Source organism: Burkholderia sp. MSMB1826, from assembly GCF_001526325.1.
Taxonomy (GTDB): domain Bacteria; phylum Pseudomonadota; class Gammaproteobacteria; order Burkholderiales; family Burkholderiaceae; genus Burkholderia.
Genome location: NZ_LOYN01000018.1, coordinates 56,425 through 169,527 on the forward strand (window position 1 = coordinate 56,425; position 113,103 = coordinate 169,527).

Consider the following 113,103-nt stretch of genomic DNA (forward strand, 5'->3'; position numbering starts at 1 on the left):
AACTCGAGCGGGCGAACTACGCCTATTACGTGCTCGACCAGCCGGATCTGCCCGACGCCGAATACGACCGGCTGTTCCGCGAGCTGCAGCAGCTCGAGACCGACCATCCCGAACTCGTGACGCCCGATTCGCCGACGCAGCGCGTCGGCGGCGAAGCGGCCGGCGGCTTCAGGCCGGTCGTGCACGATGCGCCGATGCTGTCGCTGAACAACGGTTTCGCCGACGAGGACATCGTCGCGTTCGACAAGCGCGTCGCCGACGCGCTGGCCAAGACGACCGATCTCGCCGGCTCGGTGACGGACCCTGTCGAATACGCGTGCGAACTGAAGTTCGACGGCCTCGCGATTTCGCTGCGCTACGAGCGCGGCGTGTTCGTGCAGGCATCGACGCGCGGCGACGGGACGACGGGCGAGGACGTGACCGAGAACGTGCGCACGATCCGCTCGATTCCGCTGAAGCTGAAGGGCAAGCACGTGCCGGCCGTGCTCGATGTGCGCGGCGAGGTGCTGATGTTCAAGCGCGATTTCGCACGCCTGAACGAACGTCAACGCGCGGCCGAGCAGCGCGAATTCGCGAACCCGCGCAACGCGGCGGCGGGCAGCCTGCGTCAGCTCGACCCGAAGATCACCGCGCAGCGTCCGCTGTCGTTCTTCGCGTACGGGATCGGCGTGCTCGACGGCATGCCGATGCCCGACACGCACAGCGCGCTGCTCGACTGGTACGAGGCGTTCGGCCTGCCGGTGAACCGCGAGCGCGCGGTCGTGCACGGCGCCGAAGGCCTGCTCGGCTTCTTCCGCAAGGTCGGCGAGAAGCGCGATGCGCTGCCGTACGACATCGACGGCGTCGTCTACAAGGTCAACCGGCGCGACGAGCAGGAGCGGCTCGGCTTCGTGTCGCGTGCGCCGCGCTTCGCGCTCGCGCACAAGTTTCCCGCGCAGGAAGCGCTGACGAAGCTCGTCGCGATCGACGTGCAGGTCGGCCGTACCGGCGCGATCACGCCGGTCGCGCGTCTCGAGCCGGTGTTCGTCGGCGGCGCGACCGTGACCAACGCGACGCTGCACAACGAGGACGAAGTGCGCCGCAAGGACATCCGGATCGGCGACACCGTGATCGTGCGCCGCGCGGGCGACGTGATTCCGGAAGTCGTCGGCGCGCTGCTCGACCGGCGCCCGGCGGATGCGGCCGAGTTCGTGATGCCGACCGAATGCCCGGTGTGCGGCTCGAAGATCGAGCGCCTGCCGGACGAGGCGATCGCGCGCTGCACGGGCGGGCTGTTCTGCCCGGCGCAGCGCAAGCAGGCGCTGTGGCATTTCGCGCAGCGCCGCGCGCTCGATATCGACGGCCTCGGCGAGAAGATCATCGACCAGCTCGTCGAGCTGAATCTGGTGCGTACGCCGGCCGACCTGTTCAATCTCGGCTTCGCGACGCTGGCCGAACTCGACCGGTTCGCCGAGAAGTCCGCGCAGAACCTGCTCGACTCGCTCGAGAAGGCGAAGCATACGACGCTCGCGCGCTTCATCTACGGGCTCGGCATTCGCCATGTCGGCGAATCGACCGCGAAGGATCTCGCGAAGCATTTCGGCTCGCTGACGCCGATCATGGACGCGTCGATCGAGGAACTGCTCGAAGTCAACGACGTCGGGCCGATCGTCGCCGAGTCGATTCACCAGTTCTTCGCGGAAGAGCACAACCGCACGGTGATCGAGCAACTGCGCGCACCCGGCAAGGTCACGTGGCCGGAAGGGCCGCCCGCGCCGAAGGCGCCGCAGGGCGTGCTCGCCGGCAAGACCGTCGTGTTGACGGGCACGCTGCCGAATCTCACGCGCGATGCGGCGAAGGAGATGCTCGAAGCGGCGGGCGCCAAGGTGGCCGGTTCGGTATCGAAGAAGACGGACTACGTGGTCGCGGGCGCCGAAGCCGGCAGCAAGCTCGCGAAGGCCGAGGAACTCGGCATCCCCGTGCTGGACGAAGACGGTCTGCACCAACTCCTGGAGGGCAATACGCCATGATTCGCGAGATCCTGAAGATGGGCGATCCGCGCCTGCTCGAAATCGCGCAGCCGGTCGAGCGGTTCGATACGGCCGAGCTGCACGAGATCGTCGCGGACATGTTCGAGACGATGCACCATGCGAACGGCGCCGGGCTGGCCGCGCCGCAGATCGGCATCGGGCTGCAGATCATCATCTTCGGCTTCGGCAACAACAACCGCTACCCGGATGCGCCGCCGGTGCCCGAGACCGTGCTGATCAACCCGAAGATCGAGTACATGCCGCCGGACATGGAAGAGGGCTGGGAAGGCTGCCTGTCGGTGCCGGGCATGCGCGGCGTCGTCAGCCGCTACGCGAAGGTGCGCTACAGCGGCTTCGACCAGTTCGGCGAGAAGATCGATCGTGTCGCCGAGGGGTTCCACGCGCGCGTGGTCCAGCACGAATACGATCACCTGATCGGCAAGCTGTATCCGATGCGGATTACCGACTTCACGCGCTTCGGCTTCACCGAGGTGTTGTTCCCGGGGCTCGATCCGGCCGACGACGACTGATCGGCCGCGCTTCCCGGAAAAGAAAAAACCCGCGCGAGCGGGTTTTTTCTTGGCGGGCGCACGTTACGTGCCCGAGGTCAGAACGTCTCGTCGGCGGACAGGTAGCGCCATTGGCCTTGCGGAAGCGCGCCGAGCATCACGCGGCCCATCCGCACGCGCTTCAGGCCGATCACGTCGAGGCCGACCAGTTCGCACATGCGGCGAATCTGGCGCTTCTTGCCTTCGCGCAGCACGAACCGCAACTGCTCGCCGTTCTGCCAGCTCACCTGCGCGGGCTTCAGCGCGACGCCGTCGAGCTCGAGACCGTGGCGCAGCTTCGCGAGCGATTCCGCGGGGAAGTGCTGGTCGATGTCGATCAGTCGTTCGCCGAAGCGCACGCGCACCAGGTATTCCTTGTCGATGTCCGACTGCTCGCCGATCAGTTGCTTCGCGATCACGCCGTTCTGCGTCAGCACGAGCAGGCCGGTGGAGTCGATGTCGAGACGGCCGGCCGGTGCGAGCGCATGCAGGTGCTGCGGCGAGAAGCGCACCGGCGAATGGTCGCCGCTCCAGCGGTTCGCGCGCGTGATCAGCACGGCCGCCGGCTCGTAGCCGTCTTCCGCCTGGCCCGACACGTAGCCGACCGGCTTGTGCAGCAGGATCGTCACCTGCGCGGCCTGTGCCGCGCTCGCGCGCTCGTCGATTTCGATCTTCTGGTCGGCGCGCACCTTGGTGCCGAGCGTGTCGATGCGTTCGCCGTCGACGAGCACCCAGCCCTTTTCGATCCATTCGTCGGCTTCGCGGCGCGAGCACATGCCGAGTTCGGACATCCGCTTCGACAGGCGCATCAGGCCCGTTTCGTCGCCGTAGTCGACGTCGGCCGCCGCGCGCTTGACGGGTTGTGCGGTCTTCACCGCGCCGAACGAACGGCGCTCGCCGTCGCGCGCGGGGCGGGTCGGGCGGTCGCCGAAGCTGCGTTTCGCGCCTTCGCCGGCCGCCTTGTCGCGATAGGACGGACGTTTGTTGTCTTCAGCGCCTGCTGCGCGGCGGGGACGCGCATCGTCGTCGCTGCGGCGCGGCGGACGATCCGACGACGTGCGACGGTCGCCGAAGCTGCGCTTCGCGCCTTCGCCGGCCGCGTTGTCGCGGTAGGACGGGCGTTTGCCTTCGTCGCTGCCGGCACGGCGCGGCCGTGCAGCGTCGTCGCTGCGGCGCGGCGGGCGATCGGACGACGTGCGGCGATCGCCGAAGCTGCGCTTCGTGCCTTCGCCGGCTGCGTTGTCGCGGTAGGGCGGGCGTTTGCCTTCGTCGGCACCCGCACGACGCGGACGTGCATCGTCGTCGCTGCGGCGCGGCGGGCGATCCGACGACGTGCGGCGATCGCCGAAGCTGCGCTTCGCGCCTTCGCCGGCTGCGTTGTCGCGGTAGGACGGGCGCTTGCCTTCGTCGGCACCCGCACGACGCGGCCGTGCATCGTCATCGTTGCGGCGCGGCGGGCGATCGGACGACGTGCGGCGATCGCCGAAACCACGCTTCGCGCCTTCGCCGGCTGCGTTGTCGCGATACGGGGCGCGCGGGCCGCGTTCGGCACCGCCGTCACGCGGCGCACGCTGGGCCGGTGCGCGATCCGCACCCGCGCGTTCGGCGCCTGCGGCGCCACGCGGCTTGAACGAGCGTTCGCCGGCGGCTGCCGCAGGCGCCTTCTTCGGGCGGGCCGGCTTGTCTGCGGCGGGCGGCGCAGCGGGGCGCACCGCCTTGCGGGCGACGAGGCTGCCGGAGCGGACAGGGGCGCGAGTCGGCGACGCCGGCTTCGGATTCTTGACGGTTAATTTGGTGCGCATAAACGCTGGGATTCATTCAGACTGCGATCGCGCGCAGCAATTCGGTTTCGAGCTGGATCTGCAGGCGATTGTCGGACAGGCCGGCGCCCGCGAGCAGGAAGATGTCTTCGACGCGCTCGCCGAGCGTATTGATCCGCGCCGCATGGACGCCGATCCGATGTTCGGCGAGTACGCGCGCGATCGAATAGAGAAGGCCCGGCCGGTCGTTGGCCGACACGGACAGGATGTAGTACTGACCGCGCTCGTCGGCCCGCAGGTCGACGCGCGGCGTGATCGGAAACGTCCGGGACAGCCTCGACAGGCGACCCTTCGACGGCTCCGGCAGCGGTGCGGTTTCGGCGAGCCGCGTCGCGAGCTGCTGTTCGACGAGATTCGCGATGTCGCGATAGCGCACGTCGCGTTCGGTCTGCGTGACGATGAAGTTGTCGAGCGCATAGCCGTGCCGCGTCGTGCTGACGCGCGCATCGAGCACCGACAGCCCGTTACGGTCGAAATACGCGCAAATGCCCGCGAACAGGTCGGGGCGGTCCTTCACGTACACGAGCACCTGCAGCGCGTCGCCGATCGGCGACGGCCGCGCGCGGACGATCGCGGTTTCGGCGTTCACGTGCCGGTACAGCACGCGCGTCTGCCATGCGATGTCGGCCGCGTCGTGACGCAGGAAGAAGCCGACGTCGAGCTGATCCCACAAGGCGCGGTGCGCATCCTCGGGCACGGTTTCCAGGCGCAGCAGCGCGAGCGCCTGCTCCTGCCGCGACTTCAGCTCCGAATGCGCGTCGGGATTCGCGCCGCCGAGCACCGCGAGCGTGATGCGGTAGAGATCCTCGAGCAGCTTGCCCTTCCACGTGTTCCACACCTTCGGGCTCGTGCCGCGGATATCGGCGACGGTCAGCAGGTACAGCGCGGTGAGATACCGTTCGTTGCCGACGACCTCGGCGAAGCGCTTGATGACGTCGGGGTCGCTCGTGTCCTGTTTTTGCGCGACCTGGCTCATCGTCAGGTGATGCTGGACGAGCCACACGATCAGCGCGGCATCGTCGCCGGCGATGCCGTGCTCGCGGCAGAAGCGCCGCGCGTCGGCCATGCCGAGCGTCGAGTGATCGCCGCCGCGGCCTTTCGCGATGTCGTGGAACAGCGCCGCGACATACAGCACCCACGGGCGCTCGAAGTTGCCGATCAGCTGGCTGCAGAACGGATATTCGTGCGCATGCTCGGCCACCGCGAAGCGGCGGATGTTGCGCAGCACCATCAGGATGTGCTGGTCGACCGTGTACACGTGGTACAGGTCGTGCTGCATCTGCCCGACGATGCGGCGGAAATTCAGCAGGTAGCGGCCGAGCACGCTCGTCTGGTTCATCAGCCGGAACGCGTGCGTGATCCCTTCGGGTTGCTGCAGGATCCGCATGAACGTGGCGCGGTTCCGCGGATCGCGGCGCCACGTGTTGTTCATGATTTCGCGCGAGTTGTACAGCGCACGCAACGTGCGGGCGGACAGGCCCTTCACGCCGCGCGTCGTTTCGTACAGCAGGAACGCTTCGAGGATCGCGTCGGGATGGCGTTCGAACACGCCGTCGTCGACGATCTCGAGCATCCCCTGTTTCTCGACGAAGCGATCGGCCGACAGCACGCGCGTGATGCCGCTCGTCGCCGGGAAGAGCTGCGCCTCGATGTTCTGGATCAGGATCGTCGCGAGCTGCGTGACTGCTTTCGCGGACCAGTAGTAGCGGCGCATCAGCTGCTCGCTCGCGCGCTTGGCCTGCGTCGGCTGGTAGCCGAAGCTTTCGGCGGCTTGCGTCTGCAGGTCGAACACGAGCATGTCCTGACGGCGCCCGGCGATCACGTGCAGCCGCGCGCGCAACGTCTTCAGGAAGCCTTCGTTGCGGCGCAGCTCGCGCGCTTCGCGGTCGGTGATGAGGCCGCGCGTGTCGAGTTCGCGCCAACTGCTGCCGAAGCCGGCCGCGCGCGCGATCCACAGGATGGTCTGCAGGTCGCGCAGCCCGCCGGGGCTTTCCTTCACGTTCGGTTCGAGGCTGTACGGCGTGTCCTGGAACTTCGCGTGGCGCTGACGCATCTCGAGCACCTTCGCGGTGAAGAACGCGCGTGCGTCGAGCGCTTCGTGATAGCGCACGGTGAAGCGCTCGAACAGCGCGGTGCTGCCGACGATGCGGCGCGCTTCCAGCAGCGAGGTCTGCACCGTGACGTCCTGCGACGCCTCTTCGATGCACTGCGCGACCGTACGCACGCTGCTGCCGATCTCGAGGCCGAGATCCCACGCCATCCCGATGAAGCGCTCGATGCGCGCGTCGAGCGCCGGGTCGTGCGCATCGGGCAGCAGCACGAGGATGTCGACATCGGAATAGGGCGCGAGCTCGCCGCGCCCGTAGCCGCCGACGGCGACGAGCGCGAGCGACGCGGGCAGCCCGCATTCGTCCCACACGCGCTTCAATGCATCGTCGGTGAGTTTCGACAGCGCGTGCATCAGCGACGCGACGTTCGCCGCGCGGCGAAAGCGCTCGAGCAGCTCCGTCTTGGCGGCCTTGAATTCGGCGCGCCGCGACAGCGCTTCGGGCGAGGGGGCAGCGTGAGCGCTCATGGGCGGCCGTTCGGGTGCGGAGGTGGGGCGGGCGCGACGGCGCTCAGACGGCGGCGGCCGGTTGCGCGAACACGGGGCGCGCCGGCGTGCCGGCCGACACGGTCAGCACTTCGTAGCCGGTGTCGGTGACGAGCACCGTGTGCTCCCATTGCGCGGACAGGCTGCGGTCGCGCGTCTTGACCGTCCACTGGTCGGGCATCGTGCGGATGTCGCGCTTGCCGGCGTTGATCATCGGCTCGATCGTGAAGATCATCCCGGCCTTCAGCTCGATGCCGGTGCCCGGACGGCCGTAGTGGACGACCTGCGGATCCTCGTGGAACACCGTACCGATGCCGTGGCCGCAGTATTCGCGCACGACGCTGTAGCCCTGCGCTTCCGCGTGCTTCTGGATCGCGTAGCCGATGTCGCCGAGGTGCGCGCCGGGCTTGACCTGGTCGATGCCCAGCCACATGCATTCGTAGGTGGTCTGCACGAGGCGCTTCGCGAGGATCGAACCCTCGCCGACGATGAACATCCGGCTGGTGTCGCCGAAATAGCCGTTCTTGATCACGGTGATGTCGATGTTCAGCGCGTCGCCGTTCTTGATCACCTTCTCGCCGGGAATGCCGTGGCAGATCACGTCGTTGACCGAAATGCAGGTGGCCTTCGGGTACGGCGGATAGCCGGGCGGCTGGTAGTTCAGCGGCGCGGGGATCGTGCCTTGCTCGTTGATCATGAACTCGTGGCAGAGCCGGTCGAGTTCGGCGGTCGTGACGCCCGCGACGACGTGCGGCGTGATGAAGTCGAGCACTTCGCTCGCGAGACGGCAGGCAACGCGCATCTCCGCGATATCGTGTTCGTTTTTGAGCGTAATAGCCATCGAGGTATGCCTGGAATGCGGTGAATTGACGGATTATCGCACCTTATGGCGGGCCTCGCAGCCCCTGCGGGCCGCCCGGATGCGGGTTTTCGCGGATTGTCCGGCCCGCTGCCGCGCGGCAAGCGAAAGTGCCGCGCGACTTGAGAGCCGACAAATCCGCGTGCTATACTCTTTGGCTAAGTCGATATCCAAATGCCGAACTTTCCCCATTTTGGGGCGGCATCGCGGTGAAAGGCTTGCGGCACGGGCGTTTTGCACGTGCCGAATCGCAAGCCGGCGCAACCAGGGTGCCGGCCGCGCGGAATTCACGCCCTTCGGGCGGGTTCGCGCGGCGGTACGGCGGCCGGCTTAAGACCCAACCCTCGTGGAGAATTTACATGGCAGTCACGATGCGCCAAATGCTGGAAGCGGGTGTCCACTTCGGTCACCAGACGCGCTTCTGGAACCCGAAGATGGCTCCGTTCATTTTCGGTCACCGCAACAAGATTCACATCATCAACCTCGAAAAGACGCTGCCGATGTTCACGGACGCACAGAAGTACGTGCGTCAGCTGGCAGCGAACCGCGGCACGATCCTGTTCGTCGGCACGAAGCGCCAGTCGCGTGACACGATCGCTCAGGAAGCGCAACGTGCGGGCATGCCGTACGTCAACGCACGCTGGCTCGGCGGCATGATGACCAACTTCAAGACGCTGAAGGTGTCGATCAAGCGCCTGAAGGACATGGAAGCGGCCGTCGAGGCGGGCGAAACCGAGAAGATGAGCAAGAAGGAAGCGCTGCTGTTCGAGCGTGAAATCGCCAAGCTGCAGAAGTCGATCGGCGGCGTGAAGGACATGGGCGGCATTCCGGACGCGATCTTCGTCATCGACGTCGGCTACCACAAGATCGCCGTCACGGAAGCGAACAAGCTGGGCGTGCCGGTCATCGCCGTGGTCGACACGAACCACTCGCCGGAAGGTGTGGACTACGTGATCCCGGGTAACGACGACTCGAGCAAGGCAGTCGCGCTGTACGCTCAAGGCGTGGCCGATGCGATCCTCGAAGGCCGTGCGAACGCGGTCAACGAAGTGGTCCAGGCAGCGCGCGGCGACGACGAGTACGTCGAGGAAAACGCGTAACTGGCCCCGAGCCGGCGCAAAAAGGGGGCTCTCAACAGGCCCCCTTTTTTTAAGCTTGTGCGCCGGACCTGATCGCGCCGAATCGGTGCGGGTCCGGAAACGAATCCCGGCCGTTCGCGTCCAAGCGGGCGGCGTTGTGAATACAGACTCAAGGAGCGAATGATGGCGGCAATTACCGCAAGCATGGTGGCAGAACTGCGCGCAAAGACCGACGCACCGATGATGGAGTGCAAGAAGGCGCTGACGGAAGCCGACGGCGATCTGGCCAAGGCTGAAGAGCTGCTGCGCGTCAAGCTCGGCAACAAGGCGAGCAAGGCCGCATCGCGCGTGACGGCCGAAGGCGTCGTCGCATCGTTCGTCGGCGGCAACGCGGGCGCGCTGGTCGAACTGAACTGCGAAACCGACTTCGTCGCGAAGAACGACGACTTCCTCGCATTCTCGAAGACGGTCGCGGAACTCGTCGCGACGAAGAACCCGGCCGACGTGGCAGCACTGTCGGCGCTGCCGCTCGACGGCAAGACGGTCGACGAAGTGCGTCTGGCGCTGGTCGGCAAGATCGGCGAGAACATCTCGATCCGCCGTTTCGTCCGTTTCGAAACCGCGAACAAGATCGCCACGTACCTGCACGGCGCGCGTATCGGCGTGATCGTCGAGTACACGGGCGCGGAAGAGCAGGTCGGCAAGGACGTCGCGATGCACATCGCCGCGATGAAGCCGGTCGCGCTGTCGTCGGCCGACGTGCCGGCGGAACTGATCGAGACGGAGCGCCGCGTGGCCGAGCAGAAGGCTGCCGAATCGGGCAAGCCGGCCGAAATCGTCGCGAAGATGGTCGACGGCAGCGTCCAGAAGTACCTGAAGGAAGTGTCGCTGCTGAACCAGACGTTCGTGAAGAACGACAAGCAGACGATCGAGCAGATGCTGAAGGCAGCGAATGCCGCAGTGCAGAAGTTCGCGCTGTTCGTCGTCGGCGAAGGCATCGAGAAGCGCCAGGACGACTTCGCCGCCGAAGTGGCCGCGCAAGTCGCAGCAGCAAAGCAGCAGTAAGCAGTCAGGCAGTATCCGCGGCGGGCGTCCGCTCCGCCGCGGCCGGCGGCGCCGCCGGCCGGCCGGGAACCCCGGTCCGGTCGTCGGCGCTTGCCCGAATCAGTATTTCGCCCCTACAGTTCGTGGTTGTCATCCTCTCGTCGCTCGGAAGCCCCTATGTCCAATGCCTATAAACGCGTCCTCCTCAAACTCTCCGGCGAAGCGCTGATGGGCGACGATGCCTTCGGCATCAATCGCGCGACGATCGAACGGATGGTGGCCGATATCGCGGAAGTCGTGCGTCTCGGTACGCAGCTCGCGGTCGTGATCGGTGGCGGTAATATTTTCCGCGGCGTCGCGGGCGGCGCGGCCGGCATGGACCGCGCGACGGCCGACTACATGGGGATGCTCGCGACGATGATGAACGCGCTGGCGCTGCAGGACGCGATGCGCCACGCCGGCATCGAGGCGCGCGTGCAGTCCGCGCTGCGCATGGACCAGGTCGTCGAGCCGTACATCCGGCCCCGCGCGATCCGTCAGCTCGAGGAAGGCCGCGTCGTGATCTTCGCGGCCGGCACCGGCAACCCGTTCTTCACGACCGATACCGCCGCCGCGCTGCGCGGCTCGGAAGTGGGCGCCGAAGTCGTGCTGAAGGCGACCAAGGTCGATGGCGTATATTCTGCCGATCCGAAGAAGGATCCGTCGGCCACGCGCTATACGACGATCAGCTTCGACGAGGCGATCAGCCGCAACCTGCAGGTGATGGACGCGACGGCGTTTGCGCTGTGCCGCGACCAGAAGCTGCCGATTCGCGTGTTTTCGATCAACAAGCCGGGCGCACTCAAGCGCATCGTGCTGGGCGAGGACGAAGGTACGCTCGTCCACGTGTAAACTCCCGCGGACGCGGGCGATCGGCGCGGGTTGCCGGCCGCGGCGCGCGACACGCGCCGGGCGGGGCTCGCGTTCTTTTGAAGGTTTGAAGGTTCGGAGGTTGAAATGAGTGTCGCTGATGTCAAGAAGGGCGTCGAGCAAAAGATGCAGCGCTCGATCGAAGCGTTCAAGAACGATCTGGCCAAGATCCGTACGGGCCGTGCACACACCGGCCTGCTCGATCACGTGCAGGTCGACTACTACGGCTCGATGGTGCCGATCTCGCAGGTCGCGAACCTGACGCTCGTCGACGCACGCACGATCGGCGTGCAGCCGTGGGAAAAGAACATGGTCGCGAAGGTCGAGAAGGCCATCCGCGAAGCCGATCTGGGCCTGAATCCGGCGACGGCCGGCGATCTGATCCGCGTGCCGATGCCCGCGCTGACGGAAGAGCGCCGCCGCGAGCTGACCAAGGTCGTGAAGAGCGAAGGCGAAACGGCCAAGGTCGCGATCCGCAACCTGCGCCGCGACGCGAACGAAGCGCTGAAGAAGCTCGTCAAGGACAAGGAAATCTCGGAAGACGACGAGCGCCGTGCGAGCGACGACGTGCAGAAGCTGACCGACAAGCACGTCGCCGAAGTCGACAAGCTCGTGCAGACCAAGGAAGCCGAGATCATGACGGTCTGACGACCGTCCTCGCGCGCCGCCTTCTTCCCGCATTACTGTCTCAACGGCCATGACCTATACCAGCTCTACCGTTCGCGTGCCTGACGTCGGTGTCGTGCCGCGTCACATCGCGATCATCATGGACGGCAACGGCCGTTGGGCGACCGAACGCCGCTTGCCGCGCGTCGCGGGGCATACCCGCGGCGTCGATGCCGTGCGGGCGGTGGTCGAAGGCTGCGCGCGCGCCGGCGTCGAATACCTGACGCTGTTCGCGTTCAGTTCGGAAAACTGGCGCCGGCCGAACGACGAAGTGTCGTTTCTGATGCGGCTGTTCATCACCGCGCTCGAGCGCGAAGTGGGCAAGCTGCATGCGAACGGGATCCGCCTGCGTGTCGTCGGCGATCTCGAGCGTTTCGAGCCGCGCATCCGCGAACTGATTCGCCGCGCCGAAACCAAGACGGCGCGCAATACCCGTCTGACGCTCACCATCGCGGCCAACTACGGCGGCCGGTGGGACATCCTGCAGGCGACGAAGAAGCTCGTCGAGCAGGCCGTGCGCGAAGGTCGCGAGGTCGAAGTGACCGAGGACGCATTCGCGCCGCACCTGGCAATGGCTTACGCGCCGGAGCCCGATCTCTTCATCCGCACCGGCGGCGAGCAGCGCGTCAGCAACTTCCTGCTGTGGCAGCTCGCGTACGCCGAATTCTATTTCACCGACAAGTACTGGCCGGATTTCGACGGCGCGGCACTGGCCGACGCGATGGCGTCGTATACCGAGCGCGAGCGCCGTTTCGGGCGCACGAGTGCGCAGCTCGAACCGCAATCGCAGAACGCCGACTCCCTTTCATGCTGAAAACCCGTGTGATCACGGCGATCGCGATGCTGGCGGTGCTGCTGCCGGTGACGCTGTTCGCGCCGCTCGACGGGTTCGGTGCGCTGATCGGCGTCGTGCTCGTGTTCGCCGCGTGGGAGTGGGCGCGCCTGCTGAAGCTCGGCGGCGCCGGCCCCGTCGTCTACGCGGTCGTCGCGGCGCTCGCGCTCGCGGCCACCGTGCCGCTCGGCGTCGATGCGGCTTCGTCCCGTCCCCTTTTCATGGCGGCCGGCGTGTTCTGGCTGCTGGTCGGTCCGTTCGCGCTGCGACGCAAGCCCGAACTCGCGGGCGGCGTCTGGCGGCCGTTCCTGCTGGCCGCCGGCCTCGTCGTATTCGCCGCCTGCTGGCACGCGCTCGTCGCAGCTCGCGCGCAGGGCGTGCCGTTCGTGCTGTCGCTGCTTCTGGTCGTCTGGCTGGCCGATATCGGCGCATACTTCGCAGGCAAGGCCTTCGGAAAGCGTAAACTGGCCGTCACGATCAGCCCCGGCAAGAGCTGGGAAGGCGCGATCGGCGGCTGGTTCGCAGTCGTGGTCGTCGCCGGTGTCGCGATGGCCGTGCACGCATTCGAACCGACCCTGTTTTCTGCATTCGCCGCGCGGTACGGCATGCCCGGCGCGTGGGCCGCGCTGACGCTGCTGGTCGCGTACAGCGTGATCGGCGACCTGTTCGAGTCGCTGCTGAAGCGGCAGGCGGGTGTGAAGGATTCGAGCGGACTGCTGCCGGGCCACGGCGGCGTGCTCGATCGTGTCGACGCGCTGCTGCCGGTGCTGCCGCTCGCGATGCTGCTGCTTGGTTAAACCATTATTTCTGTTATGCAAAAACGTCTGACATTGCTCGGTTCCACGGGCTCGATCGGAGACAGCACGCTCGATGTGGTCGCGCGCCATCCCGAGCGCTTCTCGGTCTATGCGCTGACCGCGCACCGCAACGGCGACAAGCTCGTCGAGCAGTGTCTGCGCTTCGCGCCTGAAGTGGCGGTGGTCGGCGATGCCGCGACGGCCGCGCACGTCGACGCGAAACTGCGCGCGGCGGGCAGCAAGACGATCGTGCTGCACGGGCCGCAGGCGCTCGTCGACGTGTCGAAGAGCGACGGTTGCGACACGGTGGTCGCGGCGATCGTCGGCGCGGCCGGCCTCGCGCCGAGCCTGGCGGCCGCACGCGCCGGCAAGCGGATCCTGCTCGCGAACAAGGAAGCGCTCGTGATGTCGGGCGCGATCTTCATGGACGCCGTGCGCGACCATGGCGCGATCCTGCTGCCGGTCGACAGCGAACACAACGCGATCTTCCAGTGCATGCCGCGCGATGCGGCCGAACACGGCGGGATCTCGAAGATCATCCTGACCGCGTCGGGCGGCCCGTTCCGCACGCGCGAGCCGGCCACGCTCGTCGACGTGACGCCGGACGAGGCGTGCAAGCACCCGAACTGGGTGATGGGCCGCAAGATCTCGGTCGATTCCGCGACGATGATGAACAAGGGCCTCGAGGTGATCGAGGCGCACTGGATCTTCGGGCTGCCGGGCGACCGGATCGACGTGCTGATCCATCCGCAGAGCGTGATCCATTCGCTCGTGTCGTACCGCGACGGCTCGGTGCTCGCGCAGCTCGGCAACCCCGACATGCGCACGCCGATCGCGCACGCGCTCGCCTTCCCCGAGCGCGTCGACGCGGGCGTCGACCAGCTCGACCTCGCGCAGATCGCCCAGTTGTCGTTCGAGAAGCCCGATTACGCGCGCTTCCCGTGCCTCGCGCTCGCGCTGAAGGCGCTCGAGGAAGGCGGTATCGCGAGCGCCGCATTGAACGCGACGAACGAAGTGGCGGTCGAAGCATTTCTCGAGCGCCGGATCGGCTTCATGGCGATCGCGGCGACGGTCGACGCGGTGCTCAACGCGCTGCCGAACCGCGCGCCCGACGGGCTCGACGACGTCCTCGCGGCGGATGCCGAGGCCCGCCGCCTCGCGGCCGCGATCATTGCAAAAGCGCCTGCGCCACGCGTGGAGCGTACGGTCTGAATGAGGTGCTCATGAACGTGCTGGTCGAACTGGTCGCGTTTGCGGTGGCGATCGGGGTGCTGGTCGTCGTGCATGAGTACGGACATTATCGCGTCGCGCGCTGGTGCGGCGTGAAGGTGCTGCGTTTCTCGATCGGCTTCGGCCAGCCCGTCGCGCGCTGGGTCGGCCGCAGGACGGGCACCGAGTGGACGCTGTCCGCGCTGCCGCTCGGCGGCTACGTGAAGATGCTCGACGAGCGCGATCCGGGCCCGGGCGGCATTCCGCCCGACGAGCTCGGCCAGGCATTCAATCGCCAGTCGGTCTACAAGCGCATCGCGATCGTCGCGGCCGGGCCGATTGCGAACTTCCTGCTGGCAATCGCGCTGTTCTCCGCCGTATTCGCCACCGGCGTGACCGAGCCGGCCGCGATCGTCGCGCCGCCCGCCGCCGGCACGGCGGCGGCCCGCGCGGGCTTTGACGGCAGCGAGACGGTCGTGTCGATCCGCAACGCGCAGGGCGGCGAGTCCGAACCGGTGCGATCGTGGTCGGATCTGCGCTGGAAGCTGCTGTCGGCCGCGTTCGACCATCGCGAGGTCGTGCTCGGCGCGCGCGACGGCAATGCGACGTTCGATTTCCGCGTCGACCTGCGCAACGTGCCCGACAGCCAGCTCGACGACGACTTCATGGCTCATCTGGGCTTCGAGGCCGGCGGCGGCGCGTTGTCGGTCGCGTCGGTGCAGCCGGGTAGCGCGGCGGAGCAGGCCGGCCTGAAGGTCGGCGACAAGCTGGTCGCGCTCGACGGCAAGCCGCTCGGCGGCGCGGCGCGCTTCATCGATACGGTGAAGCACCACGCGGGCCAGCCGCTCGACCTGCAGATCGAGCGCAACGGCGCCGCGCAGACGGTGTCGATCGTGCCGCAGATGCAGCGCGACGACGAATCCGGGCAGCAGGTCGGCCGGATCGGCGCGGCGCTGTCGATGCACGCGCCGTCGGTGGACGTGCGCTACGGGCCGATCGAGAGCCTGCGGCTCGGCGCGCACCGCACGTGGGACATCTCCGTGTATTCGCTGAAGATGTTCGGGCGGATGATCACGGGTAACGCGTCGCTGAAGAACCTGTCCGGCCCGGTGACGATCGCCGACTACGCAGGCAAGAGCGCGCGGCTCGGCCCGTCGGCGTTCCTGTCGTTCCTCGCCCTTGTCAGCATTAGCCTTGGCGTCCTGAACTTGTTGCCGATTCCCGTTTTGGACGGGGGGCATCTGTTATATTATGCGGTTGAAGCCGCGACCGGGAAAGCCGTCTCGGAGCGTTGGCAGCTGATTCTGCAAAGAGCCGGGTTGATCTGCATCGTCGCATTGTCGGCGATCGCGCTGTTCAACGATTTGGCTCGGTTAATCCATTTCTGAAGCGTCAGGCGGCGGCCGCGGGTCAGCCGCCCGATTTGATGCAGCTAAATATTGGGGATGCATGTTGTTCAAACCTCATCGCTTTGTACCTAAGACAGTTGCAGCGGCCGCGCTCGCCGCGCACGGCCTCGCGGCGCATGCAGCGGCACCGTTCGTGGTGCAAGACATCAAGATCGAGGGGCTGCAGCGCGTCGAAGCGGGTTCGGTGTTCGCCTATCTGCCGATCAAGCAGGGCGATACCTTCACGGACGACAAGGCATCCGAAGCAATCCGCGCGTTGTACGCGACGGGCTTTTTCAACGACGTTCGCATCGCCACGCAAGGCAACGTCGTGATCGTGCAGGTGCAGGAGCGGCCGGCCATCGCGTCGATCGACTTCACCGGCACGAAGGAATTCGACAAGGACAACCTGACGAAGGCGCTGCGCGCGGTCGGCCTCGCCGACGGCCGCTACTACGACAAGGCGCTCGTCGACAAGGCGGAGCAGGAGCTCAAGCGCCAGTACCTGACGCGCGGCTTCTATGCGGCCGAGGTCAAGACGACGATCACGCCGGTCGACGCGAACCGCGTGTCGATCCTGTTCGCGGTCGCCGAAGGCCCGAGCGCCAAGATCCGGCAGATCAACTTCATCGGCAACAAGGCGTTCAGCACCAGCACGCTGCGCGACGAGATGCAGCTGTCGACGCCGAACTGGTTCTCCTGGTACACGAAGAACGACCTGTACTCGAAGGAAAAGCTCACGGGCGACCTCGAGGCCGTGCGCTCGTACTACCTGAACCGCGGCTACCTCGAGTTCAACATCGAGTCGACCCAGGTGTCGATCTCGCCGGACAAGAAGGACATGTACCTGACGGTCACGCTGCACGAAGGCGAGCCGTACACGGTGTCGGGCATCAAGCTGTCGGGCAACCTGCTCGATCGCGAGGCCGAGCTCAACAAGCTGATCAAGATCAAGCCGGGCGACCGCTTCTCCGCCGAAAAGCTGCAGCAGACCACCAAGTCGATCGTCGACAAGCTCGGCGAATACGGCTACGCATTCGCGACCGTCAATGCGCAGCCGGACATCGACCAGGCGAACCACAAGGTGAACCTGAACCTCGTCGTCGACCCGAGCCGCCGCGTGTACGTGCGCCGCATCAACGTGGTCGGCAACACGCGCACGCGCGACGAAGTGGTGCGCCGCGAAATGCGCCAGCTCGAAAGCTCGTGGTTCGACTCGAACCGCCTCGCGCTGTCGAAGGACCGCGTGAACCGTCTCGGCTACTTCACCAACGTCGACGTGACGACGGTGCCGGTGGAAGGCACGAACGACCAGGTCGACGTGAACGTGAAGGTCGACGAAAAGCCGACCGGCGCGATCACGCTGGGCGCCGGCTTCTCGTCGACGGACAAGGTCGTGCTGTCGGCCGGCGTGTCGCAGGACAACGTGTTCGGTTCGGGCACGAGCCTGTCGGTGAACGTCAACACCGCGAAGAGCTACCGTACGCTGACCGTCACGCAGGTCGACCCGTACTTCACGGTCGACGGCATCAAGCGGATCACGGACGTCTTCTACCGCACGTACCAGCCGCTCTACTATTCGACGAGCTCGAGCTTCCGGATCATCAGCGCGGGCGGCAACCTGAAGTTCGGCATTCCGTTCTCGGAAGTCGATACCGTCTACTTCGGCGCGGGCTTCGAGCAGAACCGCCTCGACGTCGATTCGAACACGCCGCAGAGCTACCAGGATTACGTGAACGAGTTCGGCCGCGTGTCGAACACGGTGCCGCTGACGGTGGCGTGGTCGCGCGATGCGCGCGACAGCGCGCTGATTCCGAGCCGCGGCTACTTCACGCAGGCGAACATGGAGTACGGCGTGCCGGTCGGCAAGATCCAGTACTACAAGGCCGACCTGCAGGCGCAATACTACTATTCGTTCTCGCGCGGCTTCATCCTGGGCCTGAACCTGCAGGGCGGGTACGGTAACGGTATCGGCAACCCGTACCCGATCTTCAAGAACTACTACGCGGGCGGTATCGGCTCCGTGCGCGGCTACGAGCCGAGCTCGCTGGGCCCGCGCGATACGAAGACGAACGACCCGATCGGCGGTTCGAAGATGCTGGTCGGCAACATCGAGCTGACGTTCCCGCTGCCGGGCACGGGTTACGACCGCACGCTGCGCGTGTTCACGTTCCTCGACGGCGGTAACGTGTGGGGCAATGCGCCGGGCGGCACGAGTACGGGCGCCAACGGCCTGCGCTACGGCTACGGCGTGGGTCTCGCGTGGATCTCGCCGATCGGCCCGCTGAAGCTGAGCCTCGGCTTCCCGCTGCAGAAGCATGAAGGCGACCAGTACCAGAAATTCCAGTTCCAGATCGGGACGGCGTTCTGACCGAACGCATGACAACAGCAACGAGAGGGTAATTTTGCTAACCGGTAAGTTTTCGAAACGAGTGATGTGCGCGCTGACCGTTGCGCTGGCCCTGGGCGCGGCGACGGTGCACGCACAGGACGTCGCCCGCATCGCGGCGGTCAATTCGGATCGGATCCTGCGCGAGTCGGCGCCCGCCAAGGCGGCGCAGACGAAGCTCGAAGCCGAGTTCGCGAAGCGTGACAAGGATCTGCAGGATCTCGCGGCACGTCTGAAGTCGATGTCCGATTCGCTCGACAAGAACGGCACGTCGTTGTCGGCGGCCGATCGCGCGCAGAAGCAGCGCGATCTCGCGCAGCTCGACACCGACTTCCAGCGCAAGCAGCGCGAGTTCCGCGAAGACCTGAACCAGCGTCGCAACGAAGAGCTGGCTGCCGTGCTGGAAAAGGCGAACAAGGTCATCAAGCAGATCGCCGAGCAGCAGAATTACGACCTGATCGTGCAGGAAGCCGTGTACGTCAGCCCGCGCATCGACATCACCGACAAGGTGCTCAAGGCGCTCGCGTCCGGCTCGGCGAACTGAACGGAGCAGACGACGAATGGCATTGACGCTCGAGGAACTCGTAAAGCGGTTCGGCGGCGAGATCGCCGGCGACGCACAGTGCACGGTCGGCGGCCTCGCGCCGCTCGACCAGGCAGGCCCTCAGCAACTCGCGTTTCTCGCGAACCCGAAGTACCTGTCGCAGGTCGAGACGACCCGCGCCGGCGCGGTGCTGATCGCGCCGAAGGATCTTGAAAAGCTGGGCGCGGCCGCCACCGGTCGCAACTTCATCGTGACGCCGAATCCGTACGCGTACTTCGCGCGCGTCGCGCAGATGTTCATCGATCTCGCCACGCCGCCGCGTGCGGCCGGCGTGCATCCGAGCGCGACGATCGATCCGGCCGCGCAGGTCGCCGCGACCGCGGTGATCGGCCCGCACGTGACGGTCGAGGCCGGCGCGGTGATCGAAGACGGCGTGCTACTCGACGCGAACGTGTTCGTCGGTCGCGGCACGACGATCGGCGCCGGCTCGCATATCTATCCGAACGCATCGGTGTACCACGGCTGCAGGATCGGCCCGCGCGCGATCATCCATGCGGGCGCCGTGATCGGCTCGGACGGCTTCGGCTTCGCGCCGGATTTCGTCGGCGACGGCGACGCGCGCACCGGCAGCTGGGTCAAGATCCCGCAGGTCGGCGGCGTGACGATCGGTGCGGACGTCGAAATCGGCGCGAACACGACGATCGACCGCGGCGCGATGGCGGATACCGTCATCGAGGAATGCGTGAAGATCGACAACCAGGTGCAGATCGGCCACAACTGCCGGATCGGCGCGTACACGGTGATCGCCGGCAGCGCCGGCATCGCGGGCAGCACGACGATCGGCCGCCACTGCATGATCGGCGGCGCGGCGGGGATCGCCGGCCACGTGACGCTCGGCGACTATGTCATCATCACCGCGAAGTCGGGCGTATCGAAATCGCTGCCGAAGGCCGGCATCTACACCAGCGCGTTCCCGGCCGTCGACCACGGCGAATGGAACAAGAGCGCCGCGCTCGTGCGCAACCTCGACAAGCTGCGCGAGCGCGTCAAGGCGCTCGAAGCCGCGCTCGCCGCCCAGGGCGGCGCCCACGCCTGAGCCCATCATGCGAGACCACGAACCGGGCACGGCCAGCGCAACCGGCCCGGTTCGTCAGACTGGGTCGCACGGCGGCCCGCTTCAGCCTTTGCATCACCACCGCGCAGCCTCTGCGTGAGACGAACCATCATGAGCACTGAAAAAATCAATCTCGACATCCACAAGATCCTCACGCTGCTGCCGCATCGCTACCCGATTCTGCTCGTCGACCGCGTGCTCGAACTCGAACCGCACAAAGGGATCAAAGCGCTGAAGAACGTGTCGATCAACGAGCCGTTCTTCCAGGGGCACTTCCCGAAGCGGCCGGTGATGCCGGGCGTGCTGATCCTCGAGGCGCTCGCCCAGGCCGCGGCGCTGCTGACGTTCGCGGAAGAGCAGCCGAAGGATCCGGAGAACACGCTGTATTACTTCGTCGGGATCGACGGTGCCCGCTTCAAGCGCGTGGTCGAACCGGGCGACCAGCTGATCCTGAACGTGACGTTCGAGCGCTACATCCGCGGCATCTGGAAATTCAAGGCGGTGGCGGAAGTGGACGGCAAGGTGGCGGCGGAAGCCGAACTGATGTGCACGGTCAAGACGGCCGACGCGGCGCCCTGAGCGACGCGGCACGCATGGGTAACGTAACGCGAGCAACGCGACACATCATATCGAGAGGCAACGGCGCATGACCAGGATTCATCCTACCGCGATCGTCGAGCCGGGCGCGCAGATCGACGAATCGGTCGAGATCGGCCCGTACGCGATCGTCGGCCCGCACGTCACGATCGGCGCGCGCACGACGATCGGCTCGCACAGCGTGATCGAAGGCCATACGACGCTCGGCGAGGACAACCGCATCGGCCATTACGCGTCGGTCGGCGGCCGTCCGCAGGACATGAAGTACAAGGACGAGCCGACGAAGCTCGTGATCGGCAACCGCAACACGATCCGCGAATTCACGACGATCCACACGGGCACCGTGCAGGACGTCGGCGTGACGACGCTCGGCGACGACAACTGGATCATGGCCTATGTGCACATCGGCCACGACTGCCGCGTCGGCAACAACGTGATCCTGTCGAGCAACGCGCAGATGGCCGGCCACGTCGAGATCGGCGACTTCGCGATCGTCGGCGGCATGTCGGGCGTGCACCAGTTCGTGCGCATCGGCGCGCATTCGATGCTGGGCGGCGCGTCGGCGCTCGTGCAGGACATTCCGCCGTTCGTGATCGCGGCGGGCAACAAGGCCGAGCCGCACGGGATCAACGTCGAAGGGCTGCGCCGGCGCGGTTTCTCGGCCGACGCGATCTCGGCGCTGCGCAGCGCGTACCGCGTGCTGTACAAGAACAGCCTGTCGCTGGAGGAAGCGAAAGTGCAACTGCGCGAACTCGCGCAAGCGGGTGGCGACGGCGATGCGCCGGTGAAGGCGCTCGTCGAGTTCATCGACGCGTCGCAACGCGGCATCATCCGCTAAGCGATGCCGCTCCCGACCAATCAGCTGCGGCTCGCGATGGTGGCCGGCGAGCCGTCGGGCGACCTGCTCGCGGCGTCGCTGCTCGGCGGCCTGCGCGAGCGGCTGCCCGAATCGGCCCAGTATTACGGGATCGGCGGGCAGCGCATGATCGCGCACGGCTTCGACTCCCACTGGCAGATGGACAAGCTGACCGTGCGCGGCTACGTCGAGGCGCTGGGTCAGATTCCCGAGATCCTGCGAATTCGCGGCGAACTGAAGCGCCAGTTGCTCGCCGAACGGCCGGATGCGTTCATCGGCGTCGACGCGCCCGATTTCAACTTCAACGTCGAGCAGGCCGCGCGCGACGCGGGCATCCCGTCGATCCACTTCGTGTGCCCGTCGATCTGGGCGTGGCGCGGCGGCCGGATCAAGAAGATCGCGAAGTCCGTCGACCACATGCTGTGCCTGTTCCCGTTCGAACCGGCGATTCTCGACAAGGCCGGCGTCGCATCGACCTACGTCGGCCATCCGCTCGCCGACGACATTCCGCTCGAACCCGACACGCACGGCGCGCGCATCGCGCTGGGTCTGCCGGCCGACGGCCCGGTGATCGCGGTGCTGCCGGGCAGCCGGCGCTCGGAGATCGCGCTGATCGGCCCGACGTTCTTCGCGGCGATGGCGCTGATGCAGCAGCGCGAGCCCGGCGTGCGGTTCGTGATGCCGGCGGCGACGCCCGCGCTGCGCGAGCTGCTGCAGCCGCTCGTCGACGCGCACCCGCAGCTCGCGCTGACGATCACCGACGGCCGTTCGCAGGTCGCGATGACGGCCGCCGACGCGATCCTCGTGAAAAGCGGCACCGTCACGCTGGAAGCCGCGCTGCTGAAGAAGCCGATGGTGATCTCGTACAAGGTGCCCTGGCTGACCGGGCAGATCATGCGCCGGCAGGGCTACCTGCCGTATGTCGGCTTGCCGAACATCCTGGCGGGGCGTTTCGTCGTGCCCGAGCTGCTGCAGCATTTCGCGACGCCCGAGGCGCTCGCCGACGCGACGCTCACGCAGCTGCGCGACGATGCGAACCGCCGCACGCTGACCGAAGTGTTTACCGAAATGCATCTTTCGCTGCGGCAGAACACGGCCGCGAAGGCGGCCGAGGCCGTCGTGCGCGTGATCGAGCAACGCAAGGGGCGCGCATGACCGCCGTCCGTGCACCGCGCCGCCGTGCGTCGAGCGACGTGCAGGGCGGTTTCGATTTCAGCCGCCCGGACGAGATCGTCTGCGGCGTCGACGAAGCCGGCCGCGGCCCGCTCGCGGGGCCGGTGGTGGCTGCCGCGGTGATTCTCGATCCGGCGCGGCCGATCGACGGGCTCGACGATTCGAAAGTGCTGTCCGCGAAGAAGCGCGACATGCTGTACGACCTGATCGTCGAGCGTTCGCACGCATACTGCGTCGCGTCGGCGAGCGTCGACGAAATCGATACGCTGAACATCCTGCACGCGACGATGCTCGCGATGAAGCGGGCCGTCGAAGGGCTGTCGGTGCTGCCGACGCTCGCGCAGATCGACGGCAACCGTTGCCCGACGCTGAGCGTGCGCGCCGAGGCGATCGTCAGCGGCGACGCGCTCGTGCCGAGCATCTCGGCCGCGTCGATCCTCGCGAAGGTCACGCGCGACCGGATGCTGGTCGATCTGCACGAACGCTTCCCGGTGTACGGCTTCGACGTCCATGCGGGCTACGGCACCGCGAAACATCTTGCCGCATTGCGCGAGCACGGCCCGTGCGAAGCGCATCGGCGCTCGTTCGCGCCCGTGCGTGCGGCGCTCGATCTGATTCGATGAAAAGCATTACTTCCCGCGACAACCCGCTGTACAAGCGCCTGAAGGCGCTCGCGGGTTCGACGGCCCATCAGCGCCGCAGCGGCCAGGCGCTGCTCGAAGGTTTCCATCTGGCGAGCGCATACCTCGACACGGGGGCGACGCCCGAGCTGTGCGTCACGACCGAAGGCGCGCTCGGCCACGCCGACGCGCAAGCGATCGTCGCGCGTATCGACGCGCAGCGGATCGTCACGCTGCCGGACGCGTTGTTCGGGCAACTGTCGAACGTCGTCAACGGTGTCGGCTTCCTGCTGCTGGTCGACCGGCCGGCGCAACCGCTGCCCGAACGCGTGACGGATACGGCGGTTGTGCTCGACGGCGTGCAGGATGCGGGCAACGTCGGTTCGATCCTGCGCAGCGCGGCGGCGGCCGGCGTGCGTCACGTGTTCTGCGCGCCGGGGACGGCCCATGCGTGGTCGTCGAAGGTGCTGCGTTCGGGCATGGGCGCGCATTTCCTGCTGTCGATCCATGAGGATATCGACGCGGCGGCGCTGGCCGAACGCCTCGACGTACCGGTCGCGCTGACCGACTCGCATGGCGCGCAGGCGGTCTACGACTGCGATCTGTCGGGGCCCGTTGCATGGGTGTTCGGCAACGAAGGCGCCGGCGTGTCGGCATTCTGGCGCGACGCGGCCGCGCATCGCGTGACGATTCCGCAACCGGGCGGGATGGAGTCGCTGAACGTTGCGGCGGCGGCGGCGGTGTGCCTGTTCGAGCAGGTGCGGCAGCAGCGGCGCGTATGACGGCGCGGCGTTATCACGTTGTCCGCCGATCTGACCGCACGATGAAAGAAGGCCGCGTTCGACGCGGCCTTTTTGCTGTTGGCGGCGGCCTCGCGGCCGCGCCGGCGGGGTGGGCCGTCAGTACGACTGCCGGTCGAGGCGGATTTCCTGCAGGATCGTCGTCGCGATTTCCTCGATCGACTTGTGCGTCGACGACAGCCACTTGATCCCTTCGCGGCGCATCATCGCCTCGGCCTCGTTGATCTCGTAGCGGCAGTTCTCGGGCGCCGCGTACTTGCTGCCCGGCCGGCGCTCGTTGCGGATCTCCGACAGGCGCTGCGGGTCGATCGACAGCCCGAACAGCTTGTCGCTGTACGGCGACAGCGCCGACGGCAGCTTGCCGCGTTCGAAATCCTCCGGAATCAGCGGATAGTTGGCGGCCTTCACGCCGTACTGCATCGCGAGGTACAGGCTCGTCGGCGTCTTGCCGCTGCGCGACACGCCGACGAGGATCACATCGGCCTCCGACAGGTTGCGGTTCGACTGGCCGTCGTCGTGCGCGAGCGAGAAGTTGATCGCCTCGATCCGCGTCTTGTATTCCTCGGTGTCCGCATTCTGGTGGCCACGGCCCATCGCGTGACTCGACTTGAGTTCCAGTTCCTGCTCGAGCGGTTCGACGAAGCGCTGGAACATGTCGAGCACGAGCGCGTTCGAGCGCTTGACGATGTCGTTCGACTCGCTGTCGACGAGCGTCGTGAACACGATCGCGCGACGGCCGTCGTGCACGGCGGCCTCGTTGATCTTCTCGACGGTCGCATAGGCCTTGTCGAGCGAGTCGACGAACGGCACGCGCACGAGGCGGAATTTCTGGTCGAACTGGGAAAGGATCGAATGCGCGAAGGTTTCGGCAGTGATCCCGGTGCCGTCGGAGACGATGAATACGGTAGGCAGCATGAATCTGGACGTCGAGCGTGAAGGGCAGTTGCGCGGGCGGCTGGAGGCGAGCCTCCAGACCCAGTGACAAGGTCGCGCCACATCCGGCAGCCGGCACGGTAGAATAGCGGCAACCTGTTGGATAAGCAATTGCGGGGGCAGGGCGCGAACGGCGCTCGGTGGCTGGGCCGCGCGATTCCCGAATTCCCGGCAAGTCTGGCGATTTGTCTGAAAATATCGCCCTTCTGCCGGGATTTTTGCAAATCGGGTCGGAAGATTTCCGCCGCTGCGAGTGTTTATCTAACAGGTTGCGCAAGACGCGCCGCGCCTTTTTGCAAGCGCCCGCGTTCGAGCCCACTTGCGCGATCGAGCATTTTTTTCACACTTAGGGGCTTGTATGACTAACGCAGCAAACGTCGCAAAGGACCAGGCGTATGTAATTCCGTTCGAGCAGTTGCGGATGACCGATGTGGAGATCGTGGGCGGCAAGAATGCGTCGCTCGGCGAGATGATCAGCCAGCTTTCCGAAGCAGGCGTTCGCGTTCCCACCGGTTTCGCCACGACCGCGCTCGCATTCCGCGATTTCCTCAAGCACAACGACCTGACCGACCGGATCGCCAAGCGTCTCGAGTCGCTCGACATCGACGACGTGAAGGCGCTCGCCGAAGCCGGCGCCGAAATCCGCAAGTGGATCGTCGACGCGCCGCTGCAGCCGCGCCTCGAGCAGGAAATTCGCGCGCAGTTCGAAGTGCTGAAGAACGGCTCGCCGAGCGAACTGTCGTTCGCCGTGCGCTCGTCCGCGACCGCGGAAGACCTGCCCGATGCATCGTTCGCCGGCCAGCAGGAGTCGTATCTGAACGTCGTCGGCATCGACGACGTGCTCGACCGCATGAAGCACGTGTTCGCGTCGCTGTACAACGACCGCGCGATCTCGTACCGCGTGCACAAGGGCTTCACGCACGCCGAAGTCGCGCTGTCGGCCGGTGTGCAGCGCATGGTCCGCTCGGACGTCGGCGCCGCCGGCGTGATGTTCACGATCGACACCGAATCGGGCTTCAAGGACGCCGTGTTCATCACGTCGAGCTACGGCCTGGGCGAAACCGTCGTGCAGGGCGCGGTGAACCCGGACGAGTTCTACGTGTTCAAGACGACGCTCGCGCAGGACAAGTACCCGATCATCCGCCGCTCGATCGGCTCGAAGCTGATCAAGATGGAATTCACGCAGCCGGGCGAGCCGGGCCGCGTGAAGACGGTCGACGTGCCGCACGAGCAGCGCAACCGCTACTCGATCACCGACGACGACGTGATCGAGCTCGCGAAGTACGCGGTGATCATCGAGAAGCACTACCAGCGTCCGATGGACATCGAGTGGGGCAAGGACGGCCGCGACGGCAAGATCTTCATCCTGCAGGCGCGTCCGGAAACGGTGAAGAGCCAGGCAACCGGCAAGGCCGAGCAGCGCTTCAAGCTGAAGGGCCAATCGCAGGTGCTGGCGACGGGGCGTGCGATCGGCCAGAAGATCGGCGCGGGCCCCGTGCGCGTGATCCAGGATCCGTCGGAAATGGAACGCGTGCAGCCGGGCGACGTGCTGGTGGCCGACATGACCGACCCGAACTGGGAACCGGTGATGAAGCGTGCAGCGGCGATCGTCACGAACCGCGGCGGCCGCACCTGCCACGCGGCGATCATCGCGCGCGAGCTCGGCGTGCCGGCCGTCGTCGGCTGCGGCGATGCGACCGACATCCTGAAGGACGGCGCGCTCGTCACCGTGTCGTGCGCGGAAGGCGACGAAGGCAAGATCTACGACGGGCTGCTCGAGACGGAAGTCACGGAAGTGCAGCGCGGCGAACTGCCGGAAATCCCGGTCAAGATCATGATGAACGTCGGCAACCCGCAGCTCGCGTTCGACTTCTCGCAACTGCCGAACGCCGGCGTGGGCCTCGCGCGTCTCGAGTTCATCATCAACAACAACATCGGCGTTCACCCGAAGGCGATTCTCGAGTACCCGAACATCGACCAGGACCTGAAGAAGGCGGTCGAGAGCGTGGCGCGCGGCCATGCGTCGCCGCGTCAGTTCTACGTCGACAAGCTGACGGAAGGCGTCGCGACGATCGCGGCGGCGTTCTATCCGAAGCCCGTGATCGTGCGTCTGTCCGACTTCAAGTCGAACGAGTACAAGAAGCTGATCGGCGGTTCGCGTTACGAGCCGGACGAGGAAAACCCGATGCTGGGCTTCCGCGGCGCGTCGCGCTACATCGCCGACGATTTCGCGCAGGCGTTCGAGATGGAATGCCGTGCACTGAAGCGCGTGCGCGACGAAATGGGCCTGACCAACGTCGAGATCATGGTGCCGTTCGTGCGGACCGTGAAGCAGGCGGAGCGCGTCGTCGGCCTGCTCGAGAAGTTCGGGCTGAAGCGCGGCGAAAACGGCCTGCGCCTCGTGATGATGTGCGAAGTCCCGACCAACGCGATCCTCGCCGAAGAGTTCCTGGAACACTTCGACGGCTTCTCGATCGGCTCGAACGACCTCACGCAGCTCACGCTCGGCCTCGACCGCGATTCGGGCATGGAACTGCTGGCAGTCGACTTCGACGAGCGCGACCCGGCCGTCAAGTTCCTGCTCAAGCGTGCGATCGATACTTGCCGCAAGATGGGCAAGTACGTCGGTATCTGCGGCCAGGGCCCGTCCGATCACCCGGACTTCGCGCAATGGCTGACCGACGAAGGCATCGTGTCGATCTCGCTGAACCCCGACACGATCATCGATACGTGGCAGGCGCTCGCCAACCGGAAGTAACGGTCGGTCATGCAACCTCGGCGAAAGTGCGGTCCGCCGCGCTTTCGTTGAAGGCAAAATGCAAGGTTCGTGCTATAAACACCCCGGTAAGCACCGGGGTGTTTTTTTTCGTCGGTACGCATGGGGCCATCTCAAGCGCACCGGCCGCTGCGCACAGCCGCGCGCGCAGCGAATATAGTGAGCATCGGGGACGTTTTTCGGGAGACCACAATGATGTCGGGGCATCTGTTCTGGTGGGTCGGAGTCGGCGTGCTGGTCGTCGCCGAATTGCTGACGGGCACGTTCTACCTGTTGATGATCGCGCTCGGCTTTCTCGCGGGCGGGGCGTTGCAACTGGCCGGTTTCGCGCCGCACGTGCAGTTCGGCGCGGCGGCCGTGGTCGCGATCGTCGCGATGATCGTGCTGCGTCGTTCGGGGCTCGGCCGCAAGCAGAAGCGCGACACGTCGACGAATCCCGACGTCAATCTCGATATCGGCTCGACCGTTACGGTCGATGCGTGGCATGACGGCCGCGCGCGCGTACGGTATCGCGGCGCCGACTGGGACGTCGAGCTCGCGCACGGCGAGCGCGACGATGCGCACGTGTACCAGGTGAGCGCCGTGCGCGGCAACCGCCTCGTGGTCGTGGCGAAACCCGCGGGCTGATCGTCCGCTGATACAACAAGGAGGAAATATTCATGGATTCGCTGATCATCTGGGTTGTCCTGCTCGTCATCGCGATCGTGATCGTGTCGAAGACGGTGAAGATCGTGCCGCAGCAGCATGCATGGGTGCTCGAGCGCTTCGGGCGCTATCACGCGACGCTGTCGCCCGGTCTCAATATCGTGCTGCCGTTCGTCGATCGCATCGCGTACCGGCACGTGCTGAAGGAAATTCCGCTCGACGTGCCGAGCCAGGTCTGCATCACGCGCGACAACACGCAGTTGCAGGTCGACGGCGTGCTGTATTTTCAGGTGATGGATCCGATGAAGGCGTCGTACGGGTCGAGCAACTTCGTGCTCGCGATCACGCAGTTGTCGCAGACGATGCTGCGCTCGGTGATCGGCAAGCTCGAGCTCGACAAGACCTTCGAGGAGCGCGATTTCATCAACCACAGCATCGTGTCGGCGCTCGACGACGCCGCGGCGAACTGGGGCGTGAAAGTGCTGCGCTACGAGATCAAGGACCTGACGCCGCCGAAGGAGATCCTGCACGCCATGCAGGCGCAGATCACCGCGGAGCGTGAAAAGCGTGCGCTGATTGCCGCATCCGAAGGCCGCAAGCAGGAACAGATCAACCTCGCGTCGGGGGCGCGCGAAGCCGCGATCCAGAAGTCCGAAGGCGAGCGGCAGGCCGCGATCAACCAGGCGCAGGGCGAAGCCGCCGCGATTCTGGCGGTGGCCGAGGCGAACGCGCAGGCGATCCAGAAAATCGCGACCGCGATTCAGTCGCAAGGCGGGATGGACGCGGTGAACCTGAAGGTCGCCGAGCAGTATGTCGGCGCGTTCTCGAATCTCGCGAAGCAGGGCAACACGCTGATCGTGCCGTCGAACCTGGCGGATCTCGGCACCGCGATCTCGTCGGCGCTGACGATCGTCAAGAGCGCGGGGGCGGCCGCGGGCGCGAAGGGCTGAACGTGACGCGCGTAGTTAGCGTGCCCGCGATGCAGCGTAGGAGAGGCTGTGCGACGGGATTGCGCCGCGCATGTGCTGAAGAGGTGCGCGGGCATGCGGCGAATCGTCGCGCAGCTTCAGCGTAGCCGCGTATGCATGGCCGGAGCGCGACGCAGCGATTCACCCGGCGTAGTGAGCGGCGGTCCGGCCGGCGCTCACACGCATTGCACGACACAATGCAACACGGCCCGCTTCGAGCGGGCCGTGTCGTTGGCGATGAGCGTCGCGAGCGTCAGGCGCCGGCGCGCATGATGCGCGCCTTCTCGCGTTCCCAGTCGCGTTTCTTTTCGGTTTCGCGCTTGTCGTGCAGCTTCTTGCCCTTCGCGAGCGCGATGTCGCACTTCACGCGACCGCCCTTGTAGTGGAAGTTCAGCGGCACGAGCGTGTAGCCGCGCTGCTCGACCTTGCCGATCAGCTTCTTGATTTCCTCGCGGTGCAGCAGCAGCTTGCGCGTGCGAACCGGGTCGGGCTTGATGTGCGTCGAGGCTTCGGGCAGCGGGCTGATATGGGTGCCGATCAGGAAGATCTCGGCGTTCTTCACCACGACGTAGCCTTCCTTGATCTGGCCGCGCCCGGCGCGCAGCGCCTTGACTTCCCAGCCTTCGAGCACGAGCCCCGCCTCGTAGCGTTCCTCGATGTGGTAATCGAAGTGCGCTTTCCTGTTGTCGATGATGCTCATGAAAGGATCGGGCCAAGTCGTTTAAAATCACGATTTTAGCAAAGCGGGGCGAGAATCGCCCGGCTTGGCGTTCCTACTTTGAGCGATGCCGCGCGATTTATGGCAGATGTCCAGAAAACCGTATTGATCCGTCATTCGGCGGAACAGATGTTCGACCTCGTCACCGACGTGGCCGACTACCCCAATTTCCTGCCCTGGTGCGGCGGTGTCGAGATTCGCCGTCAGGACGAGAGCGGGATGGAAGCGCGCATCGACATCAACTTCAAGGGCATCAAGCAGCATTTCGCGACGCGCAACACGCAGCAGCGCCCGACGCGGATCGACATGGAGTTCACGGACGGCCCGTTCAAGAAGTTCACGGGCTCGTGGCGTTTCACGGCGCTGCGCGCCGATGCGTGCAAGATCGAATTCGCGCTGCATTACGAGTTCTCGAGCATCCTGCTCGAGAAGATCATCGGGCCGGTGTTCAGCCACATCGCGAACACGTTCGTCGATTCGTTCGTGAAGCGCGCGGACCAGCGCTACGGAAAGGGGTGACGCGATGCTGTCGATCGAAGTCTGCTACGCACTGCCGGACCGCCAGACGCTGATTCCGCTGTCGCTGCCCGAAGGCGCGACCGTGCGCTCGGCAATCGACGCGAGCGGCGTGCTCGCGCTGCATCCGGAGATCGATCTCGCACACGCGAAGACGGGCGTCTACGGCAAGCTCGCGCCGCTCGACGCGCCGCTCGTCGATCACGACCGCGTCGAGATCTACCGTCCGCTGATCGTCGATCCGAAGCTCGCGCGCCAGCGGCGCGTCGACAAATCTCGCCGCGACGGCTCGATCGAGGGCCGCAAGTGGATGCACAAGGACGCGCGCTGACGCGTCGTTCGCCCCGATTGGTCTGATCGAACGCCGCGGCGCTCAGTGGGCCGCGGCGTTTGCGTTTGCCGGCGCGCTGCCCGGCGTGTCGCCGTGCCGTCGCACCGAGCCGTATACACCGGCGAGCAGCAGCACGAGTGCGGCGATCTCGAGCGCGTGCGGCATCCGCCGGTCGTACACGAACGCGTACAGCATCGCGAACACGGTTTCGAACACGATCAGCTGACCCGACAGCGTGAGCGGCAGCCGCTTCGACGCGGCATTCCACAGCCCGTTGCCGAGCCACGATGCGCCGATCGCGAGCACGAGGTTCAGCAGCCAGAACAACTGCCAGCGCGACGCCGGGACGGCCGGCTGCACCATGCCGGCCGGCAGCGCGAGGATCGCCAGCCAGCAGAGCCCGCCGAGCAGGCCCGTCACGACACCCCACAGCACCGACCATTCGTTGCCGCCGAAGCGGTGATGACGTTGCAGGTAGCGTGCATTCGCCACCGCGTACCAAGTCCAGCTCGCGAGCGCGCCCGCCGCGCACGCGATGCCCGCGAGTTTCTGGGCCAGCGTCGTGGCGTGCGCGGCTTCGGACGTGAACAGGTCGACGTTGATGCAGACGATGCCCGCGATCACCAGCGCGAGCGGGGCGGCGAGCCGCCGCAGCGGCACGGCGCCATGGTCGCCGAGGCCCGCGAGCGTGACGGTCACGGGCAGCACGCCGACGATCAGCGAACTCGGCGCGATGCCGATCAGGTGCACGGCGCCGGACAGCAGCATGTAATACGCGACGTTGCCGACGATGGCGAGCTTCACCAGGGCGGCGAGATCCTCGCGGGTCAGCCGCGCGAGCAGCGAGCGGGCGGCGGGCAACGCGGCCGCGAGCGACACGAGGCCGTACATCGCGTAGCGGCCGGCGCTCAGCAGCAACGGCGAGAAATCGGTCAGCAGCCGCGGAACGAGAAACACCATGCCCCACAGGGCGCCTGCCAGGACACCGTACACCACGCCGCGCTGCATCGACCGCTCCGAACAAATGACCGAGGTGCGCGCATCTTAGCGAGGCCGTCGCGGCGGCGTCTTGTTCATTCCTGCACTCGGGGCGGGGCGCGGCGCGTCGAACGGCTTCGACGGGCGGCGCATCAATCTTCTGCCGGATCGGGTGGCGCCTGCGTGCCGTCGGTGGCGGCACGCGTGCGCGCCGGGCGGCGCACGGCGCGCAGCTTGCCGCTGTTGCCGCCGCCGCAGTAGAAGCGGTCGTGACCGTCGGATTCGAGCCCCGAGACGCCGACGCCGGCCGGCATGTCGATCTGCTCGAGCACCTGGCCCGTGCGCGGATCGATGCGCCGCAAGTCGCTCTGGTCGGCTTCCCACGTGCCGTGCCACAGCTCGCCGTCGACCCAAGTCACGCCGGTGACGAAGCGGTTCGATTCGATCGTGCGCAGCACGGCGCCCGATTGCGGATCCACCTGATGAATCTTGCGTTCGCGGTACTGGCCGACCCACAGCGTGCCTTCCGCCCATGCGAGCCCCGAATCGGCGCCGCCGCCGGGCGCCGGAATCGTCGCGAGCACGCGGCCCGATTCGGGGTCGATCTTCGCGATGCGGTCCTCGACGATCTGGAACAGATGGCGGCCGTCGAACGCGGTGCCCGCGTGCGCGGCGACGTCGAGCGAACGGACGGTCGTGCCGCGCTCGGGGTCGAGCGCATTCAGCTTGTCGCCGGACGCATACCACACGTGCTGCCCGTCGAACGTGACGCCGTGTACGCCGTCGACGCCCGGAAACGGGCCGTACTCGCGAAGGATGTCTGCAGCGGAGCGTTTCATGTTCGTCACCTCGTCGTTCGATGAGGCCATCCTAATCGCCCGGCAACGCGACCGGGAGTAACAAGGTCGTCGCGAATCCGGGCAGCGGCGGCGTCAGCCAGCGGCGCGCGCGTCCGCGCCCGAGCGCCTGTACCTTGCCGGTTTCCGCGAGCGCATCGAGCGCGCGCTGCACGGTGCGCTGGCTGGCGCCAAGTGCGAGCGCCAACGCGGAGCTCGACCACGCTTCGCCGTCGGCGAGGAGCGCGAGCACGGCCGCATGGCGATCGTCGACCGGGCGCGCGAGGACGACGGTCTCGCGCACGCCGAGCGGCTCGAGCGCGAAGCCGCGCGGCGTCGCGACGACGTTCGCGAGCGGGCGCAGCACCGCGCGCAGCCGGCCCATCTCGACACGCAGCCGCGCGCGATGCGATTCGTCGGCCTGTTTCGCGCGGAACGCGGCGGCGACGAGCGCATTTCTCGACACGTCGGCCGGCCATGCCTCGCCGAGCGCACGGGCGAGCACGAACAGCACCGGACGCCGCGCGAGGGACACGGTCGTGCGCGCATCGCGCACCGTGTGGCGGCACGCGTCGACGACGAGCGCATTCGACTCGAACAGCGTCTCGACTTCGTCGAGCGGCACGAGCCGCGACGTGCCGCGCGCGATGAGCCGCGCGGCCGGTGCGTCGAGCACGCGCGCGGCGGTGTCGACCTCGGCCGCCAGCGCGGCGATGCCGGCGGCGTGGGCGGCCGTTCGCGCCCGGGCAAGCGCCGCACGGGCCGCGTGCGTGCGAATGCGGCGCATCGCGATACCGGCCGCGATCAGTTCATGGGCGGCGCGCGAGGCGGGCGGCAGCGGCGTGGGATCGAGATGCGCGAGCAGCCGCTCGGCCTCGTCGAGATGGCCGATCAGCAGCAACCGGCGCACGCCGAGGTAGCGGGCATGCGCGGCGTTCGCGCGGTCGCCGTGCGCATCGAGCGTCGCGCAGGCCGCATCGAGCGCACGCGCGGGCCAGTGCAGGTCGCGCGACGCGAGCGCGATCTCGGCTTCCGCGACGACGCAGCGCGCCCGTGCGACCGCTTCCTTCGCGCCGAACGCACGGGCGGCGCCGCGCACGAGCGCCCGTGCACGGTCGAAATCGCCGAGCTGCGCGAGCGCGATGCCGCGCAGCGCGAGCGCCGGCGCATCGTCGCGCAGCGCGACGCGGTTCAGCGCACCGAGCGCGTCACCGGCGGCGAGCGCGCGCGCGGCCGCGGTGATCAGCGAATCCATTCGAATCCCGACACACTTGTCACTCCCTCCGGTCCGATGCCCGGCACTAATCTAGCACCACGCACACGGCCCCGTACGCCGTGCCCGGATACCCATCGGAAGGAGGAACCCGCAATGACGACCCATCTCACCGGAACCCGCGACGAATGGCTGGCCGAACGCCGCGCGCTGCTCGACGCGGAAAAGGCGCTGACGCGGCAAAGCGACGAACTCGCGCGGCGGCGCCAGGCGCTGCCGTGGGTGCGCGTCGACAAGACCTACCGGTTCGATACCGAAGCAGGGCAGGCGACGCTCGACGACCTGTTCGGCGGCCGTTCGCAATTGCTCGTCTATCACTTCATGTTCGGCCCCGACTACAAGGCCGGCTGCCCGTCGTGCTCGGCGCTCGCCGACGGCTTCGACGGCTTCGCCGTGCATCTGGCGCATCACGACGTGACGCTCGCGGCCGTGTCGCGCGCGCCGCTCGCGAAACTGCTCGCCTACCGACAGCGGATGGGATGGACGTTTCCGTGGGCGTCGTCGGTCGGCAGCGATTTCAACTTCGACTTCAACGTGTCGTTCACCGAAACGCAGCAGCGCGCGGGCGACATCGAATACAACTATGCGCGGGCCGCTCACGCGATGGACATGGATCCGCCGCCGGCGCCCGTCGTGCAGTTCGCGGCCACGTGCGGCACCGACGCGGCCACGTATTCGCTCGACCGGCCGGGGATGAGTGCGTTCGTGCGCGAGGACGGCGCCGTCTATCACACGTATTCGACCTACGCGCGCGGCCTCGACGGATTGTGGGGGATGTACCAGTGGCTCGATCGCGCGCCGCGCGGCCGCAACGAGGCCGGCCCGTGGTGGCGCCGTCACGACGAGTACGCGCGGGGCTGAGCGGCCGGCTGCGAGCGGGAGCGCGCGATGACGCGGCCGACAACCGGCGACGCGGCAGCCGATCCGCGGGCATTCGGCGCGGCGGCCGTGGCCGTGTTCGTGGTCGCCGCGATGGCGACGCTGGCGCAGCACGCGTCGATGGCCGCGATGGGCGGCGAACCGATGTCCGGCGGCTGGGTGGCCTCGGCCGTCTGGCTGCGGCCGTGCGGCCGGGGCGCCGGGCGCGCATTCGCGGCGTTCGTCGGAATGTGGGGCGCGATGACGGTGACGATGATGCTGCCCGTGCTCGCGCCGCAGCTCTGGCATGACTGGCAGCGCATCGGTCCGCGGACGGCGCGGTCGGCCTGGCTCGTCGTCGTCGTGGGGGCGGGATATTTCTCGGTCTGGATGGCGCTCGGGGCGCTCGTGTTTCCGGCCGGCGCCGCACTGACGACGGCCGGCGCCCGGCTCCCGGCGCTCGCCCGTGCGATGCCCTTCGCGGCCGGCGCCGTTGTGGCGGCCGCGGGCGCGTTGCAATTCTCCGGCTGGAAGGCGCGCCGGCTGGCGTGCTGCCGGCACGCGGCGGCGCACGCGCCCTGGCCGCGGGCGGCGCCGGTCACGGCATGGCGGTACGGCGTGCGCGCTGCCACCCGATGCGGCGCGTGTTGCGGGAACCTGATGGCGGTCGCGCTGGCGGCCGGCATGATGGATCTGCGCGTGATGGCCGCGGTGACGGTGGCGATCGCCGCCGAACGCGTGGCGCCGGCCGGCGAACGCGTCGCGCGGATCGTCGGTTGCGCGGCGGTGGCGGGCGGCGTGGCGATGATCGTCCGCGCGGCCGGGCTGGCGTGACGCGCGGCAGGCCAGCCGCTTCGGCGGGGCGCCGGGCCGTGCGCGGCCGCTGCCGCCGCGGCCGTGTGGCCCCGCCGCGACACGGGCGCTTGCCGCCCGGCCGCGTTTGCGCGAATGGCTCGATGCGGCGATGAAACGAAAAGCGATCGAAAACGAACCGAACGGCGATCCGAACGATTCGGCCCCCGAACGGGCGAAACCGCCTAAGCCGTTGTTCGTGTTGTGAAAATTCGCAGCGCTTCGCGTATAATTCGCTTTTGCGCCCATAGGATTTGCCATGCGTCTGATCCAAAAAGCACTCACTTTCGATGACGTGCTCCTCGTTCCCGCCTTCTCCGACGTTCTCCCGCGCGACACCAGCCTCAAGACCAAGCTGACCCGCAACATCTCCCTGAACATGCCGCTCGTGTCCGCCGCGATGGACACGGTCACCGAAGGTCGCCTCGCGATCGCGATGGCGCAGCAGGGTGGCGTCGGTATCGTCCACAAGAACCTCACGCCGGCCGAACAGGCCCGCGAAGTCGCGAAGGTCAAGCGTTTCGAGTCGGGCGTCGTCCGCGACCCGATCACGGTCCCGCCGCAAATGAAGGTGCGCGACGTGATCGCGCTGTCGCGCCAGCATGGCATCTCGGGCTTCCCGGTCGTCGAAGGCCCGCAGCTCGTCGGCATCGTCACGAACCGCGACCTGCGCTTCGAAACGCGCCTCGACGAGCCGGTCAAGTCGATCATGACGCCGCGCGAGCGCCTCGTCACGGTCAAGGAAGGCACGCCGCTCGCCGAAGCGAAGGCGCTGATGCACAGCCACCGCCTCGAGCGCGTGCTGGTCGTCAACGACGCGTTCGAGCTGCGCGGCCTGATGACCGTCAAGGACATCACGAAGCAGACCGAGCACCCTGACGCGTGCAAGGACGAACACGGCAAGCTGCGCGCAGGCGCGGCGGTCGGCGTCGGTCCGGACAACGAGGAGCGCGTCGAGCTGCTGGTGCAGGCCGGCGTCGACGTGATCGTCGTCGATACCGCGCACGGTCACAGCAAGGGCGTGCTCGAGCGCGTTCGCTGGGTCAAGCAGAACTTCCCGCACGTCGAGGTGATCGGCGGCAACATCGCGACGGCCGCCGCCGCGAAGGCGCTGGTCGAGTACGGCGCGGACGCGGTCAAGGTCGGTATCGGCCCGGGCTCGATCTGCACGACGCGGATCGTCGCGGGTGTCGGTGTGCCGCAGATCAGCGCGATCGCGAACGTCGCCGAAGCGCTGAAGGGCACCGGCGTGCCGTGCATCGCCGACGGCGGCGTGCGTTTCTCGGGCGACGTGTCGAAGGCCCTCGCGGCCGGCGCGAACGCGGTGATGATGGGCAGCATGTTCGCGGGCACCGAAGAGGCGCCGGGCGACGTGTTCCTGTATCAGGGCCGCCAGTACAAGTCGTATCGCGGCATGGGTTCGGTCGGCGCGATGAAGGACGGCGCGGCGGACCGCTACTTCCAGGACAACTCGGCGAACATCGACAAGCTCGTGCCGGAAGGCATCGAAGGCCGCGTCGCGTACAAGGGTTCGGTCAACGCGATCCTGTTCCAGCTGGTCGGCGGCGTGCGCGCCAGCATGGGCTACTGCGGCTGCCGCACGATCGACGAACTGCACGAGAAGGCCGAATTCGTCCAGATCACCGCGGCGGGCATGCGCGAGTCGCACGTGCACGACGTGCAGATCACGAAGGAAGCGCCCAACTATCACGTGGACTGATCGCCGATGAAACCGCTGCTGCGAGCCGTGCTGATCGTCGATGCCGTGCTGCTGCTGGCGTTCGGCGTGCTGTTCGTGCTGACGCCCTGGCAGGCGCTGTTCAACGCGCTGCAACTGGCGAACATCGAGCCGGCGATGCTCGGCCAGGCGTTCGGTATCGCGCTGCTCGGGCTCGCGTGGCTCGCGTTTCATGCGGCGTTCAACGGCGACCTCACGGCGCCCGTCGCGCGGTCGGTCGGCCACGTGTACTGGCTGACCGGCGTGCTGACGGTCGTGTGGTCGATCGGCACCGGCAGCGGGCCCGCGCTCGCGGCCGCCGGCCGGGTGCTGTCGGCCGTGGCCGGAGTCGCGCTGATCGTGCTCGGCCTCGGCGGCGTGCGGCTCGCATCGGCCGTGCGCCGGCGCGAGAAAGTGCAGGCGCTCGAAGGCCGGAGCGCGCAGCGTCCGGTCGAACCGGCGCCGGCCTCCGCAGCGCAGCCGCGGGTCGAGCCGGTCGTCGGCCGTCCGGTGGCGCCTGCGGCGCCGGCTGCGGCGACCCCGTCGGCTGCGTCCGACCGCGCATCAGGCAGCGTCGCGTTCGACGCGCGCCCGCCGTCGCAGGATTGACCGGCGATGCGTCGCGCGTGCCGCCTGCCGCCCGACGCCGCCGACCATGCTTTTGACGCAGCGCTCGATGCGCTGCTTTTCTTATTCTCTTCATCCCGTCCGCAGCCATGCACGACAAAATCCTGATTCTCGACTTCGGTTCGCAAGTCACCCAACTGATTGCACGGCGCGTGCGTGAAGCGCACGTCTACTGCGAAATCCATCCGAACGACGTGTCCGACGACTTCGTCCGCGAGTTCGCGCCGAAGGCGGTGATCCTGTCGGGCAGCCACGCGAGCACGTACGAAGACCATCAGCTGCGCGCGCCGCAGGCCGTGTGGGAGCTCGGCGTGCCGGTGCTCGGCATCTGCTACGGGATGCAGACGATGGCCGTGCAGCTCGGCGGCAAGGTCGAGTGGAGCGACCATCGTGAATTCGGCTACGCGGAAATGCGTGCACACGGCCATACGCGCCTGCTCGACGGTATCGAGGATTTCACGACGGCCGAAGGCCACGGGATGCTGAAGGTCTGGATGAGCCACGGCGACAAGGTGGCCGAGCTGCCGCCGGGCTTCGCGCTGATGGCGTCGACGCCGAGCTGCCCGATCGCCGGCATGGCCGACGAGGCGCGCGGCTACTACGCGGTGCAGTTCCATCCGGAAGTCACGCACACGGTGAAGGGCCGCCAGATCCTCGAACGCTTCGTGCTGCAGATCGCCGGCGCGAAGCCCGACTGGATCATGAAGAACCACATCGAGGAAGCCGTCGCGAAGATCCGCGAGCAGGTCGGCGACGAGGAAGTGATTCTCGGCCTGTCGGGCGGCGTCGATTCGAGCGTCGCGGCCGCGCTGATCCATCGTGCGATCGGCGATCAGCTGACGTGCGTGTTCGTCGATCACGGCCTGCTGCGCCTGAACGAAGGCAAGATGGTGCTGGACATGTTCGAGGGCCGCCTGCATGCGAAGGTCGTGCACGTCGATGCGTCCGACCAGTTCCTCGGCCACCTGGCCGGCGTGACCGATCCGGAAGCGAAGCGCAAGATCATCGGCCGCGAGTTCGTCGAGGTGTTCCAGGCCGAGGCGAAGAAGCTGTCGAAGGCGAAGTGGCTCGCGCAGGGCACGATCTACCCGGACGTGGTCGAATCGGGCGGCACGAAGACGAAGAAGGCGACGACGATCAAGAGCCACCACAACGTCGGTGGCCTGCCGGAGACGCTCGGCCTGAAGCTGCTCGAGCCGCTGCGCGACTTGTTCAAGGACGAAGTGCGCGAGCTGGGCGTCGCGCTCGGCTTGCCGCCGGAGATGGTGTACCGCCACCCGTTCCCGGGCCCGGGCCTCGGCGTGCGGATTCTCGGCGAAGTGAAGCGCGAGTACGCGGACCTGCTGCGCCGTGCGGACGCGATCTTCATCGAGGAGTTGCGCGGCACGACGGCCACCGCGCAGGACGCGGCTGCCGGCCTGTGCGGCGAGGCCGACGTCGGCAAGACGTGGTACGACCTGACGAGCCAGGCGTTCGCGGTGTTCCTGCCGGTGAAGTCGGTCGGCGTGATGGGCGATGGGCGGACGTACGACTACGTGACGTCGCTGCGCGCGGTGCAGACGACCGACTTCATGACCGCACACTGGGCGCACCTGCCGTATGCACTGCTCGGCCGCGCGTCGAACCGGATCATCAACGAAGTGCGCGGGATCAACCGGGTCGTGTACGACATCTCGGGGAAGCCGCCGGCGACGATCGAGTGGGAGTGATACGGCGTCGAGGTGTGTCGCGATGACTGATAGCGGCATCGGATGATGCGGACGCCCGGCGGGGATACCTGCCGGGCGTTGTTGTTTGTGTTGTTGGCGGTCGAATTCGGTTGACGATACTGGAGGACCTATTCATGCAAACCGGCTATGCTGAGGTGCCGCAGCTGACGCTGCCTGGATTCGAGGCAACTCGATTGATGCCGGAGCATCGTCTTTTCTTTGCCGTGATGCCCGACCCGGGCACCGCTACGCGCATGACCGAGCAGCGCGCGCGTCTGGGCTCCGATGTGCGGATCAGCGGTCGCTCGCTCGACGCTGAGCGTCTGCATGTCACGTTGTACAGCTTGGGCGACTTCGTGCATGTGCCGGAGGTGATTGTCGAGCGGGCATGTTTCGCCGCAGCAACTATCGATGTGGCGCCGTTCGGTGTGACGTTTGATCAGATGTTCCGCTTCAACGGGCGACCGGGTCATCGGCCTTTCGTGCTGACGGGGAGCGACGGCCTGGACGCGTTGGTCATGTTTCAGCGCCGCCTTGTCGACGCTCTCAGAGGAGCCCGTCTGCGTATTTCGGAAACGCGTTTCACGCCGCATCTCACGTTGCTGTACGGCGATGGAAAATTCAGTCGGTGCGACCTGGAGCCGATCACCTGGACAGTGAACGAATTCGTCCTGATCCGCAGCTGGCTCGGCAAGACGCATTACGACGTTATCGGGCGTTGGCCGTTGACGGGCCAGGTCGCGAAAGACTGAATCGTTCACGATTTGCAATCCTGCGATGGATAGAGTCGTGCCCTGAACGGCAGACGAAAGACCGCGATTCCGTGGTGGGGTGAGGTCGGGGCAGTTCGCCCTGTTTCTGGACGCAGTACGCATCTGACGGCGCACATATCCCGCTGTTTTCGAGCGACGATTTATCAATAACAGTTCATTTGATCATTGCGATCAAACTGCATTGACGAACGTTTCGCCCTGTTGCCGGATCGTTGTAGTCGAGTGTCGTTTAGAATGGAACATCTGAATTTTTATGCTTTGAATAAATTTCGCATAAGGGGCATATGGTTTCAATCTGGGTGAACGGCGAAGAAAGAACCAGGCAGATCAAAGACTGGACGATATGGTGGGGTGCCGACAGGGAGGAGTTGATGTTGACTTGTCACTTCCCGTCCGGAAAATCTTTTCATAGTCCGCTCAGCAATTGCAGAATCGAACCGACTGAAATAGTCCAAGACAGGCTCCTGTCAAAGAAAGGAGGGGTGCAATTCAGCGTCGTCGACAAGGTGGTGATTTATGGCGGGAAATACGCTGCCGTCTACTATCCGGGGAGCCGAAAGATTTACGTCATGAACGCTCACGATATTGATCTCGCCCACACGACAAAAATCAAGGATGAACCGGTATTCCGTTATTTCGTTGCCGTGGCAAAGGCCCGAGCCGAACAAGCGAGCCCGGAGGACAAACCGATCGCCGACAACGTGGTGCGCCAGTTGGAGAGGCTGGCTCCTCATGAAGACACGGCGTTGCTCGCGTATTGCACGGCACGACACCAGATGCGGGCACAAGGAGGGGACTTTATTTACCCTTTTGGTGTCAACGAGAGTCAGCTCAAGGCGGTGGAGCAAGCTTTCGCCTCGCAAATCAGCCTGATAGAAGGGCCGCCCGGCACGGGAAAGACGCAAACCATCTTGAACATTCTGGCCAATATTCTATTACGGGGGAACACGGTCGCTATCCTGTCCAACAACAATGCTGCCGTTGAAAACGTCTATGAAAAACTGAACAGGGTCGGGCTGGATTATGTGGTTGCCAAGCTGGGCCGGGCGGCAAATCGTGACGATTTCTTTGTCGATATTCCCGTCTTGCCGTCGGAGCCGCCCGCGCCAGCTCCTGCGATGGATGAGATCCAAGCGGTCCTGCAGAAGCTGAAGCAACATTTATATATTCAGAACACCGTGGCGCGCCTGCAGGCCGAGGTCGATGAGCTCACCGTAGAGCTGAACTACCTGCTGGAGTGGCAGCACGAGAACTCGGTGGCGATGCCGGTTTCTCTGGGCAAGTACAAACTGTCTCCACGAAAATCGTCGGACCTGATGGCGTATCTGACCTATCTTGCCGAGAATCGTATCCGGCTCAAGGACAGGCTCGAGCTGCTGCTCAATTTTGGAATCTTTCGGGCGAAGCCATTTGATGACTGGGAAAAGCGCAAATCAGTGATTTACGCGTTGCAGAAGCATTACTACGAAAAGGCGCTGCAGGAGAAGCAATCGGCATTGGCTGCCCATCGAGAAACGCTGGTGACGGGCAACTTCGATGCATTGCTGGACGAGCTGGTCGCGGGATCGATGGCTCATCTCAAGTACCATCTTCACCAGCATATCTCGCGGCAAGAATCGTTCGATGCAAAAAATTACAGCAGGAACTTCGATGCGTTTGTACGGCGCTTCCCGGTCATCGGTAGCGGCACACATTCCATTGTCAATTCGGTTGGTGGCGCGATTCTCGACTATGTGATCATCGACGAGGCGTCGCAGCAAGATATCGTCCCCGGGATACTGGCGCTGGGCTGCGCCAGAAATCTAATCATCGTCGGCGACAGGAAACAGCTCCCGCATATCCCGCAGAAGCTTGGCATCGCTTCACCTGGCGATTTCTACGATTGTGACAAATACAGTCTGCTCGATTCGTGCGTCGGCGTGTTCAAGGATGCGATACCGATGACGCTCCTGAAGGAGCATTACCGTTGTCATCCCAGAATCATCCAGTTCTGCAATCAGCAGTTCTATGACAATCAGCTCGTACCGATGACGCGCGACGGAGGCGAGCGTTCACTGGAACTGCTCGTCACGGCCAAGGGAAATCACACTCGCAACAATGCGAATCGACGCGAACTGGATTCTCTGCTCGAGACGCTCAAATGGGATGGGAGGAGCGAGTGGGACAACGAGCAGCGCAGGGGGTTCATCGCCCCGTACAACGCGCAGATCGCGCTGTCTCGCGAGCATTTACCGGCCGATTTTGTCAAAGATACGGTACACAAGTTTCAAGGCAGGGAGTGCGACGAGATTGTCTTTTCCACGGTGCTGGACAAGAAGTACCGGAGCCGACAAAGCCTGGGCTTCGTCGATGATCCGCACTTGGTCAATGTGGCAGTATCGAGAGCAAAGCACAAATTTACGTTGGTGACGGGAGATGACGTCTTTGCTCCAATCAACGGACATATCGCGGCACTGATTCGCCATATCGAGTACTACGCCCACGAAAGGCAGATCCATCGTGCTCCAGTTGTGTCGGCTTTCGACCTGCTCTACAAGGAATATGACGCGTCACTCGAGCGGCTCAACGCCAGGCTGCGTCCAGCTGATTCTCGATACAAGTCAGAACAGATCGTCGCGCAGATACTGCGTGAAGTGTTGTCCGACGACGCTTATCGGGCGATGACGTTCCACTCGCAGATTGCCTTGATTCAGTTGGTCTCCTTGACGAACGGCACCCTGACGTCACGGGAGCGGGATTTCATGAAGAATCGTGCGAGTTGTGATTTCGTGCTGTATTTCAAGGTAGGAAAAACGCCGTTGGGTGTGATAGAAGTAGATGGCGGATCGCACAGCATGGCGCAACAAATTGAACGGGACATGCTGAAAGACAGCATTCTGAGGAAAAGCGAGATCCCCTTGCTCCGACTGCAGACTGTTGAAAGTCATATCGAAGAAAAGGTCGCAGCGTTTTTGACCCAGTGGGCAAGCGGCACTGAGACCGCGTGATATGGCCCGCGTTGTCGTCGGGCGGTCACGCACACGCCCGCCCGAGCGACCGCAGATACATCGGCACCTTCGCCTTGGTCGTCGCCTGAACCCGCGACATCAGCGCGTGATCGATCCGGTCCAGCCCGTAAGTCCGCGAGATATCCTGCTGCAACCGGCACCACAGATGCCCAGCCATCTCGGCATCGACCATCGCGCGGTGCGCACGGCCCGTCTGCGGCAACCGCAGCATCTCGGCCAGGCTCGACAGGCGGTGACTCCTGGCGTCCGGGTAGATCCGTCTCGCCACCAGCATCGTGCACGCAAACGCATGGTCGGCCGACATGCCGAGCATCCCCAGTTCCGACTGCCAGAAGCGTTTGTCGAAACCGGCGTTGTGGGCGACGACCGCATGCTTGCCGACGAACGCCGCCGCTTCCTTCATGACCTCGGACGCCGGTGGCGCCGCCGCGATCATGTCGTTGGTGATGCCGGTGAGCGCAACGACATCCGACGGGATGCGTCTGCCTGCATTCATCAAACTCTGGAAACGGTCGACGATTTGCCCGTCGCGCAGCAGGATGACGGCAATTTCGGTCGCACGGTCGCCCATATTCGGCGACAGCCCGGTTGTTTCGAAGTCCAGTACCGCGACGGTTTGCATGGTTGAGTTCGGATGCTTCATCAGAGGGTGTCGAGTTTGGCCGAGAGGGTAGCATCTCCGTGCTCGCGAACGGCGGATTCATCGATCGGCGAGCGGGCCGGCGTTCGATTGACGATAATGAAAATTCCGCTCCACGCCAGTCGGACATGCTGCCGTGACTCAACTGACGTTACCCGGATTCGATGCGCCGCCGCCGGCTCCCGTGCACCGCTTCTTTTTCGCCGTGCTGCCGGACCTGGTCACGGCGGTGCGCATTGCCGGCCTTGCCGAAAGCATGCGGCTAAAGAAGGACAGCCTGGTGGGCACCGAGCGTCTGCACATCACGTTGGGCTCGCTCGGCGACTTCGCTTACGTGCCGGGCGCTACCCTTGTACGGGCACGTGCGGTGGCGGACCGCATGGACGCGCCGTCTTTCTCCGTGACGTTCGACAAGATCGTCAGTTTCAACGGGCGTCCCGGTCATCAGCCGCTGGTGCTGATGGGGCGGGCCGGTCTGGACGGCTTGATCGATTTTCGGCGGCAGTTGCGAGAGGCGCTGAAACGGGCAGGCGTGCGCGTTTTTCCTTCGGGTTTCACCCCGCACGTGACGCTGCTGTATGGCGCACGGAGGCCCGATGAGTATCGGATCGAGCCGATTACCTGGACCGTGTTCGACTTCGTCCTGATCGATAGCTGGCTCGGCAAGTCGCACTACGACGTGTTGGGGCGCTGGCCGCTGACGACCGGCGACTCCTCGTGATAATCGCGATACCGCAAGGGCGGTGTCGTTTCAGCGCGTCCGGCCCGGGCCGGTGCCGTGTCCCGTTCCTGCCCGGACTCCGGCTCAGTCCCGACCACTCCCGCGATAACGAAGATGAATCAGCGGATAAGGCCGCCCCTGTCCATCCACCTCCGACCTCCCGCAGCGCTCGAATCCGAGCCGCTCATAAAACCCCGCCGCCGCTTCGTTCTGTTCGTTGACGTCGGTCGACAGGTCGGGATGGCGCTCGAGTGCTTCTTCGACCAGCCGCCGCCCGACTCCCGTGCCATGGTGTTCAGGATCGACGAACAGCGCCTCCATGTGACTGCCGTCGAGCAGCATGAAGCCGATCGGGCGATCGTTCTCGTCGACGGCCAGATCGAGCGGTGCGCTCGGCAGAAACGCGGCGACTTCGGATTCGATCGCACGACGATCGTCGTCGCTCAGGAAGTGATGGGTGGCGTCGACGGCGTTGCGCCAGATATCCAGTACGCGTGTGCTATCGGCCTGGGTAGATGGTCGAATTCTGATCATGGTTTGATAGGTTGTGATTCGGCGGCGCTCGACAGGTTGTCGGCGCCGTGACGGAGCGAACGCATCGCGCCGATACGCAAGCGGCAGCGAAGCGTCAGGCGAATGGCGGACGCGCGTTGCCCAACACCGCGGCCCGCTCGATCGCCCGTCGCGCGACGTCGCGCACGCCCGCGCTCATCGGCAAATCGTCGCGCTCGAGTTCGTCGATGTCGAACCAGCGTGCGTCGAGCGCATCGTCGCCGGCGGCCGGCGTGCCGCGCAGCCATCTGCACAGCACTGCGACCAGGATGAAATGCTGGCGCACGGCGCCGTGCGCATCGTAATCGAACGCGTCCAGCGCGGTAAAGGCGTCGAGCGCAGCCACGTCGACCGTCGTCTCTTCCGCGATCTCGCGCACGACCGCATCCGCGAGCGGCTCGCCCGGCTCGATCTTGCCGCCGGGGAAGCCCCAGCAGCCCGCGTCGGGCGGGTTCGCGCGGCGCACGAGGAGCACGTCGCGTTCGCGCAGCACGATGCCGATCACGGCGGGAACGGGGCGCAAGGAAGCTGCGTGGCCGGTTGGGGGCGGGGTCATGCGTATCCGTTGGTTCGAACGAACGCGTGAGCGTGCACGCGGCTCATCGTACGTTCCCGGTACGCCGTTCGATCGCGCGGATCACGGCGACCATGTCGGCCGCGCCATGCCCGGCCTGCTCGGTTTCGCCGTAAAGCGCGTGGCAGATGTCGAGCAGCGGCGACGCGATGCCGATGCCCCGCGCGGATTCGGCGACGAGGCGCGCGTTCTTCAGCACGTCGGTGATCGCGGCCTGCACCGCGAAATCTTCCGCGACGAGCTTGCCGAGCTTCACGCGCGACACGTCGCTCGCCATCGGGCCGGCGTTCAGCACGTCGGCGAAGCGCGCGAGGTCGATACCGTGACGCTGCGCGAAATGCGTGGCTTCGGCGAGACCGGTGACCATCGTGATCAGGAACAGGTTGACGGCGAGCTTCATCGTCAGCGCCGCCGGCACGTCGCCGCACACGAAACTGTCGCGGCACAGCGGCTTCACGAGCGCGCGGACGGCATCGACGTCGTCGGGTGCACCGGCCAGCATCACGACGAGCTGGCCGGCTTCGGCCGGCTTGCGCGAGCCCGATACCGGCGCCTCGACGTAGCGGCCCGACGCGGCGGCGATGGCGTCGGCGAGCGCACGCGAGTATTCGGGCGCATTCGTACCCATGTTGACGATCGTGTGCCCGCCGGCCCGCGCGGCAAAGCCGGGCGTGCCGCGCGCGAGGACGGCATCGATCGCCGCGTCGTTCGCGAGCATCAGGATCACGGTGCGACAGGACACGAATATGTCGTCGATGTCCTTGGCCACGCGCGCGCCGGCGTCGCGCAGCGCATCGTCGTTGCCGTGCGAACGGCTCCACACGACGAGCGGCGTGCCGGCCCGCGCGAGATTGAGCGCCATCGGCGTGCCCATCACGCCGAGGCCGATGAATCCGACTGGGGTTTGCATGGTGCTGCTCCCACGGTAGGTGGCGGCGATCGTGGGCGTCAGTATCGCAGCGTTTTCGCATGCCTGCCATCCAGCCCGCTCGACCGCGACAGCCGCGTCGTCGCCGCTACGCGATCTCCGCCAGGTACGGCCACGGATAAATGCCGCGTGCATGGCCGTCGCCGAACAGGAAGCGTACGCCGTAGCCGAGCGGTTCCACGCCGTCCAGCGTCAGGTCCGGCCGCGCGTCGATGCGGCCGCCGTCGAGCCGGATCTTGCGGCATTCCGCACACGGGCAATCGCTACGCAACCGCGCAAAGTCGATGCGTTGCGCCGAGCCGTCAGGCCAGGACAGCGTCAGTGCGCGTGCCGGGCGATCGAGTGCGATTTCGATCGGCGTAATCATCGCGACGCCTCGTCGATCTGTCCGATCGCGATCCGCACGGCCTTGCGGACTTCGGGGTCGCGATCGTCGAGCGCGTCGTGCAGCGCGGGCAGCGTCGCCCGGTCGCGCAATTCGCCGAGCGCGAGGGCGGCTTCCTTGCGCAGATTGCTGATCGCATGCGCGAGCAGCGCGACGACGGCCGGTGCCGCGGCCGCATCGCGCAATTGGCCGAGCGCGCGGACGGCGCGCACGCGCACTTGCCAGTAATCGTCGTCGAGCGCGGCGACGAGCGGGTCGCGCGCAACGGCGACGCGCAGCTTGCCGAGCGTGGCGGCCGCTTCCTCGCGCACCTGCCATTCGACGTCGCGCAGCGCCGCGAGCAACGCGGTGACGACGGCGGTATCGCCGGCCGCTGCAAACCCGATCGCGCCGACCGCGGCGCGCCGCACGTCGGCATCGGCGTCTGCGGTCGCGACGCGGGCGAGCGGCGGCAGCGCGCGGCCGTCCTTGAGCCAGCCGAGCACGACGACCGCCTCCGTGCGTACGGCAGCGGCGCTCGCGTCGAGCGCGCGCAGTGCGGGCGCGAACGCGTCGGGGTCGCGCAATTCGCGCAAGCCGCGCAGCACGGCGGTGCGCACGAACGGCTCGGGCCGGTCGGCCCATCGGCACAGTACGCCGCCCGACGCCGCGTCCTTCAGTTCGGACAGGCTTTGCGCGGCCGTTGCGCGCACGCCGTCGTCCGGATCGAGCAGCGCATGGCACAGCGCGTCGACGACATCGGGTTGCTCCCACGCATCGAGCACGCGTGCGGCCTCGCTGCGCACGTCGGCCGACGGGTCGTCGCGCAGCGCCGCGACGAACGACGGCACGAGTTCGGGCGCCTCGAGATCGGCGAGGTCGAGCAACGCGATGCGACGCACCGACGCATCGGCCGCGGCGAGGCGCGCGACGAGCGCCGCATGATCGGCGGACGGCATGCCGGGCAGCGGGAAAGCGGGGGAAGAAGCGGTCATGGCGAAAAGTCGGTGCGGTGAGTGGGCCAGTACGCGCGCTCAGGCGGCGTCGCGCAACAGCGCGGGACAGCGGCGCTCGATGTCGACGCACGCCGGCTCGATCGTCCTGTCGTCGATGCGGGTGGCGCGCCGTGTCAGCGCAGCAGGTAAGGGATGTCGACCTTGACCGCGCCGGTCGGGCAGTCGCGTTCGCACGGCATGCAGTACCAGCATTCGTCGAACTGCATGTACGCCTTGCCCTTGGTGACGTCGATCGCGAGCAGGTCGAGCGGGCACACGTCGACGCAGACGGTGCAGCCCTTGTCGGCGATGCACAGCGTCTCGTCGATCGTCACGGGCGCGCTGCTGCGCTGGAAGATGTCGTGCGGGGTATGGGGCATGGCAAGGTTCCTCAAAGAGCGGCCGCGAGGGCGGCCGGTTCGCGGATGCGCAACTGCGCGTAGGCGCCGCGTTCGTCGTCGGCAAGCGGCACGACGTACGGTTCGACCGGCCGCTTCTCGCTGCACATCGCGCCCGCGGCATCCTTGCGCAGCCACGTATGGCAGAACCATTCGGCGTCGTTGCGGTGCGGGAAATCGACGCGATGGTGGTACAGCCCCCAGCGGCTCTCGGTGCGGAACAGCGATGCGCGTGCGGCCATTTCCGCGCAGTCGCGGATCGCGCGCACTTCGGCCGCGCGCATCAGTTCGTGCGGGTTATCGGCCTTGATTTCTTCGATATCCTCAGTAATTCCGTCAAAACGTTGCAGCCCGATTTCCATCTTGCGCGTCACCTTCGGCGGTTGCAGATAGTCGTTCACCATGCGGCGCAGCTTGTACTCGACCTGCGCCGGCGCCAGGCCGCGCTCGCGCAGCAACGGCGCGAGCACGCGCGAACGCTCGGCGTCGACCTGTCGGTCGTCCACCGGCGCGTGTTCGCGGCCGGCCGCGTAGTCGGCCGCATTTTGCCCGGCGAACCAGCCGTACGTGAATGCGCCGAGCATGTAGTTGTGCGGAACGGCCGCCATGTCGCCGGCCGCGTACAGCCCCGGCACGGTCGTCTCCGCGCGCGCATTCACATATACGCCCGATGCGCTGTGGCCGCTGCAGAAGCCGATCTCCGAGATGTGCATCTCGACCATCTGGCTGCGGTAGTCGGTGCCGCGCCCCGCATGGAAACGGCCGCGGCTCGGCCGTTCGTTCGTATGCAGGATCTGCTCGATGGTCCGGATCGTTTCTTCCGCGAGATGGTCGAGCTTCAGGAACACGGGGCCGTTGCCGCTCTGCAGTTCCTGGTAGAACTCCCACATCATCTGGCCGCTCCAGTAGTCGCATTCGATGAAGCGTTCGCCCTTGCCGTTCGCGGTGAAGCCGCCGAGTGGGCCGGTCACGTACGCGCAGGCCGGGCCGTTGTAATCCTTGATCAACGGATTGATCTGGAAGCATTCGAGGTTCGCGAGCGCCGCGCCCGCGTGATAGGCCATCGCGTAGCCGTCGCCCGCGTTGGTCGGGTTCTCGTACGTGCCCATCAGGTAGCCCGATGCCGGCAGACCGAGGCGGCCGGCCGCGCCGCAGCAGAGGATCACGGCCTTCGCGCGGATCACGTGGAATTCGGCGGTGCGGCAGTCGAAGCCGAGCACGCCGCTCGCGCGGCCCTGCGCGTCGGTCAGCACGCGCGTCGCGACGATCCGGTTCGTGATCGCGATGCGTGCGCGCTTCAGTTGCCGGTACAGCACCTTCTTGATGTCGTGGCCCTCCGGCATCGGCAGCACGTACGAGCCCATGTGATGGACCTTCTTCACCGCGTAGTCGCCGGTGCCGTCCTTCTCGAACTTCACGCCCCAGCGATCGAGCTGCTCGATCGTCGTGAAGCTGTGCGCGGCGTACGCGTACACGGCTTCCTGGTCGACGATTCCGTCGTTGGCGATCGTGATCTCGCGCGTGTACTGCTCGGGCGTCGCATGACCGGGGATCACCGCGTTGTTCAGGCCGTCCATCCCCATCGAGATCGCGCCGCTGCGTTTCACGTGGGCCTTCTCGAGCAGCAGCACGCGCAGGGACGGATCGCGCTCCTTCGCCTTGATGGCGGCCATCGGGCCGGCCGTGCCGCCGCCGACCACGACGACGTCGTATTCGTGCACATGGGTATTCATCGCGGGTTCCTTGCGGGTTTGCGTGCCTTCTGCCGGTCGACGCGCAGCCGGTACTGGAAGGCGTCGCCGCGGAAGTAGAGGGTTTCGTAGTCGATCGGCGCACCGGACGCATCGTGCGTGAGGCGCTCGATACGCAGCACGGGGCTGCTTTCCTCGACGTGCAGCGCGTCGACGATTTCGTCGTCGGCGAGGATCGCGTCGATCGACACGTCGGCATGGCCGAGCGCAATGCCGCAGTCGTTCTCCAGGATCAGGAAGATGTCGCGGGTCGCGAGATCGGCGCCGGCGAGGCGCTTGCCGAGCGCCTCGGGCACCCAGGTCTGTTCGAGCGACACGGGTTCGCGGTTCAGCAGCCGCACGCGATGGATCTCGACGAGCGGTGCGCCCTCGGGCACGTTCAGCTTCGTCGCGAGATGGCGATTGGCCTTCACGGTGCGCAGGCCGCGCAACTGATTGACGATTTCGTAGCCCATCGACGACATCGCCTCCGCGAACCCCTGCAGCGACGTCACGTTCTGGAAGGCCTTCGGCTTCGACACGAACGTGCCCTTGCCGTGCAGCTTGAACAGCAGACCTTCCTTCTGCAGGTCGCCGAGCGCCTGGCGCACCGTGATGCGGCTGACGTCGAACGTCGCGCAGAGTTCGTGCTCGGACGGCATCCGGCTGTGCGGCGCATAGGTGCCGTCGAGAATGCGCGCGCGCAGCGTGTCCTTGATCTGCACGTAGAGCGGGGCCGCGGACAGCGGCACGACGTTGGGTGGCGTCATCGGTCGACTTGTTATGACAAGATGGGGCGAGTGTAGCCAGCGCACGTGCGCGCCCCAACCAACCATTTCTGCTTTCGAATTTCCCGTTGCGGAAAAGCGGGGCGGCAGGCGGCGGGGCGACCGGACGATCCGACCCTTGCGATCGGCGCGGGAGCGCCGATGATAAAAAATCCGCAGATCATGCGCCGCGCGTGTCGATTTCCCGATGCGTCGTTCGTCGTATCGATACCGACCGGGCCGCGCGCCGCGCCATGCAGCGGACACCCGGTTGCCGCGAATGGCGCAACGAACGAGGAGATACCCGATGACACGCCACATGCCGGATTCCCGATACCGCTGGGTGATCGTCGCCGCGGGCGGCCTGATGGGCTGCGTCGCGATCGGCGCGATGTTTTCGTTACCGGTGTTCCTGCGCTCCATCGCGCGCGAGACGGGCTGGTCGATGACCGGCATTTCCGCCGCGATGACGCTCGGCTTCATCGCGATGGCGTTTGCGAGCATGGCGTGGGGCAGCCTGTCGGACCGCGTCGGCACGCGGCCGGTCGTCGTCGCGGGCGCCGTGCTGCTGTCGGCGAGCCTGGCGCTCGCGAGCCGCGCGCCGTCGCTGCTCGTGTTCCAGCTGAGCTTCGGGCTGGCCGTCGGCAGCGCGACGGCCGCGATATTCGCGCCGATGATGGCGTGCGTGACCGGCTGGTTCGACACGCACCGCAGCCTCGCGGTATCGCTCGTGTCGGCCGGCATGGGGATGGCGCCGATGACGATGGCGCCGCTGGCCGCATGGCTCGTGTCGGTGCGCGACTGGCGCACGTCGATGCTGCTGATTGCCGTGCTGGCGGCCGTCGTGATGATTCCGGTGTCGCTGCTGGTGCGCCGGGCGCCGGCGCTCGACGCTGCAGCCGCGCACGCGGCGCCCGCGCCAGCGTCCGCCGGCGCGCCCGCCGCGATGTCGGTCGCGGATGCGCTGCGCTCGCCGCAGTTCGCGGTATTGCTGCTGACCAATTTCTTCTGCTGCGCGACGCATTCGGGCCCGATCTTCCACACGGTCAGCTACGCGGTGACCTGCGGGATTCCGCTGATCGTCGCGGTGTCGATCTACAGCGTGGAAGGGCTCGCGGGCATGGGCGGGCGGATCGCGTTCGGGATACTCGGCGATCGCCTCGGCGCGAAGCGCATGCTGGCGGCGGGATTGCTCGCGCAGGCGTTCGGCGCGCTCGGCTATTACTTCGTGCGCTCGCTCGACGGCTTCTACGCGGTCGCGACGCTGTTCGGTTTCGTCTATGCGGGCGTGATGCCGCTCTATTCGGTGCTCGCGCGCGAGAATTTCCCGCTGCGGATGATGGGCACCGTGATCGGCGGCTGCGCGATGGCCGGCAGCCTCGGGATGGCCGCGGGCCCGGTCGCGGGCGGGCTGATCGTCGACGCGCTCGGCAGCTACGGCTGGCTGTACCTCGGATCGTTCGCGATCGGGGTCGGCGCGTTCCTGATCGCGACGATGTTCCGCCCGTTCGCGAAAGCGCGGCCGGAAACGGTAGCGGCGTAATCGGGCGGCAAAGGCGGGGCGGCAAAGGCGGGGCGGCAAAGGCGGGGCGTCGAAGGCGGGGAGGCGAAGGCGGGGAGGCGAAGGCGGGGAGGCGAGCAGGCGGCCGGCATTTTCGTCGGGGCGGCGGTGGGCTGCGGGATCGTCGTGGGTAAAAAAATGGGTAGGCCATTGCCGCCGTCCGGAAGCGTCCGCACCGCGCTCGGCCTGCTGCGGCGCAGCACAGCGGCAAGTGACGGCGATCGGCGCGCATGCGCTGCGATTCGGTCCCTAAAAAACGCAATATCGAGCATATATTCGAAGGGCCTGTCATACCGGCGTCACCCTGCTAGAATTCGGCCTGCCGCATTGTTCCGATTGACTGATGAGATTGCTTGACGCCCTGGTCGAACAACGTATTGCCGCCGCCGCCGCGCGGGGCGAGTTTGACGATTTGCCGGGTACCGGCGCGCCGCAGGCGCTGGATGACGACCTGCTCGTGCCCGAGGAGGTGCGGGTGGCCAACCGTATCCTGAAGAACGCGGGCTTCGTGCCGCCGGCCGTCGAGCAACTGCGCGCGCTGCGCAACCTGCACGACGAAGTGCAGGCCGTCAGCGACCGCGCCGCGCGCTGCCGGCTGCAGGCGAAGATCCTCGCGCTCGACATGGCGCTCGAATCGCTGCGCGGCGGCCCGATGGTGATGCCGCGCGACTACTGCCGGCGCATCGCGGAACGCCTGTGCGAGCGCGGGCTCGACGACGCGCCCGCCGAAGCGGGGACGATGTGACGTCCGACGCGCTGCACGACGCAGCCCGTTCGGCAGCCGCCGCGGCCGCTGACCCCGCCGCCGATTCTCCCGTTCACGAAGCCGCGCCCGTATCGGCGCGCGACCTGCATTTCATGCGTCTGGCGCAGGCCGCCGCCGAAGAGGCGCGCGCGGCCGGCGAAGTGCCGGTCGGCGCGGTGCTCGTGCGCGGCGACGAAGTGATCGCGCGCGGCTTCAACCATCCGATCGGCGGGCACGATCCGTCCGCGCATGCCGAAATGGCCGCGCTGCGCATGGCCGCGCAGCAACTGCGCAATTACCGGATGCCCGGCTGCGAGCTGTATGTGACGCTCGAACCGTGCCTGATGTGCGCGGGCGCGATCATGCATGCGCGCATCGCGCGGGTCGTCTATGGCGCGGCCGATCCGAAGACGGGCGCGTGCGGCAGCGTGATCGACGCATTCGCGAATCCGCAGCTCAACCACCACACCGAAGTGATCGGCGGCGTGCTCGCCGACGAGTGCGGCGCCGCGCTGAAGTCGTTCTTCGCCGAGCGCCGTCGCGCGCTGCGCGAAGCGCGGCTCGCCCGCGACGCCGAATCGGGCGCGTCATAGGCGCCGCCGTCGCGCCCGTCGTGGCGGGCGTGCACGGTTTTCGTGAACCGGACACGGTTCGGACCCTCTAAGCAGGTTTGACGATCCCGACACCTTTCGCCATGTCCTTCCAGCCCGCCGCGTCCTACACCATCCGCCTGCTGGCGCCGTCCGGCTATCCGCACGACCCCGACGCGATCAACCGCGCGCTCGAGCGCCTCAGCAGCGCACAGCAACGCATCGAGAACATCGAGGCGACGCAGCGGCGCTTCCAGCGTTTCGGCGGCACCGACGGCGAGCGGGCGAGCGATCTGAACCGCCTCGCCGATCCCGAGCGGCCGCTGCCGGACATCGCGCTCGCGGTGCGCGGCGGCTACGGCGCCGCGCGCATCCTGCACGGGCTCGACTATCGCGGGCTCGAGCGCCGGCTGCGCGACCAGCCGATCGCGCTCGTCGGTCACAGCGACTTCACGGCGATCCAGCTGGCGCTGTACGCGAAGGCGCGCATCAAGACGTTCGGCGGCCCGATGCTGTCGGCCGATTTCGGCGCGGAAACGCCGAGCGACTTCACGATGCAGCATTTCTGGCAGACGCTGACGCAGCCGAGCACGACGATCGTCGCCGACGCACCGCAGGTGCAGACGGTGAACGTGACGGGCACGCTGTGGGGCGGCAACCTCGCGATCCTCACGTCGCTGGTCGGCACGCCGTACATGCCCGACATCGAGGGCGGCATCCTGTTCATCGAAGACGTCAACGAGCAGCCGTTCCGGATCGAGCGGATGATCTATCAACTGCACCTGTCGGGGCTGCTCGCGCGCCAGCAGGCGCTTGTGCTCGGCCAGTTCACCGGTGCGCGGCCGTTCGAGTACGACAACGGCTACGACATGCAGGCGATGATCGACCAGGTGCGCGCGGTGGTCGGGATTCCGGTCGTCACGGGGCTCCAGTTCGGCCATGTGCCCGACCTGTTGACGCTGCCGTTCGGCGCGCAGGCGCAACTGGTCGCGAATGCGCACGGGTTCCGGCTGACGCTGTCGGACTATCCGCATCTCGGCTGATGCCGGCGCGATCGAACGAAAGGCGGGTTTCCCCGCCTTTTTCTTTATGTAAGTGTGCAACTAACGGTCAATATTTTTCGTCGACGTCCACACGATCCACGTTTGATTTTGCACCGTTTTTGTCAACAAAATGGTCGGGAGGGTATACGACGAGAAGGACCTCCGTATTGCCTGACAGGCTTGTCGTGCATGGATTTCGTGCGCGTTGCACCGAATGGAGACGCGCCGACGCACGCCGATCGTGCGAAATCTCGCAAAAGAATTGTTGACAATCTTTATGTCCATCCTAGGATGAGGACCATCACACGATGCAGATCATGAACGAGCCCGATTCCCATCCGTCCGGCGCAGCCGGTCCCGAAGCGATCGCCGAGCGCATCCGCACCGCGATCCTCGAGCATCGGCTCGCGCCCGGCGCGAAGCTGACGGAGGCGCAGCTCTGCGAGGTGTTCGGCGTGAAGCGCGGGACGATCCGCCAGGCGCTCGCGCAGCTCGCGACCGACAAACTGGTCGACCTCGAGCCGAACCGCGGCGCGTTCGTCGCGAGCCCGTCGCTGCAGGACGTGCACGAAGTGTTCGAGATGCGCCGGATCATCGAGCTGGCCGTGGTCGAGCGGCTCGCGACCGGCCCCGGCGCCAAGCGGCTGAAGGGCGTCGCGGCGCTGATCGACAAGGAACGCAAGGCGTTCGAGCGGCACGACTTCGCGGCGTGGATCCGGCTGTCGGGCGAATTCCATACGGCGCTCGCGACGCTGATGGGCAATGCGACGCTCAGCGAGTGCCTCGAAGGGCTCGTCGCACGCTCGACGCTGATGTCGGCGCTGTACGAATCGCACGGGCGCAGCCCGTGCTCGTGCGACGACCACGACGAGATCCTCGCCGCACTGGAGGCGGGCGATCCGAAGCAGGCGGTGACGCTGATGGCGCGCCACCTGCAGCATGTCGAACTGAAGATGCTGGACCGGCCCGCGCAAGGGCAGGTCGATTTGCGCGAAGTGTTCGGCGGCGCCTGAGCGGCGACGCGAACCCGGCCGCGCGCCACACGACGAGAGCAATGCAGGCCTGCGGGGTTTGCCGCGGGCCGCTGGTCCGACTCCGGGCGACGATCCGGAGCGATATCGATGACGGTGGAGCGGCCGGCCGGCCGTGTCAAGGAGAAGTCATGGCTCAATTCAGTGTGGCGCACGACAGCGCCTATCCGGCGGAAGAAGGCGGCGAGGGCGGCGGTCCGGCATTGCCGGACGGTTACAGCGAACGTCTGTACAACGAAGATTTGGCACCCCTTAGAAATCAGACATGGGGCGCGTACAACATCTTCGCGTTCTGGATGTCGGACGTGCACAGCGTCGGCGGCTACGTGTTCGCGGGCAGTCTGTTCGCGCTCGGGCTGACGAGCTGGCAGGTGCTGATCGCGCTGATCGTCGGCATCGGTCTCGTGAACGCGCTGTGCAACCTCATCGCGCGGCCGAGCCAGCAGATCGGCGTGCCGTATCCGGTCGCGTGCCGCGCGACCTTCGGCGTGCTCGGCGCGAACGTGCCGGCCGTGATCCGCGGGCTGATCGCGATCGCGTGGTACGGCATCCAGACCTATCTCGCGTCGAGCGCGCTCGTGATCGTCGTGCTGAAATTCTTTCCGCAGTGGCTGCCGTATGCGGACGTCCATCGCTACGGCTTCCTCGGGCTGTCGGCGGTCGGCTGGGCCGGCTTCATGCTGCTGTGGGTGCTCCAGGCGTTCGTGTTCTGGAACGGGATGGAGACGATCAAGAAGTTCATCGACTTCGCGGGCCCGGCCGTCTATGTCGTGATGTTCATCCTGGCCGGCTACATGGTGTGGCGCGCGGGCTGGCGCAACATCGGCATCAACCTCGGCGGCGTCAAGTATCACGGCGCGGAAGTGATTCCGGTGATGATCACCGCCGTGTCGCTCGTCGTGTCGTACTTCTCCGGGCCGATGCTCAACTTCGGCGACTTCTCGCGCTACTGCCGCTCGTTCGGCGACGTGAAGCGCGGCAATTTCTGGGGGCTGCCCGTCAACTTCCTCGCGTTCTCGCTCGTCACGGTGATTACCACCGCCGCGACGCTGCCGGTGTTCGGCGAACTGATCACCGACCCGGTCGAGACGGTCGGCCGCATCGACCATCCGACCGCGGTGATCCTCGGCGCGCTGACGTTCACGATCGCGACGATCGGCATCAACATCGTCGCGAACTTCGTGTCGCCCGCGTTCGATTTCTCGAACGTCGCGCCGCGCCTGATCAGCTGGCGCGCGGGCGGGATGCTCGCCGCCGTCGCGTCGATCTTCATCACGCCGTGGAACCTGTTCAACAACCCGGCGGTGATCCATTACACGCTCGACGTGCTCGGCGCGTTCATCGGCCCGCTGTACGGCGTGCTGATCGCCGACTTCTACCTCGTCAAGCGCGGCCGCCTCGTGCGCGACGACCTGTACACGATGTCGGAAAGCGGCGCGTACTGGTACACGGGCGGCGTGAACCGCCGCGCGCTCGCCGCACTGCTGCCGGCCGCGGTGATCGCGGTCGTGTGCGTGATGGTGCCGGGCTGGCAGGGCGTCGCGAATTTCTCGTGGTTCATCGGCGCGGGGCTCGGCTTCGGGTTCTACCGGCTGCTTGCAGGCGCGAAGGCGTAAGGAGCCTGCGATGAAGATCCGACTGATCAATCCGAATACGACGCAGCGGATGACCGACGCGATGGGCCGCTGCGCGCGCGAGGTCGCGGCCGCCGGCACGGAGGTCGTGGCCGTGAGTCCGCCGATGGGGCCGCCGTCGATCGAAGGGTATTACGACGAGGCGCTCGCGACGCCGGGGTTGCTCGCCGAGATCGCGCAGGGCGAGCGCGACGGCTGCGACGCGTACGTGATCGCATGTTTCGGCGATCCGGGCCTGTATGCGGCGCGCGAGCTCGCGCGCGGGCCGGTGATCGGCATCGCCGAGGCCGCGATGCATGCGGCGAGCGTGCTCGCGCCGGGCTTCTCGGTCGTCACGACGCTCGCGCGCACCTGCGGGATGGCGTGGCACCTCGCGGAGCGCTACGGGATGAAGCGGTTCTGCCGCAACGTGCGCGCGACCGACGTCGCGGTGCTCGAACTCGACCGGCCCGGCTCGGCCGCGCGCCGGATCATCGTCGACGAATGCCGGCGCGCGCTGGACGAGGACGGCGCCGACGCGATCGTGCTCGGCTGCGCGGGGATGGCCGAATTCGCGCACGAGATCGAGCAGCAGATCGGTGCGCCGGTGGTCGAGGGCGTCACGGCGGCCGTCAAGTGGGCCGAGGCGCTCGTCGCGTTGCGCCTCGCGACCGCGAAGCGCGGCGACTACGCGCGGCCGCTGCCGAAGCGCTACGACGGTGCTTTCGCCCGCTTCAGCCCGCCGGACGGGGAGGCGGCGGAACCGGTCGCGGATTTGCCGCACCCGCACATACACACCGTCTGACATGCACTATCTGCGCCGCTGTATGGGCGCGTATGAACGTTTTCGCTACACTGGGCCGTCGTCGCATCGGCTGGTGCGGCCCGCCTCCGGGCGCCGCGCAGTCGATGCGAACCCTATATTTCAGCCTGCTCACTCGGCCCGCTTTCGTTGCCTTTCGAACCATGTCACTCGATCCCAACTATCCTCGCGACCTGATCGGCTACGGCCGCCATCCCGTTCAGGCGAACTGGCCGGGGCGCGCCCGCGTCGCCGTGCAATTCGTGCTGAATTACGAGGAGGGCGGCGAGAACTGCGTGCTGCACGGCGATCCGGGCTCCGAGCAGTTCCTGTCCGAAATCGTCGGCGCGGCCGCGTATCCGGACCGCCACATGAGCATGGAGTCGATCTACGAATACGGGTCGCGGGCCGGCGTGTGGCGCATCCTGCGCGAATTCGAGAAGCGCGGGCTGCCGCTGACGGTATTCGGCGTCGGCATGGCGATCGAGCGTCATCCGGAGCTCGCGCGCGCGTTCGTCGAGCTCGGCCATGAAATCGCGTGCCACGGCTGGCGCTGGATTCACTACCAGAGCATGACGCCGGAACTCGAAGCCGAACACATGCGCCTCGGGATGGAAGCGATCGAGCGCGTGACGGGCGAGCGCCCGCTCGGCTGGTATACCGGCCGCGACAGCCCGAACACGCACCGCCTGGTCGCCGAATACGGCGGCTTCCTGTACGACTCCGACAACTACGGCGACGACCTGCCGTTCTGGATGGACGTCGAGGTGTCGGGCGGGCGCACGTCGCCGCAACTGATCGTGCCGTACACGCTGGACACGAACGACATGCGTTTCGCGACGCCGCAGGGCTTCAACACCGGCGATCACTTCTTCCACTACCTGCGCGACGCATTCGACGTTCTGTACGCGGAGGGCGACGAGGCGCCGAAGATGCTGTCGATCGGCATGCACTGCCGACTGCTCGGCCGGCCGGGCCGGTTCCGCGGGCTGCAGCGTTTCCTCGATCACATCGAGAAGCACGATCGCGTATGGGTGACGCGCCGTGTCGATATCGCGCGTCACTGGCGTGAACATCATCCGTATCAGCCCAATCATCGAAACGAAGGGAAAGCATGAAGGCGATGCGCTACACGTTGGAACAACTGAACACGATGGCGCCGAGCGCATTCGTCGCGGCGTTGTCGGGGATTTTCGAACATTCGCCGTGGGTGGCCGAGGTCGCCGCGGGCGAGCGGCCGTTCGCGAGCATCGACGCGCTGCACAAGACGATGTCGGATGCGGTGGAAACCAGCGGCGAAGCGCGCCAGCTCGCGCTGATCAACGCCCACCCGGAGCTGGCCGGCAAGGCCGCCGTGCGCGGCGAACTGACCGCCGAGTCGACCCGCGAGCAAAGTGGCGCGGGCCTCGACCAGTGCACACAGGAAGAATTCGACAAGCTGCTGACGCTGAACCGCACGTATCGCGAGAAGTTCGGCTTCCCGTTCATCCTCGCGGTGCGTGGCTACGACCGCCACGGCATCATCGCGAACTTCGAGTCGCGCGTGAATCATTCGCGCGCCGAGGAGCTGCGCGCGAGCCTCGACCAGATCTACCGGATCGCGCGCTTTCGCCTCGACGACCTGATCGACGCCTGACACCGCCGCCCGACACCGCAACGGCCTGCTGCGTCGCAGCGGCCCGATCGCCTCACTGAAACAAGGAAACATCATGGCTGTTCCGCTTCTCGATCCGAACGCACCCGATTTCACGCGGCGCTACGTGAATCTTGCCGACCCGCGTCTCGGTGCGCAGGCGCTCGAGGCCAGCGACGATTTCTTCGCGCCGAAGGACCGGATGCTGAACCCCGAGCCGGCTGTCTTCATCCCCGGCAAGTACGACGACCACGGCAAGTGGATGGACGGCTGGGAGACGCGCCGCAAGCGCACGACCGGCTACGACTGGTGCATCGTCAAGCTCGCGCGCCCCGGCGTGATCAAGGGCTTCGACATCGACACGAGCCACTTCACCGGCAACTTCCCGCCGGCTGCGTCGATCGAGGCCGCGTTCGTGGCCGACGGCGCGCCGACGCACGCGACCGAGTGGGTCGAGATCGTCGCGTCGACCACGCTGCAAGGCAACAGCCATCACTACGTCGAAGCGAGCGACGCGCGCGCGTTCACGCACCTGCGCGTGAACATCTACCCGGACGGCGGCATCGCGCGCCTGCGCGTGTACGGCCAGCCGCAGCTCGACTGGGCCGGTGCGAGCGCGACCGAGCAGTTCGACCTCGCGGCGATGGAAAACGGCGGTTACGTGGTGGCGGCGAACAACCAGCACTTCGGCGTCGCGTCGAATCTGCTGCTGCCGGGCCGCGGCGTGAACATGGGCGACGGCTGGGAAACCCGCCGCCGCCGCGAACCGGGCAACGACTGGGCGATCATCGCGCTCGCGCACCCGGGCGTGATCCGCAAGATCGAAGTCGATACCGCGTTCTTCAAGGGCAACTACCCGGATCGCTGCTCGATCCAGGCCGCCTACGTGTCGGGCGGCACGGACAGCTCGTTGATCACGCAGTCGATGTTCTGGCCGGTGCTGCTCGGCGAGCAGAAGCTGCAGATGGACAAGCAGCACTACTTCGAACACGACGTCGCGTCGCTCGGCCCCGTCACGCACGTGCGGCTGAACATCATTCCGGACGGCGGCGTGTCGCGCCTGCGACTGTGGGGGACGCTCGACAAATGAAGACGCTTGCCATCGAACCGCTGACCAAGGAAGCATTCGCGCCGTTCGGCGACGTGATCGAAACGGAAGGGGCCAAGCAGATCCCGATCAACCTCGGCACGACGATCCGCTTTCACGATCTCGCGAAAGTCGACGTGACCGATGAAGGCGGTCGCACGCTCGTCAACCTGTTCCGCGGCCAGCCGCGCACGCTGCCGTTCGAGGTGAAGATGCTCGAGCGCCATCCGCTCGGCAGCCAGGCGTTCGTGCCGCTGAACGACCAGCCGTATCTCGTCGTCGTCGCGCCCGCGGGCGAACTCGATCCGGCGAAGATCCGCGCATTCGTGACGAGCGGCTGGCAGGGCGTCAACTACGCGAAGGGCGTATGGCATCACCCGCTGATCGCGTTGGGCGGCGTGAGCGATTTCATCGTCGTCGATCGCGGCGGCGACGGGGTGAACCTGAACGAGCAGGATCTGCAGGAGTCGCTGTGGCTCACCGAGGATGCACTGGATGCGGTGACGGCCTGAACCGACGGCGGCGTTACTCGGGAAGCCCGCGCACGATGCGCGGGCTTTTTTCATTTCGCTGCACGGTTGTCGCGCGAGGACTTTGCATATTCCATATCGTTGGTTCGTCGCGGCACGGGAGCCCGGTATCTTGACCGCTTTGTCGGCCCGGCGGGCCGATGCGTTCCGAATCCTCGAACCTCCTCCCACGAACATCCCGATATGAACGGAAGACTCCCGATCGCCGCGGCAGTGGCGGCGGCCGTGCTGGCGCTCGCCGCATGCGGCGGTAGCGACGGCGGCATCGTCGCCAGTACCGGCACGAGCGCGGCCCGTAGCGCGAACCCGCTTGCCACGCCCGATCAGATCGCGGCGGAGAAACTCGCGCTCGAACTGGTGGCCGCGCCCGCGGTCGTGCAGGCGAAGGCTGCGCTGAAGGCGCAATGGCTGGCCGCGGCCCAGGCGGTGGGCGGCGTGCCGGACGAGTCGCTCGCCTATCTGCAGACGGCCGTCGACGAATCGGCGATGTCGAGCGCGCTCGCGATCACGAACCGTGATCCGAACGCGCCGAAAGTGATCTCCGGACTCGCCGCGCCGCATACGTGGTTCGGCATCGACGTGCCGGGCTCGCGCACGACGTTCGACAATCCGGACACGATTTATCGCAGCTTTCCGGTCGACCCGACGGCGCGTTACGTGATTCGCGGTAACGTGCATCGCGACGGCCCGGTCGACAGCAACGTCAGCTTGTGGGACAGCCGTCACGCGACGCTGTCGAACCTGACCGGCGATCAGCTGCGGGTCGGTGCGGACGGCAGCTTCACGATTACCGCGGATTCCGGCGCGGGAGACGGTACCGGCAATCACGTCGTGTTGCCGGCAGTCGCCGCATCGTTCTTCATTCGCGATACCGTCGCCGAATGGGGCGTGCAGCAATTCGACGATCTGTCGGTCGAGCGCGTGTCCGGCGCTTCGTCGGTGGCGGTGCCGACCAAGGCCGAGATGATCGCCGCGCTGGCCGCGCAGGTCGGCAACGGCGGCAGCACGTTCGCCAGCTACAACGCGCTCGCGAACGCGCAGCCGGTCAATACGATTCCGGCCGTATCGCTGGGCGGCTCGGCCGGGCGGCTGTCGACGCAGGCGGCCACCTACAGCGCGTTCCGGATCGCCGACGACGAAGCGTTGGTGGTGACGGTCAGCCTTGGCGGCGCGAAATACTTCATCGCGCCCGCCTATGGCCGCTGGCTGATCACGACCGACTACGTGAATCACACGCAGTCGCTGAACAACAGCCAGGCGGTCGCGAATCCGGACGGTACGCTCACGTTCGTCGTATCGCCGAGCGATCCGGGCGTCTACAACTGGGTGGATACGGTGGGCATCCACGAAGGCTTTCTGAATCTGCGCTGGCAAGGGTTACCCGCGACGTCGGCCGGCGCGGCGCCTGCCGCGCATGCGACGCTCGTGAAGCTGGCCGACCTGCGCTCGGTGCTGCCGGCGACGACGCGCTACGTCACGCCGGCGGAGCGGGCGACGCAGCTTGCCGCGCGCAAGGCGAGCTACGCGCCGCGCTATTCGGCCGGCTGACTGGCGCGGCTCGACGTCACCGTCGAGCGGTCCCGCGGCATACAAAAAAACAGGCCCGCCGAAGCGGGCCAGTCGTTCAGGCGCGGTCGAACCGGGTGCTTACTTCGCGGCGCCGCCCTCGAACCACGCGGCGAGCTTCGTCCGCTCGTCGTCGGTCATGTGCGTGACGTTGCCGATCGGCATCGCCTTCAGGCGCACGGCTTGTTCGTAGATGCGCTGCGCGTTCTTCGACACTTCGTCCGGCGTGTCGAACATCACGCCCGCGGGCGCGCTGCCCATCAGCGTCGGCTTCGACGAGTGGCACTCGACGCAGCGCTGCTGCAGGATCGGCATGATGTCGTTGATCACGATCTTCGGTGCGTTGGCCGCTTGCGCTTCCGGGGCGACCGGCTTCGGCATCGTCCACACCAGCGCGCCCGACAGCAGCGCGACGCCGCCGATCGGCAGGTACCACAGCTGCTTGCCGCGGTGGCGCATCACGAAGAACTGACGAATCAGCGCGCCGGCCAGCATGATCAGCACGAGCACGACCCAGTTGAACTTGTTCGTGTACGTCATCGCATAGTGATTCGACAGCATCGCGAACACGACCGGCAGCGTGAAGTACGTGTTGTGCACCGAACGCTGCTTGCCGCGCTTGCCGTAGATCGGGTTCGGTTCCTCGCCCTTGAGCATCTTGTCGACCATCTTGCGCTGGCCCGGGATGATCACGAAGAACACGTTCGCCGACATGATCGTCGCGAGCATCGCGCCGACGATCAGGTAGGCGGCCCGGCCCGAGAAGATGTGGCACGCGAGGTACGCGGCGATCACGACGTACAGGCCGACGCAGATGCCGAGCACGCGATCGTTGGTGCCGAGGATGCGGCACAGCGAGTCGTAGACGATCCAGCCCGCGGCGAGGAAGCCGAGGGCTGAGGCCACGGCGACCACCGGGCCCATGTCGAGCACGTTCTTGTCGATCAGATACGTGTTCGGTGCGAGCAGGTACAGCACGAAGAACAGCGTGAAGCCCGACAGCCACGTCGTGTACGACGGCCACTTCGACCAGTGCAGGTCGTCGGGCATTTCCGGCGGGGCGACCGTGTACTTCTGCATGTTGTAGAAACCGCCGCCGTGGACGTGCCACAGCTCGCCGAACACGCCGCGCTTGCGTTGGTTCGGGTCGGTCGGCGGTTTCAGGCTGTTGTCGAGCGCGACGAAATAGAACGACTCGCCGATCCACGCGATGGCGACGATGACGTGCAGCCATCGCAGCGCGAGGTTCAGCCAGTCGGTGATGAAGCCTTCCATGAAACTCCTCCAGACTCAGATCGTTTGTCTTGATGCAGGCGCCGATTCGTCTGTCAGCTGCCGCGATAGGTGCTGTACGACCACGGCGACACGAGCAGCGGCACGTGGTAGTGCGAGCCGGTGTCGGCGATGCCGAAGCGCAGGACGACGCGGTCGACGAAGCGGGGTTCGGGCACCTTCACGCCGAGCGCCGCGAAGTAGTCGCCGGCATGGAACACGAGTTCGTATTCGCCGGCGGCGAGCGCGGCGCCTTCGAGCAGCGGTTCGTCGCAGCGGCCGTCGCTATTGGTCAGCACGGTCTTGATCGCGCGGCGCGAATCGCCGTCCAGCGCGTAGAGGTCCACCTTGATGGCGGCGCCGGGGCGACCGTGCGCCGTATCGAGTACGTGGGTAGTGAGCTTTCCCATTCGTTGTTCCTTGTGTGAATGCGAGGTTCGGCGGCGACTCGATCCATTGACCGTGCGGCGGATCGAGGCTCCACGTCACGTGGCTACATACCCGTCGGCGAGATTGAAGCGAGCGCCGTGCAGGCATTGTAAAAAGGTTCCCCGCGCAAATACGGGCGCGATATCGAAGATAATGCGCCGCGCATGAGCGGCTGTCGACGGCACGCCGGAACGGCTTCGAGCGCGGATTTCGGGCACCCGTCGGGGCACCCCTCGGGGCGCCCGGCGGCGTACCATACCGAATCCCTGAGGGGCGGCATTCCGGATCGCGTATTGTGCGCGGCGCGCGCCTGGGCGATCCTCCCGTCGTGCGCGTCGGCCCGTGGCCGGCGCGTACCCCGAAGACGGCGAGCACGCCGGGTAACCGGGCCAGGGCGTTCGAACGGACGCAGGCACCGGGGAGTGCCGCGATTCAGCGTTCGAACGGCTGTGTGACCGCCTCCAGGACAGCCCTGGAGGCAGACCGACGCGGAGAACGCATGAATCTCGAGCAGCACGCCGGCGCACGCGCGCCGAACTCCTCTTCATCCCGCCCGACGACCCTGCTGGTCAAGCACGCCGACGTGCTCGTGACCATGGACGACACGCGCCGCGAGCTGCGCGACGCGGGGCTCTACATCGAAGACAACCGGATCGTCGCGGTCGGCCCAACCGCCGAGCTGCCCGACACCGCCGACGAAGTGCTCGACCTGCGCGGCCACCTCGTGATCCCGGGGCTCGTGAATACGCACCACCACATGTACCAGAGCCTCACGCGCGCGGTGCCGGCCGCGCAGAACGCCGAACTGTTCGGCTGGCTCACGAGCCTGTACCGGATCTGGGCGCATCTGACGCCCGAGATGATCGAGGTGTCGACGCTCACCGCGATGGCCGAGCTGCTGCAGTCGGGCTGCACGACGTCGAGCGACCATCTGTACATCTACCCGAACGGCAGCCGGCTCGACGACAGCATCGGCGCCGCGCAGCGGATCGGCATGCGTTTTCACGCGAGCCGCGGCGCGATGAGCGTCGGCCAGCGCGACGGCGGACTGCCGCCCGATTCGGTCGTCGAGCGCGAACCCGACATCCTGCGCGACGCGCAGCGCCTGATCGAGACCTATCACGACGAAGGCCGCTACGCGATGCTGCGCGTGGTGGTCGCGCCGTGCTCGCCGTTCTCGGTGAGCCGCGAGCTGATGCGCGACGCGGCCGTGCTCGCGCGCGAGTACGGCGTGTCGCTGCACACGCACCTCGCGGAGAACGTCAACGATATCGCGTACAGCCGCGAGAAGTTCGGGATGACGCCCGCCGAATATGCGGAAGATCTCGGCTGGATCGGCCACGACGTGTGGCATGCGCACTGCGTGCAGCTCGACGAGGCGGGCATCGGGCTGTTCGCGCGTACCGGCACGGGCGTCGCGCACTGCCCATGTTCGAACATGCGGCTCGCGTCCGGCATCGCGCCGGTGAAGAAGATGCGGCTCGCGGGCGTGCCGGTCGGCCTCGGCGTCGACGGCTCCGCGTCGAACGACGGCGCGCAGATGGTCGCGGAAGTGCGGCAGGCGCTGCTGCTGCAGCGGGTCGGCTTTGGACCCGACGCGATGACTGCGCGCGAAGCGCTCGAGATCGCGACGCTCGGCGGCGCGAAGGTGTTGAACCGCGACGACATCGGCGCGCTGAAACCCGGCATGGCCGCGGACTTCGCCGCGTTCGACCTGCGTCAGCCGCTGTTCGCGGGCGCGCTGCACGATCCGGTCGCGGCGCTCGTGTTCTGTGCGCCGTCGCAGACGGCGTACACGGTGGTGAACGGCAAGGTGGTGGTGCGGGAAGGGCGGCTCGCGACGCTCGATCTGCCGCCCGTGATCGAGCGTCACAACGCGCTTGCACACGCGCTGGTGGAAGCGTCGCGCTGACGCGTCGGCGGGGCGGTGGCGCCGCACGCTACGCAGCAGCCGCGCGGCCGTTGCGGCCGCGACCCGCCGCGCCACGCACCGGGCCGCCGCGTAACGGTGCGACCGGCACGACCGGCGCGCGCTGCGCGCCGTCTGCGATTACGCCTCGATCAGCGTGCGGGTGGCTTCGGCGACGAGGCTGCGCAGCCAGCGCACTTCGTCGGAGTAATGGCAGCGCTCGTGCCACAGCTGGTAGTACTGCATCGGCGGGAAGTCGAGCGGTGCGGGCACGACCGACAGCGGCAGGAACTTCGCGTAGTGATCGGCGAACAGCCGCGTGGTCGTGAAGATCAGGTCCGACTTCACGAGCACGTAAGGCGCGAGGTTGAAGTACGGCAGCGTGACGACCACATGACGCTTGAGCCGCTCGCGCGCGAGATGCACGTCGATCGCGCCGCGCTGGCCGACCGAATACGGCGTCGGCGCGAGATGCGGTGCGTTCAGGTACTGGTCGAGCGTGAGCCCGCCGCGCTTGGCGAACGGGTGCGTGTTGCTCATCAGGCAGACGATTTCGTCGACGAACAGATTCGACAGGTGCAGTTGCTCGGGCGGCTCGGGCCAGTTGCCGACGACGATGTCGAGCTTGCCGTCCTCCAGCGCGAGCTCGTAGTCGAACGCGGGGCCGAGCGAGTGGAACTCGAGCGTCGCGTTCGGCGCGGCCTGACGGAAGCGTTCGACGACCGTCGGCACGAACAGCACGTTCAGGTAGTCGGGGCAGCCGATCCGGTAGCAGCGGATCGACGTGGCCGGGTCGAAATTGTGCTGCTGGAACTTGATGCGCTCGATTTCACGCAGTGCGTTCTGCACGGGCTCGAGCAGGCGCAGCCCGTATTCGGTCGGCACCATGCCGGATTTGCCGCGCACCAGCAGCGGATCGCCGGTGATGTCGCGCAGGCGCCGCAGCGCGGCGCTGATCGCCGGTTGCGACTGGTTCAGTTTGACGGCCGCGCGCGTGACGCTGCGCTCCATCAACAAGGTGTGCAAGACGCGCAAGAGGTACGTGTCGATCGCCTCGCGTTGCTGACTCATGTTATCTCCGGTTTATATGGCTGGGCTGATCGAGGGGGTGGTTGGGTATATCGTTTTTAATATGAACGAAAATCAGCGTCAAGAGATGGATACCCGCGGATGCCCGCCGGCCAGGCCGCGACGAGGGACCTGAACGGGGGCGAAGGCGGGGCGCGCGGCGCCGCGCGGACCCGAACTGCGCGGATCCGGCGCGTGGCGCGAGGGGAGGCGGCGGGTGCGTCAGTCGTCGATGCGCATGCCGACCTTCAGCGTGACCTGCCAGTGCACGACCTGGTCGCCTTCGATGTGGCCGCGCGTTTCGGTCACCTGGAACCAGTGCAGGTTGTGCAACGTCTTGCCGGCTTTCGAGATCGCGTTGCGGATCGCGTCGTCGCTCGATTGCCGCGATGAACCGGTCAGCTCGATCATCTTGTACACGTGGTCGCTCATGATGCGCTCCCTGGGACGTTCGTATGGTGGGCCGGTGCAAGGCGCGGTCCCGCTACGGTTCCGCAACGGTCCCATCCGTGCCCGGCTTCTTGAGTGATAGGTATGATGGGCGGCAAGTGCAACCCATATCGGAGACGAGGAACATCGTGGAAGTCGGATTTTGCGGACCGGGATTGATGGGCGCGCCGATGATTCGGCATCTGCTGGCGGCCGGGCATCGCGTCGGCGTGTGGAATCGCTCGCGCGACAAGGCCGATGCGCTGGTGAAGGACGGTGCGCAGGTGGTCGGCACGCCGCGCGAGCTGGCCGAGCGCGTCGAGACGGTATTCGTGTGCGTCCTCGACGGCCGGGCGGTCGGCGACGTCGTGTTCGGCGAGCACGGGCTGCTTTCCGGTGACGCGAGCGCGCGCCGCCTGCAGCGCATCGTCGATCATTCAAGCATTCCGCCGGCCGCCACGCGCGACTACGCGGCGCGCGCGGCCGCACTCGAGGTCGGCTGGGTCGATGCGCCGGTGTCCGGCGGCGTGCCGGGCGCGCAGGCCGGCACGCTCGCGGTGATGGCCGGCGGCCGCGCGGCCGATCTCGACGCGGTGCGCCCGCTGATCGATACGTACGCGTCGCGCATCACGCACATGGGCGACGCGGGCGCCGGCCAGACGGCGAAGCTGTGCAACCAGGCGATCGTCACCGCGACGGTCACCGCGATCGCCGAGGCGGTCGGCCTGGCGCAGGCGAGCGGCATCGACGCCGCGCGTCTGGCCGAGGCGCTGGCCGGCGGCTGGGCCGATTCGGTGCTGCTGCAGACGTTCGTGCCGCGCATGACGTCGGGCGGCCATCCGCCGATCGGCGCGCTGAGTACGTTTCAGAAGGATGTCGATGCCATCGCGGACGCCGCGCGCGACACGGGCGCGGTGATGCCCGTGTCGGCCACCGTGCAGCAGGTGCTGAGGCTCGGCGCCGCGCAGGGGCTTGCCGGCGCCGATTTCGCCGCGTTCATCGACATCGTGCGACCGAACCCCGGCCGTCGGCAGGCGTCGTGAGCCGCAAGCGGGGCGCGTGAATGGCAGATGGGCCGCCCGGAGGCGGCCCATCGAATGACCGGCGGATCAGCCGAGCGAGCGGGGTGTCGTGTCGCCCGCGTTCTGGCGGCCGAGGCCGCCGCGCAGGCTGGCTTTCGTGCCTGCACCAAACTCGGGCAGGATGCGCGCACGCGCACGGCTCGCGAAGACGAGGAAGCCGAAGCCGTTCGCTTCGTACCAGTATCCGCCGTTCTCGAGGCCGTCGAGCGGCTGCTCGAGCGCGTTGGCGATCGATTCGATGCAGCGCTTGCGCAGCTCGGCGATGGCCGGATAGGGCGGCTGCGCGCCGCGTACGCTGCACAGGAGCACGTCGAGGCCGGGCAGCACGTGCGCATAGAGGACGGGTTCGTCCTGCGCGCGGGCGCGAGCAATCTTGGTGTCGAGCTGGGCAAACGGTTTCGAGTGGCGCAAGACCGCGAGGAATGACTCCTGGCCATCCTGTTGCACACGCCGACGTTTTTTCGGGAAGGACATAAACACTCGCCTCAAAAACAATTGCAAGAAATGCGGCACTTTCATGCGACCCACTCCCGGCTATGTACGCCGCATGTCGATCCTTTATAGCACACGAAAATGCTGCATTCGTGCAGTACGACGATCAATGTCTCCCGTCGACCTGCTCGCCATGATCGACACAGCCAGCGTCTTGGCGCCCGTACTGTCGTTTAGTCTCCATCATAGACCTGCTTTTCCCGCGCGTGCATTCGCGCGTCACAAAAAAATGAGATAGGCCGCATGCGGCGGTGCATCGTGCGCGCAATAAAAAGGCCCGCACGAGGCGGGCCTGGCGGGCGGAGCGCGTGGCGATCAGCGCTGCTTGAGCGAATCGCGGATCTCGCGCAGCAGCACGGTGTCTTCCGGCGTCGCGGCCGGCGCGGCTTCTTCCGGCTTGCGCAGTTTGTTGATGAATTTCACCATCAGGAAAATGATGAACGCAAGGATCACGAAATTGATCGCCACGGTAATGAACGAGCCGTAGCCGAACGCGGCGACGCCCGCGGCCTGCAGGTCCTTGAACGAATCGGGATTACCCTTGAACGACGGCGGGATGGTGCCGAGCAGAACGAACTTGTTCGAGAAATCCAGGCCGCCGGTCAGCACGCCGATGACCGGCATGATGAGGTCCTTCACGACCGAGTCGACGATCTTCGAGAACGCGCCGCCGATGATCACGCCGACGGCGAGATCCATCACGTTGCCCTTGACGGCGAACTCCTTGAATTCCTTGATGATGCTCATGAGCGGCTTTCTCCTGGTTGGGGGCGAGGGAGGCGTGCCGCGACGCGCTGGATTGCTTTGCGTCGAATGAGGGTCGGTGGCACGCCGATGGCCGCATGATAGCGAACGTGCCCCATTGCCGGTAGTCCATCTTGAAATGATTGACAAATCCGCGCGTCGGCGCGGCCGGTCATGCAGCGGGCCCGGCGTGCGTGCCGGGTGTCGACACGCACGTCGTCGCCCGGTGCGCGCGTGCTCAGGTGTTGTCGTCGGTCCAGCCGTCGTCGTTGCTGCCGAGGTCCATCCCGCCGCCGCCGCTGCCGTCGCTCCAGTTCGAATCGTCGCCGCGGCCGAGATCGAAGCCCGGGTCGGCTTCGTGCCGGCGATGCTCGCCGTCGACGATCACGTCGCGCTCGACCACGCGATCGCGGCCGCCGGACATCGCTTCGCCGAGCAGCACGCCGGTCAGCAGCCCACCCATTCCGCCGCCGAACCCGCCGCCTTGCTGGATCACGACGGGCGGCTGCTGTTGCGGATACGGTTGCTGCGGCGGGTAGGGCTGTTGCTGATACGGCTGGCCCTGCGCGCTCGTCATGCGGTCGGCTTCCTGCGCGTACACGGAGCCGCTGCCGTTCGCCGGCGCCGCGGGCTGCGCGGCCGGGTCGGGGCGGCCTTCGACGCGCGCCTTCACGCTGGCGTGACGCTGTTCGAGTTCGTCGACGCGATACGGCGGCACCGGATTCTTGCCGTTCGACAGCGTCTCGACGAGCGTGCGCGCGTCGTTCTCGATCGCTTCGAGTTCGCCGGTCAGCGCCGCGGCGCCGGGCGCCGTCGACAGTTTCGCATCGAGCTTCAGCGGCCGGATGTCGTTGAGCACGTCGGTCGCGCGCTTGAGCTGCGTGCGGCGTTCGTCGTCGGCGCGGCCGTCGTCGGCCGTGCGTGCGCGCCGCAGCGTCCAGCGCAGCACCAGCGCGATCACGGCGACGATCAGCCCGAGGCCGATCCACATGCCGGTCGACGGGCCGTGCTTGTCGGCCGGTGCGACGGCGGGAGCGAGCCCCGGCTGCAGCGTGCCGGCTTGCGTGGCCGACGGCGTGTTGCCGCTCACGCGCGCGGCGTCGGCGCGAATGCGCGACTCCGTCTGCGCGAAACGCGACGCGTCGGTGAAGCGCAGTTGCGGATCGAGCGATTTCGCGCGTTGCAGTTGCGCGAGCGCGTCGGACGCGCGACCTTCGCGGTCCAGCACCTGCGCATACAGGTAGCGCGCGTGCGCGTTGTTCGGATGGGCGTCGATGACTTGCGACAGCTGCGTGTCGGCGCGTTGCCAGTCGCGCTGCGCGATCGATTGCTCGACCTGCTGCAACGACGGGACCGCAAACGCGGCGGACGACAGCAACATCAGCGAGAGGCCGAGGGCGGCGAGGGATTTCTTCATGGTCGAACCGGGCGCAGGCGCCCGTCTCCTGACGATCGGTGCGCGCCGCGCACCCGGGCCGGGGCGCGGCGCGGTTGCCCGCGCGGTGGTTACTGCGCGGGCGTATCGAGCTGCTTCTTCAGCGCGGCGAGGCGATCCTCGACCGACGGGCCCTTGTTCAACGCGGCGAGCTTGTCGTCGAGCGCCTTGCCGCTCGACGTGTCGGCCGAATTCAGGCGCGCGTCCGAGCGTGCGTTCTGCAGCGCGACCTTGTCCTCGAGCTTCTGGAAGTCCTCGGACAGGTTCTTGCCGCCGATGCCGCCCAGCGCGCTGGCGGCCACGTCCTTCGCCTGCGCGATTTCCTGCTTGGCCTGCAGGATGTTCGAGCGCGCATTCAGGTCGTTGCGGCGCTGACGCATGTCGGCGATCTGCCCCTTCAGCTTCTCGACCGACGGCTCGAGCGTCGTCAGCTCGGCCGCGAGCGCATCGCGCTCGGCTTCCGCGTTCGCCTGCGCGGCGAGCGCCTCGCGGGCGAGCGCTTCGTCGCCGCCCTGCAGCGCGCGCTTCGCGCCGTCCTCGTACTTCTTCACCTTGTCGTCGGCCGCATCGCGCTTGCTGCGTTGGGTCGCGACCTGTGCCTCGATCTCGATCAGCGAATTCTCGGCACGGCCGATGCTGTCGTCGAGCTCCCGCACGATCTGCCGTGCGTCGCGCGACGGATCCTGTACCGAATCGGCCGCGTCGTTCAGCAGGCCTTTGATCGTGCGCGAAATAGAGTCGAAAAGCGACATGAAATCCTCCGTGGTTGAAAGGCGCCGCGTGACCGCGGCAGTGCCCGCCGCGAGCCGGTTCCGGCCCGCGTGAGCCGGCGGATATTACACCACCGGTTCACTTAAATACGGCTTAAACGCGCGAGTTCAAGCGGCTCGCGCATCAGGACGTCGAACCTTTCGCCTCTGAAAGAAAATCGCCCGCGCGTGCCGTATCGCGTGTCCATCATAGGCCGAGGATGGCGACAATACGTTCCGGAAATCACGGCATTGCGGGAATTTTTACAAAAAATCGCGAAGGCCTCCGGTCGATTTCATTAAAATGCGCTGTCACGTCGCGGGAACGGATCGCCGCGCGGCGGGGTCTGTCGACGTGACAGCCGCATCTCGATGCACCCACTCCGATTCATCCGCTTGCATTTCCGCATGCGTCCGAGGGCGCGATGTACGCCCGCCATTCCGACATGCCAATTATCAAACGACCGCCTTCTTCTTCCGACAGGAACGAACCCCACTACACGCTGCGCCGTTCGCCGTCCGGAGCCTATTACCCCGACGACGATCGCGACGACGGCCGCCGTGCGCAGCCGCGCAGCGGAGGTGACGGAGGGCGCCGCCGCACGTTCGGCTCGCGCGTCGCGTTGTGGTTCGTCGGCCTGTTCGCGACACTGGCGGTCGTCGGCGCGCTGATCGTCGGCTACGCGCTGGTCGTGATGGCGCCGCAACTGCCGTCGCTCGATGCGCTGACCAACTACCAGCCGAAGGTGCCGCTGCGCGTGTTCACCGCCGATCACGTGCTGATCGGCGAGTTCGGCGAGGAGCGCCGCAGCCTCGTGCGCTTCCAGGACATTCCCGACGTGATGAAGAAGGCCGTGCTCGCGATCGAGGACTACCGCTTCTACGAGCACGGCGGCGTCGACTTCCTCGGCATCCTGCGCGCGGGCGTGGCCGACCTGATGCACGGCGGCGCGCGCCAGGGCGCGAGCACGATCACGATGCAGGTCGCGCGCAACTTCTTCCTGTCGAGCGAGAAGACCTACACGCGCAAGATCTACGAGATGCTGCTCGCGTACAAGATCGAGAAGGCCCTGACGAAGGACCAGATTCTCGAGCTGTACATGAACCAGATCTATCTCGGCCAGCGTTCGTACGGCTTCGCGGCCGCGGCGCGCGTGTATTTCGGCAAGGACCTGAAGGACATCACGCTCGCGGAAGCGGCGATGCTCGCGGGGCTGCCGAAGGCGCCGTCCGCGTACAACCCGGTCGTCAATCCGAAGCGCGCGAAGGTGCGTCAGGAATACATCCTGAAGCGCATGCTCGACATCGGCTACATCACGCAACCGCAGTACGACGCAGCGATCAAGGAAGAGATCCACGTGCGCACGCCGGGCAACCAGTACGCGGTGCACGGCGAGTACGTCGCCGAGATGGTGCGGCAGATGATGTACGAGCAATACAAGGACGAAACCTACACGCGCGGGCTGACCGTCACGACGACGATCAACTCGGCCGACCAGGAGGCCGCGTATCAGGCCGTGCGTCGCGGCATTCTCGACTACGAGCGCCGTCACGGCTATCGCGGCCCGGAAGCGTCGATCAACCTGCCGCCGGCCGGCGACGAGCGCGACGAGGCGATCGACGACGCGCTCGCCGATCACCCGGACAACGGCGACCTGCAGTCGGCGGTCGTGCTGTCTGCCTCGCCGAACGCGGTCGAGGTGCAGTTCGTCGGCGGGGCGACCACGACGATCGGCCCGGCCGGGCTGCGCTTCGTATCGGCCGCGCTCGGGCCTCGCGCGAACAACACGCTGCGCATCAAGCCGGGCTCGGTCGTGCGCGTGCTGAAGGACGGCAAGACGGGCTGGCAGGTCGTGCAGTTGCCGCAGGTCGAAGGTGCGCTCGTCGCGATCGCGCCGCAGGACGGCGCGATCCGCTCGCTCGTCGGCGGCTTCGACTTCAACAAGAGCAAGTTCAACCACGTGACGCAGGCATGGCGGCAGCCGGGCTCGTCGTTCAAGCCGTTCATCTATTCGGCGTCGCTCGACAAGGGGCTCGGGCCGGCGACGATGATCAACGACGCGCCGCTGTACTTCCCGCCGAGCGTGCCGGGCGGCACCGCATGGGAGCCGAAGGACGACGACCAGCCCGACGGCCCGATGACGATGCGCACCGGCCTGCAGCGTTCGAAGAACCTGGTATCGATCCGGATTCTCGCGTCGATCGGCACGCAGTATGCGCAGCAGTACGTGACGCAGCGCTTCGGCTTCGATCCGGCGAAGACGCCGCCTTACCTGCCGATGGCGCTCGGCGCGGGCCTCGTGACGCCGCTGCAGCTCGCGACCGGCTACGCGGTGTTCGCGAACGGCGGTTACAAGGTCGATCCGTACCTGATCGCCGAAGTCGACGACGCGCGCGGCCAGCCGTTGCAGAAGTCGCAGCCGGTGGTCGCGGGCGGCACGGCGCCGCGCACGATCGAAGGCCGCAACGCGTACGTGATGAACAGCCTGCTGCATTCGGTCGCGACGGCCGGCACGGGCGCGGGCACCAACGCGCTGGGCCGCAACGACCTGCAGGGCAAGACGGGTACCACGAACGACGCGAAGGACGGCTGGTTCGCCGGCTATCAGCAGTCGCTCGTCGCGGTCGCGTGGATGGGCTTCGACCAGCCGAAGAGCCTCGGTAGCCGCGAATTCGGCGCGCAGCTCGCGTTGCCGATCTGGGTGAACTACATGCGCACCGCGCTGAACGGCGTGCCCGAGCAGCAGATGCCGATGCCGGACGGCCTGACCACGATCGACGGCGAGCTGTACTACGCCGATCGCACGCCGGGTAACGGCTTCGTCGCGAACGTCGACATCAACCCGGCCGAGAACGCGATCGGCGCGAACGACGCACTCGGCTCGGCCGGCGCGGCCGGGCTGGCGCCGCCGCCCGTCACGCCGCAGGAGAAACAGCAGATCATGGACATGTTCGAGAACAAGTGAGCGGTACGTTGTTCTTCACCCATGCGACGGGCGCCTTCGGGCGCCCGGTTTTTTTACGCGGCCGGCGGCGGAAGACGGTGCATCAGAACGACGCGCAGGCCGGCACGACGGTCATGCCGACCGATTGCTGGTGAAATCGCCGGGCGTACGCTTGCCGGATCGCGGCGAGCCGCGTGCGCGTGTCCGGCGTATCGTCGGCGATGATACGGATGACGAAGCTGTCTTCGTGCGTGACCCCGCCGGTCGCACGATCGCGCCATTGGCCGTGCGTGTCCCAGTAGGTGAGACCGTCGGGGAAGCGCGGCGTGACCGTGTCGGCGAGGAACGCCGCGCGTTCGGCATCGGTGACGGGGCCGCGCCCCGCGATGTCGCGCCCGAACAGCAGATCGGCCTGCAGCATGCGGCTTTCGCCCGGTGGCGTGCAGGACGCGGGTGGTGCGCTGGAGGTGAACGAGGGCGGCGCCGCGCAACCGGCGAGCAGTGCGAGTGCCGCCGCGCATGCGGCCAGCCGCCGCATCTGCCCATTTCGTGACGATCGACCTTCGCGCGCGCAAAACGCTGCACGCTCAACCACTTGCGTGTGTGTCCGGCGGGTTATCAACAGGGCTGTCAACATAATCTGGGGATAACCCTCGGTTGGCCTGCGCAGGCGCGCGGCGCGATCAGTGCTGCAGTTGCGCGTGCGCGAGATGCATGCCGAGCGTGGCGGGGTCGGTATTCGTGCCCGACAGCAGCACGCCGACGCGCTTGCCCTGCAGCGTTTCGCGCAGCGGGCCGAGCAGCGCGGCGAGGGCGGCCGCGCAGGCCGGCTCGACCGACAGTTTCAGGTGCGAGAACAGGAACAGCATCGCGGCGCGCAGCGCGTCGTCGGATACGGTGACGATGCGCTCGAGGTGGCGCCGGCACAACTGGTAGCTGTATTCCTCGGTATGCGGCGCCATCAGCGAATCGGCAATCGTCTGCATCGCGCTCATCTTGATCGTGTGATTGGCCGCGAAGCTGCGGCTCATCGCGTCGGCGCCTTCCGGCTCGACGCCGTACACGCGCACGCGCGGATTCGCGAGTCGCAGCGCGGTCGCCATGCCGGCCGCGAGGCCGCCGCCGCCGATCGGCACGATCACCGCGTCGAGGTCCGGCGTCTGCGTCGCCCATTCGTAGCCGAGCGTCGCGGTGCCGAGGATCGTGTGATAGCCGTTGAACGGATGAATGAAGAAGCGGCCTTCCTCGGCCTCGATGCGCCGCACGAGATCGAACGCCTGCGACGCGCTGCCCGTCAGCACGACTTCCGCGCGGTACTGCTTGCATTGCGCGATGCGCGTCGGGCTCGCGGTATGGAACATCACGACCTTCGCGCTGCTGCCGAGCCGCATCGCCGCATACGCGACGGCCGCCGCATGATTGCCGGCCGACACGCAGGTGACGCCGGCGTTCTTGCGGCCTTCGTCGAGCGCGAGCAGGTGCGTGAACGCGCCGCGCGCCTTGAAGCTGCCGCTCGCCTGCAGCAGCTCGAACTTGAAGTTGACGTGCGTGCCTTCGAGGGACGGCAGGTCGGCGCGCTCGAACACGGGCGTGCGCGCGACCCACGGCGACAACGCGAAATGCTGCGCGGCGATTTCGTCGAGCGTCGGAATCGGCTCGCCGTCGATCGTCGTATGGGCGGTGCCTTGCTGTTCAGTCGACATGACGTGGCGGGGGGCGGAGTGGACCGGCCCGCGCACGCGGGCCGGCGTGGCGGGAGGCAGTCAGTGCGCGTCGACCGACATGCTGCGGATGAACTTGCGCAGGAACTGCTCGCAGCCGGCGAGCTGCGCGAGCTCGACATATTCGTTCGGCTTGTGCGCCTGCTCGATGTTGCCGGGCCCGCACACGACGCTCGGGATGCCCGCGCGCTCGAACAGGCCGGCCTCGGTGCCGTACGCGACCTTGCGCTTGTCCTGGTCGGCCGTCAGCGCGCGCACGAGCTGCGTGATCGCGGCCTGTTCGGTCGCGTCGAGGCCGGGCGCCGCGGCGATCTTCGAGAACTCGATCGCGGCGTTCGGATGTTCGCGCAGCATCTGCGGCAACAGCGTTTCCTGCGCATACGCTTGGATGCGCGTGAAGATCTGCTCGGGGTCGAGCGTCGGCAGGTTGCGGAATTCGAAGTCGAAGCGGCACTCGGCCGGCACCGTGTTGATCGCGTTGCCGCCCTGGATCGTGCTCGTCTGCGCGGTGGTGAACGGCACGTCGTACAGTTCGTCGAACGGGCCTTCGGTGCGAAAGCGCTCGGCGATGTCGCGGATGTGGCAGATGAGGCGCGCCGCATACTCGATCGCGTTGAGCCCCTTCGGCGTCAGCGACGAATGCGCGGCATGGCCGCGCACGCAGCAGCGGTATGCGTTGATGCCCTTGTGCGCGATGATCGGCCGCATGCTGGTCGGCTCGCCGACGATGCAGCCGGACGGCTGCACGCCGCGCTTCACCAGATCGGCGATCATCAGCGGCGCGCCCGCACAGCCGATTTCCTCGTCGTACGACAGCGCGAAATGGATCGGCTTCGCGAGCTTCGTCGCCTGCATCTCGGGCAGCAGCGCGAGCGCCGCGCCGATGAAGCCTTTCATGTCGCAGGTGCCGCGGCCGTACAGGCGGCCGTCGCGGATTTCCGGCGCGAACGGGTTGCTGTCCCATTGCTGGCCGTCGACCGGCACGACGTCGGTGTGGCCCGACAGCACGATGCCGCCGTTGGTCGAGCCGTCGTGCGCGGGCACGGTGGCAAACAGGTTTGCCCAGCCTTCGCGCGGATCGTGCGTGATCGTCGACGCGATGCCCTTCGCGGCGAGCGCGTCGCGCACCGTTTCGATCAGGCCGAGGTTCGGCACGCGGCTCGTCGTGTCCATCGACACGAGCTGCTTGACCCAGGGCAGGCTGACGAGCGATGCGTCGCCTTCGGTTGCGGCGGACGGTGCGGTCGCGTCGAGAGTGGACATGGCAAAACTCCGTCTGATGAATGGGAAATCATACTCAAAAACGCGCCGGCCCGCCTTCGTCGGGCGCGATGCGGTGCAGCAACGTCGCGCCCGTCAGGATCGCGTCAACGCGCCGCGACGGCCGCCCCCTGTTTCGGGCCGAGCGCGCGCAGCGTTTCCTTGATCGTCGACACGCGGATCGCGAGGTCGGGCGAGCGCGTCTCGATGCGCAGCTTGTCCTGTCCCGCGAGCTTGATGTGGCGATGCTTCTGCACCATCTCGATGATCCGCATCGGGTCGATCGGCGGGTTCGGCTCGAACTGCAGACCGATCGCGGCCTCGCTCGCGTCGATCTTCACGATGCCGAGCGGCTTCGCGGCGATCCGCAGCCGGTGCGTCTCGACGAGCGCGTGTGCCTGCGGCGGCAGCTTGCCGAAGCGGTCGATCAGTTCCTCCTGGATGCCGTCGATCGCGTCGCCGTGCTCGCAGTTCGCGAGCCGCTTGTACAGCGACAGCCGCTCCTGTACGTCCGCGCAGTAGTCGGCCGGCAGGATCGCGGGCGCATGCAGGTTGATTTCGGTCGTCGCGGCGAGCGGGGCGGTGAGGTCGGGCTCCTTGCCGTTCTTCAGCGCCTTCACCGCGTCGTTCAGCATGTCCGTATAGAGCTGGAAGCCGATCTCGTGGATTTCGCCCGACTGCTTGTCGCCGAGCACTTCGCCGGTGCCGCGGATCTCGAGGTCGTGCATCGCGAGATAGAAGCCCGAGCCCAGCTCCTCCATCTGCTGGATCGCTTCCAGCCGGCGCTGCGCCTGCTTGGTCAGCGACTGCGGATCGTGGACCAGCAGATACGCATACGCCTGGTGGTGCGAGCGGCCGACGCGGCCGCGCAGCTGGTGAAGCTGCGCGAGGCCGAACTTGTCCGCGCGGTGCATGATGATCGTGTTCGCGCTCGGCACGTCGATGCCGGTCTCGATGATGGTCGTGCACAGCAGCACGTTCGCGCGTTGCGCGACGAAGTCGCGCATCACGCGTTCGAGTTCGCGTTCGTGCATCTGGCCGTGCGCGATCACGATGCGCGCCTCGGGCACGAGCGCCTCGAGCATCGCCTTGCGGTTCTCGATCGTCTCGACTTCGTTGTGCAGGAAGTACACCTGACCGCCGCGCTTCAGCTCGCGCAGCATCGCCTCGCGGATCACGCTTTCTTCCTCGCGCCGCACGAAAGTCTTGATCGCGAGCCGCTTCTGCGGCGCGGTCGCGATCACCGAGAAATCGCGCAGCCCTTCGAGCGCCATCCCGAGCGTGCGCGGAATCGGCGTCGCGGTGAGCGTCAGCACGTCGACCTCCGCGCGCAGCGCCTTCAGCGCTTCCTTCTGGCGCACGCCGAAGCGGTGTTCCTCGTCGATGATCACGAGGCCGAGGCGCTTGAACTGCACGTCCGACGACAGCAGCTTGTGCGTGCCGATCACGATGTCGACGCTGCCTTCGTTGATCTGCGCGATCGCCGCGTTCACTTCCTTCGCGGTCTTGAAGCGCGACAGCTCGACGATCCGCACCGGCCAGTCCGCGAAACGGTCGGCGAAGGTCTGCGTGTGCTGCTCGGCGAGCAGCGTGGTCGGCGACAGCAGCGCGACCTGCTTGCCGCCCAGCACCGCGATGAACGCCGCACGCAGCGCGACCTCGGTCTTGCCGAAGCCGACGTCGCCGCACACGAGGCGATCCATCGGCTTGCCGCTCGTCATGTCGCCGATCACGGCCGCGATCGCCGCGGCCTGGTCGGGGGTTTCCTCGAAGCCGAAGCTTTCCGCGAATTTCACGTAGTCGCGCGGATCGAGCGAGAACGCGTGGCCTTCGCGGGCCGCGCGGCGCGCGTACAGGTTCAGCAGCTCGGCGGCCGTATCGCGGATCTGCTGCGCGGCCTTGCGTTTCGCGCGCTCCCACTGGCCGGAGCCGAGCGCGTGCAGCGGCGCGCTGTCGGGATCGGCGCCGCTGTAGCGCGAGATCACGTGCAGTTGCGCGACGGGCACGTAGAGCTTGCTGTCGCCCGAGTATTCGAGATGCAGGAATTCGGTCTCGCCTTCGCCGAGATCCATCGACACGAGGCCCATGTAGCGGCCGATGCCGTGCTGCGCGTGGACGACCGGGTCGCCGACCTTCAGCTCCGACAGGTCGCGCACCATCGCGTCGACGTTGCTCGCCTGTTCCTGCCGGCGGCGGCCCGCGCGGCGGCCGAGCGCGCCGTACAGCTCGGTCTCGGTGACGATCGCATAGCCTTCGCCCGGCACCGCGAAGCCGGTCGCGAGCGGCGCGACGCCGAGCGCGAAGCGTTCGTCGCTCGCGAGCCAGCCCGCGAAGTGGTCGTTCGACGCGGGGCGCAGGTGATGCTCGGCGAGCAGTTGCAGGATCGTCTCGCGGCGGCCGGCCGATTCGACCGTCAGCAGCACGCGCTTGCCCGACGATTCGACGAACCTGCGCAGCGAGGCGAGCGGATCGTCGGCATGGCGGTCGACGGTGAGCTCGGGCAGCGCGGTCGCCCAGCCGCCGGCCGGCTGCGCGGGCAGCACGACGCGCGCGAACGGCTTCGCGAACGCGAAGAAATCCTCGTCGGACAGGAACAGCCGCTGCGGCTCGAGGATCGGCCGCTCGCGATCGTGCGCGAGGAACGCGTGACGCTGCTTCGTATCGGCCGTGAAGCGGCGGATCGATGCGTCCAGATCGCCGGCGAACACGAGATGCGCGTCCTGCGGCAGATAGTGGAACAGCGTGGCCGTCTCGTCGAAGAACAGCGGCAGGTAATACTCGATGCCGGCCGACGGCACGCCGTTGCCGATGTCCTTGTAGATCGGCGCGCGGCTCGGGTCGCCTTCGAAGGTTTCGCGCCAGCGGCTGCGGAAGGCCGTGCGCGCGGCTTCGTCGAACGGGAACTCGCGGCCGGGCAGCAGGCGCACGTCGCGCACCGGGTAGAGGCTGCGCTGCGTGTCGGGATCGAACGCGCGGATCGAATCGACCTGGTCGTCGAACAGGTCGATCCGGTACGGCAGCGGCGAACCCATCGGGTACAGGTCGATCAGCGAGCCGCGCACGCAGTATTCGCCGGGGCGCACGACCTGGCTCACGTGCTCGTAGCCGGCCAGCGTGAGCTGGGCCTTCAGCTTCGCCTCGTCGAGCCGCTCGCCCTGCGCGAACGCGAACGTGTACGCGGCCATGAACGACGCCGGCGGCATCCGGTACAGCGCGGTCGTGGCGGGCACGAGCAGGATGTCGCAGCGGCCCTCGCCGAGGTCGTGCAGCGTCGCGAGCCGCTCCGACACGAGGTCCTGGTGCGGGGAGAAGGTGTCGTACGGCAGCGTTTCCCAATCGGGCAGCAGGCGCACGCGCGCATCGGGCGAGAAGTAGGGGATTTCCTGCGACAGCCGCTGCGCGTCGACCGCGTTCGCGCAGATCACCGCGAGCAGCGGCACGTCCGGACGGTTGTCGGCGAGATAACGGGCGATGGCGAGCGCGTCGGCGGAGCCGTGCGCGCCGTCGAAGGCGAAACGCTGGCCGGGCTTGACGCGGGCAATGGGTGAAGCGGACGGGGTGGAAGCGTTATCTGGCATAGGGACGACAGGGGTGGCGTGCACGGGCGCAGCGCAGTGCGCCGGTCGAGACGAAAGACCTATTATAAAATCCGCTTCTCGATTTCATCTTTCCGGCGTTTGCCTTCGTGACTCCCCGACTTTTCGCCCTGATTCCCTGTGCCGGCACGGGCAGCCGTTCCGGCTCGGCCGTGCCGAAGCAATATCGCACGCTGGCCGGCCGCGCGCTGCTGCACTACACGCTCGCCGCGTTCGACGCGTGCAGCGAGTTCTCGCAGACGCTCGTCGTGCTCGCGCCCGACGATTCCCATTTCGACGCACGCCGCTTCGCGGGCCTGCGCTTCGCGGTGCGCCGCTGCGGCGGCGGCTCGCGGCAGGCGTCGGTGCTCAACGGGCTGCTGGAACTGGCCGAATTCGGCGCGACCGACCATGACTGGGTGCTCGTGCACGACGCCGCGCGCCCGGGCATCACGCCGGCGCTGATCCGCACGCTCGTCGCGACGCTGAAGGACGACCCGGTCGGCGGCATCGTCGCGCTGCCGGTGGCCGACACGCTCAAGCGCGTGCCGGCCGGCGGCGACGCGATCGCGCGCACGGAGTCGCGCGACGCGCTGTGGCAGGCGCAGACCCCGCAGATGTTCCGCATCGGCATGCTGCGCGACGCGATCCTGCGCGCGCAGCGCGAAGGGCACGACCTGACCGACGAAGCGAGCGCGATCGAATGGGCCGGCCATACGCCGCGCGTCGTGCAGGGCAGCCTGCGCAATTTCAAGGTCACGTACCCGGAAGATTTCGCGCTCGCGGAAGCGATTCTCGCGCGGGCCGCGAACGCTTCCTGACTTTTCCCTCATCTCAAACCGGATTACGCATGGATTTCAGAATCGGACAAGGCTACGACGTGCATCAGCTCGTCCCGGGACGCCCGCTCATCATCGGCGGCGTGACGATTCCGTACGAGCGCGGTCTGCTCGGCCACTCGGACGCGGACGTGCTGCTGCACGCGATCACCGACGCGCTGTTCGGCGCGGCGGCGCTCGGCGACATCGGCCGTCATTTCTCCGACACGGACGCGGCATTCAAGGGCGCGGACAGTCGCGTGCTGCTGCGCGAGTGCGTCTCCCGCGTGAAGGCGGCCGGGCTCGCGATCCAGAACGTCGACAGCACGGTGATCGCGCAGGCGCCCAAGCTCGCGCCGCACATCGACGGGATGCGCGCGAACATCGCGGCCGATCTCGGGCTGCCGCTCGAGCGCGTGAACGTGAAGGCGAAGACCAACGAGAAGCTCGGCTATCTCGGCCGCGGCGAGGGGATCGAGGCACAGGCCGCAGCACTGCTGGTGAAGCAGGGCTGAAACCGCGACCGGGCGGCGGCGCCCGCGCGGCGTCCCGCCGGAAAGCAAAAATGCCACGCAAGCGCGTGGCATTTTTTTCATGCGGAGCCGGCCCCGAGTGGGGCGGCGCGGCTTACTCGCCTTCGGCGGCGATCACCTGCGCGGCGGCGTTGATCACCGACGCGATGCGGCCGACGTCGCGCAGTTGCGTGACGGTCATCCCTTGCTCGTTCTTCAGCAGCGCATAGTGCGACTTCACGCAGAAGTGGCACTTGCCGACGATCGACGCGGCGAGCGCGTACATCTCGAACTTGCGCTTGTCGACGCCGCCGTGCGTCGCATACGCGCCCATCCGCAATTCGGCGCGCTGCGTCTTCAGGTCGGCGTCGTCGGCCATCTCGACGTACGGATACCAGGTGTTGTTCATCCCCATCAGCGCGGCCGCCGTCAGCACGGCGTTCGTCTCCTCGGGCGACAGCACGCCGGCTTCGCGGATCGTCTTGACGAGCACCGTGCTCTTCGCCGCGATGGCCGCCGCCAGCGCCACGCCGACCGCGTCGGTGCCTTCGAGCGACGAGCGCGAGATCGTGCCGTCGAGGTTCAGGCGAATGTCCTTCGCGTAGTCGGGGATGCGTGCCTTAATCGAGTCGATGAATTCCATTGATATCTCCTATGGGTTGGCCGTTAAAAAAGCCCGCAGGCAGGACGTGCGCCGCGGGCTTCGTGCATCGATGCGCTTACAGCGTTGCGCCGCCGACTGCACGGTTGCACGGGCACAGTTCGTCCGTTTGCAGGCCGTCCAGAATGCGCAGGACTTCTTCCGGGCTGCGGCCGACGTTCAGGTTGTTCACCGAAACGTGCTGGATCGTGTTGTCCGGATCGACGATGAACGTTGCACGCAGGGCCACGCCGGCTTCCTTGTCGCGCACGCCGAGCTGGTCGATCAGTTCGCCCTTGACGTCGCCGAACGAGTAGTGGTTCAGCTTGTCGAGGTCCTTGTGCTCACGGCGCCATGCGAGCTTGACGAATTCGTTGTCCGAGCTGCCGCCGAGCAGGACGGCGTCGCGCTCTTCGAACTGCTTCGTGAGCTTCGCGAACTCGACGATTTCCGTCGGGCACACGAACGTGAAATCCTTCGGATAGAAGTAGATGATCTTCCACTTGCCCGGGAACGACGCTTCGGTGATGGTCTCGAACGCCGACTGGCCGTTTTCCTCGTGATTGTTGAAGCCCGGCTTCGCGGCTACGACGGTGAAAGCTTCGAGTTTATCGCCCACGGTTTTCATGCGGATACTCCTGTGTGAGTTGGGAAGAAGACTGAGTCAAGCTACCTCGGTGCTGCAACGATGATGTGACAGCATGAAAGGGACTATAACACTATTGATGTTTCACTTCAATAGATTTTGACTAACGCCCTTCATAGCTTTTGTCAACCGGATCGATAGTGTGACGCGCAAGATGCGTGCGCGAACGTGTCATGCGGTCGCACGCGCCTTGCCGGCGCCGGGGAATTCGAGCGTGACTTCGAGGCCGGCTTCCGGGTGGCGGTTACGCAGGCGCAGCGCGCCGCGGTAGCGGCCGACGAGCCGCAGCACGATCGCCATGCCGAGCCCCGTGCCGTCCGCCTTGGTGCGCGCGGTGTCGACGCGGTAGAACGGCCGCATCACGAGCGGCAACTGATCCTCGGGGATGCCGGGGCCTTCGTCGCTCACCGACAGCTCGACGCGCGCATGCGACACGCGCGTCTCGAGCGTGATGCGCGAGATGCCGTCCTGCTTGCTCTGACCGTACTTGCGCGCGTTCTCGACGAGGTTGCCGATCACGCGCCGCATGTCGGTCTCGTCGGCTTCGATGATCGCGCTCGGCGCGAGCCGCGTGCGGATTTCGACGCCGTCCTCGCCCGACACGCGCGCGGCGACGTCCTGCGCGACCGACGACAGATCGACGGGCTCGGGCTTGCGCTGCGACGGGCGCGCGTAGTCGATGAAGGCCGCGATGATGCGGTCCATTTGCTCGATGTCGTCGACCATCGCGTCCTTGGTCGCCTGGTCGGACGGGCTCATCTCGGTTTCGAGCCGCAGCCGCGCGAGCGGCGTGCGCAGGTCGTGCGAGATGCCCGCGAGCATCAGCGCGCGATCGGCCTCGAGCTGTTCGAGGTCGCGCACCATCTGGTTGAAGCTGCGGTTGGTCTCGGCCGCGACGCCCATCCCGCGCTCGGGCAGCGGCTCGGGCGCCTGGCCCGAACCGACCTGGCGCGCGGCGAGCGCGAGCCGCGAGAACGGCCGGTTCACGAGGCTGGTGATGAACGCGGAGCCGAATAGCGACAGCGCGAGCGCGAACAGCCCCCAGCCGGCCCACTGCAGGCCCGTGACGTTGTCGAGCTGGTCGCGATCGAGCGCGACCCAGTAATCGTCGTCGTCGATCTTGAAGCTGATCCACACGCCGGGAATGTCGTTGACCGACTGCGCGATCACGGTATCGTCGCCGAGGCGGCTGCGGATGTCGTGTTCGATCAGGCGGGTCAGCGATTCGTCGGGCTGCAGCGTGAACTTGTCGGTTTTTTCGCGCGGGTACACGCGCACGCCCTCGTTGCTCTCGAGATCCTGCAGCAGCGCGCGCCGCAAGTCGGGATCGGAATAGAGCAGGGCGGTGCGGGTGAGTTTCACGACCGCGACGAGCTGGAGCGCGACGCGCTGCGCGCGCGGCTCGCGCTCGATCACGCGAAAGCTCTGGAACCACGCGGCGAGACTGACCGAGATCAGCAGCGCGATCAGCAGGAAGGTGCGCCAGAACAGCCCGCCGAACGCGAGCTGCAGAAGGCGCCGGTCGATACGCATGGGACGGGCCGTGGGCGGGGCGAAACCGGGAAGGAAAAAGCTCAGGCGGCGCCGTCCGGGATGAACACGTAGCCGAGGCCCCAGACGGTCTGGATGAAGCGCGGGCTGCCCGGATCCGGTTCGATCAGCTTGCGCAGGCGCGAAATCTGCACGTCGAGGCTGCGGTCGAACACTTCGTATTCACGGCCGCGTGCGAGCTCCATCAGCTTTTCGCGCGACAGCGGCTGACGCGGATGACGGGCGAACACTTTCAGCACCGAGAATTCGCCGGTGGTCAGCGGAATTTCCTGGCCGGACTTGGTCAGCGTGCGCGTGGCGAGATTCAGCGAGAATTCGCCGAACTCGAACACCTCGGTGGTTTCCGACGGTGCACCCGGCAGTTCGGCCGGCGCCTGGCGGCGCAGCACCGCATGAATGCGCGCGACCAGTTCGCGCGGATTGAACGGCTTCGGCAGGTAATCGTCGGCGCCCATCTCGAGGCCGACGATGCGATCGACGTCCTCGCCCTTCGCGGTGAGCATGATGATCGGCGTGCGGTCGTTGCTGCCGCGCAGCCGGCGGCAGATCGACAGGCCGTCTTCGCCGGGCAGCATCAGGTCGAGCACGAGCAGGTCGAAACGCTCGCGGACCCAGAGCTTGTTCATTGCGGTCGCGTTTTCCGCGACGTAGACGTTGAAACCCTGTTCGCCGAGATAGCGGCGCAGCAGATCGCGCAGGCGAGGGTCGTCGTCGACGACGAGAATCTTGGAGGGGTTTTTCGTTTCCATGATCGGCATCTTATCGCGAATGGGAATTGGCGCACGGCCGCGTATTTTCGTGCGTTACAGTCGGTTACAAAATTTACCCGTAGTGTCGCGCCGAGTAAAGGCACGCTATAGAGATTCCTTTACTCGAAGCCGAAATTCGGTAGATACTCCCCTGCACTCCATCTTTCATCTTTGTACACCCGAATTCCGCAGGGTTTTTCAAGTACCAGAGGTAGCCGGTTGCCGCGTGACGAAGGGAACAAATCGACCAAAGAAGCGAGGACGGTCATGCGATCTGCCCGGATTGCACTGATGCTGACGATCGCGCTTGCCGGTCCGTATGCGTCGAACCTCGCGTATGCGCAGCGCCCCGAGCAGGGCGCATCGTCGCGCAAGCTGCCGCGCGGCAAAGCGCCGCAGCCCGATCGCGCCGCCGATATGACGGCCCGTTCCGCCGTGCCTCCCGATCTCGAACAGCGCCGTCGCGACGGGCACATGACGCCCGAAGAGCGGCACCTGTTGCGCCAGCACATCGAAGACGCCGTGCGCGAGTTGTACAAGCGCTGAGGCGTGCCGTCGTTCGCCTCGCGCGGAAATCCCCGCGCGGAAAGAATTCGTAGCATTTTTTCCGTCAACTTTGGGCCGCCGAATGCCGTTGTACGGGCATCCGCACCGCCGGTGCGTTCCGGGAGTCCATGACGATGAAAGCGAACGCTGCCGCACCGGTGTCGTCGCCTGCCATGCAGTCGCCGCTCGATGCCGACGACGCGATGTTTTTTCTCGGTCGCATCGGTTTTTCTCCCGCTCCCGCCGAAGTCGCGCGCATCGTCGGCATGACGCGCGCGCAGGTCGTGGCCGATACGCTCGGCAATGCACGACGCGAACCCGTCACGACGTGGCCCGACTGGCTCGCCGAGCCGCCGCCGACACGCGCGCAGCGCCAGGCGCTGACGCCCGACATGCGGCGCGACGAGCAGCGCGAGCGCAATCGCCGCTACGATGCGTTGCGTGCGGCCTGGGTCAACGAGATGGTCGCGACGCCGTCGCCGCTCACCGAGCGCATGACGCTGTTCTGGCACGGGCATTTCACGTCCGGGCAGGACAAGGTGCCTTACCCGCAGACGATGGCCGCGCAGAACGCGCTGTTTCGCCGCGAGGCGCTCGGCAACTTCGGCTCGCTACTGCACGCGGTCGCGAAGGATCCGGCGATGCTGCAGTATCTCGACGGCGCGAGCAATCGCAAGGGCCGCCCGAACGAGAATTTCGCGCGTGAGGTGATGGAACTGTTCACGCTCGGCGAAGGGCATTACACGCAATACGACGTGACCGAGGCCGCGCGCGCGATGACGGGCTGGACGGTCGATCCCGACACGCTGCGCTTCGCGGTGCGGCCCGAATGGCACGATGCCGGCGACAAGACGATCCTCGGCGAAACCGGGCCGTTCGACGGCGACGGCTTTCTCGACATCCTGCTGAAGCGGCCGGACACCGCGCGCTTCATCGCCGGCAAGCTGTGGCGCGAGTTCGTCTCCGATACGCCGGAGCCGCGCGCGCTCGACGCGGTGGCCGAGCGGTTTCGCGCGAGCGGCTACGACATTCGCGCGGCGCTCGCCGCGCTGTGGTCTACCGACGCGTTCTGGGATCCGCGCAACCGCGGCGTGCTGGTCAAGTCGCCGGCGGAATTCGTGGTCGGCTCGGTGCGGCTGTTCGACGTGGCGTACGGCGATCCGCAGATGCTCGCGAACACCGTGCGCACGCTCGGACAGAACCTGTTCTATCCGCCGAACGTGAAGGGCTGGCCAGGCGGCGCGTTGTGGATCAACAGCACGACGCTGTTGTCGCGCAAGCAGTTCGTCGAGCAGTTGTTCCGTGCGACCGAGACGGCCGGCATGCGGCCGCCGGCCCGTGCGATCGCGCCGTCGCCGAGCGCGCACGCGATGCCGGTGGCCGACGCGGCGTCCGCCGCCGGCCCGCGCGGCATGCCCGCGAAGCCCGCGCGCGGCGGCTTGCGTTTCGACCTCGAGCGCTGGCTCGCGCAGTATCGTGCGCGGCCGCAGGCGATCGCGGGATTGTCCACCGAGCTGCAATTGCAGCATGCGGTGCTGCAACTCTCGCCGGTCGCGGCGATCGACACGGATTCGACCGGCAGCGCGTATCTCGAGGCGCTGCTGATGGATCCGGCCTATCAACTGAAATGATGCGAACGACGACGAAGCGGGCGGCGGCCGCGGGCGGCGAACCAAAGGATGTGCGATGAACCGACGTGATTTTCTGACGCTGACGGGCGCCGCGGCGGCGGCCGGCGTGTCGATGTGGCAGGCGAGCGCGGTGGCGGCTGCCGCGCCGCAGGCCGGCCGAAAGCCTGCGGCCGGGTATGCGAACGTGCTGATCCTCGTCGAGCTCAAGGGCGGCAACGACGGCCTCAACACGGTGGTGCCGTATGCGGACCCGCTGTACTACTCGTTCCGTCGCGGCATCGGCGTCAAGCGCGAGCAGGTACTGCAGCTCGACGCGCAGACGGGGCTGCACCCGTCGCTCGCGCCGCTGATGCCGCTGTGGCGCGACGGGCAGGTCGCGGTCGTGCAGGGTGTCGGCTATCCGCAGCCGAACCTGTCGCATTTCCGCTCGATCGAGATCTGGGACACCGCGTCGCGTTCGGATCAGTACCTGCACGAAGGCTGGCTCACGCGCACGTTCGCGCAGGCGCCCGTGCCGCCCGGTTTCGCGGCGGACGGCGTCGTGCTCGGCAGCGCCGAGATGGGGCCGTTGTCGAACGGCGCGCGCGCGATCGCGCTCGTCAATCCCGCACAGTTCATCCGCGCGGCCCGGCTCGCCGAGCCGTCGTCGTTGCGCGAGCAGAACCCGGCGCTCGCGCACATCATCGACGTCGAGAACGACATCGTGAAGGCGGCCGACCGGCTGCGCCCGCGCGGCGGGATGCGCGAATTCAGGACGGCCTTTCCGGCCGGCGCCTTCGGCACGTCGGTGAAGACCGCGATGCAGGTGCTGGCCGCGTGCGAAGCGTCCGGGCCCGGCGCGCAGGACGGTGTCGCGGTGCTGCGCCTGACGCTCAACGGCTTCGACACGCACCAGAACCAGCCGGGGCAGCACGCCGCGCTGCTCAAGCAGTTCGCGGACGGAATGAGCGCGATGCGCGCGGCGTTGATCGAACTCGGGCGCTGGAACGAGACGCTCGTGATGACGTATGCGGAATTCGGCCGGCGCGTGCGCGAGAACCAGAGCAACGGCACCGATCACGGCACGGCCGCGCCGCATTTCGTGATGGGCGGCCGCGTGGCGGGCGGGCTGTACGGTGCGCCGCCCGCGCTCGGGCGGCTCGACGGCAACGGCAACCTGCCGGTCGCGGTCGATTTCCGCCAGCTTTACGCGACCGTGCTCGGGCCCTGGTGGGGGCTCGACGCGACGCGCGTGCTGCAGCAGCGTTTCGACACGCTGCCGCTGCTGAAGGCGTGATGCGCACGGCTCAACGGCGGCGCGCGGCGCGCCACGCAATCCACAGCTTGCGGATCGGCGTCAGCGCGATGCGCTGATGCAGCACCTGGTAGCCGTCGCGCGCGATTTCGTCGAGCAGCGCGCCGGCCAGCGCGATCTGCGCGCGCAGCGTGCGTTGCGCGCGGCGTTCGGCGGCGGGAATCGCCGCATCGGCGGCCACGAGCGCTTCGCGCGCGCGGGTCGTCTGGAATTGCAGCAATTCGGTGAACGCCGGGCTGTAGCGGCGGTTCAGCAGGTCGGCCGCGGTCACGTTGTAGCGCTGCAGTTCGTCGATCGGCAGATAGATGCGGCCGTGGCGCGCGTCGTTGCCGAGCTCCTGCACGAATTGCGCGAGCATCAGCGCGCGGCCGACGTCCGCGGCCCATGGCTGCGGGTCGGCCGGGTGCGCCGAACTGGCGCGCGCAACGAGCGACGCGAAGGTGCCGCCGACCTGCGCGATATAGCGCTGCAGGTTCGCGAAATCGAGGTAGCGCGCCTGCTCGAGGTCCATCCCGTAACCGTTGACGAGCGTGCGCAGCGCATCGGCCTCGGCGGCGATCGCCGGGTGATGCTGCGCGAGCGCCTTCGTGACGGGGTGCGACGGTTGCCCGTCGGCCAGTGCCGCGAGTTCCTTGTGCCACCACGCGAGCTTCGTGTGACCGACGGTCGGATCGCTGGTTTCCTTGACGGTTTCCTCGAGTTCGCGGCGCAGCGCGAACAGCGCGGTCAGGCGCGGCTGCGTGGCGAGCGGCGCCTGACGCAGCGCGTAGTAGACGCTGGAGCCTGCGGGGGCGGCCTTTTGCTGACAGTAGTCGTCGAAGTTCACGGGCTCAATCGGATGGGGCGGGTTCGGGGGACGCGCGGCGGCGCGCTGCCGAAACGTCGAGCGCGGCATTCTAGCACCGCGGCACGACGGGTGCCGGCGGGGCGAGACAAGGCCGCACGGATCGGGTAGAATCTCGCGCTCGCCTGATCGGGCGTGCCGGTTTTCGGGCCGGCGTGAAGTCCCGGGCGCGTGGAGCACGCATCTTGCGTCCCGCGCGGTCAGGCGACGGAAATGCGCGTGAGTGGCGAAATTGGTAGACGCACCAGGTTTAGGTCCTGACGCCCGCAAGGGTGTGCCGGTTCGAGTCCGGCCTCACGCACCAGAAGTCGAACGTGCCCCCGGCAGGGGCCGTTCGCGAAAAAGCGCTGCCGGTCGGCTGACCGCAGCGCTTTTTTATTGACGCCTATTTCGCCGCCCGGCATCCGGACCTCGCTCGAAAAACCGGCCGCGTGTAATATCGTGCTCACTTTTCGTACAAGAAGTACAACGACACCGAGGGACCTGCCGATGAAACACACCGTACGTATCTCGATTTCCGTTCTGGCATGGATGCTGGCCGCGCCGGCTTTCGCCAATACGCCTGCCGACAACATCGCGTGGAGTGCCACACCCGTGAAGACGGTTGCAACGTCGTCCGCATGCTCCGCGTATTCGGGGCGTGTGATGTCGAGCGGCGAGCCGTTGTCGACGGAGGGGGGGTTGAAAGCGCTCGGCACGTCCCTGGCCGGCGCCGCGCTGGCTGCCGTCGCCGGCGGATATCAGGGCGCAGCCCCCAATCCGTGCCCGCGTCCCGGCCTGTGACTCGCTTGCAAGCGGATCGCGGAGCGCACCGCTTCAGTTGAAACGAGCGTGAAACGAAGCGCCGCGCGTCGCCCGACCGCGGCGCTTCGTCGTTTCCGGCGCGCCTATTCCCAGAAGCTGCGGATCGCGACGGCCACGATCACCGGCACCGAGAACACCAGCGGAATCGCGAAATACTGCGCTTCGCGATCGACGATCCAGCTATAGATCACCCACGCCGCGCCGATCGCGAACGTGATGAGACCGACCGTCACGGCGGCGATGTTCAGGGCCAGCTTCGACGGCTGGCGGCGCGTTTGGGCAGTGTCGTCGTTATCGCGCGGGGACGATTTCATCGGAAGAGTGCGGCCTCGGCCGGAACGGGAGTAAAAACACAGGAAACCCCATCCGTACCGATCGCGCAAGAGCCGGCGCATGCCGGCCCGGTATCGTTCGTCAGCGCGCGCTACAACCCGAACGACACGGCCAGTTCGTCGATCAGTTCGCGCTGGAACGCAACGAACCGCTCGCCCGGCTGCTGCGCGATCGCCAGGTCGAGCATCGGGTCGGCGACCTCGGTGCGCAGGCCGGACAGTTCCTCGACGATCGCCAGCCCGCAGAACGGGACGTACGCCTCCGAATAGCCGCCTTCGTGAACGATCACGAGCCGCCCGCCGCAATGGCGTTGCGCGGCTTCCTTTACCGCGCGGGTCATGAACCGGTAGCTGTCGGTATGCAGCTGCATGCGCGCGAGCGGATCGACCGCGCTCGCGTCGAGGCCGCTCGCGATGACGATCAGCTCGGGGCGGAAACGCGCCAGCGCCGGCAGCACGATTCGCTCGAATGCATACCGATAGGCATCGTCGCCGCTGCCCGCGAGCAGCGGCACGTTCAGGTTCGCGCCGACGCCCGCGCCTTCGCCGCGATCGTCCGCGCCGCCGTAGCCGGGCGGGAAGCAGCGGTCCTGGTGCAGCGAAATCGTCAGCGTATCCGGATCGTCGTAGTAGATCGACTGCGTGCCGTTGCCATGATGCACGTCCCAGTCGATCACCGCGACGCGCTCGATGCCGTGCTTCGCGCGGGCGGCCTCGATCGCGATCGGGATGTTCGCGAGCATGCAGAAGCCCATCGGGCGGTCGCGCAGGCAGTGATGGCCGGGCGGCCGCGACAGCGAGAACGCATTCGCCGCGTGCTCGCCGACGACCGCATCGATCGCCGCGATCGCGAGGCCGGCCGACAGTGCGGCGATCTCGTAGCTGCCTTTGCCGAATGGCGCGAGATCGCCGAGGTCGCCACCGTTCGTGTCGCTCAGCGCGCGGAACGCGTCGAGATAGTGTGCCGGATGAATGCGCAGCAGGTCGGCGGTGGTCGCGGGTTCGGCGCCGCGCAGGTCGAGCTGCGCGGCCAGGCCCGACGCCTGCACGAGCGACAGGAAGCGGCGCTTCGAATCGGGCGATTCCGCGTAGCCCGCGCTCGACGGCGGCTGGACCCAGCCGCCGACCGGAAAGAACAGCGCGTGCGTGCCGCCGGTATGCCAGAAAGTGCGTTCGTCGGTGAAGAAGGCAGTGCGATTCATGGATGCGTGACCTGTCACGGTTGGGAGGAAACGGAAAGGCGCGCGCGGCGATCGATGTGGCGCAGCGCGGCGAACGACACGATCGCGACGGCCGTCGCGGCTGCGAACAGCGCGCGCATCGTGCCGCCGGCGTCGAGCATCAGGCCGGCCAGCAGCGGGCCGGCGGCGAGCCCCGCGCCGATCACGAAATTGAGCGTCGCGACGAGGCGGCCCGACGTGTCGATCTGCGCGACCGTCGCGAGAATGAACGGCAGCACGAAGGTCCACGCGAACTTGAACGTGAAGATCGCCGCGCCGTAGCCGCCGGTGTCACGCGTCGCCGCGAGCGCGACGAGCGACGCCGCGAGCAGCGCATAGCCGGTCGCCAGCATCGCGCGCCGCGCGAGCCGCCCGCCCGCGCACGACGCGAGCGCCGCGCCGGCGATTCCCATCACGCTCGCGATCGCGAGCACGTTGCCGGTCGACTGCGGATCGAGCCCGGCCTCGGCCGCCGCCCGGCTCGCGAACGTCCACACGCTGCCGATCGCGAGATAGAACGTCAGCACCGCGCCGATGGCGAGCACGACGAAGCGTCGCGGCGTCGGCGGCGCGTCGCCGCGCGCCGCGTACGCTGACGCCGCCCGCGTGCCGAGCGACGTCGGAAAGCCGCGCGACAGCGGCGCCGCGAGCAGCGCGAGCACGGCGAGCGCGACGTACAGCGCGCGTAGCCCGAACGCGGCGAACACGTGCGGCAGCACGAACAGGCCGATCGCGCCCGCGATCAACTGGCCGACGACCCACAGGCCGTACACGCGGTCGCTGTTGCTGCTCGTCGCCGCGCTCGTCATGCAGAGCACCATCAGCGAGCCGCCGCCGAGGGCGGTGACGGCGCGCAGCGCGAGCAGCGCGGCAAACCCCGGCATCCATAGCGCAGTCAGCAGGTTGCCCGCGCCGAACAGCGCGATGGCGAACGCCGCGACGCGACGCGCGTCGACACGTCCGAGCCACAGGTACGACGGCACGGTCGCGAGGCTGAACGCGCCGAGTTCGACGAAGAAATAGGTGCCGATCTGCGACGCGGACAAGCCGAGCTGCGTGGCGAGCTGACCGGCGACGGCGGGCGCCACGAGCAGCAACAGCGGCGTGATGGCCGCGAACACGACGAGCGCGACGAGCGTCGAGCGCGCGAACGTCGACGCATGGCCGTCGCGCGAGAGGGCGACATCCGGGGGCAGGGTCTTCATGACGGGATCTCGTTGGGGGAATCAGAACAGGTGGTACATGCCGACCATCGCGCCGAACTGCGACGCGCCGGCGAGCGGCGTCGCGTCGTATTCGTAGACGGTCTGCGCGCTCTGGCCGCTGTTGCGCGCATAGCCGAGGTTCACGTATGCGACGGTGCGCTTGGACAGCGCGTACGTGGTGCTCGCGATGAACAACGTCGGGTGGCCGATCGCCGGCGTGCGCGCATCGGTGTGGTAGACGCCCGCGTTCAGGCCGATCCCGTTCGACGTCAGGTAACGCGCGCCGCCCCAGACGATCGTGCGAGCGGCGTCGAGGTCGCCGGTCAGGCGTTCGACGCCCGCATACACGGTGAGCGGCAGCGTGGCGAACGCATAACGCGCGGCGAGCGTGCCGAGTTCGCGACGCCGCGCGGACGCGTCGGCCGCCGCCGCTACGTCGCCGTGCGCCTGATGCAGCACCGCGCTCACCGACAGGCCGTTGCTCGTGTACTGGCCGCCGAGCTCGAGCACGCGTCCGGCGCGCGTATTGCCCGCGACGCCGGAGGTCGCGGCGAGCGCTTCGACGTCGAAGCCGGCGAACGTCGGCGACTGGTATTTGACCGAGTGGTCGATGAAGTTCGCGTTGATCGGCACGAGCACGCCCTGGCCGCTGTACGACCCATACCAGAGCGGGTCGTAGAACAGTGTCTTGTCGAACAGCACGCTGAACTGGCGGCCGAGCGTGACGGTGCCGACCGGTCCCGCGATGCCCGCGTATGCCCCGCGGAAGAACGCGTAGCCGGGCGCGGTCGGGGTGCCGTCGTTGACGTTGAAGCCCTGTTCCAGCTTGAACAGCGCCCGCCAGCCGCCGCCGAGATCCTCGTGGCCCTTGATCCCGACCTGCGAAGGCAGGATGCCGTAGTTCTGCAACTGCACGGCCGAATGGTGCCCGTCGGCGTGCGTCAGATATTGCACGCCGACGTCGAGCGCGCCGTACAGCGTGAGGGCGGACTGCGCGTGCGCGGCGCCGCTGCATGCGGCAAGCGCCGCGGCGGCCGTGGCCGTGCGGATGAAGCGGGGTGTCGTCACGTGGGGTTCTCCATACCTTCCTGCGTCGGTTCGTCGTTGGTGTGGTCGCGACGCAGTGTCCGCAGCGGGAAAACCGTTGAACAGTCGTCCAGATGAACGGTGCGGAAAACCCGCGTTGCACGGCCTGAACGCCCCGCAACGTCGCCGCGCGCCGTGCCGCGCAGCAGCAACGCGCGGTGTACCGTTCAAATGGATGGGGTTGGCGAGCGTTTCGGCGCCGTGGCCCGCCAAAAAAGTCGCTCGCTATAATCGGCCGGTATCGTTGCGCACATCGGCGGCCCGACCGGACAGGAGAGCGGAAGGTGAGGATCACGACGGATATCGGGCAGGACCTCGACGCGCTGCGCGACGTGCCGGCCGCCATCGCGCTCGACGAATTCGCGTGGCCGCCGCTGCCGTCCCGGCGCGCCGATTTCGATGGCGTCACGCGCGGCGACGCAGCGCAGCGCGAACTCGGCCTGATGCTGCTCGACCTGTACGCGGTGGCCGCGCAGTCCGCCATCGGCGAATTCGAATACCGGTTCTTTTCGCTGCTGCAGGCGCTCGTTCCGTTCGATGCCGCGTGGACGGGCGTCGCGACCCATGTGCCGACCGGCCCGGTGATGCACAACAGCTTTTTATACCGGTTGCCGCACGCGTTCTTCATCGACTGGAAGCGCGTGCGCGATTGCGATCCGCTCGCGCGCCGCACGTTGCACGGCGCGCACGGCCGCGCGGTGCGGCTGTCGGTCGTCGAGCCGGGGCTCGATGCGCGGTTTCGCGACTGGTGCGTGAAGTACGGGCTCGCGCAATTGATGTTCGTGTGTACGCTCGATCGCCGCTTCGGCCTGACGACGTTCGTGTCGATCTACCGGCAGGGCCTGAACCGGCCGTTCAGCGACGACGACGCGCATCGTTTCGAGGAAGTCATTCCGCATCTCGCGGCCGCATTGACGATCAACCGCGCCGCGCAGCTCACGCGTGAACGCGAGCGCACCGACACGGTCGTGCCGGCGGCGCGTGCGCTGTGCGACAACTTCGGTGTGCTGCACCACGCCGATCACGATTTCGACGACGTGCTGCGCACCGAATGGCCGGCCTGGGCCGGTGCGCGCGTGCCGGAGCCGCTTGTCGCGCATCTGCGGCGCCAGCCGGGCCGGCCGTTCGTCGGCGACGCGCTGCGCATCCAGTGCGTGCCCGTCGCGGGGCTGTTCCAGATCGAGGCGCGGCCGCGCTCGCTGCTCGACCGGCTGAGCCCGCGCGAGCTCGCGGCGATCCGCTATTACGGCGCCGGGCGTTCGCACAAGGAAGTCGCGCAGCAGATGGCGATCTCGCCGACGACCGTGCGCCACTACCTGCGCTGCGCGTACCGCAAGCTCGGCATGCACGACAAGAGCCAGATCGCCGGCGTGCTCGGCGCGACCAGCGGCGCGATCGACGACGAAGCGGTGGAGGCGGGCGGCATACCGCGCTGAGGCGCACGAACGCGTGCCGCCGGATGCGCGCTGCGCCGCCCGAATGGTTGTGTCTGCAACCATTGCGCGTTATGCTCGTCAGCTCCCGGGAGACGGAATGCCATCATGAACGACACGAATTCAGGGTCGGTGCGCGCGGCGGTGGTCGGGGTCGGCGCGATCGGCGGATTGCTCGCGGCCGCGTTGTCGAGAGCCGGCATGACCGTGAGCGCGTACGCACGCGGCGCGACGCTCGATGCGCTGAATGCGCACGGCGTGCGCGTGATCGACGAGGCGGGCGCAATCGCGTCGGTGCCGATGCGCGCAAGCGACGATGCGGCCGCGCTCGGTGTGCAGGACTATGTGGTGATCGCGCTGAAGGCACAGGCGCTGCCGGCGCTGGCCGCGCGCATTGCGCCGCTGGTCGGGCCGCATACGGTGATCGTCGCGGCGATGAACGGGCTGCCGTGGTGGTTCACGCACGGGCTCGAAGGGGCGATCGACGGTGTGCCGCTCGATGCGGTCGATCCGGCCGGCGCGGTGTCGGCTGCGTTGCCGCCCGCGCAGGCGATCGGCTGCGTCGTGCATCTGTCGTCGAGTACCGACGCGCCGGGCGTCGTGCGGCGCGGGCGCGGCAACCGGCTGATCGTCGGCACGCCCGATCCGCGGCTCGACGGGGCCACGGCGCGGTTCGCCGCGGCGCTCGCGGCCGGCGGTTTCGACGTCGAGACGACGCCCGCGATCCGGACCGAGATCTGGACGAAGCTGTGGGGCAACATGAACATGAACCCGCTGAGCGCGTTGACCGGGTCGACGGCCGAGCAGTTGCTCGACGATCCGTTCACGCAGGATCTCGCGCTGCGGATGATGGAGGAAGCGGCTGCGATCGGCGCGAGGCTCGGCTTGTCCGCCGGGATGAGCGGCCCCGAGCGGATCGCGGTCACGCGCAAGCTGGGCGCGTTCAAGACGTCGATGCTGCAGGATTTCGAGGCGGGGCGCTCGCTCGAGATCGGGCCGATCCTCGGCGTGTTTCCGGAACTCGGCCGCAAGCTTGGCGTGCCGACGCCGTACTGCGACGCGGTGCTCGGATTGTTGCGTCAGCGCGCGACGAACAGTGGGTTGTAGTGCGCACGAGGCCGCCGGATTCGCGGCCGTCGGCGACGCCGGCAACGCGACCGCGCGTGCTTCGCGCGATGCCGTCGCGGTGCAAGACGGGCCGTCCGGACGGCGCGCCCGGACAAGTCACCCGGATCGGGTGTGACGCGACGCGGGCGGCTCGTCCGATTCGTCTGATCAATGCCGCCGCTGCGCTTCGCGAACCGGCGACGGCGGGGCCGACACGCCTCGCGACGATTCACTTCATCGCGCTTGACTTCGAAGCCGGTTACTCAGTCGTCGCGCTCGACTGCGTGCGCAACGACCTTGTCGAGCAGCCGCTCGAACGTCTGACGTTCGCTGTCGGACAGGCAAGCGAGCAGGCCGTCGTTCCACTTGCGCACGATCGGCATGATCTTGCGATGCAGCGCTCGGCCGTCGGCGGTCAGCGCGATCAGCACGATCCGGCCGTCTTCGTCGCTCGCGCTGCGCTCGAGCAGCCCCTGGCGCAGCAGCGCTTCGGCCGCGCGGCTTGCCTGGCTCTTGTCGAGATTGGTGTGGCGCGCGAGATCCATGATCGAGAACGGGCCGAACGCGCCGACGGCGGCGATCACGCGCGCCTCGGGCAGCGAGATGTCGAGCTTGTGCCGGTACACCTCGCCGATCCCGCGGTCGGAGCGCTTCGTGAGCGCATGGAGGCGATAGGTCAGAAACTGATCGAGCCCGGCTTGGCGGCCTTTCATGTCGAATCCTGAAGAAAAAGGGCGGGCCCGATTGTTCCTGTATCGCGCGCTCGGGTCAACGGTCAGTGTGCACCGTACTTCAGGCGTGTCAACTGTTCCGCTTCGTTCGCGAGCAGGTTGGCCGCGTCGCGGATCGCGACGTCGAGCGTGATCGGCCCCGGAGCCGGCGAAAAGCAGCCGGAGAAATGCTCGGACAGACGCGGCAGCGCGGCCGGGTCGACCGCGCCCGACAGCAGCGATGCGCTCACGCCGGCGGCCTGCGCGTGCCGGCATGCGATGAACGGCGCCTTGCCGTGCAGCGTCTGCACGTCGGAGCGGCCTTCGCCGGTGATCAGCCAGTCGGCGCCGGCCAGAGCGGCGTCGAGCCCGACCTGGCGCGCCACCACTTCGGCGCCGGCCTCGAAGCGTGCACCGAGCATGTGCAGCGCGAAACCGAGGCCGCCCGCGGCGCCCGCGCCCGGCAGATCGCGGCCGCGGCGATCGAGCGCGGCTTCGAGCAGGTCGGCGAAGCGGGCGAGGGCCGCATCGAGGGGCGCGACCTGCGCCGCCGTCACACCCTTTTGCGGACCGAACACGGCGGTGGCGCCATGTGCGCCCGTCAGCGGGTTGTCGACGTCGGACATGCCGACGAATTCCGTTTCCTTCAGGCGCGGATCGAGCCCCGACGCGTCGATGCGCGCGATGTCGGCGAGCCGCGACGGCACGGGCTCGACCGGCTGGCCGCCCGCGTCGAAGCACTGCAGGCCGAGGCCCGCGAGCAGCCCGGCGCCCGCGTCGTTGGTGCTGCTGCCGCCGAGCGCGACGAAGAAGCGGCGCACGCCGTCGTCGAGCAGCGCGCGGATCGCCTCACCCATCCCGCGCGTGCTGCGCGCGTCGACCGGCACGCTCATGCCGACCGGGTCGGTAATCCCGACGATCTCGGCCGTCTCGACGATCGCGGTGCGCGCATCGATCACGCCCACCGCCGCGTCGCGCGCCGCCAGCGACGCGCCGGCCACCCGCAGCGTGCGCCGCGTGCCGCCGCCGGCCAGCATCGCGTCGAGCGTGCCTTCGCCGCCGTCGGCCATCGGGCAGCAGCGCACGACGGCATCGGGCCGGGCGCGGCGAATGCCGGTGGCGATCGCGTCCGCGACCTGCTCGGCTGAAAGCGAGCCTTTGAACGAATCGGGCGCGACGACGACGACAGGCGCGGACGGGTGTTGCGGCATGGTGTCTCCGGAAGGCGTGATTGGTGTGAAGAATAAGGGGCGGGCCGCGAAGGCGGCTCACATGCTATCGGAGCTTACAGGATGGACGGCCCGGGGTGGATACGCCGTTCGGCATAGCCACGATCCGCGTGCATGGCCGTGCAACGCGCCGCCGACGGGGCAGGACGCACGCGTGTCGCGCCGATCTGGCGGTATGAGGAAAATTGTTTGCTAGAATAGTCGATTCTTCCGGCCAAAGCCGTGCTCCGAGCCGCTTGCGCTAGCCATTCGGCGCGTGCAGGGATGGCGTGGCGCTCCGGCGCGGCGTGCGAGTGCGACGCACCTCACGCTGCAGGCAGGCACGGCAAGGAAAACCCGATTCGCTCGAATAATTTTAGGACGATTGAAGCCATGGCTAACGTTGTTGAGAACCTCGGCAAGCTTGAACGCCGCGTGACGATTTCTTTGCCGAAAGACACCGTGCAGAAGGAAATCGACGCCCGCATCCAGAAACTCGCGAAGAACGTGCGCATGCCAGGTTTCCGCCCGGGCAAGGTGCCGCTGAAGATGGTCGCGCAACAGTACGCGGGTCAGGTCGAGGCGGAAGTGCTGAGCGACAAGATCGGCCAGGAATTCTTCACGATCAGCCGCGCGGAAAACCTGCGCGTCGCCGGGCAGCCGAGCTTCGAGCCGAAGCAGGAACAGGCTGAAGACGCATACGCGTTCGACGCGACGTTCGAGGTCTACCCGGAAGTGAAGATCGGCGATCTGGCGACGGCTGAAGTCGAGCGCTCGACGACGTCGATCGGCGACGCCGAAATCGACCGCACGCTCGACATCCTGCGCAAGCAACGCGTGCACTACCACGCGCGCGGCGAAGCGGGCGAGCACGGCGACGGCGGCGCGGACACCGCGGCGAAGAACGGCGACCGCGTGACGGTCGACTTCGTCGGCAAGATCGACGACGTGGCGTTCCAGGGCGGCACGGCCGAAGATTTCCCGTTCGTGCTCGGCGAAGGCCGCATGCTGCCGGAATTCGAAACGGCGGCGCTGGGCCTGAAGGTCGGCGAACAGCGTACGTTCGACCTCAAGTTCCCGGATGACTACCACGGCAAGGACGTCGCCGGCAAAACGGCGCAGTTCACGGTCACGATGAAGAAGATCGAGTGGCCGCACCTGCCGGAAATCGACGCCGAATTCGCGAAGTCGCTCGGCATCGAAGACGGCGACCTCACGAAGATGCGCGCCGAGATCAAGGAAAACCTCGAGCGCGAAGCGAAGCGCCGCACGCAGTCGATCGTCAAGAACCAGGTGATGGACGCGCTGCTGAAGATTTCCGAGCTCGACGTGCCGAAGGCGCTGATCGAGCAGGATCAGCAACGCCTCGTCGAAATGGCTCGCCAGGATCTGGCGCAGCGCGGCGTGCCGAACGCGAAGGACGCGCCGATTCCGGCCGAGATGTTCGCCGAGCAGGCCGAGCGTCGCGTGAAGCTGGGCCTCGTGCTGGCCGAACTCGTGAAGGCGAACGGCCTCGAAGCGAAGCCGGAACAGATCCGCGCGGAAGTCGACGAGTTCGCGAAGAGCTACGAAGACCCGAAGGAAGTGGTCCGCTGGTATTATTCCAACCAGCAGCGCCTCGCCGAGATGGAAGCGTTCGTCGTTGAAAGCAACGTCGTCGACTTCGTGCTGGGCAAGGCAAAGGTGACGGACAAGGAAGTGAGCTTCGAGGCACTCGCGAGCGCATCGGCGCAAGCGTAAGTGTCGCTCTAGCGGCGTGCCGGCTGTCGGAGCGACGGCCCGCACGCCGTTTTTACGTCAAGCGCACGGTTGCCATTAATATGGCGATTGAGCGGGCGGCTTCCCTCCGTTCAATTTTCCATTCGAACAAGGTTCATTGAATGATCACTCGCGCTGAATTGTTGGACATGCTTGCTTCGAACGCGCCGCAGGGTTTCGAGGCGCAAGCGCTGGGGCTGGTGCCGATCGTCGTCGAAACGAGCGGCCGCGGCGAGCGTTCGTACGATATCTATTCGCGTCTCCTGAAGGAGCGCCTGGTGTTCATGGTCGGCGAAGTGAACGACCAGACCGCCAACCTCGTGGTCGCGCAATTGCTGTTCCTCGAGAGCGAGAATCCCGACAAGGACATCAGCCTCTACATCAACAGCCCGGGCGGCTCGGTGTCGGCCGGCATGGCGATCTACGACACGATGCAGTTCATCAAGCCGGACGTGTCGACCCTGTGCATGGGTCTCGCGGCCAGCATGGGTGCGTTCCTGCTCGCGTCGGGTGCGAAGGGCAAGCGCTTCGCGCTGCCGAATTCGCGCGTGATGATTCACCAGCCGCTGGGCGGCGCGCGCGGCCAGGCGTCCGACATCGAGATCCAGGCGCGCGAAATCCTCTACCTGAAGGAACGGTTGAACAACCTGCTCGCGCAGCACACGGGCCAGGACGTCGAGCGCATCGCGCGCGACACCGACCGTGATAACTTCATGTCGAGCGAGGACGCGAAGGCGTACGGGCTGATCGATCAGGTGCTGTTGAAGCGCCCGTGAGCTTAAACGGGGTGCCGCCCCGATTCGTGCGGCGCCCCCGCAATGTCCCGAGTGCCCTGAGCATCTGCGGCAAGCGCATCCAGCCGGCTCCGGTCGCGCCCTAGGCGCGGCGTCCGGAGCAATCGGCGTATCATGTCATTTACCTGTCCGGAGGCTCTACATTCATGGCGGACAAAAAAGGTTCGAACAGCGAGAAGCTGTTGTATTGCTCGTTTTGCGGGAAAAGCCAGCATGAGGTGAAAAAACTCATCGCGGGCCCGTCGGTATTCATCTGCGATGAATGTATCGATCTCTGCAACGAAATCATTCGCGACGAGGCGGCTGCCGCCGGCGTCGAGGCCAGCCTGTCCCGGTCGGATCTGCCGAGCCCGCAGGAAATTCGCGACATCCTCGATCAGTACGTGATTGGCCAGGAGCGCGCGAAGAAGATCCTCGCGGTGGCCGTGTACAACCACTACAAGCGCCTGAAGCATCTCGACAAGAAGGACGACGTCGAGCTGTCGAAGAGCAACATCCTGCTGATCGGCCCGACGGGCTCCGGCAAGACGCTGCTCGCGCAAACCCTGGCGCGGTTGCTCAACGTGCCGTTCGTGATCGCCGATGCGACGACGCTGACCGAAGCCGGCTACGTCGGCGAGGACGTCGAGAACATCATCCAGAAGCTGTTGCAGAACTGCAACTACGAGGTCGACAAGGCCCAGCGCGGGATCGTCTACATCGACGAGATCGACAAGATCAGCCGCAAGTCGGACAACCCGTCGATCACGCGCGACGTGTCGGGCGAGGGCGTCCAGCAGGCGCTCTTGAAGCTCGTCGAGGGCACGATGGCGTCGGTGCCGCCGCAGGGCGGCCGCAAGCACCCGAACCAGGATTTCATCCAGGTCGACACGACCAACATCCTGTTCATCTGCGGCGGCGCGTTCGACGGTCTCGAAAAGGTGATCACCGATCGCACGGAAAAGACGGGCATCGGCTTCGGCGCGACGGTCAAGAGCAAGCAGGAGCGCGACGCGGGCGAAGTGCTGCGCGAAACGGAACCGGAAGACCTGATCAAATTCGGGCTGATCCCCGAATTGATCGGCCGCCTGCCGGTGGTCGCGACGCTCGGCAAGCTCGACGAAGCCGCGCTGATGAAGATCCTGGTCGAGCCGAAGAACGCGCTTGTCAAGCAGTATCACAAGCTGTTCGCGATGGAGCGCGTCGAGCTGGAAATCCGGCCGGGCGCGTTGCAGGCAGTCGCCCGCAAGGCGATCCGCCGCAAGACCGGCGCGCGCGGTTTGCGTTCGATCATCGAACAGGCGTTGCTCGACGTGATGTACGAGCTGCCGACGATGAAAGGGGTCAGCAAGGTCATCATCGACGAGAACGTCATCGATGGGGACGGCAAGCCCTTGCTGATCTACGAGGACACGCCGAAGGTGGCGGGTTCGAACTGACCGGCTTGCCGACGATGTTCTGCGAAAAAGGCCGTTCATGAGTCCGTGGGCGGCTTTTTTTCGTTTATCTTGTGGGTAACTCTGACTCGACACGCGGTGGTTACTTTCTTACCGAATATTTCCCGCACTTGAAGGCTTGCAATTCGTTGTGGCGGCCTCAATTACCGAACAATTGATTCCACTCATGGGGAAATGAAATGTCAGGCACCCAACTTCTCCCGCCGGAACGCATCACGCTCCCGCTGCTGCCGCTGCGGGACGTCGTCGTTTTCCCGCACATGGTTATTCCGCTCTTCGTGGGCCGGCCGAAATCGATCAAGGCCCTCGAAGCAGCGATGGAAGGCGGCAAGCACATCATGCTCGTCGCCCAGAAAACCGCGGCCAAGGACGAACCGACCGAAAAGGACATGTACGAGGTCGGTTGTATCGCCAACATTCTGCAGATGCTGAAGCTGCCGGACGGCACCGTGAAGGTGCTCGTCGAGGGCTTGCAGCGTGCGAAGGCGTTGTCCATCGAAGAACAGGAGACGCAGTTCTCCTGCGAAGTGATGCCGCTCGAGCCCGACCACGCCGACAGCGCTGAAACCGAAGCGCTGCGCCGCGCGATCGTGTCGCAGTTCGACCAGTACGTGAAGCTGAACAAGAAGATCCCGCCGGAGATTCTCACGTCGCTGTCGGGCATCGACGAAGCGGGCCGTCTCGCCGACATGATCGCCGAGCGCCTGCCGCTGAAGCTCGACCAGAAGCAGCACATTCTCGAAATGTTCCCGGTCATCGAGCGTCTCGAGCATCTGCTCGCGCAGCTCGAAGCCGAGATCGACATCCTGCAGGTGGAAAAGCGCATCCGCGGGCGCGTGAAGCGCCAGATGGAAAAGAGCCAGCGCGAGTACTACCTGAACGAACAGGTCAAGGCGATCCAGAAGGAACTGGGCGAAGGCGAGGAAGGTGCGGATCTCGAGGAACTCGAGAAGCGCATCAACGCCGCGCGCATGCCGAAGGAAGCCAAGAAGAAGGCCGACGCCGAGCTGAAGAAGCTGAAGCTGATGTCGCCGATGTCGGCGGAAGCCACCGTCGTGCGCAACTACATCGACACGCTGATCGGCCTGCCGTGGCGCAAGAAGAGCAAGGTCAACAACGACCTGTCGAACGCCGAGCAGGTGCTCGACGAGGATCACTTCGGCCTCGAGAAGGTCAAGGAACGGATCCTCGAGTATCTCGCGGTGCAACAGCGCGTGGACAAGGTCAAGGCGCCGATCCTGTGCCTCGTCGGGCCTCCGGGCGTCGGCAAGACCTCGCTCGGCCAGTCGATCGCCCGTGCGACGAACCGCAAGTTCGTCCGGATGGCGCTCGGCGGCGTGCGTGACGAAGCCGAGATCCGCGGCCACCGCCGCACGTACATCGGTTCGATGCCGGGCAAGATCCTGCAAAGCCTTGCGAAGGTCGGCGTGCGCAATCCGCTCTTCCTGCTCGACGAAGTCGACAAGATGGGCATGGATTTCCGCGGCGATCCGTCGTCGGCGCTGCTCGAAGTGCTCGATCCGGAACAGAACCACACGTTCGCCGACCACTACATCGAGGTCGATTTCGACCTGTCGGACGTGATGTTCGTCGCGACGTCGAACTCGCTGAACATCCCGCCGCCGCTGCTCGACCGGATGGAAGTGATCCGTCTGTCGGGCTACACGGAAGACGAGAAGGTCAGCATCGCGCAGCGCTACCTGCTGCCGAAGCAGAAGAAGAACAACGGGCTGAAGGAAGGCGAGATCGAGGTCACCGAACAGGCGATCCGCGACATCATCCGCTACTACACGCGCGAAGCCGGTGTGCGTTCGCTCGAGCGGGAAGTGTCGAAGATCTGCCGCAAGGTCGTGAAGATGCTGCTGCTGAAGAAGGCATCGGGCGCGATCAAGGTCGACGGCGAGAACCTCGATACGTTCCTCGGCGTGCGCAAGTACGACTTCGGCCTCGCGGCGAAGGAAAACCAGGTCGGTCAGGTGACGGGCCTCGCGTGGACGGAAGTCGGCGGCGACCTGCTGACGATCGAAGCCGCGGTGATGCCGGGCAAGGGCAACGTGATCCGTACGGGTTCGCTCGGCGACGTGATGAAGGAGTCGGTCGAGGCCGCACGTTCGGTCGTGCGCTCGCGTTCGCGTCGTCTCGGTATCAAGGACGAAGCGTTCGAGAAGCAGGACATCCACATCCACGTGCCGGAAGGCGCGACGCCGAAGGACGGTCCGTCCGCCGGCGGCGCGATGACGACCGCGCTGGTGTCGGTGCTGACGGGCATCCCCGTGCGGGCCGACGTCGCGATGACGGGCGAAATCACGTTGCGTGGCGAAGTGCTGCCGATCGGCGGGCTGAAGGAGAAACTGCTGGCGGCTCACCGCGGCGGCATCAAGCTCGTGCTGATTCCGGAAGAGAACGTGAAGGATCTCGCGGACATTCCGGACAACGTGAAGAACGCGATCGAGATCGTGCCGGTCCGCTGGATCGACAAGGTGCTGGAGCTCGCGCTCGAGCGTTCGCCGACTCCGCTGCCGCCGGAAGAAGAGGCGAAGGCTGCGGCACCGGTTGGCGAGGCGGCGAAGGATGCCGGCTCGACGGAAGTCGTCAAGCACTGAGGCCCCGAGCACCGTCGTTGTAGACGGTTGTTCACGAAACCCGCGGCGGTGTCCGCGGGTTTTTTTATGCGGATCGGAATCGTGCGAACGCGTGCGTTAAAAAAATTCACGCGCAGGCTTGGCAAAATGATCGGGGATGAATTAAACTTGCGGGCTCGCTGATTGTTGATGCGCAAGCGCAGATCGCAGTCGGAACGAATCGGAAACGGGTGCTTAGCTCAGCTGGTAGAGCGGCGCCCTTACAAGGCGTAGGTCGGGGGTTCGAACCCCTCAGCACCCACCAGTTTCACGATTCAGCCAGACCAAGGAGCGGTAGTTCAGTCGGTTAGAATACCGGCCTGTCACGCCGGGGGTCGCGGGTTCGAGTCCCGTCCGCTCCGCCAAACAAATGAAACAGCCCGCCTCGTGCGGGCTTTTTCATTTGGTATTCCCGTTGCGCCCGCTGGCGGGCGCACGACTGTGGAGCGGAGGAAGCCGCTGGTGCGGCTTCCGGCGGGACTCGAAGGGATGCGCGAGTTCCGTCCGCTGCGCCAGAAAATGAAGAAGCCCGCCTTGCGCGGGCTTTTTCATTTGCGCCTTCCGGTGCTGCCCGCGTAGATGCAACGATCGCGCAGAGAAGGAAACCGCCTGCGCGGTTTTCCGGCGGGACGCGAAGCGATGCGCACGACGTGCGGCCTGCGGATACGCGTCCCGTCCGTTCGCCGGAATTTCACGCCGCGGGAACGCCGGTTGTTTCCGGTGTGCGCAAACGGCATCTCATTGAACGCGTATCACCGGCGGCAGCTTGTAGGTTCCGTTCAGGAGCGGCGTATCGGGCAAGTACGTACGCAGCGTCAGATTGAACGCGCCGGCAGGAGCGGGCAACCAGTTGCTGGCCGGTACGCCCGCGGGTCGCGTGTGGCTGACGGTGAGCACGAGCGAGCCGTCGGTGGCGAACTGAAAGTTCGAGGCCGGATAGGACAGCGCATAGACTTGATCGGGATTCGGATAGAAGTATGCTTGCGCCTGGTTCGTGCCCCCGTACAGCGTCAATGACCAGAACGCGCGTGCCGGCGGAAGCTGCCCGGCCGGAAAAGTCATCTGATAGACGCCGCTGCCGTCGTAGTTCGCACCCGGCGCGTTCGCCGCGCCGGTGCTGGTGTAATAGATCGCTTCGCTGCCGGGCAGCGCGCCGAGGCCGTTCAGCGCAACGTTCGCCCGCAACGTGTAGTGGGTGCCATAGTTTCCGACGTCCGCCGGACCGCCTGTCCAGCCATTTGCGCTGGTACTCGTCTGGGCCGACGCTTGCTGCGTTTTGCCGCCGGTCGTCAGGCTCGCCAGCGCCTGCGTTGCGCCGGCGCTGATCGACGCGATGTCGGCAGACGACGGGTCGAAGGTCTGCGCCGGGCCGATGCCGATCGCGTCGAGCGCCGACAGCACGGCCGCGTCCTGCGGCGTGGGCGGGCTCTTTTTCAACAGCTGGTTCACGTACTGGAAATACGCTGGCCAGTTGGTATAACCGGGCGGCTTTTGCTTGTCCACGCTGTCCCACGTCGTGCCGCCGGTTCCAGCGGGTTGCGACGCCACCAATTGGTTCTGAACCGCCCACGCGGCCGGATAATCGCTCGCGTCGCTCACGTAAGTCCTCGCCAGGGCCCAGACCGCGTTGGTCGACGAGCGGAGCACGATGACCCCTGCGGGCGCTTCTCCGTGCCAGTTCGGCCCCACGACCCAAAAGACCTTCGCAACGCCGTTGTCGGCGCTCGTGCCGCGAATCGCGAAGTTGTTCGTATAGGCGTCCATCAACGCGAGGGAGAAGTAACGGTTACCGCTCGCGGGCGTATCGATTTGAACGGGGCCCGCGTCCAGTTGCAGCATGGCGACGGAATACAGCGTGTCGTGATTGGGCTTCGTCACCGTGGTGGACGACGCATCGGAGAGCCGGCGACCGTGAAGAAACGTATTCGGCGCAAGGCCCTGAGCGATGTAGCTCTGTCGCGTGGCGTAGAACTGGTACAGCGGAATCGTGAATATCGTCGCGCCGTTTGCAGCATTTTCGGTGGCGGCGGGCGAAACGTTCGAGCGGTCGACGCTGTCCCCGTTGCAGCCCGCCAGAAGGCCGAGCGAGACGGCCAATGCGACGATGCGCGCCTGGTGAAGAAAACTCATCGAATGGGTCGGGTGGGTTGAATGGTCGAATAGGCCGCGCCCCTTCGTCGCTCGGCCGACGAGCGTGGCACGGGTTGCATGGCGCGATTAGCGTATACGGCTTGGCATGCGCGACGAACGATCGATTTTCGATATGCAAAGTCCGATGACGCGTCGGCGAGGCGTCGATCGATCGGCGTCGTGCGGGATACCGCCGGCCGGCTCGGGTTGGGCTGTCACGATCCGGCGGCGACCCGGTCGCGGGAGCGCGGTCGGGCCTGATCTCTTTTTACCCGTGACGTTCCGCTCGGCTGCGGGCCACGGATGCGCACGCCGAGGCAGCGTGATTCGGCGGCCGTCGGTGCGGGCAAGCCGGCTTCGCAAACGAATCGCCGTGAGCGGGGCGTGCGCGCGGCCTCGGTCAAGGGGGCGACCACGCGGGCGAGGGCCGCTTTTCGCCCGTCCCACCCCGTATGTTGTAATATCGGACGTTTTGTCCAATTTTCCCGTCACGCATGCTCGATTTCTTCCGTAATCACCAGCGCCTGATGATGGCGCTCCTGCTCCTGATCGTCTTGCCGGGGCTGGGTTTCGTCGGAATCCAAGGCTTCCGCGGCTTCTTCGACGACAGTGCGAACGTCGCAGCAGTCAACGGGCACAAGATCACGCGGGTCGAATTCGACGGCGCGTTCCGCCAGCAGATCGACCAGGCGCGCCAGGCGCTCGGCGGGCAGTTCGACATCAAGATGTTCGACACGCCCGAGCATCGCAAGCAGGTGCTCGACGGCCTGATCCAGCAACGCGTGCTGGCCGACGAGACGCAACGCCTGCACCTGACCGCATCCGACAACGCCGTGCGCGACGCCCTGATGAGCGACCCGATGATCGCGGCGCTGAAGAAGCCCGACGGTTCGATCGACGTCGAACGCTATGCGCAATTGCTGTCGTTTCAGGGGATGACGCCGGAGCAGTACCAGGAGCGCGTGCGTTACAGCCTCGCGCTGCAGCAGATTCCGGCCAGCATCGTATCGAGCGCGTTCACGCCGAAGAGCCTCGCGCAACGCTTGTCCGAACTCGCCGCGCAGCAGCGTGAAGTACAGGCGCTCGTACTGAAGACGAGCGACTTCGCGGCGAAGGTCCAGCCGACCGACGCGCAGCTCACCGCGTACTACGACGCGCACAAGCAGAGCTTCGCGACGCCGGAAACCGCGACGATCCAGTACCTCGTCTATTCGCCGGCCGCAGCGGCCGCGAGCGCGCAGCCGACCGATGCGGACATCAAGAAGTTCTACGACGACAACCCGACGCACTTCCGTACCGAAGCGCAGGTGCGCGTGAGCCACATCTTCATCGCCGCGCCGGGCAGCGCCAGCGCGGCCGACAAGGCAGCCGCAAAGGCGAAGGCCGAGCAACTGCTCGCCGACGTGAAGGCGCATCCGGATCAATTCGCGCAGATCGCGCAGAAGAGCTCGCAGGACGCGCCGTCGGCGGCGAAGGGCGGCGATCTCGGCTTCATCACGCGCGGCTCGACCGCGGGCGGCAAGGCGTTCGACGATGCGGCGTTCTCGCTCAAGCAGGGCGACGTGAGCGGGATCGTGCAGTCGGACCTCGGTTTCCACATCCTGAAGGCGACCGAAGTGAAGCCGGCGGTCGTCAAGCCGTTCGCGGAAGTGAAGGACCAGATCGCGGCCGACCTGAAGCAGCAGTACGCGTCGAAGGCGTTCTCGGACAACGCGGAAGGCTTCACGTCGACCGTCTACGAAAAGGCGAAGACGCTGCAGCCGGCCGCGGACAAGTACAAGCTGACGATCCAGACGGCCACCGTCACGCCGACGCCGAATCCGCAACTGCCGCCGACGAACCCGTTGAACAATCCGAAGTTCCTGGCCGCCGTGTTCGCGAACGACGCCGTGAAGAACCAGAACAACACGCAGGCGATCGACGTCGGCAACAACACGCTGATCTCGGCGCGCGTGACCGACTACAAGCCGGCTGCCGTGCCCGCGCTCGACGCGATCAAGGACGCCGTGCGCCAGAAGGTCATCGCCGAGCAGGCCGCGGAACTCGCGAAGAAGGACGGTGCGGCGAAGCTGGCCGAACTGCAGAAGTCGAAGTCGACCGACGGCTTCGCGGCCGCGCAGAAGGTGTCGCGCACGCAATCGCAGGGCCTGACGCCGGCGGCGCTGAGCGCCGTCTACAAGGTCGATGCGAAGACGCTGCCGGCTTACGTCGGTGTCGACCTCGGCGCGGACGGCTACGCGATCTACCGTGTGAACGCGGTGATCCCCGGTTCGGCGGTCGATCCGCAGCAACTGGCGGCCGCGCAGCAGCAGATGGCGCAGGTCGACGCGCAGAGCGAAGGCGAAGCGTACCTCGCTGCGCTGCGCGACCGCTCGAAGGTGAAGCTGTACGGCACGACGGCCAGCCAGCAGCAGGACGGCGACAACTGAGCATCGTTTCGCCCGCAACCATCGAAAAGCCCCGCTCGAAGCGGGGCTTTTTGTTTTCCGGCTTTCCTGCGCGCGGCGGGCCGTCAGCCGTGCGGCTTGCCGAGCAACGGCTTCAGCGTCGGCCACACGTTGTCGAGCAGAATGCGCTGGGCCTGCTGCGCGGGATGCATCTGGTCGGCCTGGAACATGTCCGGCTTGTCTTCGATGCCGGCCAGCAGGAACGGCACGAGCGGCACGCCGAGATCTTTCGACAGCCGCGTATAGACCGCGTGGAACTTCTGCGTGTAGTCGGGGCCGTAATTGGGCGGCACGTACATGCCGACCAGCACGACTTTTGCCTGGGCGCGCCGCGCGCTCGCGACGATGTCGCGCAGGTTCTGCTCGGTCGTCGCGAGCGGCACGCCGCGCAGCGCATCGTTCGAGCCGAGCTCGACGACGACGATCGACGGCTTGAGCCGCTGCAGGACCGCAGGCAGCCGCGCACGGCCGCCGCTCGTGGTGTCGCCGCTGACGCTGGCGTTCGCGACGCTATAATCGATTCGCTCGGCCGAAAGCCGTTGCCGCAGCAGCGACACCCAGCCGGTGTCGCGCGGCAATCCGTATTCGGCCGACAGGCTGTCGCCGAGCACGACGATCACGGGCGGGCTCGATGCCGGCGCCGTCGCGGCGCGTGCGGGCGCGGTGACGGCCAGCAGGATGCCCAGCAGTGCGGCGGCCGCCGCGCGTCTTTTCCAGCGAAATGTCGTGTCCATGTTCAAGATTACCGATCCGATCATCGAAGTCCATGACGTGTGCAAGCGGGTTGCCGATGCAACGGGCGAGCTGACGATCCTCGACGGCATCACGCTCGCGGTGCAGCCGGGCAGCAGCCTCGCGATCGTCGGCGCGTCGGGTTCGGGCAAATCGACGCTGCTCGGCCTGCTTGCGGGGTTGGACAGCGCGACGAGCGGCACGGTTCGCCTGCTCGGTCGCGCGCTCGATCAACTCGACGAGGACGAACGCGCGGCGCTGCGCAACGGCGCGGTCGGATTCGTATTCCAGTCGTTCCAGTTGATGCCGCACCTGACGGCGCTCGAGAATGTGATGCTGCCGCTCGAACTGCAGGGCGGCATCAGCGCGCGCGATGCGGCCGACCGCGCCCGGGCGCTGCTCGTGCAGGTCGGTCTCGGCGAGCGTACCGCGCATTATCCGAAGCTGCTTTCGGGTGGCGAACAACAGCGCGTCGCACTCGCACGCGCGTTCGTCACGCGCCCGG

The 113,103-nt window shown here is 66.7% G+C and carries 102 protein-coding genes and 3 tRNA genes (2 of these 105 cut by a window edge); 63 read left to right on the plus strand and 42 right to left on the minus strand.

Annotation, left to right across the window (positions count from 1 at the left end):
* Both ligA and def read left to right on the plus strand, forming a co-directional pair.
* Positions 1–2,009: the 3' portion of an NAD-dependent DNA ligase LigA gene (gene ligA, locus WS95_RS10625; protein ID WP_059780846.1), read on the plus strand. The gene continues 67 nt to the left of window position 1, outside the view; the window shows 2,009 of its 2,076 coding nt (coding positions 68–2,076); its start codon lies off the left edge, out of view; the stop codon is at positions 2,007–2,009.
* A complete protein-coding gene (gene def / locus WS95_RS10630) occupies positions 2,006–2,539 on the plus strand; it encodes a peptide deformylase (RefSeq protein ID WP_034207668.1) in 534 nt (177 codons plus the stop codon). Before ligA ends, def begins: the two co-directional genes overlap by 4 nt.
* A 77-nt stretch (positions 2,540–2,616) precedes the next feature.
* Here def and WS95_RS33100 read toward each other — a convergent pair whose 3' ends face one another.
* Genes WS95_RS33100 through map form a run of 3 tightly spaced genes read right to left on the minus strand, consistent with a single transcriptional unit; the run spans position 2,617 to position 7,811 of the window.
* Positions 2,617–4,359 (minus strand): pseudouridine synthase, encoded by a 1,743-nt coding sequence (locus tag WS95_RS33100; RefSeq protein ID WP_082746896.1) that lies wholly within the window; start codon positions 4,357–4,359, stop codon positions 2,617–2,619.
* A 16-nt stretch (positions 4,360–4,375) separates the two neighbouring features.
* Positions 4,376–6,952, minus strand: coding sequence for a [protein-PII] uridylyltransferase (locus tag WS95_RS10640; RefSeq protein ID WP_034207667.1), 2,577 nt, complete (start codon positions 6,950–6,952; stop codon positions 4,376–4,378).
* 43 nt (positions 6,953–6,995) lie between these two features.
* Entirely contained in the window at positions 6,996–7,811 is an 816-nt protein-coding gene (gene map, locus WS95_RS10645; RefSeq protein WP_059780848.1) for a type I methionyl aminopeptidase, read from the minus strand.
* A gap of 377 nt (positions 7,812–8,188) precedes the next feature.
* Here map and rpsB point away from each other — a divergent pair, with 377 nt between their 5' ends.
* The 16 genes from rpsB (at position 8,189) to WS95_RS10725 (ending at position 23,828) form a co-directional block, all read left to right on the plus strand.
* Positions 8,189–8,929, plus strand: a complete 741-nt coding sequence (gene rpsB / locus WS95_RS10650) for a 30S ribosomal protein S2 (protein ID WP_034207665.1) — start codon at positions 8,189–8,191, stop codon at positions 8,927–8,929.
* Between the two features lie 162 nt (positions 8,930–9,091).
* Positions 9,092–9,973 carry a translation elongation factor Ts gene (gene tsf, locus WS95_RS10655; protein ID WP_034207664.1) on the plus strand — a complete coding sequence of 294 codons (882 nt, stop codon included), beginning with the start codon at positions 9,092–9,094 and terminating at the stop codon, positions 9,971–9,973.
* 156 nt (positions 9,974–10,129) lie between these two features.
* On the plus strand, positions 10,130–10,843 hold the full coding sequence (pyrH, locus tag WS95_RS10660; RefSeq protein ID WP_006402648.1) for a UMP kinase: 714 nt from the start codon (positions 10,130–10,132) through the stop codon (positions 10,841–10,843).
* A gap of 105 nt (positions 10,844–10,948) precedes the next feature.
* Entirely contained in the window at positions 10,949–11,509 is a 561-nt protein-coding gene (frr, locus tag WS95_RS10665; protein ID WP_006483822.1) for a ribosome recycling factor, read from the plus strand.
* Between the two features lie 49 nt (positions 11,510–11,558).
* Complete coding sequence (gene uppS, locus WS95_RS10670) at positions 11,559–12,341, plus strand: polyprenyl diphosphate synthase (protein ID WP_034207662.1); 783 nt, start codon at positions 11,559–11,561, stop codon at positions 12,339–12,341.
* Positions 12,335–13,156: a phosphatidate cytidylyltransferase gene (locus WS95_RS10675; RefSeq protein WP_059823765.1), complete on the plus strand. Its 822-nt coding sequence runs from the start codon at positions 12,335–12,337 to the stop codon at positions 13,154–13,156. Before uppS ends, WS95_RS10675 begins: the two co-directional genes overlap by 7 nt.
* Positions 13,157–13,171: 15 nt before the next feature.
* The gene (locus tag WS95_RS10680; protein ID WP_059823766.1) at positions 13,172–14,368 is read left to right on the plus strand and encodes a 1-deoxy-D-xylulose-5-phosphate reductoisomerase; all 1,197 of its coding nucleotides are present in this window, start codon (positions 13,172–13,174) and stop codon (positions 14,366–14,368) included.
* Between the two features lie 11 nt (positions 14,369–14,379).
* Entirely contained in the window at positions 14,380–15,753 is a 1,374-nt protein-coding gene (gene rseP / locus WS95_RS10685; RefSeq protein ID WP_059823768.1) for an RIP metalloprotease RseP, read from the plus strand.
* 61 nt (positions 15,754–15,814) lie between these two features.
* A complete protein-coding gene (gene bamA, locus WS95_RS10690; RefSeq protein ID WP_006478499.1) occupies positions 15,815–18,124 on the plus strand; it encodes an outer membrane protein assembly factor BamA in 2,310 nt (769 codons plus the stop codon).
* Between the two features lie 64 nt (positions 18,125–18,188).
* Positions 18,189–18,686, plus strand: coding sequence for an OmpH family outer membrane protein (locus tag WS95_RS10695; RefSeq protein ID WP_034207658.1), 498 nt, complete (start codon positions 18,189–18,191; stop codon positions 18,684–18,686).
* A gap of 16 nt (positions 18,687–18,702) precedes the next feature.
* Positions 18,703–19,782 carry a UDP-3-O-(3-hydroxymyristoyl)glucosamine N-acyltransferase gene (gene lpxD / locus WS95_RS10700; protein WP_059823769.1) on the plus strand — a complete coding sequence of 360 codons (1,080 nt, stop codon included), beginning with the start codon at positions 18,703–18,705 and terminating at the stop codon, positions 19,780–19,782.
* A 129-nt stretch (positions 19,783–19,911) separates the two neighbouring features.
* Positions 19,912–20,379, plus strand: coding sequence for a 3-hydroxyacyl-ACP dehydratase FabZ (fabZ, locus tag WS95_RS10705; RefSeq protein WP_006495559.1), 468 nt, complete (start codon positions 19,912–19,914; stop codon positions 20,377–20,379).
* 67 nt (positions 20,380–20,446) lie between these two features.
* Positions 20,447–21,235 (plus strand): acyl-ACP--UDP-N-acetylglucosamine O-acyltransferase, encoded by a 789-nt coding sequence (gene lpxA / locus WS95_RS10710; RefSeq protein WP_034207656.1) that lies wholly within the window; start codon positions 20,447–20,449, stop codon positions 21,233–21,235.
* A 3-nt stretch (positions 21,236–21,238) separates the two neighbouring features.
* Positions 21,239–22,408, plus strand: coding sequence for a lipid-A-disaccharide synthase (lpxB, locus tag WS95_RS10715; protein WP_059780853.1), 1,170 nt, complete (start codon positions 21,239–21,241; stop codon positions 22,406–22,408).
* Positions 22,405–23,049 carry a ribonuclease HII gene (gene rnhB / locus WS95_RS10720; protein ID WP_059505913.1) on the plus strand — a complete coding sequence of 215 codons (645 nt, stop codon included), beginning with the start codon at positions 22,405–22,407 and terminating at the stop codon, positions 23,047–23,049. The genes lpxB and rnhB overlap by 4 nt, the downstream gene beginning before the upstream one ends.
* Positions 23,046–23,828 carry a TrmH family RNA methyltransferase gene (locus WS95_RS10725; RefSeq protein ID WP_059823771.1) on the plus strand — a complete coding sequence of 261 codons (783 nt, stop codon included), beginning with the start codon at positions 23,046–23,048 and terminating at the stop codon, positions 23,826–23,828. The genes rnhB and WS95_RS10725 overlap by 4 nt, the downstream gene beginning before the upstream one ends.
* A 117-nt stretch (positions 23,829–23,945) precedes the next feature.
* On the opposite strand, the gene ppsR is transcribed toward WS95_RS10725, so the two are convergent.
* Positions 23,946–24,761 carry a posphoenolpyruvate synthetase regulatory kinase/phosphorylase PpsR gene (gene ppsR, locus WS95_RS10730; RefSeq protein WP_034207652.1) on the minus strand — a complete coding sequence of 272 codons (816 nt, stop codon included), beginning with the start codon at positions 24,759–24,761 and terminating at the stop codon, positions 23,946–23,948.
* Between the two features lie 376 nt (positions 24,762–25,137).
* Between ppsR and ppsA the strand changes: the two genes are divergently transcribed.
* The 3 genes from ppsA (at position 25,138) to WS95_RS10745 (ending at position 29,150) form a co-directional block, all read left to right on the plus strand.
* Positions 25,138–27,537 (plus strand): phosphoenolpyruvate synthase, encoded by a 2,400-nt coding sequence (gene ppsA, locus WS95_RS10735; protein ID WP_034207651.1) that lies wholly within the window; start codon positions 25,138–25,140, stop codon positions 27,535–27,537.
* A gap of 210 nt (positions 27,538–27,747) precedes the next feature.
* Positions 27,748–28,182 (plus strand): NfeD family protein, encoded by a 435-nt coding sequence (locus WS95_RS10740; RefSeq protein ID WP_059823772.1) that lies wholly within the window; start codon positions 27,748–27,750, stop codon positions 28,180–28,182.
* 32 nt (positions 28,183–28,214) lie between these two features.
* Complete coding sequence (locus WS95_RS10745; RefSeq protein ID WP_034207649.1) at positions 28,215–29,150, plus strand: SPFH domain-containing protein; 936 nt, start codon at positions 28,215–28,217, stop codon at positions 29,148–29,150.
* A 271-nt stretch (positions 29,151–29,421) separates the two neighbouring features.
* Here WS95_RS10745 and smpB read toward each other — a convergent pair whose 3' ends face one another.
* On the minus strand, positions 29,422–29,868 hold the full coding sequence (smpB, locus tag WS95_RS10750) for an SsrA-binding protein SmpB (protein ID WP_034181129.1): 447 nt from the start codon (positions 29,866–29,868) through the stop codon (positions 29,422–29,424).
* A gap of 99 nt (positions 29,869–29,967) precedes the next feature.
* Here smpB and WS95_RS10755 point away from each other — a divergent pair, with 99 nt between their 5' ends.
* Both WS95_RS10755 and WS95_RS10760 read left to right on the plus strand, forming a co-directional pair.
* Complete coding sequence (locus WS95_RS10755) at positions 29,968–30,405, plus strand: type II toxin-antitoxin system RatA family toxin (RefSeq protein ID WP_034188832.1); 438 nt, start codon at positions 29,968–29,970, stop codon at positions 30,403–30,405.
* A 4-nt stretch (positions 30,406–30,409) separates the two neighbouring features.
* Positions 30,410–30,733 carry an RnfH family protein gene (locus WS95_RS10760; protein ID WP_050012887.1) on the plus strand — a complete coding sequence of 108 codons (324 nt, stop codon included), beginning with the start codon at positions 30,410–30,412 and terminating at the stop codon, positions 30,731–30,733.
* A 42-nt stretch (positions 30,734–30,775) separates the two neighbouring features.
* On the opposite strand, the gene WS95_RS10765 is transcribed toward WS95_RS10760, so the two are convergent.
* The 3 genes from WS95_RS10765 to WS95_RS10775 all read right to left on the minus strand — a co-directional run bounded on the left by WS95_RS10765 (position 30,776) and on the right by WS95_RS10775 (position 33,802).
* Entirely contained in the window at positions 30,776–31,741 is a 966-nt protein-coding gene (locus WS95_RS10765; RefSeq protein WP_059780857.1) for a DMT family transporter, read from the minus strand.
* Positions 31,742–31,863: 122 nt separating this feature from the next.
* Positions 31,864–32,550 carry a Vgb family protein gene (locus WS95_RS10770; RefSeq protein ID WP_059823872.1) on the minus strand — a complete coding sequence of 229 codons (687 nt, stop codon included), beginning with the start codon at positions 32,548–32,550 and terminating at the stop codon, positions 31,864–31,866.
* Between the two features lie 31 nt (positions 32,551–32,581).
* Positions 32,582–33,802, minus strand: coding sequence for a hypothetical protein (locus WS95_RS10775; protein WP_059823774.1), 1,221 nt, complete (start codon positions 33,800–33,802; stop codon positions 32,582–32,584).
* A 114-nt stretch (positions 33,803–33,916) separates the two neighbouring features.
* Between WS95_RS10775 and WS95_RS10780 the strand changes: the two genes are divergently transcribed.
* The 7 genes from WS95_RS10780 to WS95_RS10810 all read left to right on the plus strand — a co-directional run bounded on the left by WS95_RS10780 (position 33,917) and on the right by WS95_RS10810 (position 43,343).
* On the plus strand, positions 33,917–34,681 hold the full coding sequence (locus tag WS95_RS10780) for a DUF899 domain-containing protein (protein WP_059780860.1): 765 nt from the start codon (positions 33,917–33,919) through the stop codon (positions 34,679–34,681).
* 27 nt (positions 34,682–34,708) lie between these two features.
* Positions 34,709–35,512 carry a DUF2182 domain-containing protein gene (locus tag WS95_RS10785; RefSeq protein ID WP_059823776.1) on the plus strand — a complete coding sequence of 268 codons (804 nt, stop codon included), beginning with the start codon at positions 34,709–34,711 and terminating at the stop codon, positions 35,510–35,512.
* A 277-nt stretch (positions 35,513–35,789) separates the two neighbouring features.
* Entirely contained in the window at positions 35,790–37,250 is a 1,461-nt protein-coding gene (gene guaB / locus WS95_RS10790; protein WP_034207642.1) for an IMP dehydrogenase, read from the plus strand.
* A gap of 6 nt (positions 37,251–37,256) precedes the next feature.
* Positions 37,257–37,856: a hypothetical protein gene (locus WS95_RS10795; protein WP_059823777.1), complete on the plus strand. Its 600-nt coding sequence runs from the start codon at positions 37,257–37,259 to the stop codon at positions 37,854–37,856.
* A gap of 107 nt (positions 37,857–37,963) precedes the next feature.
* Positions 37,964–39,583, plus strand: a complete 1,620-nt coding sequence (guaA, locus tag WS95_RS10800; protein WP_059505925.1) for a glutamine-hydrolyzing GMP synthase — start codon at positions 37,964–37,966, stop codon at positions 39,581–39,583.
* A 134-nt stretch (positions 39,584–39,717) separates the two neighbouring features.
* Complete coding sequence (locus WS95_RS10805; RefSeq protein WP_059823874.1) at positions 39,718–40,335, plus strand: 2'-5' RNA ligase family protein; 618 nt, start codon at positions 39,718–39,720, stop codon at positions 40,333–40,335.
* 305 nt (positions 40,336–40,640) lie between these two features.
* The gene (locus WS95_RS10810) at positions 40,641–43,343 is read left to right on the plus strand and encodes an AAA domain-containing protein (protein ID WP_059823779.1); all 2,703 of its coding nucleotides are present in this window, start codon (positions 40,641–40,643) and stop codon (positions 43,341–43,343) included.
* Positions 43,344–43,368: 25 nt separating this feature from the next.
* Here the strand turns inward: WS95_RS10810 and WS95_RS10815 are convergent, their stop codons facing one another.
* On the minus strand, positions 43,369–43,986 hold the full coding sequence (locus WS95_RS10815; RefSeq protein WP_034207592.1) for a 3'-5' exonuclease: 618 nt from the start codon (positions 43,984–43,986) through the stop codon (positions 43,369–43,371).
* Positions 43,987–44,140: 154 nt separating this feature from the next.
* On the opposite strand from WS95_RS10815, the gene WS95_RS10820 reads away from it, so the two are divergent.
* The gene (locus WS95_RS10820) at positions 44,141–44,725 is read left to right on the plus strand and encodes a 2'-5' RNA ligase family protein (protein ID WP_059823780.1); all 585 of its coding nucleotides are present in this window, start codon (positions 44,141–44,143) and stop codon (positions 44,723–44,725) included.
* Between the two features lie 84 nt (positions 44,726–44,809).
* On the opposite strand, the gene WS95_RS33110 is transcribed toward WS95_RS10820, so the two are convergent.
* The 8 genes from WS95_RS33110 to WS95_RS10860 form a co-directional block, all read right to left on the minus strand.
* On the minus strand, positions 44,810–45,259 hold the full coding sequence (locus tag WS95_RS33110) for an acetyltransferase (RefSeq protein WP_082746897.1): 450 nt from the start codon (positions 45,257–45,259) through the stop codon (positions 44,810–44,812).
* 94 nt (positions 45,260–45,353) lie between these two features.
* Positions 45,354–45,833 (minus strand): NUDIX hydrolase, encoded by a 480-nt coding sequence (locus tag WS95_RS10830; protein ID WP_082746898.1) that lies wholly within the window; start codon positions 45,831–45,833, stop codon positions 45,354–45,356.
* Between the two features lie 43 nt (positions 45,834–45,876).
* Positions 45,877–46,914 carry an NAD(P)-dependent oxidoreductase gene (locus WS95_RS10835; RefSeq protein ID WP_373557154.1) on the minus strand — a complete coding sequence of 346 codons (1,038 nt, stop codon included), beginning with the start codon at positions 46,912–46,914 and terminating at the stop codon, positions 45,877–45,879.
* Positions 46,868–47,146, minus strand: a complete 279-nt coding sequence (locus WS95_RS10840) for a gamma-butyrobetaine hydroxylase-like domain-containing protein (protein WP_059780877.1) — start codon at positions 47,144–47,146, stop codon at positions 46,868–46,870. Before WS95_RS10840 ends, WS95_RS10835 begins: the two co-directional genes overlap by 47 nt.
* Positions 47,143–48,138: a HEAT repeat domain-containing protein gene (locus WS95_RS10845; protein WP_059823788.1), complete on the minus strand. Its 996-nt coding sequence runs from the start codon at positions 48,136–48,138 to the stop codon at positions 47,143–47,145. Before WS95_RS10845 ends, WS95_RS10840 begins: the two co-directional genes overlap by 4 nt.
* A gap of 134 nt (positions 48,139–48,272) precedes the next feature.
* A complete protein-coding gene (locus tag WS95_RS10850) occupies positions 48,273–48,518 on the minus strand; it encodes a 4Fe-4S dicluster domain-containing protein (protein WP_059780882.1) in 246 nt (81 codons plus the stop codon).
* Between the two features lie 11 nt (positions 48,519–48,529).
* Positions 48,530–50,269, minus strand: coding sequence for a fumarate reductase/succinate dehydrogenase flavoprotein subunit (locus WS95_RS10855; RefSeq protein ID WP_059823789.1), 1,740 nt, complete (start codon positions 50,267–50,269; stop codon positions 48,530–48,532).
* Positions 50,266–51,036 (minus strand): GntR family transcriptional regulator, encoded by a 771-nt coding sequence (locus WS95_RS10860; protein WP_059823791.1) that lies wholly within the window; start codon positions 51,034–51,036, stop codon positions 50,266–50,268. Before WS95_RS10860 ends, WS95_RS10855 begins: the two co-directional genes overlap by 4 nt.
* A 316-nt stretch (positions 51,037–51,352) precedes the next feature.
* Here WS95_RS10860 and WS95_RS10865 point away from each other — a divergent pair, with 316 nt between their 5' ends.
* The 12 genes from WS95_RS10865 to WS95_RS10920 all read left to right on the plus strand — a co-directional run bounded on the left by WS95_RS10865 (position 51,353) and on the right by WS95_RS10920 (position 63,216).
* The gene (locus WS95_RS10865) at positions 51,353–52,576 is read left to right on the plus strand and encodes an MFS transporter (RefSeq protein WP_034207583.1); all 1,224 of its coding nucleotides are present in this window, start codon (positions 51,353–51,355) and stop codon (positions 52,574–52,576) included.
* A 361-nt stretch (positions 52,577–52,937) separates the two neighbouring features.
* On the plus strand, positions 52,938–53,339 hold the full coding sequence (locus WS95_RS10870; protein ID WP_027784729.1) for a DnaJ family domain-containing protein: 402 nt from the start codon (positions 52,938–52,940) through the stop codon (positions 53,337–53,339).
* Positions 53,336–53,932, plus strand: a complete 597-nt coding sequence (gene tadA / locus WS95_RS10875; protein WP_034207582.1) for a tRNA adenosine(34) deaminase TadA — start codon at positions 53,336–53,338, stop codon at positions 53,930–53,932. Before WS95_RS10870 ends, tadA begins: the two co-directional genes overlap by 4 nt.
* A 101-nt stretch (positions 53,933–54,033) precedes the next feature.
* The gene (gene ldcA, locus WS95_RS10880) at positions 54,034–54,972 is read left to right on the plus strand and encodes a muramoyltetrapeptide carboxypeptidase (RefSeq protein ID WP_034207581.1); all 939 of its coding nucleotides are present in this window, start codon (positions 54,034–54,036) and stop codon (positions 54,970–54,972) included.
* A gap of 308 nt (positions 54,973–55,280) precedes the next feature.
* Positions 55,281–55,985 carry a GntR family transcriptional regulator gene (locus tag WS95_RS10885; protein ID WP_034207580.1) on the plus strand — a complete coding sequence of 235 codons (705 nt, stop codon included), beginning with the start codon at positions 55,281–55,283 and terminating at the stop codon, positions 55,983–55,985.
* A gap of 149 nt (positions 55,986–56,134) precedes the next feature.
* Positions 56,135–57,619: an NCS1 family nucleobase:cation symporter-1 gene (locus tag WS95_RS10890; protein WP_059823793.1), complete on the plus strand. Its 1,485-nt coding sequence runs from the start codon at positions 56,135–56,137 to the stop codon at positions 57,617–57,619.
* A gap of 10 nt (positions 57,620–57,629) precedes the next feature.
* Positions 57,630–58,421 (plus strand): aspartate/glutamate racemase family protein, encoded by a 792-nt coding sequence (locus WS95_RS10895; protein ID WP_059823795.1) that lies wholly within the window; start codon positions 57,630–57,632, stop codon positions 58,419–58,421.
* Between the two features lie 161 nt (positions 58,422–58,582).
* Positions 58,583–59,536 carry an allantoinase PuuE gene (gene puuE, locus WS95_RS10900; protein WP_034207577.1) on the plus strand — a complete coding sequence of 318 codons (954 nt, stop codon included), beginning with the start codon at positions 58,583–58,585 and terminating at the stop codon, positions 59,534–59,536.
* On the plus strand, positions 59,533–60,054 hold the full coding sequence (gene uraD, locus WS95_RS10905; RefSeq protein WP_034207576.1) for a 2-oxo-4-hydroxy-4-carboxy-5-ureidoimidazoline decarboxylase: 522 nt from the start codon (positions 59,533–59,535) through the stop codon (positions 60,052–60,054). The genes puuE and uraD overlap by 4 nt, the downstream gene beginning before the upstream one ends.
* A gap of 73 nt (positions 60,055–60,127) precedes the next feature.
* A complete protein-coding gene (alc, locus tag WS95_RS10910) occupies positions 60,128–61,141 on the plus strand; it encodes an allantoicase (protein WP_059823797.1) in 1,014 nt (337 codons plus the stop codon).
* Entirely contained in the window at positions 61,138–61,650 is a 513-nt protein-coding gene (locus tag WS95_RS10915; protein WP_034207574.1) for an ureidoglycolate lyase, read from the plus strand. The genes alc and WS95_RS10915 overlap by 4 nt, the downstream gene beginning before the upstream one ends.
* 201 nt (positions 61,651–61,851) lie before the next feature.
* A complete protein-coding gene (locus WS95_RS10920; protein WP_059823798.1) occupies positions 61,852–63,216 on the plus strand; it encodes a hypothetical protein in 1,365 nt (454 codons plus the stop codon).
* Between the two features lie 99 nt (positions 63,217–63,315).
* Here the strand turns inward: WS95_RS10920 and WS95_RS10925 are convergent, their stop codons facing one another.
* On the minus strand, positions 63,316–64,509 hold the full coding sequence (locus tag WS95_RS10925; RefSeq protein ID WP_034207573.1) for a urate hydroxylase PuuD: 1,194 nt from the start codon (positions 64,507–64,509) through the stop codon (positions 63,316–63,318).
* A 53-nt stretch (positions 64,510–64,562) separates the two neighbouring features.
* On the minus strand, positions 64,563–64,916 hold the full coding sequence (gene uraH, locus WS95_RS10930) for a hydroxyisourate hydrolase (protein WP_027784716.1): 354 nt from the start codon (positions 64,914–64,916) through the stop codon (positions 64,563–64,565).
* Between the two features lie 518 nt (positions 64,917–65,434).
* On the opposite strand from uraH, the gene WS95_RS10935 reads away from it, so the two are divergent.
* Positions 65,435–66,847: an 8-oxoguanine deaminase gene (locus WS95_RS10935; RefSeq protein ID WP_059823799.1), complete on the plus strand. Its 1,413-nt coding sequence runs from the start codon at positions 65,435–65,437 to the stop codon at positions 66,845–66,847.
* Between the two features lie 138 nt (positions 66,848–66,985).
* Here the strand turns inward: WS95_RS10935 and WS95_RS10940 are convergent, their stop codons facing one another.
* Both WS95_RS10940 and WS95_RS10945 read right to left on the minus strand, forming a co-directional pair.
* Positions 66,986–67,915 (minus strand): LysR substrate-binding domain-containing protein, encoded by a 930-nt coding sequence (locus tag WS95_RS10940; protein WP_006762467.1) that lies wholly within the window; start codon positions 67,913–67,915, stop codon positions 66,986–66,988.
* A 219-nt stretch (positions 67,916–68,134) separates the two neighbouring features.
* The gene (locus tag WS95_RS10945; RefSeq protein WP_006493215.1) at positions 68,135–68,344 is read right to left on the minus strand and encodes a dodecin; all 210 of its coding nucleotides are present in this window, start codon (positions 68,342–68,344) and stop codon (positions 68,135–68,137) included.
* Between the two features lie 146 nt (positions 68,345–68,490).
* Here WS95_RS10945 and WS95_RS10950 point away from each other — a divergent pair, with 146 nt between their 5' ends.
* On the plus strand, positions 68,491–69,384 hold the full coding sequence (locus tag WS95_RS10950) for an NAD(P)-dependent oxidoreductase (protein ID WP_034207571.1): 894 nt from the start codon (positions 68,491–68,493) through the stop codon (positions 69,382–69,384).
* Positions 69,385–69,450: 66 nt separating this feature from the next.
* On the opposite strand, the gene WS95_RS10955 is transcribed toward WS95_RS10950, so the two are convergent.
* The 4 genes from WS95_RS10955 to WS95_RS10970 all read right to left on the minus strand — a co-directional run bounded on the left by WS95_RS10955 (position 69,451) and on the right by WS95_RS10970 (position 72,846).
* On the minus strand, positions 69,451–69,897 hold the full coding sequence (locus WS95_RS10955) for a hypothetical protein (RefSeq protein WP_179949053.1): 447 nt from the start codon (positions 69,895–69,897) through the stop codon (positions 69,451–69,453).
* Between the two features lie 333 nt (positions 69,898–70,230).
* Positions 70,231–70,662, minus strand: coding sequence for a large conductance mechanosensitive channel protein MscL (gene mscL / locus WS95_RS10960; protein WP_034207569.1), 432 nt, complete (start codon positions 70,660–70,662; stop codon positions 70,231–70,233).
* A gap of 235 nt (positions 70,663–70,897) precedes the next feature.
* On the minus strand, positions 70,898–72,076 hold the full coding sequence (locus WS95_RS10965; RefSeq protein ID WP_059823801.1) for a tetratricopeptide repeat protein: 1,179 nt from the start codon (positions 72,074–72,076) through the stop codon (positions 70,898–70,900).
* Positions 72,077–72,165: 89 nt separating this feature from the next.
* A complete protein-coding gene (locus WS95_RS10970) occupies positions 72,166–72,846 on the minus strand; it encodes a PspA/IM30 family protein (protein ID WP_034207567.1) in 681 nt (226 codons plus the stop codon).
* A gap of 443 nt (positions 72,847–73,289) precedes the next feature.
* Here WS95_RS10970 and WS95_RS10975 point away from each other — a divergent pair, with 443 nt between their 5' ends.
* Positions 73,290–75,809 (plus strand): penicillin-binding protein 1A, encoded by a 2,520-nt coding sequence (locus WS95_RS10975; RefSeq protein WP_059823876.1) that lies wholly within the window; start codon positions 73,290–73,292, stop codon positions 75,807–75,809.
* Between the two features lie 82 nt (positions 75,810–75,891).
* Here the strand turns inward: WS95_RS10975 and WS95_RS10980 are convergent, their stop codons facing one another.
* The 4 genes from WS95_RS10980 to mfd form a co-directional block, all read right to left on the minus strand.
* Positions 75,892–76,326, minus strand: a complete 435-nt coding sequence (locus WS95_RS10980) for a DUF3574 domain-containing protein (protein WP_034207566.1) — start codon at positions 76,324–76,326, stop codon at positions 75,892–75,894.
* 145 nt (positions 76,327–76,471) lie between these two features.
* The gene (locus tag WS95_RS10985) at positions 76,472–77,491 is read right to left on the minus strand and encodes a threonine/serine dehydratase (protein WP_034207565.1); all 1,020 of its coding nucleotides are present in this window, start codon (positions 77,489–77,491) and stop codon (positions 76,472–76,474) included.
* Between the two features lie 60 nt (positions 77,492–77,551).
* On the minus strand, positions 77,552–78,772 hold the full coding sequence (gene argE / locus WS95_RS10990; RefSeq protein ID WP_034207564.1) for an acetylornithine deacetylase: 1,221 nt from the start codon (positions 78,770–78,772) through the stop codon (positions 77,552–77,554).
* 104 nt (positions 78,773–78,876) lie between these two features.
* Positions 78,877–82,347 (minus strand): transcription-repair coupling factor, encoded by a 3,471-nt coding sequence (gene mfd / locus WS95_RS10995; RefSeq protein WP_059823803.1) that lies wholly within the window; start codon positions 82,345–82,347, stop codon positions 78,877–78,879.
* A gap of 107 nt (positions 82,348–82,454) precedes the next feature.
* On the opposite strand from mfd, the gene ispD reads away from it, so the two are divergent.
* Both ispD and ispF read left to right on the plus strand, forming a co-directional pair.
* Complete coding sequence (ispD, locus tag WS95_RS11000) at positions 82,455–83,165, plus strand: 2-C-methyl-D-erythritol 4-phosphate cytidylyltransferase (protein ID WP_059780915.1); 711 nt, start codon at positions 82,455–82,457, stop codon at positions 83,163–83,165.
* A 29-nt stretch (positions 83,166–83,194) separates the two neighbouring features.
* Entirely contained in the window at positions 83,195–83,677 is a 483-nt protein-coding gene (gene ispF, locus WS95_RS11005) for a 2-C-methyl-D-erythritol 2,4-cyclodiphosphate synthase (RefSeq protein WP_059823805.1), read from the plus strand.
* A 112-nt stretch (positions 83,678–83,789) separates the two neighbouring features.
* Here ispF and WS95_RS11010 read toward each other — a convergent pair whose 3' ends face one another.
* From WS95_RS11010 to ompR, 4 genes are all read right to left on the minus strand, one after another.
* Positions 83,790–84,317, minus strand: a complete 528-nt coding sequence (locus WS95_RS11010; protein ID WP_006478562.1) for a carboxymuconolactone decarboxylase family protein — start codon at positions 84,315–84,317, stop codon at positions 83,790–83,792.
* Between the two features lie 76 nt (positions 84,318–84,393).
* Positions 84,394–84,942 carry a peroxiredoxin gene (locus tag WS95_RS11015; protein WP_034207560.1) on the minus strand — a complete coding sequence of 183 codons (549 nt, stop codon included), beginning with the start codon at positions 84,940–84,942 and terminating at the stop codon, positions 84,394–84,396.
* A gap of 189 nt (positions 84,943–85,131) precedes the next feature.
* Positions 85,132–86,493 carry an ATP-binding protein gene (locus WS95_RS11020; RefSeq protein ID WP_034207559.1) on the minus strand — a complete coding sequence of 454 codons (1,362 nt, stop codon included), beginning with the start codon at positions 86,491–86,493 and terminating at the stop codon, positions 85,132–85,134.
* A gap of 41 nt (positions 86,494–86,534) precedes the next feature.
* Entirely contained in the window at positions 86,535–87,269 is a 735-nt protein-coding gene (gene ompR, locus WS95_RS11025; RefSeq protein WP_006478565.1) for an osmolarity response regulator transcription factor OmpR, read from the minus strand.
* A 258-nt stretch (positions 87,270–87,527) separates the two neighbouring features.
* Here ompR and WS95_RS11030 point away from each other — a divergent pair, with 258 nt between their 5' ends.
* The 3 genes from WS95_RS11030 (at position 87,528) to WS95_RS11040 (ending at position 90,713) form a co-directional block, all read left to right on the plus strand.
* Positions 87,528–87,806 carry a hypothetical protein gene (locus WS95_RS11030; RefSeq protein ID WP_034207558.1) on the plus strand — a complete coding sequence of 93 codons (279 nt, stop codon included), beginning with the start codon at positions 87,528–87,530 and terminating at the stop codon, positions 87,804–87,806.
* A gap of 134 nt (positions 87,807–87,940) precedes the next feature.
* The gene (locus WS95_RS11035; protein WP_059823877.1) at positions 87,941–89,437 is read left to right on the plus strand and encodes a DUF1800 domain-containing protein; all 1,497 of its coding nucleotides are present in this window, start codon (positions 87,941–87,943) and stop codon (positions 89,435–89,437) included.
* Between the two features lie 55 nt (positions 89,438–89,492).
* Positions 89,493–90,713 (plus strand): DUF1501 domain-containing protein, encoded by a 1,221-nt coding sequence (locus tag WS95_RS11040; RefSeq protein WP_059823807.1) that lies wholly within the window; start codon positions 89,493–89,495, stop codon positions 90,711–90,713.
* Between the two features lie 10 nt (positions 90,714–90,723).
* On the opposite strand, the gene hpnD is transcribed toward WS95_RS11040, so the two are convergent.
* On the minus strand, positions 90,724–91,557 hold the full coding sequence (hpnD, locus tag WS95_RS11045; protein ID WP_059823809.1) for a presqualene diphosphate synthase HpnD: 834 nt from the start codon (positions 91,555–91,557) through the stop codon (positions 90,724–90,726).
* Positions 91,558–91,792: 235 nt separating this feature from the next.
* On the opposite strand from hpnD, the gene WS95_RS11050 reads away from it, so the two are divergent.
* Both WS95_RS11050 and WS95_RS33125 read left to right on the plus strand, forming a co-directional pair.
* Positions 91,793–91,879: transfer RNA gene (locus WS95_RS11050), tRNA-Leu, on the plus strand.
* 185 nt (positions 91,880–92,064) lie between these two features.
* Positions 92,065–92,358, plus strand: coding sequence for a hypothetical protein (locus tag WS95_RS33125; protein WP_082746899.1), 294 nt, complete (start codon positions 92,065–92,067; stop codon positions 92,356–92,358).
* 104 nt (positions 92,359–92,462) lie between these two features.
* Here WS95_RS33125 and WS95_RS11055 read toward each other — a convergent pair whose 3' ends face one another.
* The 4 genes from WS95_RS11055 to WS95_RS11070 all read right to left on the minus strand — a co-directional run bounded on the left by WS95_RS11055 (position 92,463) and on the right by WS95_RS11070 (position 96,204).
* Positions 92,463–92,693 carry a hypothetical protein gene (locus tag WS95_RS11055; protein WP_059823811.1) on the minus strand — a complete coding sequence of 77 codons (231 nt, stop codon included), beginning with the start codon at positions 92,691–92,693 and terminating at the stop codon, positions 92,463–92,465.
* 110 nt (positions 92,694–92,803) lie between these two features.
* A complete protein-coding gene (locus WS95_RS11060; RefSeq protein ID WP_059823813.1) occupies positions 92,804–93,913 on the minus strand; it encodes a class II histone deacetylase in 1,110 nt (369 codons plus the stop codon).
* 14 nt (positions 93,914–93,927) lie between these two features.
* A complete protein-coding gene (locus tag WS95_RS11065) occupies positions 93,928–95,136 on the minus strand; it encodes an MFS transporter (RefSeq protein ID WP_059823815.1) in 1,209 nt (402 codons plus the stop codon).
* Positions 95,137–95,157: 21 nt separating this feature from the next.
* The gene (locus tag WS95_RS11070; protein ID WP_059823817.1) at positions 95,158–96,204 is read right to left on the minus strand and encodes a porin; all 1,047 of its coding nucleotides are present in this window, start codon (positions 96,202–96,204) and stop codon (positions 95,158–95,160) included.
* Between the two features lie 302 nt (positions 96,205–96,506).
* On the opposite strand from WS95_RS11070, the gene WS95_RS11075 reads away from it, so the two are divergent.
* Positions 96,507–97,658 (plus strand): helix-turn-helix transcriptional regulator, encoded by a 1,152-nt coding sequence (locus WS95_RS11075; protein WP_059823819.1) that lies wholly within the window; start codon positions 96,507–96,509, stop codon positions 97,656–97,658.
* A 105-nt stretch (positions 97,659–97,763) separates the two neighbouring features.
* Complete coding sequence (locus tag WS95_RS11080) at positions 97,764–98,762, plus strand: 2-dehydropantoate 2-reductase (protein WP_059823821.1); 999 nt, start codon at positions 97,764–97,766, stop codon at positions 98,760–98,762.
* Between the two features lie 263 nt (positions 98,763–99,025).
* On the opposite strand, the gene WS95_RS11085 is transcribed toward WS95_RS11080, so the two are convergent.
* Both WS95_RS11085 and WS95_RS11090 read right to left on the minus strand, forming a co-directional pair.
* Positions 99,026–99,475, minus strand: coding sequence for a MarR family winged helix-turn-helix transcriptional regulator (locus tag WS95_RS11085; protein ID WP_034207548.1), 450 nt, complete (start codon positions 99,473–99,475; stop codon positions 99,026–99,028).
* Positions 99,476–99,537: 62 nt separating this feature from the next.
* A complete protein-coding gene (locus WS95_RS11090; RefSeq protein ID WP_034207547.1) occupies positions 99,538–100,683 on the minus strand; it encodes a glycerate kinase in 1,146 nt (381 codons plus the stop codon).
* A 390-nt stretch (positions 100,684–101,073) separates the two neighbouring features.
* On the opposite strand from WS95_RS11090, the gene tig reads away from it, so the two are divergent.
* The 6 genes from tig (at position 101,074) to WS95_RS11120 (ending at position 107,654) form a co-directional block, all read left to right on the plus strand.
* Positions 101,074–102,420, plus strand: a complete 1,347-nt coding sequence (gene tig, locus WS95_RS11095) for a trigger factor (RefSeq protein WP_034207546.1) — start codon at positions 101,074–101,076, stop codon at positions 102,418–102,420.
* Positions 102,421–102,560: 140 nt separating this feature from the next.
* Positions 102,561–103,214, plus strand: a complete 654-nt coding sequence (clpP, locus tag WS95_RS11100) for an ATP-dependent Clp endopeptidase proteolytic subunit ClpP (protein ID WP_006496351.1) — start codon at positions 102,561–102,563, stop codon at positions 103,212–103,214.
* Positions 103,215–103,378: 164 nt separating this feature from the next.
* Entirely contained in the window at positions 103,379–104,650 is a 1,272-nt protein-coding gene (gene clpX, locus WS95_RS11105; RefSeq protein ID WP_006489345.1) for an ATP-dependent Clp protease ATP-binding subunit ClpX, read from the plus strand.
* Between the two features lie 197 nt (positions 104,651–104,847).
* On the plus strand, positions 104,848–107,271 hold the full coding sequence (gene lon / locus WS95_RS11110) for an endopeptidase La (RefSeq protein ID WP_050013282.1): 2,424 nt from the start codon (positions 104,848–104,850) through the stop codon (positions 107,269–107,271).
* A gap of 207 nt (positions 107,272–107,478) precedes the next feature.
* Positions 107,479–107,554: transfer RNA gene (locus WS95_RS11115), tRNA-Val, on the plus strand.
* Positions 107,555–107,577: 23 nt separating this feature from the next.
* A tRNA-Asp gene (locus tag WS95_RS11120) sits at positions 107,578–107,654 on the plus strand.
* Between the two features lie 373 nt (positions 107,655–108,027).
* On the opposite strand, the gene WS95_RS11125 is transcribed toward WS95_RS11120, so the two are convergent.
* Positions 108,028–109,419 (minus strand): DUF1254 domain-containing protein, encoded by a 1,392-nt coding sequence (locus WS95_RS11125; protein ID WP_059823823.1) that lies wholly within the window; start codon positions 109,417–109,419, stop codon positions 108,028–108,030.
* A gap of 494 nt (positions 109,420–109,913) precedes the next feature.
* Here WS95_RS11125 and WS95_RS11130 point away from each other — a divergent pair, with 494 nt between their 5' ends.
* Positions 109,914–111,848, plus strand: a complete 1,935-nt coding sequence (locus tag WS95_RS11130; RefSeq protein WP_059823825.1) for a SurA N-terminal domain-containing protein — start codon at positions 109,914–109,916, stop codon at positions 111,846–111,848.
* Between the two features lie 83 nt (positions 111,849–111,931).
* Here WS95_RS11130 and WS95_RS11135 read toward each other — a convergent pair whose 3' ends face one another.
* The gene (locus tag WS95_RS11135; protein WP_059780934.1) at positions 111,932–112,600 is read right to left on the minus strand and encodes an arylesterase; all 669 of its coding nucleotides are present in this window, start codon (positions 112,598–112,600) and stop codon (positions 111,932–111,934) included.
* Between WS95_RS11135 and WS95_RS11140 the strand changes: the two genes are divergently transcribed.
* Positions 112,599–113,103, plus strand: partial view of an ABC transporter ATP-binding protein gene (locus WS95_RS11140; RefSeq protein ID WP_011549613.1) — the 5' portion only. Its footprint extends 209 nt past the window's final position; only the first 505 of its 714 coding nucleotides appear in the window; it begins with the start codon at positions 112,599–112,601; its stop codon lies off the right edge, out of view. The two genes, WS95_RS11135 and WS95_RS11140, sit on opposite strands and share 2 nt — an antisense overlap.

What these genes read in the sequence shown, in the direction of transcription:
- def (WP_034207668.1), top strand. Translation starts at nt 2,006, where the DNA reads ATGATTCGCGAGATCCTGAAGATGGGCGATCCGCGCCTGCTCGAAATC.
- WS95_RS33100 (WP_082746896.1), bottom strand. Translation starts at nt 4,359, where the DNA reads ATGCGCACCAAATTAACCGTCAAGAATCCGAAGCCGGCGTCGCCGACT.
- WS95_RS10640 (WP_034207667.1), bottom strand. Translation starts at nt 6,952, where the DNA reads ATGAGCGCTCACGCTGCCCCCTCGCCCGAAGCGCTGTCGCGGCGCGCC.
- map (WP_059780848.1), bottom strand. Translation starts at nt 7,811, where the DNA reads ATGGCTATTACGCTCAAAAACGAACACGATATCGCGGAGATGCGCGTT.
- rpsB (WP_034207665.1), top strand. Translation starts at nt 8,189, where the DNA reads ATGGCAGTCACGATGCGCCAAATGCTGGAAGCGGGTGTCCACTTCGGT.
- tsf (WP_034207664.1), top strand. Translation starts at nt 9,092, where the DNA reads ATGGCGGCAATTACCGCAAGCATGGTGGCAGAACTGCGCGCAAAGACC.
- pyrH (WP_006402648.1), top strand. Translation starts at nt 10,130, where the DNA reads ATGTCCAATGCCTATAAACGCGTCCTCCTCAAACTCTCCGGCGAAGCG.
- frr (WP_006483822.1), top strand. Translation starts at nt 10,949, where the DNA reads ATGAGTGTCGCTGATGTCAAGAAGGGCGTCGAGCAAAAGATGCAGCGC.
- uppS (WP_034207662.1), top strand. Translation starts at nt 11,559, where the DNA reads ATGACCTATACCAGCTCTACCGTTCGCGTGCCTGACGTCGGTGTCGTG.
- WS95_RS10675 (WP_059823765.1), top strand. Translation starts at nt 12,335, where the DNA reads ATGCTGAAAACCCGTGTGATCACGGCGATCGCGATGCTGGCGGTGCTG.
- WS95_RS10680 (WP_059823766.1), top strand. Translation starts at nt 13,172, where the DNA reads ATGCAAAAACGTCTGACATTGCTCGGTTCCACGGGCTCGATCGGAGAC.
- rseP (WP_059823768.1), top strand. Translation starts at nt 14,380, where the DNA reads ATGAACGTGCTGGTCGAACTGGTCGCGTTTGCGGTGGCGATCGGGGTG.
- bamA (WP_006478499.1), top strand. Translation starts at nt 15,815, where the DNA reads ATGTTGTTCAAACCTCATCGCTTTGTACCTAAGACAGTTGCAGCGGCC.
- WS95_RS10695 (WP_034207658.1), top strand. Translation starts at nt 18,189, where the DNA reads ATGTGCGCGCTGACCGTTGCGCTGGCCCTGGGCGCGGCGACGGTGCAC.
- lpxD (WP_059823769.1), top strand. Translation starts at nt 18,703, where the DNA reads ATGGCATTGACGCTCGAGGAACTCGTAAAGCGGTTCGGCGGCGAGATC.
- fabZ (WP_006495559.1), top strand. Translation starts at nt 19,912, where the DNA reads ATGAGCACTGAAAAAATCAATCTCGACATCCACAAGATCCTCACGCTG.
- lpxA (WP_034207656.1), top strand. Translation starts at nt 20,447, where the DNA reads ATGACCAGGATTCATCCTACCGCGATCGTCGAGCCGGGCGCGCAGATC.
- lpxB (WP_059780853.1), top strand. Translation starts at nt 21,239, where the DNA reads ATGCCGCTCCCGACCAATCAGCTGCGGCTCGCGATGGTGGCCGGCGAG.
- rnhB (WP_059505913.1), top strand. Translation starts at nt 22,405, where the DNA reads ATGACCGCCGTCCGTGCACCGCGCCGCCGTGCGTCGAGCGACGTGCAG.
- WS95_RS10725 (WP_059823771.1), top strand. Translation starts at nt 23,046, where the DNA reads ATGAAAAGCATTACTTCCCGCGACAACCCGCTGTACAAGCGCCTGAAG.
- ppsR (WP_034207652.1), bottom strand. Translation starts at nt 24,761, where the DNA reads ATGCTGCCTACCGTATTCATCGTCTCCGACGGCACCGGGATCACTGCC.
- ppsA (WP_034207651.1), top strand. Translation starts at nt 25,138, where the DNA reads ATGACTAACGCAGCAAACGTCGCAAAGGACCAGGCGTATGTAATTCCG.
- WS95_RS10740 (WP_059823772.1), top strand. Translation starts at nt 27,748, where the DNA reads ATGATGTCGGGGCATCTGTTCTGGTGGGTCGGAGTCGGCGTGCTGGTC.
- WS95_RS10745 (WP_034207649.1), top strand. Translation starts at nt 28,215, where the DNA reads ATGGATTCGCTGATCATCTGGGTTGTCCTGCTCGTCATCGCGATCGTG.
- smpB (WP_034181129.1), bottom strand. Translation starts at nt 29,868, where the DNA reads ATGAGCATCATCGACAACAGGAAAGCGCACTTCGATTACCACATCGAG.
- WS95_RS10755 (WP_034188832.1), top strand. Translation starts at nt 29,968, where the DNA reads ATGGCAGATGTCCAGAAAACCGTATTGATCCGTCATTCGGCGGAACAG.
- WS95_RS10760 (WP_050012887.1), top strand. Translation starts at nt 30,410, where the DNA reads ATGCTGTCGATCGAAGTCTGCTACGCACTGCCGGACCGCCAGACGCTG.
- WS95_RS10765 (WP_059780857.1), bottom strand. Translation starts at nt 31,741, where the DNA reads ATGCAGCGCGGCGTGGTGTACGGTGTCCTGGCAGGCGCCCTGTGGGGC.
- WS95_RS10770 (WP_059823872.1), bottom strand. Translation starts at nt 32,550, where the DNA reads ATGAAACGCTCCGCTGCAGACATCCTTCGCGAGTACGGCCCGTTTCCG.
- WS95_RS10775 (WP_059823774.1), bottom strand. Translation starts at nt 33,802, where the DNA reads ATGGATTCGCTGATCACCGCGGCCGCGCGCGCGCTCGCCGCCGGTGAC.
- WS95_RS10780 (WP_059780860.1), top strand. Translation starts at nt 33,917, where the DNA reads ATGACGACCCATCTCACCGGAACCCGCGACGAATGGCTGGCCGAACGC.
- WS95_RS10785 (WP_059823776.1), top strand. Translation starts at nt 34,709, where the DNA reads ATGACGCGGCCGACAACCGGCGACGCGGCAGCCGATCCGCGGGCATTC.
- guaB (WP_034207642.1), top strand. Translation starts at nt 35,790, where the DNA reads ATGCGTCTGATCCAAAAAGCACTCACTTTCGATGACGTGCTCCTCGTT.
- WS95_RS10795 (WP_059823777.1), top strand. Translation starts at nt 37,257, where the DNA reads ATGAAACCGCTGCTGCGAGCCGTGCTGATCGTCGATGCCGTGCTGCTG.
- guaA (WP_059505925.1), top strand. Translation starts at nt 37,964, where the DNA reads ATGCACGACAAAATCCTGATTCTCGACTTCGGTTCGCAAGTCACCCAA.
- WS95_RS10805 (WP_059823874.1), top strand. Translation starts at nt 39,718, where the DNA reads ATGCAAACCGGCTATGCTGAGGTGCCGCAGCTGACGCTGCCTGGATTC.
- WS95_RS10810 (WP_059823779.1), top strand. Translation starts at nt 40,641, where the DNA reads ATGGTTTCAATCTGGGTGAACGGCGAAGAAAGAACCAGGCAGATCAAA.
- WS95_RS10815 (WP_034207592.1), bottom strand. Translation starts at nt 43,986, where the DNA reads ATGCAAACCGTCGCGGTACTGGACTTCGAAACAACCGGGCTGTCGCCG.
- WS95_RS33110 (WP_082746897.1), bottom strand. Translation starts at nt 45,259, where the DNA reads ATGATCAGAATTCGACCATCTACCCAGGCCGATAGCACACGCGTACTG.
- WS95_RS10830 (WP_082746898.1), bottom strand. Translation starts at nt 45,833, where the DNA reads ATGACCCCGCCCCCAACCGGCCACGCAGCTTCCTTGCGCCCCGTTCCC.
- WS95_RS10835 (WP_373557154.1), bottom strand. Translation starts at nt 46,914, where the DNA reads ATGCACGCGGCATTTATCCGTGGCCGTACCTGGCGGAGATCGCGTAGC.
- WS95_RS10840 (WP_059780877.1), bottom strand. Translation starts at nt 47,146, where the DNA reads ATGATTACGCCGATCGAAATCGCACTCGATCGCCCGGCACGCGCACTG.
- WS95_RS10845 (WP_059823788.1), bottom strand. Translation starts at nt 48,138, where the DNA reads ATGACCGCTTCTTCCCCCGCTTTCCCGCTGCCCGGCATGCCGTCCGCC.
- WS95_RS10850 (WP_059780882.1), bottom strand. Translation starts at nt 48,518, where the DNA reads ATGCCCCATACCCCGCACGACATCTTCCAGCGCAGCAGCGCGCCCGTG.
- WS95_RS10855 (WP_059823789.1), bottom strand. Translation starts at nt 50,269, where the DNA reads ATGAATACCCATGTGCACGAATACGACGTCGTCGTGGTCGGCGGCGGC.
- WS95_RS10860 (WP_059823791.1), bottom strand. Translation starts at nt 51,036, where the DNA reads ATGACGCCACCCAACGTCGTGCCGCTGTCCGCGGCCCCGCTCTACGTG.
- WS95_RS10865 (WP_034207583.1), top strand. Translation starts at nt 51,353, where the DNA reads ATGCCGGATTCCCGATACCGCTGGGTGATCGTCGCCGCGGGCGGCCTG.
- WS95_RS10870 (WP_027784729.1), top strand. Translation starts at nt 52,938, where the DNA reads ATGAGATTGCTTGACGCCCTGGTCGAACAACGTATTGCCGCCGCCGCC.
- ldcA (WP_034207581.1), top strand. Translation starts at nt 54,034, where the DNA reads ATGTCCTTCCAGCCCGCCGCGTCCTACACCATCCGCCTGCTGGCGCCG.
- WS95_RS10885 (WP_034207580.1), top strand. Translation starts at nt 55,281, where the DNA reads ATGCAGATCATGAACGAGCCCGATTCCCATCCGTCCGGCGCAGCCGGT.
- WS95_RS10890 (WP_059823793.1), top strand. Translation starts at nt 56,135, where the DNA reads ATGGCTCAATTCAGTGTGGCGCACGACAGCGCCTATCCGGCGGAAGAA.
- WS95_RS10895 (WP_059823795.1), top strand. Translation starts at nt 57,630, where the DNA reads ATGAAGATCCGACTGATCAATCCGAATACGACGCAGCGGATGACCGAC.
- puuE (WP_034207577.1), top strand. Translation starts at nt 58,583, where the DNA reads ATGTCACTCGATCCCAACTATCCTCGCGACCTGATCGGCTACGGCCGC.
- uraD (WP_034207576.1), top strand. Translation starts at nt 59,533, where the DNA reads ATGAAGGCGATGCGCTACACGTTGGAACAACTGAACACGATGGCGCCG.
- alc (WP_059823797.1), top strand. Translation starts at nt 60,128, where the DNA reads ATGGCTGTTCCGCTTCTCGATCCGAACGCACCCGATTTCACGCGGCGC.
- WS95_RS10915 (WP_034207574.1), top strand. Translation starts at nt 61,138, where the DNA reads ATGAAGACGCTTGCCATCGAACCGCTGACCAAGGAAGCATTCGCGCCG.
- WS95_RS10920 (WP_059823798.1), top strand. Translation starts at nt 61,852, where the DNA reads ATGAACGGAAGACTCCCGATCGCCGCGGCAGTGGCGGCGGCCGTGCTG.
- WS95_RS10925 (WP_034207573.1), bottom strand. Translation starts at nt 64,509, where the DNA reads ATGGAAGGCTTCATCACCGACTGGCTGAACCTCGCGCTGCGATGGCTG.
- uraH (WP_027784716.1), bottom strand. Translation starts at nt 64,916, where the DNA reads ATGGGAAAGCTCACTACCCACGTACTCGATACGGCGCACGGTCGCCCC.
- WS95_RS10935 (WP_059823799.1), top strand. Translation starts at nt 65,435, where the DNA reads ATGAATCTCGAGCAGCACGCCGGCGCACGCGCGCCGAACTCCTCTTCA.
- WS95_RS10940 (WP_006762467.1), bottom strand. Translation starts at nt 67,915, where the DNA reads ATGAGTCAGCAACGCGAGGCGATCGACACGTACCTCTTGCGCGTCTTG.
- WS95_RS10945 (WP_006493215.1), bottom strand. Translation starts at nt 68,344, where the DNA reads ATGAGCGACCACGTGTACAAGATGATCGAGCTGACCGGTTCATCGCGG.
- WS95_RS10955 (WP_179949053.1), bottom strand. Translation starts at nt 69,897, where the DNA reads ATGTCCTTCCCGAAAAAACGTCGGCGTGTGCAACAGGATGGCCAGGAG.
- mscL (WP_034207569.1), bottom strand. Translation starts at nt 70,662, where the DNA reads ATGAGCATCATCAAGGAATTCAAGGAGTTCGCCGTCAAGGGCAACGTG.
- WS95_RS10965 (WP_059823801.1), bottom strand. Translation starts at nt 72,076, where the DNA reads ATGAAGAAATCCCTCGCCGCCCTCGGCCTCTCGCTGATGTTGCTGTCG.
- WS95_RS10970 (WP_034207567.1), bottom strand. Translation starts at nt 72,846, where the DNA reads ATGTCGCTTTTCGACTCTATTTCGCGCACGATCAAAGGCCTGCTGAAC.
- WS95_RS10975 (WP_059823876.1), top strand. Translation starts at nt 73,290, where the DNA reads ATGCCAATTATCAAACGACCGCCTTCTTCTTCCGACAGGAACGAACCC.
- WS95_RS10980 (WP_034207566.1), bottom strand. Translation starts at nt 76,326, where the DNA reads ATGCGGCGGCTGGCCGCATGCGCGGCGGCACTCGCACTGCTCGCCGGT.
- WS95_RS10985 (WP_034207565.1), bottom strand. Translation starts at nt 77,491, where the DNA reads ATGTCGACTGAACAGCAAGGCACCGCCCATACGACGATCGACGGCGAG.
- argE (WP_034207564.1), bottom strand. Translation starts at nt 78,772, where the DNA reads ATGTCCACTCTCGACGCGACCGCACCGTCCGCCGCAACCGAAGGCGAC.
- mfd (WP_059823803.1), bottom strand. Translation starts at nt 82,347, where the DNA reads ATGCCAGATAACGCTTCCACCCCGTCCGCTTCACCCATTGCCCGCGTC.
- ispF (WP_059823805.1), top strand. Translation starts at nt 83,195, where the DNA reads ATGGATTTCAGAATCGGACAAGGCTACGACGTGCATCAGCTCGTCCCG.
- WS95_RS11010 (WP_006478562.1), bottom strand. Translation starts at nt 84,317, where the DNA reads ATGGAATTCATCGACTCGATTAAGGCACGCATCCCCGACTACGCGAAG.
- WS95_RS11015 (WP_034207560.1), bottom strand. Translation starts at nt 84,942, where the DNA reads ATGAAAACCGTGGGCGATAAACTCGAAGCTTTCACCGTCGTAGCCGCG.
- WS95_RS11020 (WP_034207559.1), bottom strand. Translation starts at nt 86,493, where the DNA reads ATGCGTATCGACCGGCGCCTTCTGCAGCTCGCGTTCGGCGGGCTGTTC.
- ompR (WP_006478565.1), bottom strand. Translation starts at nt 87,269, where the DNA reads ATGCCGATCATGGAAACGAAAAACCCCTCCAAGATTCTCGTCGTCGAC.
- WS95_RS11030 (WP_034207558.1), top strand. Translation starts at nt 87,528, where the DNA reads ATGCGATCTGCCCGGATTGCACTGATGCTGACGATCGCGCTTGCCGGT.
- WS95_RS11035 (WP_059823877.1), top strand. Translation starts at nt 87,941, where the DNA reads ATGAAAGCGAACGCTGCCGCACCGGTGTCGTCGCCTGCCATGCAGTCG.
- WS95_RS11040 (WP_059823807.1), top strand. Translation starts at nt 89,493, where the DNA reads ATGAACCGACGTGATTTTCTGACGCTGACGGGCGCCGCGGCGGCGGCC.
- WS95_RS33125 (WP_082746899.1), top strand. Translation starts at nt 92,065, where the DNA reads ATGAAACACACCGTACGTATCTCGATTTCCGTTCTGGCATGGATGCTG.
- WS95_RS11055 (WP_059823811.1), bottom strand. Translation starts at nt 92,693, where the DNA reads ATGAAATCGTCCCCGCGCGATAACGACGACACTGCCCAAACGCGCCGC.
- WS95_RS11060 (WP_059823813.1), bottom strand. Translation starts at nt 93,913, where the DNA reads ATGAATCGCACTGCCTTCTTCACCGACGAACGCACTTTCTGGCATACC.
- WS95_RS11065 (WP_059823815.1), bottom strand. Translation starts at nt 95,136, where the DNA reads ATGAAGACCCTGCCCCCGGATGTCGCCCTCTCGCGCGACGGCCATGCG.
- WS95_RS11080 (WP_059823821.1), top strand. Translation starts at nt 97,764, where the DNA reads ATGAACGACACGAATTCAGGGTCGGTGCGCGCGGCGGTGGTCGGGGTC.
- WS95_RS11085 (WP_034207548.1), bottom strand. Translation starts at nt 99,475, where the DNA reads ATGAAAGGCCGCCAAGCCGGGCTCGATCAGTTTCTGACCTATCGCCTC.
- WS95_RS11090 (WP_034207547.1), bottom strand. Translation starts at nt 100,683, where the DNA reads ATGCCGCAACACCCGTCCGCGCCTGTCGTCGTCGTCGCGCCCGATTCG.
- tig (WP_034207546.1), top strand. Translation starts at nt 101,074, where the DNA reads ATGGCTAACGTTGTTGAGAACCTCGGCAAGCTTGAACGCCGCGTGACG.
- clpP (WP_006496351.1), top strand. Translation starts at nt 102,561, where the DNA reads ATGATCACTCGCGCTGAATTGTTGGACATGCTTGCTTCGAACGCGCCG.
- clpX (WP_006489345.1), top strand. Translation starts at nt 103,379, where the DNA reads ATGGCGGACAAAAAAGGTTCGAACAGCGAGAAGCTGTTGTATTGCTCG.
- lon (WP_050013282.1), top strand. Translation starts at nt 104,848, where the DNA reads ATGTCAGGCACCCAACTTCTCCCGCCGGAACGCATCACGCTCCCGCTG.
- WS95_RS11125 (WP_059823823.1), bottom strand. Translation starts at nt 109,419, where the DNA reads ATGAGTTTTCTTCACCAGGCGCGCATCGTCGCATTGGCCGTCTCGCTC.
- WS95_RS11130 (WP_059823825.1), top strand. Translation starts at nt 109,914, where the DNA reads ATGCTCGATTTCTTCCGTAATCACCAGCGCCTGATGATGGCGCTCCTG.
- WS95_RS11135 (WP_059780934.1), bottom strand. Translation starts at nt 112,600, where the DNA reads ATGGACACGACATTTCGCTGGAAAAGACGCGCGGCGGCCGCCGCACTG.